This is a genomic window from Sinorhizobium medicae (assembly GCF_007827695.1).
GTDB lineage: Bacteria > Pseudomonadota > Alphaproteobacteria > Rhizobiales > Rhizobiaceae > Sinorhizobium > Sinorhizobium medicae.
Genome location: NZ_VITA01000003.1, coordinates 1 through 114676 on the forward strand (window position 1 = coordinate 1; position 114676 = coordinate 114676).

A 114676-nucleotide genomic window follows, 5' to 3' on the forward strand; every position below is an offset into this window, starting at 1 on the left:
CCAACCGTATGTTCATGCACGCCGAGCTCGTCCGCAACGACCTTGCTCGGAACTCCCTCGCCACAGCGAAGAATGATCCGGCACCGCTCCGACAGGGAGCGTGCAACACGATGCTTGCGCACCTGTCGCTCCAGATATTCCCGCTCCGCCTCGCTCAAAACCAATGGGGGCGTTGGTCGGCCAGTCGCATTTGCCATGCCTCAACCTCCAATGAAGAGGCCAAGCATACAATGTAGTGAATTTTAGTTCCAGGTGACTAGAGGCCGTCTAGAATTCTGACTTGAAGGCTCAAAGGTTCAGCGCTTTCCGTGACGCGCATGATTTTTCCGGCGCACGATTGCGAGGGCCGCGCCGTACTATTCGACCGCGGTACGGACGGCATGTGCGCATGCGGTCGCGAAGGCGGCACGAGAGCAGAAGGACCTTCGCTGCCTTATACTCGGCGCGGGCGGCCTGCTTGCCAATGTCAACGACATGGACGAGAGCTCGCGTACGATCCAGCCAACCCATGCGGATTGGGCGCGTTCGGATATGGCTACGATCCAGGCCTTGGGGCAAGCGGAGCCAACTTTATCAGCCGGCCATCATATCCGGCGTCCAGGCCGGCTCGTAGGTCAGCCGGACTTCTGCATACTCAACACCCGGCACATACCAGACGCAGTTGCGCACTGCCTCCTTCAGATAAACGCTGGCCGGACAGCCCTTCGTGGTCGTGGTCATCGTCACATGGGCGATCCTGCCATCCTCGACGGATACATCGTAGATCAGACCGAGATCGACTATGTTGCGGCCAAGCTCAGGGTCAATGATCATGCGCAGTGCATCGCGGATTGTTTCGCAGGTAGTCGCGTTCTCCGGTTCGCTCATGGCTTCAGCCCTTATCACCGACACGGACGAAGATGCGGAAGGTGGTTCGTGTTTCGTCGAAATTGCCCGCCCACTGGTGCCCCCGCTTTGAAAGCTCCGGGAAGAGGAAGATGGGTTCGCGGGAGAGAAGCGCAAACAGCACCTCGCCCGGCTGCAGCCGCTCTGCAGCCGCGAGGATGCGGACCATGGGCTCCGGGGGGTCGAGCTCGGTCAGGTCGAGGTTTTCGATGGGATCGGGCCAGGAGTCCGGATTGTCGGCATCTGCAGAGACCTCGACGGGGGCGCCCGCCGCCTTCGGCGTGAAAAGGACTTCCCAGTCGCCGCCTTGCATCTCCTGTGTCTCGTGGCTGAAGCCGCGGCCCTCCATGACTTTGAACAGCGGCTGTGGACGAAAGGGAGCAAGCAACCGCAACGCTTGGCCCGGTCTCAACCCGTTCACCGCCTCCATGATCGCCTGGAACGGCTCGCCGCCGCTCCTCAATATAGGTCGGACGTCGAATTCTCTTGGTGCTGGGTGATGGGTTTCGACAGTCATGGATTACTCCTGTGGTCGAGAGATCGGGAGAAAGAGATGCGGCCTCGACGCGCCCGCGGGAAGGCGCAGGGGCGCTGCGACGGAGGAAAGCGTACGGGCGCGGACGAGTTCCACCATCAGGCCGACGGTCGCGCAGAGTTGCGCCAGGGTGGCGACGCGGAACGCCCCCGGACATTCGGCAAAGAGCGAAAACGTAGCCGCAATCACGGCCAGGTAGTAGACAAAAAACCAAAGGCTTGCGCGCTTATCCTCGACCAAATCCTGAATACTTGGCACTGCGGTCCGCCCGAGAACGGGGCCATAGCATTCGAGCCAGGTCAAAAACGGAACAATCTTGTAGAGCTGCGCGAGGCCGAGGCCGGTCAACCAGCCAAAGACGAAGAGGTAGACGAGAGCCGCGGCGCCTTCGCCTGCCGCGGCCCGTGTGGCTGGCAGGGCAAACATGACTACGGAGGCGAAAAGAGCAGCAAAGGCCGCATAGCTCGCACGTATGTTGAGCTCCACGATTTTGCGACGGCGCTCGCGAAACAGGCGCAAGACGTCGGCGGAATAGAGAAGGGCGGCGAAGACGGCCAGCAACGCCGCGACGCTCCCCGCCTCTTCCATGCCGTCGCTATCCACTGCAATCGAGACGATGCCGGCAACGACGATCGCCAGGGCCGCGGCGCCCGTCCACAAGACGGCTCTGTTGGTTGGCCGCGTGTCATCCGGCGCAAGCATGAACATCGGCAGCAGCCGGTAGCTGACGCCGATCGCGCTAAAGGTCAGCCAGCCTGCGAGGCCAAGCGCCGCGTGCAGCGGCACTCCCTTGAGGAGAAGCGCGATCGCCGCGTAATTCGTGACCGTGCCGGAAAGGACGAGCGTGAAGGCGCCGCCGACAAGGACCGCGGCGATCAGCGCGCCGAGCCCCACGGCGACGAAACGCGCGGGAAGCGGCAGCGGACGCACCGTAAGGAGCGTCGCCGCGAGCATGATGATAGCGAGCCCAAAGCCCATCGCCAGTAGCAGCGCGCCGGACGGCAACATGGCTGTCGATACTCCTTGAGCACCGCCAAGTGCGGTAAAGCCGCCGACGAGCAGAAGAAGTCCGGGAATGAGCAGCGCCAGAGCCGGGAGCGCGAGCCGGCCCGCGCGGAGCGGCGCGGCAACCAGCACCGGCACGAACTGCAGCAGCGCCCCCGTCATCAGCAGGCCCAGCCAGCCGATGGCGACGACATGCACCAGCGCCAAGGTGGCCGGGGCTTCGACGGCGGCGAACGGATAACCGTAGCCGCCTACCATCGCGCTCTCCCCGGCGATCAGAAAGAGGCAGGCAGCGGCGAAATAGGACATCGTCCATGGGGAAAGCGTGGCTCCTGGCATCTAAATCACCATGCTTGCTATCGGATCACCGCCGGGTCGGGATCAATGATCCGAACCGCAGCAGCATTCGCAGGCGGAACCGTTTCCGAGGCGGGCGATCTCAACGCGCCAGATTTCCGGCCCCTCTTCCAGATAATCCCAGCCGAACTCGCCTGGGAAATTCGTTTGCAACTGGTAGTGGAGAGGCCGCGGATCGTGGTCGCTGGTGATCAGCATTGAGCCGCCGGCAGGGAGCGTTCCGAGCAATCCGAAAATTCGCGGGTGACGCTCACGCGGCGGGACGGTGCGGACGTCGATGGATGGTTTCTGCTGTGTTTCCGTCATTGTCGTGGAGTTCTCCGTCGACCGCCCCTCGTGCATTCCGATGCGGCGGCGGCTGGAACCGGATCGGAACTTGTCGACCCTATCCCTGCGAGGGCAGACACACTTTGACGGGGAGCAAACAATTTCAGAAACGTTCTCGGACCGTGTTCCGGTCCTGGGATTAGGCTCGACCCGCAAATGCGGCACCATTCAGGGATTCGCCGGCGCGGGGATTCATCTCGTGGGCCGTCTCCAAACAGACGCTAGTCGAACGTGCGGCAAAGCAGAGAGCAGCGCCGCTTAGTGATTGCACCGCGGCAGAGAGGCGCGCCTCCGAAAAGCAGAGAGCAGCTTGCAGAAATCGATTTCGAAGCCGAGCGCCTTCGAGGCCGCATGAAGGTTGGCTCCGTCGATGAGGAGCGCGATCTTCTCCCGCTGATCGAACATGGCCGCTTCTCCCCCTCACGGACCAGGCTCCAAGGCCGAAGCCACTCGGCTTGCGCGGTGAAAATCTTCCGATTTACGCTGGAAGTGGATCCGTTGCGCAACCCTTTCGACTTATCGCTTCATCTCACCCGTCGAGCGGACCAGTTCCCCGACCACGCGAAAAGCGGTCGGGTGCTGGATGGATCATCGCCTTGCTTCGGCAGTGCGCGGGGGGACTGCCGGAGACACAGCTGTCGCCTGGGTGATCACGACAGGCTGCCGCGCTGATCGTTCCTACTATGCAGTCGACTTCCTTTGACATCGCTCAAAGAAGGAAGCCCTGGTTCGCCCCTAGAATGGCAGTAAATCAAGGTTCCACCCTCACGAGAAGGACTCTCCATGCAACCGGCTCTTGTCGCAAAATATGGCGAGGCACGTCTGCCCCGCTACACAAGCTATCCGACGGCGCCACGTTTCTCGACCGCCGTCAGCGCCGGGACCTATGGCGACTGGCTCGCCGCCATCGCACCGGAGCAGAAGGCGTCGCTCTACCTGCACATCCCCTTTTGTCGTTCGATGTGTTGGTACTGCGGCTGTCACACGACGATCACCCAGCGCGACCAGCCGATCCTCGATTATCTCGACATGCTTCGCGAGGAGGTCCGTCTAGTCTCGGCAAAGACGCGAGCGCCGATTAGCATCGACCACGTGCATTTCGGCGGGGGGACTCCGACTGTCATGCAGCCGGCGGAGTTCCGGGCGCTGGTAGCACTGCTGCGCGAGCGGTTCGAGTTCGCGAGCACCACCGAAATCGCCGTGGAGATCGACCCGCGAACCCTCGAGCCGGAAATGGCGACGGCCCTCGGCGAAGCCGGTGTCCGCAGGGCGAGCCTCGGGGTGCAGAGCTTCGACCCGGTCGTGCAGAAGGCCATCAACCGGATCCAGAGCGAGAAGCAGACGATGGAGGCTGTTTCGCGCCTGCGTCAGTCCGGCGTCGGCAGCATCAATTTCGATCTCATCTACGGCCTGCCGCACCAGACAGTCGAATCCTGCATCGCGACCGCCGAGGCAGCGATTCGGATGGGACCCGAGCGCTTCGCCGTCTTCGGGTACGCCCACATCCCGTCGTTCAAGAAGCACCAGAAGCTGATCGACGAGCATGCGCTTGCTGGTGCGGAAGGCCGCGTCGCCCAGGCCGAAGCCATAGCGGCGACACTCGTCGCCGCCGGCTACCGCCGCATCGGCCTCGACCATTTCGCCCTCCCGGACGACGGCCTGGCGGTCGCGCAGGCAAGAGGTCAACTGCACCGCAATTTCCAGGGCTACACGACGGATGCCTGCGAAACGCTCATCGGCTTCGGCGCCTCGGCGATCGGACGAATGAAGGACGGCTATGTGCAGAACGAGGTACCGCCGGGCCTGTACGCTCAGCGCATAGCCTCGCGTCGGCTTGCAACGGTGAAAGGCTACCGCATGACACCGGAGGATAGGCTTCGGGCAAGCATCATCGAGCGGCTGATGTGCGACTTCGGCGTCGATGTTCCCGCCCTTGCCTCTGCGCACGGCTTTGACCCGGAGATGCTGCTCCGCGGCAACGCCAGGCTCGCAATGCTGGAAAGCGACGGCATCCTTGATATCGCCGACGGCGTCATACGGCTGCGCGAGGGGGGACGCTTCCTCATCCGCGCCGCCGCTGCAGCCTTCGACGCCTATATCGAGCAATCGGGACGGACGCATAGCAAGGCGGCGTGAAGGCCGCCTTAAGCTGAGAACAGAAGGGCCCGGCATGTACGCGCATGCCGGGCCTTCCGGTATCGCGGCCTGCCCCCGCCTAGCTTACAAGGCCGCGATAGATCGCCGGCAGGGCGGCAGGCAGCCTGCCGATATTGCTGACGACGGCGTAGCCGTTCTGGCCGAATATGACCGGCACATAGGATTTCGCCTCGCGATCCACCGTCACCCCGAAGACGCTGATGCCCGAGCGGCGCGTTTCACCGACGGCGCGGCGGCTGTCCTCGAGCGCGAAACGACCCTCGTAGTGGTCGACGTCGTTGGGCTTGCCGTCGGTTAGGACAATGAGGAGCTTGCGGCGGTTCGGCCGTTCGACAAGCCTTGCTGCGGCGTGGCGGATGGCCGCGCCCATGCGGGTGTAGTAGCCGGGTTTCAGCGCCGCGATGCGCGCCTCGATCGTCGCGCTCATCGCCTCGTCGAAAGCCTTCACGGTCTCGATCCGCACCCAATCTCGCCGCCGGGACGTGAAGGTGAGGATTTCGTGGGCATCGCCACAGGCGGAAAGCCCATGCGCCAGGACCTGAAGCGCTTGCTTCTCGACATCGAGGACGCGAAGATCGTCGAACCAGGCGTCGGTGGAGAGCGACACGTCCATGAGGATCGTCACCGCAAGGTCGTGCGCCTGCGGCCGGCTCATCATGTGGATGCGGTCGCTGCCCTGCCCGCCGGCCCTGAGGTCTGTGCGCGCCCGCACAACCGCGTCGAGATCGAGGTCGGCGCCATCGATCTGTGCCCTCAGCATCTCGTGACGCGGCCGCAGTACCTCGAACTGACGGCGCACACGCCGGATCAGGCTCTTCGTCGTCGGATCCGCTTCTACCGGCAGGCCTTCTGCCGAGGCGGGCGCGGCAAGCACCCGGCAATGGTCCTTGAGGTAGCCGCCGCCGCGATAGTCCCATTCGGGATAGGTGAGTTCCGCCATGAGCGGCGTGCGGTCCAGCGCTTCCGGGGGCAGGTCGAGGTCGAAGCGAAAGCGCGCGGCCGGGCGTCCCTTGCGTTCGCCGAGCGTCATGTCGTCGAGTTCGTCGGCGGCGCTGGCGTCGTGGTCATCGCTGTCGTCCGCCGGACGGTCGACATTGACCATTTCGGCCATGGCGAGGATCTTCTCGAAGCGGTTGAGGATGAACGGGCTCCGCTCGGACTGCCGCTGTGCCTCGCGTGTCGCCACATGGCGTGTCGTCTCCGACCCTTCCGCTCTATCGCCACCGCGAGCGGGCTCGTCCTCGCCGTTTCGCCGCTCCGTCTCTTCACGCAGGAGCACGTCTGGCCATAGCGGTACCGGAAGCATCGGCAGATAGCCGGTTGGCGCACACCTTGGAAAGATGACCGGCGGCATTTCGTCGTTGAGACCGGCACCGGCTCTTAGCATGGAGAGTGTCCGGTTTTCGACGTGCTGCTCGACGGAAGGAAGCGAGCGCCGCTGCCGGACGTTGAGCACCGCCCTGCAGAGGCGACGATAGCGTTGGCGCATTGCTGGATAGCTGGCGAGCACCGACCTTACCGTATCACCGGCACGTGAAAGGAGTGCCAAGTCGCGCGATAGCGGGTCGGCGGCGCCGACGTGCTTGAGTGGCATGACGGCCATCATCGCCGCCAGCCAGAAATACAGGTCGCGGTTGAGACGCCGAGAGGGAAAGAGATCGACCTCTGCCGGCAGCATCAGCGTCGCATGGTCGCGCGCCGGCTGGACGAGCTTCTCCTCGCCAAGGCCCATGCGCTGGCGCAAGCGCAGCCGGTGCGCGGAGGTTCGACCGCGGGCGGGCGCGATCTGCACCGCCCGCTCGCCGCCAAGACCGCGGAAGTACACGGCAAACACGGCCTGGACCTCCCCGAGCCGGACCGCCTCGTCCGGAAAGCGCGGCCAAGTGCGCGTGTTGCCGATCAAGCGATGCCAGGCGCGGCCGACCGTTTCTTCGAGCTCGAGGAAGTCCAGCATTTTCTTATCCTTGGCGGACGACCGCGTCTGCGATCTCGATCAGCGCGGCCTTGACGTCCGGCTCGTCCGTGAGCGGTTCGATCATCGTCGCCAGGACGGCGTCGCGCACCGACACTCCGTTGTCGAGAAGGCTGGCGCAATAGACGAGCAGGCGCGTCGAGACACCCTCTTCGAGATCATGCCCCTTGAGACTCCGCAGCCGATGCGCGAGATCGACAAGCGGTGCGACCCGGCTCTCGTCAAGCCCGCTCTCCTCGGAAACGACGGCAATCTCGCTCGCCCTCGGCAGGAAGTCGAACTCGATGGCGACGAAGCGCTGCCGCGTGCTCGGCTTGAGGGTCTTGAGCAGGTTCTGGTAGCCGGGGTTGTAGGAGACCACCAGCATGAAGCCGGGCGGCGCCTCCAGGAGCTCGCCGGTGCGCTCGAGCGGCAGAATGCGCCGGTCGTCGGTGAGCGGATGCAGCACCACCGCGACATCCTTGCGGGCCTCGACGATCTCGTCGAGGTAGCAGATGCCGCCCTCGCGCACGGCCCTGGTCAGGGGACCGTCGACCCAGACGGTGTCGCCTCCTTTGAGGAGATAGCGGCCGGTCAGGTCCGCGGCGGCGAGATCGTCATGGCACGACACGGTCGAAAGCGGCAGGCCGAGCTTCGCCGCCATGTGGGCTACGAAGCGTGTCTTTCCGCAGCCGGTCGGGCCCTTAAGCAGAAGCGGAAGCTGGCGCGTCCAGGCGCTTTCGAAGAGCTCGCATTCCCGGCCTGAAGGGGAATAGGCCGGGATGGCCGAGTCCGGAATGGCTGGAGCCTTGAGGGCGATGTTCATGAATAATCTCCGAGTTCGAACTTCAAGCGGTGCGGCCGGTCACGTGGGGCCGGCCGCTTCCCTTCATTCGGCCGGTTGAACGGCTTGGTTGCGGGCCGGGCTAGCGCTCCTGCCCGGAACAAGGACTGCCCAGAAGAACATCAGCGCCGAGATGAGTACGACGACGCCCGATCCGAGGCGGACCCAGTAGAAGAGAGCCAGTTGCTCCTGCACGGCCATGAAGCTCTCGCCGAGGACTCGCTGCAGGTGGACCTGAACGACACCGGCGAAGGTGAGCGCGAAGGTCATGACGGACATGGCGCTGCACATGGCCCAGAAGCTGGCGATCGACAGCCACTGGTTATAGGGCGCCCGTCCTTTGATCTCCGGAATGGCATAGGCCATCACGGCGAGGTTGAGCATCACATAGGCGCCGAAGAAGGCGAGATGTCCGTGCGCAGCGGTGACCTGGGTGCCATGGGTGTAGTAGTTGACCGACGAAAGCGTGTGCAGGAAGCCCCAGACGCCGGCGCCGAAGAAGGCCATCACCGAGCAGCCGATCGACCAGAGGAGCGCCGCCTTGTTCGGATGCTTGCGCCCGGCTTTCCAGGTCATGACGAAGGTGAAGACCACCATGGTGAAGAACGGGGCGACCTCGAGCGTGGAGAAGAGCGAGCCGATCCACTGCCAGTAGCCCGGTGCTCCGATCCAGTAATAATGGTGGCCGGTCCCGAGGATGCCGGAGAAGAGCGCCAGGCCGACGATAACGTAGAGCCACTTTTCGACGACCTCGCGGTCGATGCCGTTGAGCTTGATCATCAGAAAGGCCAGAACCGAGGCCATGATCAGCTCCCAGACGCCTTCGACCCAGAGATGCACGACATACCACCAGTACATCTTGTCGAGCGCGAGATTGACCGGGTTGTAGAAGGCGAAGAGGAAGAAGATCGCCACGCCCCAGAGGCCGAAAATCAGGATGTTCGTAACCGTGGTCTTGCGACCCTTCAGTACGGTCAGTGTTATGTTGAAGAGAAACATTAGCGCGACGACGACGATGCCGACCTTGATCGCGAAGGGCTGCTCGAGAAATTCGCGGCCTTCGTGGATGTGGAGGAGATACCCGATGACCGCCACGGCCGCGGCCACAAGGAAGATCCAGAACTGTGCGACCGCGATCTTCGGACTGTAGAGTTCCGTCTCGGCCTCTTCCGGCAAGAGGTAATAGGTGGCGCCCATGAAGCCCATCAGCAGCCAGACGATCAGGGCATTGGTGTGCACCATGCGGACGATGTTGAACGGCAGCAGTTCCGAGAGGGTGTTGGGCAATACGTAGATCGTGCCGGCGAGCACGCCGAACAGGACTTGGGCAAGAAACAGGCCGAGCGCACCGTAGAAGTACAGCATCGCGACCTTCTGGGTTTGATATTTCATGTCTTTTCTCCTTGGCCCGCCGTCTCAACCCGCCTCGTTCGGAGGCCATTTCTGCGTCTTGATGCGGCTCGTCCATTCGAGGAAATCGGCAAGGTCGTTCAGTTCCTGCTCGGTCAGATTGAATTGCGGCATCTGCCGCCGCCCGTCGGCGCCGGACGGCTGCGCGGCCATCCAGGATTTGAGCGTCTCGCGCGCGCTTTCCGGGTCGGACTCGCCGCCCCACCGCTTCCAGACATTGCCGAGCTCCGGAGCAAAATAGGCGCCCTCGCCGAGCAGGGTGTGGCAGTTGATGCAGGAGTTCTTCTCCCAGACGTGCTTGCCGCGCGCCACGGAGTCCGTCAGCGTCGACTCGTCTGTGGATACGGTTCTCATGTAATAGTGGCTGTGGGCCGTGAGGCCGACAAAGATCGCGAAGAAGAAGATGGAGCCGCCGTAGAAGACGTTGCGTGCCCCTGTCTTGGTAAGGCGTTCTGCCATCCCGTGGTCCTTTCGATTCCCGCAGCCCGCATTGCGCGGACCGGCCTGAGCAATTCCCGCCGGTCGGCCGCGGAATACCCCCGCCCACCGGTAAACGCGATCTCTTCTAAGGTCTGCGCGCCAACGTTCTTTGCGTTTCGGCAAACAAGTGACGAGGGGCCTTTCAACCGACGGGCGAAACGGCCGCGATGAGCGCTTTTGCCGCAGCCGCAAACGCAAGGAAGAGCGTCCAGGCGATAAGGCCGACCCGCAAGACCCGCGGTCCCGAACGCAAGCCCAGAAAGTCCAGCACGACGAGACGGGCCTTCAACACTGCGAGCGTCAGCAGAGCGAGCGCGAACATCAGGGGAGTCCCGGGGTCCTGGACCTTAAGGGAGAGCAGCATGCCGGCGAGAACCATCAGGACAAGGACCATCCAGGTCTTCTGCAACTGTCGGGGGGCGCGCTCGGTCATTGCGCTCAAACCAGATAGAGGATCGGGAACATGACGATCCAGACGAGATCGATCACATGCCACAGGGTGGTGACGAGGCCGACATTGGCCGGACGCGGCCTCCAGGCGACGACGAGCAGTACGATGGCGACGAAGCCGACGTGGACGAGATGAAAGCCGGTGAGGAGGAAATAGAGTTCGAAGAAGGAGTGAAACGCCGCCTCGCCGGCAAAGCGGATCTCCGTGCCGTACTCGTAGATCTTTATGGCAACGAAAGCGAAGCCGAGAAGCGCGGCCAGCACAAGTGCCCGGCGCCGCCTGGCGACGGACGCACCCTTACCTGCCGCAACCGCCGCCTGCCAGCCGCTCGTCAGCAGGACGAGCGTGTTGGAAGCGGCTATTGCCGGTTTGAGGTGCAGCCGCGCGACGGCGAAATCGTCGGCCGCAATCACGGAGGCGACCAGGAAGGCGGCGATAAGGATCCCGAAAGCGGCGAGCTCGCCCCAGATCAGGACCCAAAGGATGAAGGTATCGGCTTCCTCTTCGTCGTCCGCGCCGGCCGTCATCGCGATTTCCATGCCGCATCTCCGCATCGGTTGCCGAAGCGGAATAGGAGAAAGGCGCGGCCGGCTCTTTGCTCTCGATCAAAGACCGGTCCAGCCGACCCGCTATGCTCCGACGAAAACGGAGATCACCATGTCTGACGCACAGATCGGCCTCTCGGTCGCCACCCCGATCATCATCATCTTCGCGCTCGTGCTCTATCGCATGGGTGTGCTGCAACGGACTGGAACGGCCGCCGCCGTGCTGGCGTCTCTCGCCTGCGCCGCGGTGCTGTTCATTGAACGCTGAGTGCAGGAGAAACAAAGTGGCTGTTTCATCTCCGCTCCATCGTCTTGAGGCAAGGTACGGCGAGTTGCTCGCGCTTTGCGATGCGGTCGAGTCCATCATGGATTCCCTTGGGGGCTCCATGGATCGGAACCTCTGCCTAGCGACCGCGGCAAAGATCCGGACATTGAGTCTTGGACGACCGTTGGATGAGCCGCTGCCTTCGCTGAGTGTACGTACGACCCGTGCAGATCGAGCATTCGCCTTCGACGTCAGCCACCTCGCAGACACGCTCCGGTCGGCGGCATCCGAGCGATGCGCAGTTTCTTGGGAGACAGTGGCCTTGATGCTGGGCGCTTTCCTCGAGGGGCTCCGCCACCATGTTGCAGCGGAACAGGCAATAATCGCCGCCATAAAGCGGTCGAGTACAAGGCACTGAGGAAGACGATTATGGCTGAGTTCCTACTGTCGCTGTTTGTCTTTCTCATCCTTCACTCGATTCCGGCGATCCCCGTCATCCGCGAGCGTCTGTTGTTCCTGCTTGGGAGGGGGGGCTATTTCTCGCTCTATTCGCTCGCTTCCATCCTCGCGCTCGCTTGGGTGCTCTACGCCGCCGTTGATGTCGACTACGTCCCGCTTTGGCAGCCTGCGGCCTGGCAGGCCTGGGTGACCGTGATTGCCGCTCCAGTCGGCGTGTTTCTCGTGCTCGCCGGTCTCTTCAGTGTCAATCCGCTATCGGTCTCGATTCGCCAAGGGCAGAGACCGGGCTCAATCGTCTCGGTTACTCGCCACCCGGTTCTCTGGGGTTTCGCCATCTGGGCGCTCGGCCATCTCGTCGCCAACGGAGACGTGCGCTCGCTGATCCTCTTCGGCGGCTTTGCCCTTTTTGCTCTTGGGACCATACCTATGATCGAGAAGCGCGGCCGGCGCCGACTTGGAGATCAATGGCACCGCCAGTCTGCGAAGACCTCCATTCTGCCGTTCGCCGCCCTCTTCACCGGCCGCACCCCCGTGTCGGGCGATGCGCCGATCGCCATCGCCACCGTGGCAACCGCAGTCTTGACCTTATGGCTGCTTGCCGGAGGCCATGCCGCACTGTTTCATGCCGACCCCCTTCTCTTGGCGACGGCACAATAGTTGGGCATGAATCACGCGCATCGAAGTAGTCTACGGCTCAATGATAGGATTGCACCAACGCCGAACTGCTAACGAGAGTGCTCGTCGATTTGGAATGCGACCAGCAGAGTTGCTGGAAATCTCCCCATGCTCTGGGCCGCCGGAAGCAGCGGGATTCAAGGTCTCCCGTGGCGACGTGCCGCTCGCATCAATGCCGGGCTCGTCTGTCCGGCCCACTCTACCTCGCCACCGCACAGTGCGGTCGGTGCGACTGCGGGTCCCATTCGGTTGCAAATGGCTCGCCCGGTAGGCCAAACAGGCCGATCGCGCGCGCCGCAAGGTGGTCGATAATCTCCTCGATGCTTTTGGGCCGGTGATAGAAGGCCGGCACCGGCGGCAGGACGACCGCGCCCATTTCGGTGACTGCCGTCATGTTGCGCAAATGACCGAGATGCAGCGGCGTCTCGCGCGTCATCAGCACGAGCCTTCGCCGCTCCTTGAGGTGCACATCCGCCGCTCGCACGATGAGATTGTCGGCAACACCGGCAGCGATCGCCGCCAGAGTCCGCATCGAACAGGGAACGACGATCATGCCAGCAGTCCTGAAGGAGCCGCTCGCCGTTGCCGCGCCGATGTCGCCAACCTGGTAGGTGCGATCCGCGATCGCCAGCAACTGATGTAGCGCATGCGGGCCTACCTCGTGGAGCAGCGTGCGCTTTGCGGCAGCCGAGACAATGAGATGCGTCTCTACGGAAGGGATTTCCGCAAGGCGCTCGACGACCCTGAGCGCCAGCGCCGCACCCGAAGCCCCTGAGACGCCGACCACAATCCGTTCCTTGATCATAGCGCTTCTCCCAGGCCCAGTTCTGTCCAAAATTGATCGACCTTCCCGACAACTTCCGCCGGCATAGCAAGCACGCGTCCCCATTCGCGCTCCGTCTCCGGCCCGAGTTTGCGCGTCGCGTCGAGTCCGAGCTTGCCGCCGAGCCCCGGCTTCGGAGACGCGAAATCGAGATAGTCTATCGGCGTGTCGTTCAGGATGGTTACGTCCCGGCTGGCGTCGAACCGGGTCGACAGCGCCCAGATGACGTCGCTCCAGTTCCTGACGTTGATGTCGGGGTCGACCGCGACGATGAGCTTCGTATAGTTGAACTGCGGCAGCATCGACCAGAGCCCCATCATGATACGCTTCGTCTGACCGGGGTAGCGCTTGTCGATGGACACGACCATTGCACGATATGAGCAGGCCTCGGGGGGCAGGTATAGATCAATTATTTCCGGGAACTGCCGCCTCACCAGCGGCAGGAAAAGCTCCATCAGGGCCTCCCCTAGCTTCGACGGCTCGTCGGGCGGGCGGCCGGTAAAGGTCGAGAGATAGAATGGCCTGCGGCGCATGGTGATCGCCGATAGCGACATCACCGGAAAACGTTCGACGGAGTTGTAGTACCCAGTGTGGTCGCCATAGGGCCCTTCTTCGGCGGTCTCGTCTGCCGAGACGAACCCCTCGAGGACAAGCTCAGCATTCGCGGGAACAGACAGAGGCACCGTCACCGCCTGCGCGACCGGCTGCCGCTCCGCCTTCAGGAGCCCGGCGAAGGCAAGCTCGCTGATGCCTTCCGGCAGCGGCATCACCGCGGCGAGGATCGTTGCCGGATCGGCGCCAATCGCGACTGCCACCGGCATGTCTTCACCGCGCTGCTGCCACATGCGATGGTGCCGCGCGCCGCCGCGATGCGCCAGCCAGCGCAGGACGAGCCGGTTCGGTCCGAGTACCTGCATCCGATAAATGCCGACATTGATGTCGCTCGGATCGTCCGGCGCACGGGTGATCACCAGCGGCCACGTGACGAGCGGCGCCGGCTCGCCCGGCCAGCACCACTGGATCGGCAGCCGCGAAAGGTCGGCCTCGGCGCCGCGCCACACGGTCTCCTGCGCCGGCGGGCGCGCGACGCTTCGTGGCCGCATCGCCAGCGCCGCCTTCAGCAGTGGCAGCTTACCCCAGGCGTCCGACAGCGATTGCGGCGATCTCGGTTCCCGCAGTTCCGCCAGCATTTTCGCAAGGCCCGGAAGCCCGCCTGCGGGTAGCCCGAAACCCCACTCTATCCGCTCGAGCGTGCCGAACAGATTGGCGAGAAGCGGAATGTCGCATACGCGGCCGGAGGCGTCGACCGGCTTCTCGAACAGCAGGGCTGGCCCGCCCGCGATGAGCACGCGCCGGTGGATCTCGGTGACCTCATGCACGAGCGAAACGGGCCGCGAGATGCGGCGCAAGCGGCCCCGCCGCTCGAGCATGGCGGCGAAGTCCTGGAGGTCGGAAAAGCGGCGGGTGACTTGATCGCTGCGATACATGCGAGGTGTCTCGCCCGCGAAAACCCTTCTGTCTTTGCTCCAGCGCAAATTGCCCACGGAGCTTGCGGCTAGGTTCTCCGCAGAAGTAGCCGAGTCGTCATTTGCAAAGGCGAGAGAGATGGAATTCCCGCGCCCGCTGGCCGCACCGCTTGCCGTCGTGCCGATCGCTTTGATCGAGGGGGCGGTGAAGCTCATGTTCAAAAGCCTGCTCAACAGGCATCCGGCGCTCTTCGACCGCCTCGGGGAGCACAGGGGGAAGCGCTACGCCTTTTGTCCGCTCGACCTGCCGCTCGTCTTCGTGGTGGAGCCCTCGCGCGCGGCGGTGTTGGTAACGCGCAAGCGGGCCGCTGCTGCCGCAGATGCTGTCGTGGAGGGTCCGCTGTTCCTGCTCCTCGCGCTTCTCGAGGGCCGCTGCGACGCGGACGCCCTCTTCTTCTCGCGGTCGCTGACGGTGATTGGCGACATGGAGGCAATGCTGGCGCTGCGCAATGCGCTCGACGGCTGCGAGGTCGACCTGCCGCGCGACCTCGGCGCTTCCGCCGGGCCGCTCTCGCCGCTCGTCAGCCGAACCGCAGACGCGATCCGCCGCCGCGCACTCGCCGGGGAGAATGCCGCATGGAACTGATCTGCCCGGCGGGGACTCCTGCCGCTTTCCGCGAGGCCGTCGATGCCGGGGCCGACGCGGTCTATTGCGGCTTCCGCGACGAGACCAATGCGCGAAATTTCCCCGGTCTCAACTTCTCGCGCGAGGAACTCGGCGATGCCATCGCCTATGCCCGTCGGAGAGGCGCTCAGACCTTCGTCGCGCTCAACACCTTCATGCGCGCCGGACATGAAGGCCTGTGGTACCAGGCCGCCACGGACGCGGTCCGGCTCGGCGCGGACGCACTCATCCTTGCCGACTTCGGCCTCATGGCCCATGTCGCAGAGACCTACCCCGAGCAGCGGCTCCACGTCTCGGTGCAGGCATCCGCATCCAATCCGGACGCGGTGAATTTCCTGGTGGAGGCTTTCGGCGCAAGGCGCGTCGTGCTGCCGCGGACGCTGACGATTTCCGACATTGCCCGGCTCGCCCGTCAGATACGCTGCGAGATCGAGGTCTTCGTCTTCGGCGGGCTCTGCGTCATGGCGGAGGGTCGCTGTTCGCTGTCATCCTACGCCACCGGCAAGTCGCCGAACATGAACGGCGTCTGCTCCCCGGCAAGCCATGTGCGCTATCGGCAGGACCGGGGTGATCTCGTCTCCGAGCTCGGCGCCTACACGATCAACCGCTTCCCCCGTGACGAGGCGGCTGGTTATCCAACGCTCTGCAAGGGGAGGTTCGACATTGCGGATGCCCGCGGCTACGCCTTCGAGGATCCGGTCTCGCTCGACGTGATGGACCAGATCGACGCCCTCCGGGAGGCGGGCGTCAGCGCGCTCAAGATCGAAGGCCGGCAGCGCGGCAAGGCCTATGTCGCCGAAGTCGTCTCGACCCTGCGCAAGGCACTCGCTGCAACCCCGGAAGAGCGCCGCACCCTTCTTGCCCGCCTCAGGCTGCTGAGCGAGGGGCAGCGGACGACGTCCGGCGCCTACGAAAAACGCTGGAGGTAACAGGTATGAATGCCGGCAAGCGCACGCTGACGCTCGGGCCCGTCCTCTATCTCTGGGAGGGGGAGAAATGGCGGGACTTCTACTTTCGCATTGCCGACGAGGCGCCGGTGAGCCACGTTGTCATCGGCGAAACCGTCTGTTCGAAGCGGCTGCACTTCACCGACCCTTATATCGCGCCGGTGATCGAGCGGATGGTGGCGGCTGGAAAGCGCATCGTCTTTTCCACCCTCGCCCTCGTGACGCTCGAGCGCGAGAGCCAGTATGTTCGATCCCTGATCGCCGACAGCCCCTACCCCGTCGAGGCGAACGACCTTTCCGCTCTCGCCCTGCTCGAGGGCGAGCCGCACTGGATCGGACCGCTCGTCAACGTCTACAACGCTGCGACGGCCCGAGTGCTTGCGAGGCGGGGTGCAGGGAACGTATGCCTGCCGCCGGAACTGCCGGCAAGTTCGATCAATGAGATCGTTTCGCACACGCCCGGCGTCGACTTCGAAGTGCTGGCCTTCGGCCGCATGCCGCTTGCAATTTCTGCCCGCTGCGCCCATGCCCGCGCCAAGGGGCACATCAAGGACAACTGCCAGTTTGTCTGCAAGGACGATCCTGACGGGCTCCCCGTGAAAACGCTCGACAGGCAGTCCTTTCTGGCACTCAACTGCGTGCAGACGGTTTCCTTCACCTGTCAGGCCCTCCTGTCCGAGCTGTCGGGTCTCGTCGGTTCCGGAGTAAGCCGCTTTCGCCTTTCGCCACAGGATTGCGACATGGTGGCCGTCGCCCGTCTTTACAACGAGGTCCTGCACGGCCGCGTGGATGCTGAAGACGGTCTCGCCCGGTCGCGGCAGATCTACCCCGCCGCCCCGTTATCCAACGGGTTTCACCACGGTCAGGAAGGCGCCGCCTGGATCGCGCGCGCACGCAACGTTGCACACGGAGCAAACGCATGAGAGCGAACGACTCCTCCTCCGCATTCGCATCGACCTTCGCACAAGCAAACGAGGAAATCAGCCGCGCAGTCGGACGTATGCGAGGTGCGGTCCTGAGCAGCGCCGTCGATTGTCAATGCCGCGACCGAGTTAACTGGGCGCTGCGCGACCTGGAAAGGCTTGAGCGGGACCGAATTGTACGGCGCCTTCTGGCCGCTGCCGGCGAGCAACGGCAAAGGATCGAGGCGCTGCTCGTGCTGCTTGCCGATTTCGCTTCGAACGAACCCGCGGCGCTGGACGACGGCATGATCGTCGAAGCCGGCCTGCTCTTCGGCGACATCGCCGCGGCCGCGGAGCTGGGTTCAAGTCTGTTGAGACAATCGCGTCAGTTTCGGTTTGCAAACGACATGGCGCAGAGGGATCTCGAAAGCGCCAGTTGCTCGGTTCCCGACATCGATGAGTGAAGCTACTCAGCAAAATTTGAAGGAATGCACTGTATGGACTCCTTGAAGCGAACTCCGTGGCGACATGCGGCACTGGACATCGTCATGTCTCAAACCGCCGCTCTTGGGGAGATGAGTTCTCTTCTCGAAGCGCTCCAGGAGGAGCAAAAGTACGCCAGCGGTACAGATCGGCGCATTCTTCGTGACACGAGCCGCCCTCTCCGCATACGGCCCTGACGACCGGTAGGAAATGAAGCCCTTATTCGGCCGAATGCCGGGAGGGCAAGCTTGATGATTTGGCCTGCTCTCGGGAACTCGTGAACCCAGTGAAGACGATTTCGTTATAAGTTTCCGCAGGTTTCTTATAACGCCACTTGCGACGATCGAGTTCATGCAGTCCTAACAAAAAAGGCGACCCGAAAGCCGCCCTCCGCACTTACCGCGACAGGAGGGCAGTCTTTAAACAATCCCATCATTTTCCCCGGGTTGAGCCCTTGAATGGATGTGGCTAGGTTCGGGCATGGTGATGCTCAGGGACATTGGCGGGCTGCTCGCATTGACGGCGCGCCTTCTCGCCCGGTTCTGGCCGCAGCTCCTGCTCATCGGAGCGCTCGGCTACATCGCGCGCGTCCTGATCCTCGAGGCGGCGGTCGGCGTCGGCCTGAAAGCGCCCCTTGGCGGAATGGTGACGCTGTCGCTTGCAGTCCTTGTCAAACTGCTCGTCGTTATCGCGATGTTTGCAACCTTGCGTCCGGGCCTGCCGGCGCTGGCCGCGCTAGGTAGCCAGACGCCTGCGCTGGCGGTGACGGAGCGGAAGGAACGCCTGTCCAACGGTCTGCTGGCGATCGCGGCCGCGGCCATCCTGCCGTTCTTTGCCTATTACGCCGCATGGGGTTTCCTTGGTGATACGGTCCGCGAATATTCACGTCTGGCTCTGGACCGCGCGCCGTTTGGAGAGCGTATTCAGATTTTCGAACTCCTGCGCTCGCGTAGCCTGATTGCCGCTATCTTCGCCTGCTGGCTCGTGCGATGGTTGGCCAAGCGCGCCAGCTTGCGCTGGCCGTCGCCGTGGCTGCGTCTCGTGATCGTGGCGGCGGATGCGAGCTGGATCTTCATCGGGCTTTACGCGCTGGACAAATGGAAGGACGATCTCATCAGCTGGATCGGCGCCGGCGCGTTTCTCGATACGGTGGAGGCCGGAATCGCCGCATTTTCCACGGAAGCGCATGCGGCGGCAGGCGGAATTGCGGTGGAGTTCCAGGAGCCCGACTTCGTCACGCAGGCCCAGAACCTGTTTTTTTACGCCCTCCTCCCGCTCGTCTGGCTGGTCATGGCCGCCATCGTCTACGGCTACGACCTTTCGGCAAGACCTGCCGCCGCTCCCCCAGCTTCCCGCGCCACGACGCTGCGCAAATGGCTGGCGGATTTCGCCGCCCACTTCCTGGGAGACTACCGGACGCGTTACCGCCCGGTCTGGACCTGCCTCAGAACGGTGCTTGCCGCAGGCCTCGGGACGTTGCTCGCCTTCGTCGTGCTTTATCGCATCACCACCTGGCTCACCGCCTGGGCTTGGTACGGCGCCACCCGGTATCTTGGCCCGCACGACCTCGAAACCTGGCAGCGGATAGGCGACATCCTGGTCGTTCTTTTCGGCAGTCCGACCGAACTCGATGGCGGAATCCTGCTCGATCCGGTACGGATCGCCCTGCTTGCCGCCATGCTGGAATACGCCGTTTCCCGATCCGGCGATCGGCTTGAAACGGCTCGCAACAGCGCAAAGACTACTTGAAGAGAAGCGGCGGCGCGCCCGTTAGGGCAAGCGAAAGGGCGAACCCTTCCGCCTGCTGCGGCACGAGAAAGATCTCCACGATGCTAAGCCGCCCGCCGCTTTCGCCGACCGTCAGCGTCGAGCATTGCGGCTTGCCGACAACTTCGGGCGCGGCCGCGCGCAGAAGAGAGCCAGGCAGTGGCATCGCCGCCCAGCGGCGGCCCGCGCCGTCGGTCAGAGTTAGTGCGCATGGCAAGGTCGCTTGCACAGCCTCGCCCGCCTTCTTCGCAAAATCGACTTCCGCAAGCATAAGATTTGTATCCGGCAAGGGTCCCGGCAGGCGGCGTAACGATGCAAGCCGCCAACTGCCGCCGGCGCTATGCCCGCTGCTGCCGCGCTCGATGATGATCGGCCGTTCCATGCACCTTTGCAGCCATGAGACGAATTCGCCACGGGAACCGGTGAGGACAGCGAGTGGCACGACGGCAATCAGCGAGACGAGGCTGACCCAATAGCTCTTCCTCTCCCGTGACGAAGCAAGCATGCGCATCGTCAGAACTCCAGCATCCAGGGCATGATACGGCCTCCCCGCGCAAGTGTGATGGATTCGTGCCTGTTTTCCGGCAGCACGGCGTGCATGGCGATCTCCACCTGCTCGGCCAGTGGGGCCACCGTCGTTTCGGCGACCAGCAGCGTACCGCTCTCGATCTGGTCTTCCGGCAGTTCGAAGACCAGCAGTACGGGACGCGGAATACCAGGCTCCAGGCGCTCGGACCCCAGCAATCCGATCGAACCGCCGATCCGTCCGCTCATGGCGAAGCGCAGGCCGGAAGGGCCGCGCCATTCAGCTGAGGTCAGCGACACCGATTGCTCCTGCGCCTTTGCCGCCGCCTCGATGACGAGCCATTTCCCTGATGTGGTATAGGCGCGCGGTTCACCGAAGGAGGGAACGACCAGTTCCCGGGCCGAATGCACCTTGGCGACCGCGAAGACGAAACGTCCGGTCCGCGCCGGTTTTCCCTGGGCAGCGGGCACCGCTACCGGCGACAGGATTTCGCTGTAGGAGGGCGTCGAGTGCTGCATGCCGTAAAGCGCCGTCAGTGCCAGCAGCACGGCGGCAATTTTCGCGATGGTCATGACGGAGCTGCCCCTTCCGTTTTCGCCGCGATCACCAGCGGCACGACCGCCGCGGGATCGCGGTCGAGCCAGCTGGAGGCGCCATAGAGATTGTCGCGTTTCTTATAGATCTGGCTCCCGATCAGAAGCTTCAATTCCCGCGGCGGCGTCTCGCCCGCGGGCCATTCCCAGACAGCGGTCAACCTCTCCGGCATCCCCGGATGCAGGGCGCCGCCGATCGCCTTGTCCCGCGCGAGATAGAAGGTAGGAGAGGCAAGCTTCCCCTCCTGAGAGGCGAAGGTGAACAGTTTCGACGGCAGGTAGGCTGTCGACGCGGAGCGGTTATCGGCCTCGAATTCGACGAGCAGGAAAGTTTTTGGCTCGAGCGGTTTCCTGCCGGTAGGCGGGAGATCGCTTACCCGTGATCCGGTGACCGTCACAAGCCATCGGCCGGTATCGACCGTTTCGCCCAGCGCGGCGGTGCGCAGAGGTTCGGGATTGGCAGCACGATAGATGGCCGCTCCATAGGAGAACGCACTTGCAGCCAGAGTGCCGATGCTGGCGGCGGCCAGCGCAAGGAGCCGTTGCCGGAAGTTTCGATGCTCGTTCGTCATTTGCGGGTCCCGGTTCGCAGCTCTGCACGAATCGACCCAAGCCCAAGGAGAGCTTAAAGCAAATCTCACCGAGGTGCCACGGGAGCTGAGCGTCAAAGAGATCAGGGACGGAAGGCCTTGCTCTGAATGCGCTCAGGCAGGTGTCGGCTTGATCCAGGAGGCCGGCCAATCATCGAACTCGACCGCGTCGCTGCCATCTGCAATCAGCGTGTATAATGGTTCTGCCGGGAGGTCGTTGATCCGGACGTTCAACTCCAATTCCCCGTAGCGCGCCGCAAAGGGAAATTCGCTGTCACCCGAATGCTTCCAGGCTATCACAGCCGCCAATATGTCCTGCATTGCTGCGCCATCCTGTTTTTCGTGTCACGCCTCAATCCGAAAGCACAAATGCCGTTAGCGGTCCCATCTAGCCGTTGTCCGGATCGATCGTGTCGATGAAACGTGAAATCCAATCCTCTCCTGCAACCGGTTCGCTGCCAGCCATCACCGCCACCGAGAAGCCTATCAGCGATGAAATGGCATTATGGGTCGTGATGCCGGCCCGCAGATTCATCACCAGCGTCGGGCAGAGAAAAAGGCCAAGCCGGATGACCCGGCGCCAGTCGGCCGGGAGCATGCCTCGCGCCTTCAGTTCGCTAAGCAGCGGACGCCAAAGTGCCTCTGCCTTTACATCGAGAAGCGCCCGCCTGACAGGACTCGGCGCGAAATCGGTGGTAACGCCAAGCAGAGTGCCATCAAGCACTGCGCTTGCCTTATAGCGCCCGGCCGCCATGGCGGGATCGTAGAGCCAAAGCGGATGGGCAAAGATGTTGTGAAAGGTCGTCTTCACCTCGGCCAGCAATGCAGGAATGTTTTCGCCGGCAAAGGCGGGATCGAAGAAGGACAAGTGTGCCCCGCCATCGCGCTCCTCGTACCAGACATTCGCATTGTGGGCGTCGCCATGCGCGACCACTCCCCCTGCATCCGCCAGCCGCGCGGGGTTCAGCCGCTCATGTGCGGCATCGAACAGGGCGCCGATACTGTCGCTGTATTCGATGCCGTTCACCACAAACCGGCAGCGCGAGAGCGTCTCCCAATCGAGTGTCAGGTTGGGAAAGGCAAAGTCCTTGCCGACATAGAAGCTTGCCATGCGCCCGCCCGGATAGCTTGCTGCCGAAGGGTCTACGAGCCTTTCGTAAAACAGACGGTGGATCGGCTCGGCCGCAACCTCTCTCGCACCCACCGTATGCAGTGTGGCAAGATAGACCTTCAGCACGGCCTCGCTCAGTCGGCGTTCGGCCTCAACCGCCCTTCCCCTCGCCGCGGCATCGTCCTTCAAGTCTAATGCCCTCAGCACATCTGAAAAACGCGGATCGGTGCGTCGGCGATAGACGAGTATCTGTTCGCCAGGAAGCACCGACATCAGCAATGGCTGGTCCACCGGCAGGCCGGCGCGCGCCAGGATGTCGGCGCGATAATATTCGCCGCTCATGGCCTCTTCTCCCTCTTCCTGGTGGAACTTGAAGAAGAAGGCGCCGTCCTCCGTCTCGAAGAAGCCATTGAGCGAATTGAGGCTGTACTGGTCGTGATTGATCGCGACGTTCCTTGCCTCGATCCTGAAAAGATCACGCAGCAGCTCGGCCAGCAACTGTTCCGCCTTGCCGTCTCCGGCTTTGGCGATTTTTCTGATTTCCGCGGTGCGGCTCGTGGGCTGGCTCATGGCGTTCTTTCCGGAGGGCTTGTCCTGGGCACGGGGCTAGACAGTCACTTGCCGCCGTGCAGATAGCGGCTGCCGAGCGAATAACGGCTGCCGACATAGGTGAAGGTATTGACGGTTGCGACGACCGGTCCTGTCCAGGTCTTGCGGTGCAGGACCAGGCAGCAGTCGCCGGGGCGAATGTGCAGCAGACGAGCCTGGTCCGCGCCGGCCGGCAGAGCGCTGATGAGATGCTCCACCTCGGTCAGCGGCGTGGCGTTCTGCAGGTAGTCATAGGTGGCGACGGTAGTAAAATCCTGGTCGGCATAGCCGGAAACGAGGTTGGGATTGACGAAACGTTCCTCAAGCTGAACCGGCAGGTCGTTCTCGAAATGAATGACGACGGAATGATCGACGGGCTTCACCGTCTCGAATTCGAAGGCGAGCAGAAGCTCCGGTTCCGGTCGCGCGATCCGCTCGAGCACGACCACCTCGGCCCGGTGCCGGCTACCGCGCGTCTTGATCTCGGTAATGATGTTGCTGATCTCGATCAGCGTCGACCGGGGCCTGGGTGGCGCAACGAAGGTGCCCACCCCCTGAATGCGGCGCAGATGCCCCTCGGAGGTGAGTTCCCGCAGCGCCCGGTGAACGGTCATGCGCGAGACACCGAGTGCCGAAACGAGTTCGTTCTCCGAGGGAAGCCGGCTGTTGCGCGCCCATTTGCCGCTGCCTATGTTACCGAGGACAAAGTCCTTTACCTTCTCGTAGAGCGGCGATGCGGAATCTGAAAGCGTATTCATGGTTCACTGCCTCCACCGCCGCCAAATCGGGCCGGCATTCGGAATGACATGACGGACCCGGTTCAGCCCGCCACCTCGATGATCGTCTTAAGCGCATTGCTTTCGCCTCGCAGCAGCCTTTCATAAGCTTCCGGCACATCGTCGAGCGTCGGCAGCACCTCAATGAAACGTTGCAGCGCCGGCGCCAGATTTGCGAGCAATTCGATGGCCTCGGGCAACTCGCCCGCAAACGCATGGCAGCCGACGAGCGATATCTCCCGCTCGACCAGAATGTTCGGGTCCAGATCGAGCTTACCGTGTCCGATGCCGACGAGCGCCAGCGCTCCGCCGCCAGACAGAATGTCGAGCGCCCTCGCGATCGCCTGGATACTGCCGGTCGCATCCAGCGCATGGCGCAGTCTTGCGCCGGGCAGCGCTTCCTCGATCGCCGCCCCGTCGAGTGCAACCACCACACCGCCGGTCACCTCGGCGACAAGGGCGGCCTTGTCGGCGTTCAAATCGGTCAGCAGCAACGGACCCTGATGTAACCGGGAGAGCAGAAGGGCGCTCAACCCGCCGATCGTGCCGCAGCCCATGACGAGAACCGGTTCGCCGTCAGGCACGGCGAGCCGACGCACGGCGTGCAACGCCACAGCCAGCGGTTCGGCCATGGCGGCCACATGCGGGGAAAGCTTGGGATCGTGGCGGAAGACCAGTCGCGCCGGCAGTTGCACCGCCTCGGCAAAGCCGCCGTCGCAGACCTCGCCCAAGAAGCCCAAAGTCTCGCAGACATTGCTGCGGCCGCTCGCGCAGGCCGGGCAGGTGCCACACCACATCCGTGAATCCGCAGAGACGACGTCTCCCCGCAAAAGGTGGCTGACGCCCTCTCCGATTGCAGTCACGCGACCGCAGAATTCATGGCCTGCCGTCGAGGGCCGTCGCGAGATCCATTGGCCGGTACGGTAGTTGTGAAGGTCGGAACCGCAGATCCCGGCGGCCCTTACTTCAAGGTTGACGAAACCCGGCGGCGGCGCAGACAATTCGGCCACCTCCTCCACGCGCAAGTCCCTGATGTCGTAGAGCTGCACCGCCTTCATGGTTCAGTCGCCGCGCTTCAGATAGGCGTCGCGCACCGGCGACACGGCAAGCGCATGCGAGGAGAAGCCCTCGTAGATCGCCAGATTGTGGGAATGTCTGGCGAATTCCGGATAGGCCGGTGCCGTGACATAGCCGATCGAACTGCGTTTGACGAAATCGGTGACTGACAGCGGGCCGAAGGTGCGGGCCCAGCGGCTGGTTGGCAATACGGCGTTGGGCCCGAGCGAGAAATTGGCGATGCTGACCGGAGTATGGGTGCCCATCAGGATTTCGGCCGCTTCCGTGATGTGGCCGAGATGTATGAAGGGCTGCTCCGACAGAAGCTCCAGATGCTCGGGCGCATAGGCGTTGACGAAGGCGTAGCTTTCCTCGATCGAAGAGGTCAGAACGATGCCGCCCGTCTTCCCCGTCAACACGGCCTTTGAAAAGGCGACGCGCTGCTCGGTCATTTTCGCCCAATGTTCCGGAAGGGCCGCGAGCGCCTCCTCGGCGACGCGGCGGCTGTGGGTAACGAGGTAAGCGGAAGAATCCGGGCCATGTTCGGCCTCGATCAGCAGGTCGAGCGCGGCAAGGCCACCATGGACCGTGTCGTCGGCGAGAATCATCACCTCGGACGGACCAGCGGGAAGCCCGGTATCAATGACGCCGGCGAGCGAGCGCTTGGCGGCGACCACCCAAGGGCTGCCGGGACCGACGATCTTCAGCGCCGGCTTGACCGTTTCGGTGCCATAGGCGACAGCAGCAACGGCCTGTGCGCCGCCCGCCTTGTAGACGGTTGCAACGCCGGCGAGACGTGCGGCAACAAGCGTCGCGGCATCGACCGAACCGTCCGGCGCCGGCGGCGTGACAATGGCCAGGTTCGGGACGCCTGCAACCACCGCCGGGACCGATGTCATCATGGTCACCGACGGGAAGGAGCCCTTGCCACGCGGTACGTAGAGCGCGACCGACTGAATGGGCGTGAAGCGGTCTCCGGCAAAGGCCCCGGGGCGAATTTCCTTCAGCCACATGGCTTCCGGCTTCTGCTCCTCATGGAACTTGCGAATATTGTCGATGCCGAATTGAATGGATTCGACGACGCTCGCATCGACCAGCTTGAAGGCCGCGTCGAACTCTGCCGCCGTAACCTTGAGATTGGCTTCCGTGACATCGGCCTTGTCGAGTTCGCGGCCGAAGCGTGCCAGTGCCTTGTCGCCCTCGGTGCGGACCGCTTCGAGGATCGGCGCGACCTTTTCGATGAAGCCCGATATGTCGGTTTCCGAACGGCGCAGCAAGGCGGCCTTCTCTTCGTCGTTCAGCTTCGAATATTCGTAGAAAGACACTGATGTCATCGTCTTGTCCTTGGTATCTGGCCCGTTGGGGCCGGAGGGTCATTTCGATTTCAGGAAAATATCCAGACCGACCAGGCGGTCGAGCAGCGCGATCGCAAGACCGGCGCAGGCGATGAACACCACCGAGATTGCGGCCAAGTCCGGCGTGATGATCGAGCGGATGGAATTGTAGATCTGGACCGGCAGCGTCACGCTTCGGGCGTCGACCAGCAGCAGGCTGACCAGAAACTCGTTGAGCGCCAGAATGAACATCAGCAGCGATCCCGTGATCACGCCCGGCAGGACGGCCGGCAGCGTGATGTAGAGGAAGCGTTGCAGCGGCGGGGCTCCGCAATTGGCCGCCGCCAGCTCCAGATCGGGCGACAGGTTGCTGGCACTCGCCGTCACAGCCCAGATCATGAAGGGCAGGTTGATGACGGCGCAGGCGATCCCGACCGGCCACAATTTTCCCAGAACGCCCATATTGCCGAGTACCAGCATCATGCCGATGCCGGAACCGATCAGCGGAATGGTGAACGGCAACAAGAGATAGATCTGGATCGAACGGGCAAACCGCACCCGATACTTGGCCAATGCGATGCCTGCGAGCGTGCCGACCGGGATCGAGACCAGGGTGCATATCGTGGCAACGATCAGCGAACGAACAAAAGCTTGCCTGAGGTCACTTGCCTGGGCGATCGCCCCATACCATTTCAGCGACAGGCCGTCCGGCGGGAAGGTGATGATGTTGCCGGCGGTGAAGGAGGCTCCGAGCACCACGACCGTGGGCGCGGACAGCATCAAAAGTGCAGTCGTGACGAAAGCCCACAGGACGAAGGATTTGCTTTTGCTGCCCGTCATTTGCGGTCTCCCGTCATGGCGAGCGTGCCTGCACCGAACAGCATGAAGACGACGCCGACGAGCATGGACCCGACCGCGACGAGCATCAGCGACAGCGTGGCACCCATGCCCTGGTCGGAGGTGCGGAAGAACTGGTCGTATATCGCGTTGGCGATAAAATCCTGCGTGCCGCCGCCGAGGATGGCGGGAATGGCGAAGTCGGTGAGCGACAGCGTCAATACCACCAAACCGGCACCCACCAGCCCCGGCCGGGAGAGCGGCAGAACGATGTGGCGGAATGTCCGGGTCCAGCCCGCGCCGAGCGAGGCGGCAGCGGACTCGAGTTCGCCCGGGATAGCGGTCAGAGCCGGTGCGAGCATCAGCACCGCGAAAGGCAGCATGTACTGGACAAGGCCGAAAAGGACCGCCGGGTAGTTGTAGAGCAGACGTATCGGCGGCACGCCGACGAGGCCGAGCGCCTCGTTGACCATGCCCTGGTTGCCGAGAATGATGAGCCAGCCATAGGCGCGCACCACCTGCCCGATGAAGAAGGGCAGGAAAAGAGCAACCAGCAGAAATTTGCGAAGCGCGGACGACGGCGTACGCACCATGAGGTAGGCATATGGAAAAGCGAGCAGCAAGGTGATCACCGTCACGATCACCGAACCGACAAGGCTGCGGCCGGCAACCGTCGCGAAGAAGCTTTCGGTCAGAACACGCTGATAATTGGCGAGCGTGTAGCTCTCCGACATCAGGAAGGTATTGGTGTCGAGCGTTCTCAGGCTCGTGTCGCCGATCTGGACGAGACCGAGCACCAAAAGGCCCACAAGCACGAGCGCGGGCATCAGCATGAGATAGGGCAGGCCCCGCTGGAAGCTCGATGGCCAGACGATGGCCGCAAGGCGTTCGAGCACATCCATGACGCGCCACGTCAGGGGATATGCAGCACGGGGAGCGCGCATGGCAACGATCCTGTTTCACGAGAGAAGGCTGCCCGCCGCAAGGGGTGCGGTCGGGCAGATAAGGCATCAGCCCTGCATGATTTCCTTGAACTTGGCGAACCACTGGCTCTCGTTCTCGACCTGTACCTTGGCCGAGATACGGATCAGCTGCTTGAAGTCCTCTTCCGTTGTCGGATAGGAGGGATCGCCCACGAGATCGGCCGGCGGCGTGATGCCGGGGATGACGCCGGGCAAGCCGAGACCGTCCAGCCAGATCTGCTGCGCTTCCTTGGTCAGGGCGTGGTTGATATATTGCTTGGCCCAGTAAAGCTCGTTCTCGGGCAAACCCTTCGGTATCCAAAGGCCGTCCGTGTCGAACTTGGCGCCTTCCTCTGGCACGACCCAGGCGATTTCGATGCCGTTCTTCTTGGCTTCCCTCGCATTGGTCGAGATGGTGCAGGCGGCGTCGATCTCGCCCTTCTGGAACCAGGTGGTAAAATCCGGGTCCTCGCCGAGCAACGGCTGCTGTTCCTTGATCTTCGAGATGAAATCCCAGGCCGGCTGCATGTTGCCCGGAATGTCCTCGAGCTTGCCGCCGCCGGCGACCTGCGCGGGGAAGTGGAAGCCGATCCCGTCGTTATACAGCGCGATCCGGCCCTTGAGCTTGGGGTCGAGCAGATCCTTCCAGGATTTTGGCGCGCCGTTCGGAAAGGCCGACGGGCGATAGGCGAGCACGTAGACATAACCGTAGGTGTTGACGATCGGATAGCCGTCGAGGCCGACCGGCTTTGCGAGATCGGTGGCGTTCTTGAGGTTCGGCAGGTCGGACAGGTCTTCGGTCACGCCGCGCAAAGCGGACTTGGTGGCGTTCGTCGTCGTATCCCAGTTGATGTGGATCGGCGGGACGCGCTTCTGGGCAACGGCGGCCCAGACCTTCGGCTGGATCTCATTGTCTTCGGTCAGGTCATGACGGACGGCAATGCCGGTGTTCTTGGTGAAGCTGTCGGATACGCCGGCCTTGAGCGCATCGACCCAGCTGCCGCCCCAGGCGCGAATGATGATCTCGGCCGGCTTTTCCGGCTCCTGGGCAAAGGCGCGGCTGACGCCGAGGGTCGAAAGACCCGCCGAAGCGCCGGCCGCGGCCATGGACGCAAGCAGCGTCCGGCGGCCGATCTGCGCGGACAGGAACTTTTCATGCGACATTATAGGTTCTCCTCTGGCTGGACCTTCTGGGGGTCACTTTTGAAAGACATGCATATCCCTTGCATTCCAGCCGAGACGAACCTCGTCGCCCGGACCGAACTGCAAGTGGGATTCCGGATCGTGATCGAAGACGCGCATCAGTACGCCTGCCAGATCCGGAACACGGATCTCGTAGACGACTCGATCGCCTTCGAAAATGCAATCGACCACCTGGCCGTCCACCACCGTTTCCAGATCATCGAGCCGCCCGCCCCTGGGCGCAATGCGTATCTGTTCCGCACGAAGCGCTCCGCTGCAGGATAGACCTGCCGCAAGGGCGGCATCGGCAGCGATGCCGACGAGACGTACACCGTTTGATTCAAACACGGCCTGCGTCGACGTAAGTTCGACGATCCTTCCTTCGAGAAAATTGGTCACGCCTATGAAGTTGGCTACGAAGGCGTTCGACGGCGCGCGATAGGCGTCGACCGGCCGGGCCTTCTGCTGGATGGCTCCGCCATTCATGACGATGATCTCGTCGGAAACCACCAGCGCTTCTCGCTGATCGTGGGTGACGTTGATCGTGGTGACGCCGAGCTCTTTCTGGATGCGGCGGAACTCGAGCTGCATCTCCTCGCGCAGCTTGCGATCCAGCGCGGCAAGCGGTTCGTCGAGCAGCAGCAGATCGGGCTCGAACACCAGCGCCCTGGCAATGGCGACACGCTGCTGCTGGCCGCCCGACAACTCATTGATCCGTCGGTCTCCGTAGCCGCCAAGGCGCACGAGATCGAGATAGCGCTCGACCTTTTCCGGGATCGTGCGCGCGTCATGGCGGCGCATCTTGAGCGGAAAGGCGACGTTTTCGGCCGCCGTCATATGCGGAAAAAGCGCGAGCTTCTGAAACACCATACCGATGGCGCGCTTGTGCGGCGGCACGGCGCTGACCGGCTGGCCATTGATGAAGATCTCTCCGCTGGTCGGCCGGTCGAAGCCGGCGATCATGCGCAGGAGAGTCGTCTTGCCGGAACCGGACGGGCCGAGAATGGTCAGGAACCGCCCCTGCGGCAGGTCGAAGGAGGCGTTCCTGACAGCATGAACATCGCCGAAAGCCATGCCGACATCCTTGACGGAAACAGCGACCTGATCGATGGATCCGGCCCGACGGACATCGGCAGCAACAACGCCCATGACATTCCCCTGTCTTGCTTCAACTATGGACAAAGCCGCAGCGAAGCTTCATTCTATCCATGCCCGCGTAAGGCGCTCGGCCGAGCATCTTCAACCAGTTGTCTATACATATTGATACAAGTATCGTCAACCGAGTTTGCGTATTTTTTGCCCTTCAAAGCCACATGTCCATTTATTGTGCAAATGCGAACGCTCGAGCCGATGGCAATCTCGGCGGCAACGGGCAGAAAGACAAGCACGCAGAGCGGGTGCCTCGCGCCGCCTACACCAAAGACTGAATCATCTGCAACCCTCGTGCGAGGATCAGATCGAGGCGAGATAGCCGCCGTCGACCGGAATGCAATGCCCCGTGACATAGGCCGCCGCATCGCTGCAGAGGAAAACCGCGACGCCGCCGATATCGCTTTCCTTGCCGAACCGCCGTTGCGGGATTTTCCCCAGCATCTGCTGTTGCCAGCCCTCGTCCTCGTAGAAGACCTCCGTCATGGCAGTGCGGAAATAGCCGGGAGCGATTGCGTTGACGCGGATATTGTGCGCTGCCCATTCCGTTGCAAGTGCCCGTGTCACTCCAAGCAGGCCGGACTTCGAGGCGCCGTAGGGAACTGCCGTCGGAATGCCGACATAGGATGTCAGCGAGCAGAGATTGACGATCGCGCCGCCGTTCGCTTCCGCCATGATCCGGCCTGCCGCCTGCGCACAGAAGAAGGCGCCTTTTAGATTGGTCGAGATGATCGTTTCCCAGAGCGCCTCGTCTACGTCGAAGGACGGTCTGACGTTCTCGAAGCCGGCATTGTTGACGAGAATGTCAAGCCCGCCCAAGCGCTCGGCCGCCGCTCCCGTCACACTTCCGCAAGCCCCGACATCGCGCACATCCTGGGCAAACGCCACCGCGCGCCTTCCGACCTTTTCGATCAAAACCCTGGTCTCTTCCAAGCCATCGATCGTTCGCGCCGTCACGGCCACGTCCGCCCCGGCCTCGGCCAGAGCCAAAGCGATAGACTGTCCAATGCCGCGGCTTGCTCCGGTGACGAGGGCGCGGCGGCCGGAAAGGTCGAAGATCGGGCGGGTCATGAAGGCTCCTTGTTCTGCTTCCCACCAATGACACCATCAATGAGACGACATGTCTATACATATGTACAGATCATGAATCCCGGCTTATGAATATCAAATGGCACTCCATGGAGACGGCAAAATGGCAGACCCTTCAAGCCCCATACGTGAGGAAATCCGTTCGATCGCTCCCTATAATGCCGGATTGACGCTCGAGGAGGTCCGGGCGAACCACCATGTCGAAAAAGTCGCTAAGCTCGGCTCCAACGAAAACCCGCTTGGCCCTTCGCCGGCCTTGCGCCGGCAATTTCCCGACATCGGCGAACTGGCCCGGCTTTATCCCGATCCGCAGGGCCGCGCCTTGTGCACCCGGCTGGCTGCCAGCTTCGATGTCGGGAGCGATCAGGTGATCCTCGGCAACGGCTCGGAAGATCTGATCGCCGTCATCTGCCGCTCGGTCGTTCGTCCCGGCGACACTGTGGCGACGCTCTATCCCTCCTTCCCCCTTCATGAAGACTACACGGCACTGATGGGCGGAAAGGTCGATCGCGTGACCGTTGCGCCGGACCTCACCGTGGACACGAAGACCCTTCTCGCCGCGATCTCCCGAAAGCCGCGTATGCTGATGTTCTCGAACCCGATGAACCCCGTCGGCTCATGGCTAACGCCGGACCAGCTGGCGCAGCTCATCGCTGGGCTCGATCCGGAAACACTCATCGTGGTCGACGAGGCCTATGCGGAATATGCAGCCGGTGACGATTATCCAAGCGCGGCCGAAATGCTGAAGGCAACCGGCTTGAACTGGGTCGTACTGCGTACCTTCTCCAAGGCTTACGGTCTGGCGGGCCTCCGCATCGGTTACGGCATCGTCAGCGACGGCAGCCTATGCGGCTTTTTCAATCGTGCGCGCACTCCATTCAACACCAATGCGATCGCCCAGGCAGCCGCCCTCACCGCCCTGGATGATGTCGGCCACCTGAACCGTTCCGTCGAGCTTGCTATTGTCGAGCGCGAACGGATGAAGAAAGAGCTAACGACGATGGGCTACCGGATTGCGCCTTCGAGATGCAATTTCCTGTTCATCGACGCGCGCACGGACGCAAGCGTCCTGGCCGGAGCGCTGCTCCGGCAGGGCGTAATTGTCAAACCCTGGAAACAACCTGGCTTCGAGACGTATATTCGCGTCAGTATCGGCTCGCCTGTGGAGAACGATCACTTCATCGAAGCGTTTCAAAAGGTCGAGGCGGCCGGGTGAGGCAGGCGTGAATCGGACGCCAATGCATGACGAAGCCTGTGCTCATGTGCGGCGCGCCTGCGGCCGTTCACCGGTATAGCGCAGGATCCAGATGCCTTGATTCTTATCGCTGATGTAGATGAAGCCACGACGATCGACGACGACATCTTCGGTCTGAAGAACTAACTTGTCCTCTGGCATTGGCCCGTAACGCCGTGTCGGCTCCGGCGGGATGAAATAGCCGACTTCGCGCGGGAGCCGCCTGTTGGATACGTCGTAGATGCGCAGTCCCGCATTGAAATGGGCGATGTAGAAGAGGTCGCCCTGTTTCTCGACATCTGGGTGATGCTGATGATGGTTGATGTTGTGTGGGCCCCGCCATCCGCCTCGTGTCGTGAAGTCGGAGTAAGGAGCCGCCGCCGGCGGAACAGGTTCCGGGAACAGCGAAAGCAGGAAGGGCGCGCTGGGATCCGATATGTCGACGATCGATGCATGATGCGCGGCGCCCTGCCCGTAAGTGACGTTTTCCGAGTTCGCGAATGCGATGCCCTGGTCGGGCACCGGCAGAACGCCGTGCACACCGAAGCGGGAATGAAACGGGGGACTAAAGCTCAGCCCGCCGATCTGCCGCGGCTGCGATACATCGCTTATGTCGAGCACGATCATGCCAGCTGCGCCGTAGGGCAGATATACGTGGTTTCCCGTGACATAGGCCGGCCCATGCAGTGAGACGTCCTCGCCGGCGCCGGAGCAGAACGCGCCGCACATGCATTGCGCTTGAAAACGCATCGGTTCCGCTCGTCTCCTCGAATGTGAGGCATTCGTTGGCAGAGCATCGAAGAAACTCTCGCCGCCGGCCTCGTGCTGCCCCGGCACCCACCAGCGTCCCGCTTCACGCGGATTGGCACGGTCTGAAATATCGAGGATGAGATAGATGTTGCCGCGATAACCCGGCATGGACGCCGCTACATGCACATAGCGACCTCCCGGATATAAGTTGCGATGGGTGCCGTTTGCACCGGTCTTGAAATGCGACAACAGTTGCGGGCTGAGCGGGTCTGCAATGTCCCAAATGAGAAGTCCTTCGTCGAAAGGAGCATTTGGATCCCCGCCGAAGTTGGCGAACGGCTTTTCCAGAGCGGTCACCATCGTGTCGCCCGACAGATCAACCTGCAGCGTCCACGTATTGGGCGTGGGATAAGCAACAAACTTGGCAACCCGCGGCTTGGCAGGATCGGTCACATCGACGATGCTCCAACCTGCATCCCAGAAGTGCCCCGTGTAGAGATACCACCAGCCCTTCACCTCGCGTATCGCCATCTTGAAGGCTGGACGATGTTCCATGTCGGTGTAGCCGACCGCTTCCACATTGTGCGCAAAGGCTCCCGCGGGAGCTGGTGAGTGCGACCGCTGTGGCTGCGCGATGGCTTCGCAGAGGAGACCGGATTGTGAAGCTGCGACAGCGGTCGCGCCTATAAGGGGTGCCTTCAGCATCTGCCGCCGCGAGATTTTCTGATCGCTCATGTGACCTCCTGCAAAACACGTTTGCGCAGGGTGATGGAGGAGATATATTCCGTCCAATATTGTTTTTTTCGTCTGTGATATCGAAATGGAAATTTGAATGGAGCACAGACTGCTTCAGTCCTATGTCGCCGTAGCGGAGGAACTGCATTTCGGCCGGGCGGCAAAACGGCTCAACATCTCGCAACCGCCGCTCACCAAGCAAATTCAGCAGTTGGAGCGTGAACTCGGCGTCGCCCTGTTCGAAAGAACCAAACGGAAGGTGGAGTTGACCGCTGCCGGCTCGGTCCTGCTGGAGGAAGCACGACGCCTGCTGCGGCAGACGGAAAACGCGGCCGAACTCGTTCGGAAGACGGAGCGTGGTGAGACGGGACATCTGGCGGTCGGCTTCATCGATGCGGCGATCTATAGCCTGGTGCCCAATGTCGTCGAACGCTTTACGCGGTCATACCCGCACGTCACGGTCGAGCTTGCGGACCTGCGCATCCCGGACCAAGTTCGCGGCGTGAGTGAAGGGCGGCTGGATGTCGGCTTCATCCACCCACCCATCCGCGGCGAACAGCTGGCAATCGAGACGGTCCTCGTCGAGCCGCTGGTGGTCGCTGTGCCACAGAGACACAGACTTGCGTCCCGCGCAGAAATCCCGCTGGCGGAGCTGGCAAATGAGGCGCTGATCCAGTTCCCCCGCAGCATCAATCCCACCCTCTATGACGAGATCATCGGACTTTGCCAAAGCTCAGGCTTCAATCCGAAAATCGTTCGGGAAGCAACGCCCAAGCAGACCATCATCGGCCTCGTTTCGGTCGGCCTTGGCGTATCGCTGCTTCCGAGATGCCTCGAAAACCTGAAGCGCGACGGTGTGGCCTATCGTCCCATTTCGGGGCCGAATCTCTCGATCGACACGTCGATTATCTATCGAAGCGACAGGCTAAGACCTGCGACGAAAGCCTTCATCAATGTCGTTCGCACCGTTGCGCGAGAGGCCGGCTGACCGGTCGACGGTAGACACCTGACAGAACGCGGACGCCGAAGCGCCCGCGTTCGCTTCGATTAACGGCGGCTGAGCCCCTGGTAGTATTCGCCTTCGCCGCCTTTCACGACCTCTGGCGCCGTCTTAATCCCGTTCGGGAAGCCGTAAGTGGCGGCATTCGTCCGGATGCCGCCAGTGGTGCGCCCATCAGTTCTCTTGACGGCCGTGGGAGCACCTCTCTTGGCATTGATGTCGGCGCCCTCGTAGTAATCGAACGCTGCGATCGCCGGTCCGACGCTTGCGAATGTCACAAACGACGCGAGGGCAGCTGATACTGAAATCTTGGTGATCATGGAATTCTCCGTTGTCCGTTGTTCCATCGCACGGGGTTGGGGAGGCGTCACGGCGCGATGGCGACGAGGTCCGAACTGGTGCTTAGGAACCGCACGGCGTTTGGACGAGGGAGATCCTAGATGCGAGTTGTCGCACGGTTATGCGGCGCTGTGGGCTGTTGATGGCAAAGTGTATCAAGACCGCCAGAGCAGGCTCGGACGGTGAGCGCCTTTATGTCTATGCTGCCGGGGAACATAAGCGTCCAGTAAACACCGTGGCGAGCGCGGAAGTTTGGGCGGTTGATACCGTTTGATACATTTTTTTGAATGCGGCGCCTCAGCACTGGCGCTATGAATTTCGAGGGCAAGTCCAGCGGGAAGACACCGGTATGCCACCGACCCCTCACATCGCCGTTGTAGATGATCATCGCGACATTCGGGACCTCGTCGGGAAGTATCTTACCCACCAGGGCTATCGCGTTTCCGTCGCCGAAAGCGGCGAAGCACTCCGGCGAATTCTGGAAAAAGGCGCGCCCGATCTCGTGGTGCTGGACATCATGATGCCGGGCGAGGACGGCCTTACCGTCTGCCGGCAGTTGCGCACGACAACGGAGCTGCCGGTCATTTTCCTGACGGCGATGGCGGACGGAACGGATCGGATCGTGGGCTTGGAGCTCGGCGCCGACGATTACATCACAAAGCCGTTCAACCCGCGCGAGCTCCTGGCAAGAATCCGGGCAGTGCTAAGGCGCGTCAACAGCCTGCCGCCCCAACGCGGCAGGATAAAGGCCAAGACCATCCGCTTCGACGTCTGGGAACTCGACACCGGACGCCGCGAACTTGTCGGGCGTGATGGGATCAGCGTGCCGTTGAGCACGGCTGAGTTCCGGCTTCTCAGCGCCTTCCTGGAGCATCCCGGCCTGGTGCTCAGCCGTGACCAGTTGCTTGATCTGACGGCCGGGCGGGCGGCCGAGAGTTTTGACCGCAGCATCGACAACCAGGTTAGCCGCTTGCGCAAGAAGATCGAGAGCGACCCGAAGAATCCCTCTTTGATCAAAACGCACTGGGGTGGAGGATACAGCTTCGTGGCGGAGGTAGAAGTCCACTGATGCGATGGTGGAGGAAGAGCCTTGCGGCTCAATTCATCTGTTTTCTGCTGATGGCGCTTGTGCTGTCGCAGGTGATCGGCTTTCTGATCTCCTGGGACGAACGCGACAAGGCGCTGCGCGCCGCGTCCAAAGGTGAGTTCTTGAGCCGCACGGCGTCACTTGCGGCGCTGCTCGAGTCGATTCCGCCGAGTTTCCATACGGATGTCCTGCGCGCGAGCGGTACGACCTACACGCGTTTCTGGATGTCAGAGCGCGATCCCGTCGATACCATCGCCTGGCGTAGACAGGCCGTTGCGCAACTGGAAGAACCGCTGCCCAATCTGCTCCCCGCCTATAGGCCGGCAGACCTCACTTCAGCGACGCCAAGCAGAACGCCCTCGGGCAAAGGTTTCCAGCTATTCGAGAAGGCAATCGCCTCCGAGGGCTGGACGCGCTTGTCTGCCGACATATGGACCCTGCCCCGCTTTGCCAAGTTTCTGCCGCTCGGCGATTCCCACGGTATGGGGCTTGCAGTGCAACTTAGCGACGGGCGCTGGCTGAACTCCGTCTATCGCAAGACCATGCCGAATCCGTTCTGGAATACGCAGTCGCTCGTCTCTCTTGCCGTGACGGCAACGACGCTTGCATTGATCGGCGTATTCGTCGCCAACCGCATCGCAAGGCCTATGCGCCGGCTGGCCGGCGCCGCAGAGGCTCTCGGCCGGGGCCAGTCCATCGAAGCCCTGCCGGAGACGGGCCCCGACGACATTCGCAGGACGACCGAAGCCTTCAACCGGATGCAGGCGCGACTTACGCGATTCGTCGAGGACAGGACGCGCATGCTCGCCGCCATCAGTCACGATCTTCGCACGCCGCTTACGTCGTTGCGCCTCCGGGCGGAATTCGTGACGGATGCCGACGCTCAACAGCGAATGATGGCGACGATCGACGAGATCCAGACGATGACAGAGGCTGCGCTCGCCTTTGCGCGAGAGGAATCGGTGACGGAAGCGACACGCGCAGTCAATCTGACGGCCTTGATAGAAAGCCTCTGCGATGACCTTGCTGACCTTGGGCAGAAGGTGAGATTTCTCGATAGTCCCAAGATCAACTACCGCTGTCGTCCGGATGGGCTCAGGCGTGCCGCCCGCAACTTGATCGAGAACGCCTTGCGCTACGGCGGCGAGGCTCGCGTGCAGGTCGACGAGAAACCGTCAATGGTTCAAATCGTCATCGAGGATAGTGGTCCTGGTATCGCCGAGGAAGATTTCGAGCGGGTTTTTGAGCCGTTCTTCCGGCTCGAGTCCTCGCGAAACCGCGAAACTGGTGGTGTTGGCCTGGGCTTGTCCATCGCCCGAGCGACGGTGCGCCACCACGGCGGCGATATCACGCTGTCGCGAATGCCGCGCGGCCTGAGGGCGACGATAGCCCTTCCCAGATCCCATCGGGGGCTTTGAGCCTTACAATCCTCGGCTGCTGTATCGGCCGCCCTCTCGTGCAGGGGATAGCCATCCTTCGCCGAAGCCCATCGGCCGTTGAGACATTTGGTTACAAGACAGCCGCTCGGCTGGCAAACCTCTGCGACAAACGACCACTATTCTTCAGGGAACGCAACGAAATCCCGGAGGACCGCACGCGTCCTTCACCCTCGGTCATGCTGCTAAGGGGACGTTCAATGAAATGCGCAACCATGTTCTCGACCGCCATCCTCGGTCTGCTTCTCTGTTCCAGTATAACCTCGGCTCAGGAGCATGCCGGCCCCGATGGCGAGAGGCTTTTCCGCAGCCGTTGTGGCTCCTGTCACGGCCTGAACACGGGTGAAAAACGCGTCGCGCCGCACCTTTTCGGGGTTTTCGGGCGCGCTGCAGGCAGTGTCGCGGGCGCTCGCTACTCGAACGCGCTCCGCACGTCCGGCTTCGTCTGGGACGAGGAACGCCTCCACGCCTATCTGAACAACCCTCGTCAGGTCGTGCCGGGTACTACCATGAGCGCCAGCGTTCGCGACCAGGCTCAACGCTCGGCCATCATCACATATCTGCAAAGCCTTTCGGCGGAGCCGCCCAACTAGGCATTCGCCGGTCCGGTGTATCGCGAATGGCTGCGATGCACCGTCGTCGTTCTCCTCGTTAACGATAGGATCATGTCATGGCTCGATTGACCATAAACGGCGAAATACGGGATATCGAAGTGGCCCCGGAGACACCCCTTCTCTGGGCGCTCCGGGAACAGGCGGGTCTCACCGGAACGAAGTTCGGCTGCGGGATAGCGCAATGCGGTGCCTGCACCGTCCTCATCGACGGCGTGGCGACCCGTTCCTGTGCGCTTCCGGCAAGCGCGGTAGGTCCAGATCAACAGATCCTCACGGTCGAGGGGCTGTCCAACGACGCCACCCATCCGATCCAGCAAGCCTGGCTCGCGCTCGACGTTCCGCAATGCGGTTACTGTCAGGCGGGCATGATCATGGCGGCTGCCGCCTTGCTCAACAGCACCCCGACACCCACGGACGACGACATCAGTGCTGAAATCACCAATATCTGCCGCTGCGGCACATACAACCGCGTCCGCGCGGCCATCAAGCTCGCAGCCGAAACCATGAGCGCATCTCGGAAAGGATGAGGGTTCAACCATGACAGTTGCAGCTTTGTCGCGCCGCCGTTTTCTGATTGGTACCGCTGCTGCGGCCGGCGGTTTCTCGCTCGGTTTTCATCTGCCTTTCGCGGCACAGGCTCAGGAGCGGGAGGCTATCCTTCCCGAAGTGAACGCCTGGGTGCTCATCCATCCTGACGACACCGTCGTAATCCGGATTGCTCGCTCAGAAATGGGTCAAGGAACCCTCACCGGACTGGCACAGCTCGTTGCGGAAGAGCTCGAATGCGACTGGTCGAAGGTGACGACCGAGTATCCGACACCCGGTGAAAGCCTGCGGCGGAATCGCATCTGGGGTAATTTCTCCACGGGCGGCAGCCGAGGAATTCGGGAATCGCACGAATATGTGCGCCAGGGCGGGGCTGCCGCGCGGGAAATGCTCATAGCGGCGGCGGCGACACTCTGGAAAGTGCCGGAAGCGGAATGCTCGGCGGCGAGCAGCATCATTACTCACAATCCCTCCGGGCGCAGCGTGACATATGGAGCAGTCGCTTCACTTGCCGCACACATGCAACCGCCGGCCGATGTGCGGCTGAAAGACCCGAAGGTTTGGAAAATCGCCGGCAAGCCGTTGCCGCGGCTCGATACGCGCGACAAACTTACGGGCAAGCAGGTCTATGGCGTCGATCTCCAACTGCCGGGCATGCTGAACGCCTCGATCAGAGCCTGTCCGGTCTTCGGCGGCAAGGTGGCGAGCTTCGATGCCGCAGCCGTATCGGGCATGCCAGGCGTTCGAAAGGTCGTTCAGGTCGATGAAACGGCAGTCGCCGTTGTCGCCGACACATGGTGGCAGGCACATTCGGCACTCCTGGCCCTGCCGATAGTCTGGGACGAAGGTCCAAACGAGAACGTCACCAGCCAATCGATTGCCGAAATGCTGAAAGAGGGTCTGGAGGCGGAAGACGCTGTAATCGGCACGCGCATTGGCGATGTCCGCACCGAACTTGCCGGGGACGTGAAGCTGGTCTCCGCAACCTATTCATACCCATACCAGCACCATGCAACCATGGAGCCAATGAATGCGACGGCGCTCTATACAACTGAAAGGTGCGAGGCGTGGGTGCCTACACAAAACGGCGAAGCAAGCCTGAGCCTGGTTGCGGAGGTCTCCGGGCTGCCGATCGAACAATGCGACGTTCACAAGCTTCATTTAGGCGGCGGGTTCGGCCGCCGTGGCTGGCACCAGGAATATCTTAGGCAGGCCGTCATTCTTGCCAAGGCGTTTCCGGGATCTCCGGTCAAACTCATCTGGTCCCGGGAGGAGGACATGCTTCACGGCGCCTACCATCCGGTTACACAGTGCAGACTGCGAGCTGCGCTCAACAAGAACGGCGAGGTCACGGCCTTCCACATGCGCATCAGCGGCCAGTCGATTCTTTGGCCGCTGCGCGCCGAGGTGCGCGAAACAGGACGCGATCCTGCGGTGTTCCAAGGCCTGAACGACGGCGGCAGCGAGGGCGCCTTCGGCTATACGATCTCTAACCTGCTCATCGACCATGCGATGCGAAATCCCCCTGTTCCTCCGGGGTTCTGGCGCGGGGTCAATCTCAATCAGAACGCTCTTTACGTCGAGTGCTTCGTGGATGAGCTGGCCCACGAGGCAGGCATCGACCCGCTCGAATTTCGGCGGAAGCTGCTTGTCGACAATCCGAAACACCTTGCAGTTCTCGAGGCGGTCGCCGAACGCGTTGGTTGGGGAAAGCCGGCGGAAAACGGCATCCATCGTGGCCTGGCCCAGATCATGGGCTTCGGCAGCTACGTGGCAGCCGCGGCAGAAGTCTCGGTCACGGGCGGCGAACTCAGAATCCACCGCATCGTTGCCGCAACGGACACGGGCCACATCGTCAATCCCGCACAGGCGGAGCGTCAGGTCGAGGGCTCCTTCGCCTACGGACTTTCTGCATGTCTGTTCGGGGAATGCACGATCGATGGGGGTCGGGTCGAGCAGGAGAATTTCGATACATATGAGGTCATGCGCATGGACCAGATGCCGGCCGTCGAAACGATTCTCGTCCCATCGGGGGACTTCTGGGGCGGGGTCGGCGAGCCGACGATCGCCGTCGCCGGACCAGCAGTCCTCAATGCGGTCTTTGCCGCCACAGGCAAGCGCGTTCGTCAACTACCGCTTAAAAACAACAGTCTTGCCGTTTGATCGGGGGCGCCAAACAAAACAATGCAGTCGAGGATTTTAACCGGCAGACACTTCGGGTAGCGTGCGCATCAGGATTAGGAGGACGCATGGGTCTGTCAGATATTTTCGGTCGATTGGTCGCACTGATCGGTTCCGCAACAATCCTTCTGCGGCACCGGGCAGGAGATTCCCTGGAACCGGCTTATGGCAGTGCCCCTGATATCCCGATCGCCAAGCCGCAGGGCATTCCCACCCTGAAGATGCCGACAGCCAGGGGATGGGCCGCGGAGCAAAGGCCGACTGCGGCGGCCGGGCTTAAGGTGAACGCATTCGCGGCCGGCCTCGAACATCCCCGTTGGATTCATGTGTTGCCGAATGGCGATGTGCTGGTTGCCGAGGCACTGAGCGAGCCGGGGGGCATCAAATCTGCCTTCGACTACGCCATGTTCAGCACGATGAAGCGCGCAGCCGCAGTGGGCGCCAGTCCGAATCGCATCACGCTGCTGCGTGATGCCGATGGCGACGGCGTGGCTGAAGTGCGCGCGGTATTTCTCGACGGACTCAACCAGCCGTTCGGCATGGAGTTGCTTGGCGACACGCTGTATGTCGGCAACACGGACGGCGTGGTTGCGTTCCCGTACAAGGCGGGCGACACGCGTATCGGCGCGACAGGCCGCAAGCTGGCTGATCTCAAGGCCGGCGGCCATTGGACGCGAAGTCTGCTGGCAAGTCGTGACGGGCGAAAGCTCTTTATCGGGGTCGGGTCGCTCAGCAACATAGGCGAGAGCGGCATGGCGTCAGAGGAAGGACGGGCCGCTATCCACGAGCTTGACCTCGATAGTGGTGAGCACCGCATATTTGCCTCCGGCCTGCGCAACCCGGTGGGCCTTGCGTGGGAGCCGACGACAGGCGCACTCTGGACGGTGGTCAACGAGCGCGATGGCCTGGGCGACGAGACGCCTCCCGACTATCTGACATCGGTGCGCGACGGCGGCTTTTATGGATGGCCTTATTGCTATTGGGGGCAGATCGTGGACGACCGGGTGCCGCAGGACCCGGCAATGGTCGCAACCGCCATAACACCGGATTATGCCTTGGGCGGACACACTGCATCGCTCGGCCTTTGCTGGCTTCCCGCAGGCACTCTGCCGGGCTTCTCGGACGGCATGGTCATCGGCCAGCATGGTTCCTGGAACCGCAGCACGTTGAGCGGCTACAAGGTTGTCTTCGTGCCCTTCGTGAATGGCCGGCCGGCAGGTCCGCCGCGTGACATTCTGACCGGCTTCCTTTCGCCGGACGAGCGGTCGTCCTATGGACGGCCGGTGGGCGTTTCCATCGGCTCGGACGGCGCCCTGTTAGTAGCAGACGATGTCGGCGATGTGGTCTGGCGGGTGACGGGCGAGGCGGAGCGCGGCTGAATGTGAAAGGAGTGCCGCGCACAGTAGGGGACAGGCGCTGCCATGAGAACCTCCATTATGTTCAAACTTCCATCAGCCTGGAGGACAGGAATTCGATGAAGCGCTGGGTCTTGGCTGGAATAAGGCGAGTTTCGGTGACGGCGTAAATGTTGACCGGCGACTTCTGCCATTCAGGCAGAATGCGTCGGAGCCGGCCGGAGGCCAAGTCATCCGCGATGATCTTCTCGGGAAGCAGGGCGATGCCCTGGTGGTTGACCGCCAGGGCGCGGATCATCCCGACGCTGTTGAGCGTGAAGCGGCCGCGAACGGCGACATCGACCTTGTTCGCCCCCCGGTGCAAAGTCCAGATCGGGCTCCGCAGCATGCCGATGCACTCGTGCTTCGCCAAGTCCGTCGGTGGCGCGGGCTCGCCTGACGCTTCGATATAGCCAGGAGACGCATAGAGGTGGTGCGAATGCCGCCCGATCAGGCGAGTGATCAAACTGGAGTCTTCGAGTTTGCCTATGCGGATCCCCACGTCGAAAGGCTCGGCGACCAGATCGACACGGCGCGGGGTCAGGTCGCATTCGAAAGTGATCCCGGGATAGTGTCGCGCGAATACGCCGATGATCGGCGTGAGGTAAAAAGTAGCGAGGTCGACCGGGAGCGAAACCCGGAGGACTCCGCTGGGCTGTTCGAGCATTGCGCCGAGCTGCTCGTGCGCCAGCCGTGCCTCGTCCACGATCCGCTTACTTCGTTCAAAATAGAGCTGACCGGCCTCGGTGAGCTCTATCTTGCGCGTCGTGCGGTGCAGGAGCCTCAGGCCGATCGCCTTCTCCGCGTCCGCGATATTGCCCTCTCGACCCTCTACGCGGCACCCTTTTGCGGGGCGATCGCGATGCCGGAGAGGTCGGCGACAGGATTGACTGGCGTGTTCGCTCCCTTGCGTTCTGAATAGCGGTCGACCAATTGGACCGAATGCGGCCGCAGGAGGATCGTAAAACGGATGAGTTCCTCCATGACATCGACGATGCGGTTGTAGTAGCTGGAAGGCTTCATCCGCCCGCTCGCATCGAATTCCTGGAACGCCTTGGCGACGCTCGACTGGTTGGGGATCGTGTACATGCGCATCCAACGCCCAAGAATACGCAGCGTGTTGACTGCGTTGAAGCTTTGCGAGCCGCCGGACACCTGCATGACAGCGAGGGTGCGGCCTTGTGTTGGACGGATGCCGCCCATGTTCAGTGGCAGGTGGTCGATCTGCGCCTTCATGATTCCGGTGATCTGGCCATGGCGCTCCGGCGAGCACCAGACCATTCCTTCGGACCAGATTGCATGGTCGCGGAGCTCCTTCACGGCCGGGTGATCGTCGCCCTTGACCTGGTCGGGCAGCGGCAGGTCCGAAGGATCGAAGATCCGGGTCTCGGCGCCGAAGTACTCAAGAATTCGTGCCGCCTCCTCTACGGAGAATCGGGAGTAGGAGTGCTCGCGCAGCGATCCGTAGAGGAGCAGGATGCGGGGCTTGTGGTCGATCGGCCCGAGGCCCTCCGCCGGATTGCGGTGTGCGTAGGCAGGGTCGAGAGCCGGCAGGTAATCGATGTCAGGAACGGTGCGCAATCTCATTTTCGGGTCTCCTTATGCTTCAGAGGCGACAGCCGCGGGAGCCGTTTCGGCGAAGTAGCGGCGGCCGAGCCAGAGTGCGAGCTGCACCAGCAGGATCAGCACAGGTACTTCCACAAGCGGTCCGATGACCGCGGCAAAGGCCACCGGGGACGCAAGACCGAAGGCGGCAATGGCGACGGCGATCGCCAGTTCGAAGTTGTTGCCCGCAGCCGTGAATGCAACCGCGGTGGTACGCGGATAGTCGGTGTCGATCAGTTTCGCCATGAAGAAACTGACGGTGAACATGATGACGAAGTAGATCGTCAGGGGGATCGCGATCAGGACGACATCGAACGGCAGCCTCACGACATCGCCGCCCTTCAGGCTGAACATCGCGACGATGGTGAACAGCAGCGCCGCAAGCGTGATCGGGCTGACCTTCGGCAGGAAGGCGTTCTCGTACCAGTCCTCGCCTTTTGCCTTCGTAAGGATGCGGCGCGACAGGTAACCTGCGAGGAACGGTATTCCGAGATAGATCAGCACTGCCTCGGCGATCGTCCAGAAGGACACGTCGATGACGCTTCCTTCGAGCCCGAAGAGTGGCGGCAGAAAGGTGAGGAAGAACCAGGCATATATGGTGAAGAAGAGGATCTGGAAGATCGAATTGAAGGCGACGAGACCTGCAACATACTGATTGTCGCCGCGGGCGAGCTGATTCCAGACAAGGACCATGGCGATGCAGCGAGCGAGACCGATCAGGATAAGCCCCGTCATATATTCCGGATAGTCGCGCAGGAACAGCACGGCGAGCCCGAACATGAGCACCGGGCCGATCAGCCAGTTCTGCACCAGCGAGAGCGTTAGTATACGCTTGTCGGCAAAGACCTGATGGAGCTCCTCGTAACGCACCTTGGCGAGCGGCGGATACATCATAAGGATGAGTCCGATCGCGATCGGAACGTTGGTGGTCCCGACGGAAAGACCATCGAGGGCTGCCGGCAGGCCCGTGAAAACCGTGCCGAGCACAAGGCCGAGCGCCATGGCGGAAAATATCCAGACTGTCAGATAGCGGTCGAGGAACGAGAGGCGGGTTGTGGGCTGAGCGGGACGCAATTGCGTTCTCCTTGCAAATAAGTTCGGTGCGCAGCCTCGCACGAGGCGTCGCTTAAGGTCGGTCCGACCTATAAACATCGTGGTCCAGAGCAATTCCAGGAAAAGTGCGTAGCGATTTTCGGTCCGGAATTTGCGCCAAAACAAAGAGTTAGAGAGTTTCCGCGGTTCGGAGAAAAGCGGAAATGCTAGACCTGCCGGCCGCTCGCGTCGACGACGACCTGGCCGTCCTCCTTTATGAAAGCGCCCTTCTGCTCTTGGGGCAGGATCTCCAGAACGGCCTCTGAAGGTCGGCACAGCTTCACGCCAAGTGGTGAGACGACGATGGGGCGGTTGATCAGGATGGGATGCTGCATCATCGCGTCAAGGAGTTGGCCATCGGTAAGAGCCGGATCGCCAAGGCCGAGTTCCTGGTATGGTGTCCCCTTTTCCCGAACCAAGTCGCGGACGGATATGCCCATACGGACGAGCAACTGCTCCAGCAGCGGCCGGCTTGGGGGAGTCTTCAAATATTCGACCACATGCGGTTCAATCCCGGCATTGCGTATCATAGCCAAGGTGTTCCGCGACGTCCCGCAATCCGGGTTGTGATAGATGACGATGTCGATCGGGTCTGTCATGCGACGTCGGGCCTTTGCGAAGTGGAGCCTTCCATCTGGCCTATTTCGTGCAGTCTCGCCGTCAGGCTCAGCCGCTCCAGGCTTTCCACAGGAAGCGCTGCGAAGGCAGCGATGCGAAGTTTCATATGGCGAAGCGTCGTGGCGAAGGCGACGCGCTTCTCGGCGTCTGTCCCCTCGACGGCTGCCGGGTCATCGACGCCCCAATGCGCTGTCATGGGCTGTCCCGGCCAGACCGGGCAGGCCTCGCCCGCCGCGTTGTCGCAGACGGTGAAGACGAAATCGAGTTCGGGCGCGCCGGGCACGGCAAACTCGTCCCAACTCTTTGACCGAAGCCCTTCGACGGGATAGTGGTGGCCCGCGAGCGTCTCGATGGCGAACGGATTGACCTTGTTCTTAGGTTGGCTCCCCGCGGAATAGGCATTGAACTTACCGGCTCCATCCCTTCGCAGAACGCTTTCCGCGATGATCGAACGTGCGGAATTGCCCGTGCAGAGAAACATCACATTGAACGTCGTCTTGGCCATCAGGTTACCTTTTCCTTTGAACGACAGGGATCAAGTTCCTCGACCAGCGGGGCGCAGAGATCGGCATTCCCCCCGCAGCAATCCTTGACCAGAAAGAGAGTGAGATCGCGCAGGCGCGAAACATCCGCGCGGTAGACGATAAGGCGGCTGCGGCGCTCGGAAGACACCAGACCCGCCCGAGCAAGAATATTCAGATGCGTCGACATGGTGTTGTGGGGCACCGCCAAGGCGCGAGCGATATCGCCTGCGGGCAACCCATGGGGCTCATGCCGGACAAGCAGGCGGAAGGTCTCCAGCCGGGTCGACTGGGCGAGTGCCGCAAGGGCGAGAATTGCGTTTTCCTGTTCCATATGTCGAGAATACCCGAAATATGGACAACGTCAAGCGTCAGGTGCTACACGAGACGCGGAGCTCTTCCTGTGCCCGGGCGATCAACACTGCTTCGCCGATCGTTCAATCCCGTCCTGCGGCACGCATGCAACCGCTATAAGGGGAAGCCGGTCGGCATCGTCAGGACCGGCGGAGGGTCAGGTCCGCCTCGACAGGACGATGTGGCTCGCCTTTTCCGACGGGACGTACTCGGTCACCTCGTAGCCGAGGCGAGGCAGGTCCATATCGGCAAAGAGCGCCTCACCGCTGCCGAGGAGGATCGGCGCGATCGCGATATGCATCTCGTCAACCAGACGGGCGTTCAGATACTGCCGGATGGTGGCGCTGCCGCCGCCAAGGCGGACATCACGCCCGTCCGCCGCTTCCCTGGCACTGCTGAGCGCGGCTTCGATGCCGTTGGTGACGAAGTGGAAGACGGTGCCGCCCTCCATTTCCAGCGACGGACGCGCATGGTTTGTCAGGACGAAGACAGGGCCATGATAGGGCGGGTTTTCGCCCCACCAGCCCCTCCAGGATTGGTCGGGCCAGGGTCCCCGCACCGGCCCGAACATGTTCCGGCCGAGGATCCAGGCGCCGATATTGTCGAACCCCCGTGCAGCGAAATCCTCGTCGATGCCGGTCGTTCCCTCCTTCTTGCCTGACATCCGCTGGAAGGTGTGAGTAGGGACAAACCACTCGTGCAAAGCTTCTCCGCCCCTGCCCAACGGATTGTCGAGGTTCTGGTCGGGTCCGGCGGCGTATCCGTCGAGCGAAATCGAGAAAGCATGAATTCGAAGCCGGGACATGGTTTTTCTCCTGAAATGCTTGGTGAATCGGACGATCTGGCGGGCGGCTTAATCGTTCGGGTGCGTGTTGGTGTGCTTCGTGATCGCGGAGATGATCTCATCCCAGTCCGCCGGGTGCAGCTCGTGTCCGCCCCCAGAGATCTCGACCAGCTTGGCTCCATTGACCGCCGCCACGAGGGCCGCTCCATGCTCTGCCGGAAATACAGGATCAGCGGTGCCGTGGATGACCAGAAGCGGCACTTTCATCTCGTGCAGCCGACCTTGCCACGCATCGCTGATCTCAAAGAGGATGCTGTGATTAGTGGCGCTGAGATAACCGTCTGAGCGGTCGAAATCCCTTTCGATGAAGGCTCCGGTCTCGGCCCGCTCGAACGGATGTGCCGTGCTTGCGACCAAGCGCGCATCCTCGACCATGTAAGCGACCGCCTCTGCCCGGTTTGTCCAGTCCACCTTCACGTTCATGTGGTCCATCCAGGCCCTCCCGCTCTCCGGGAGATGGGATGTGTTCATCCCGATCGGCGAACTGCTGATCGCCGTCAGGGAACGCACGCGCTCGGGATGCTTGAGCGCGGCAGCCTGGCCGACCATCCCACCGAGAGACATCCCGACGACGTGGGCGGCGGAAATCCCGTAACAGTCGAGCACCCGGATGACGTCGTCAACAGCATCATCGAAAGCATATCCCGGCCGACCTGGCGGGTACTTCGTCGAGAGACCGGTGTCGCGCTGATCGTAGCGAATAACAAAGCGGCCGCGTTCCGCTAACTGGCGGCAGAATCTCTCACGCCACCACAGCATGGATGCCATTCCCCCCATGATGAGAAGGACCGGGGGATGCGCCGATTCGCCGAAGGCTTCGGTGGCGATCTCGACATCATGACTCCTGACGAAACGCATGCTCATGGAAGCCTCCCGGTCATGCTCCAGTTGATTGCGATATGCAACTGGTTGCAGATTTACTACAAGCGATTTCCTTCTGCAACCAGTTTCGCATAATTCCAAACACGCCGCTGGACGCCCCAACTCCGGCTGCGCGCATCCCCCCGCTCCTTGCCGATACGCGTCCGGATCGCTAAACCCCTGATGAGGGTCCACTCGGATAAGTACAACTCTCTCCGCCGCAAATCTTCTCCAGCGCCATGATCTCATCGTGAAGTATACCTACGACAACCTCAGGTACTTAAGAAAAATCGCAAGTTGCGGGAAAAATGTTATCCACACAACCACCCAGGTATTTCTTAGGCAGAAACAACTACTTGCTTCCACACGAACAATCCGGCCGTAAGTGCTGTCACCGTTATGCCTCATTCGACCCTCACCACCCCGGCCGTCAAAACAGCAGGGAGTAAACGAATGAACATCAATGGAACTAGCGTCGCCAACAAGCTCATCGGCACGAACCTTGCGGACACGCTCCGGGGTTACGATGGCAATGACGTCATTTGGGGCGATGCTGGTGACGACTATCTCGATGGAGGGCTCGGCAACGACACGCTCTATGGCGGCCTCGGCAACGACTTTTTCAAGGTCGGTGCGGGAGATGACTACGCCGAAGGCGGCGACGGCAACGACAGCTTCGATGGCGGCGCTGGCGCCGATACGCTGATCGGCGGGCTCGGCAACGATACCTTCTCCGGCGAGGACGGCAATGACATCATCGACGGCGGCGATGGTCATGACCATATTCTGGGGGGCCCCGGCAACGACGAGATTCACGGTGGCGCAGGTGAGGAATACATCGACGCCGGATTGGGAGACGACATCATCTATGCCGGCTCGGGAAATGACGGCTTCAACAACCGCATCGACCCCGCGACAGGCAAGCTGACGCAGCAGGCGGTCGGTGGTGGCGCCGGCAACGATACGATCTATGGCGAAGAGGGCAGTGACGCCCTGAAGGGCCAATCCGGGCACGACCGGGTCTATGGCGGCATAGGCGACGACATTGTCGACGGCGGCGACGGGAACAACTACCTCGACGGCGGTGATGGGAATGACGTGCTCGATTCCGAGGGCGGCATCGACGAAGCCCGTGGCGGTATCGGCAACGATCGGATTGCCGTGGGCGGCGGCAATGATCTGGCATACGGAGATGCCGGCGACGATATCCTGTCGGGAGCAGCGGGCGATGACATCCTTGATGGCGGCCTCGGCAACGACCTTGTCACTGCCGGGGACGGAAACGACACGCTACGCGGTGACGCTGGGAAAGATACCCTTCTCGCCGAGGCGGGAAGCGACATCCTCTGGGGTGGGGCCGACGCCGATCGCTTCGTGTTCAAGGGCGCCGGTTCGCTCGTCGGACGGGATTCCGTTATGGACTTTCAGAACGGCGTCGATCTGTTTGTTCTGGAGAACCTTGGAATCAAGCAATATTCGAGTTCCGGCGCGGCGGGCACGATTTACGCGTACAATGACGCGAGCGGAGACGTGATGTTGAAAGGCTATGATTCTGCGGGCAACGCGGTGACGATACATGTCGACGATCCGGCGAATAGCCTCGCTGCCTCTCACTTCAGCAGCGCGGATTTTCTCTTCGCTTGATCGAACTTCGAACGCCGCACGCATCCGGTGTGCGGCGTTCGATGTGGCGTCAAAGCGATGAAGGGACTTCTGCGCGGATCATGCAAATCGGGATCCGCTGGAGCCTTCTGAAGCCTCGGGTGGAACACACTGTCGGGCAAGCCACGCCTTGTCGCCCCCTTTTGCCCATCCGCCCGAATTGATCGTCGCGTGGCACCGCGAGACCCGCGCTGTCAGGGCTATGGCAGCAGCAATCCGCCGTCCACATGCATGACCTGCCCCGTAATATGGCGTGCTCCGGGCGAGAGGAGGAAGGCGACGAGCTCCGCCACGTCGACCGGTTCACCGAGCCTGCCATTCGGCGTCACCGCGCGCGCGCTCTCCATGGCTGCGGACGACGTCGCGGCATGGCCTCCGTTGTCCTTGCGCGTGAACCCGGGCGCCACACAGTTTACCGTCACGCCTTCGGGCGCCAGTTGGGCCGCCAGCGATTTGGCCAGAGCCTCGAGTGCAGCCTTGGCGGCACCTGATGCGGGAAAATGCATGCCGTTCGTCCCGAAGCCGTGCGCGACGAACGAACTGACGGCAACCACGCGCGCCTGCGCAGATGATCTAAGATCCGGCAAGGCGGCGTCGACCAGCCGGAAAAACGCCATCGGCATCATGTCGAACGCCGCCTGCAGGTCCGCGTCCGTCAGCTGGCCGAATGTGGATCGCTGCGCGCGGCCGGCATTGGAGACGATCTGATCGAGGCCACCGAATGCTGCGCGCGCCGCTTCGACGAGACGTCCGGGGACCGCCGGATCGGACAGGTCCCCGAGTTCGGTGGCGACTTCGGCGCCTTTTGCGCCTGCCTCCTCCGTGACTTTCCTCAGCCCTTCCACATTGGCGCCAGTGTGCAACAGGAGCCGCATGCCAGGCGCGGCGATACGCCGCGCGATCGCGGCGCCGATCCCGCTGCCGGCGCCGGTAACGAGAATTCTTGGTGCGTCTGTCATGGCGACCTCATGAAAATGCGCGCAGAAGCAGGACAAGGCCTGAAGCCGCCGAGACGACGAGAACCACGAGTTTCACATGCCCTCGGTCCACAAGCCGCCGTCCCCAGCCGGACAAGAGGAAGCCCAGAAAAGCGAAGGGGAGCATGGTCCCCGCGAGAAGGAGGTCGGAGGAGCCGAAACTGCCGGCGACAAAAAGCGCCGCGATCGAGATGACGCCGCCGACGACAAAGAAGGCGTTCAAGGTCGCACGCATGCGCGCCCCGCCGGTATTTTGATAAACCATCGCCATGGGGGGAGCCCCGATCGAGGTCAAAGTACCCATGAAGCCGGACAGGACCCCGGCAAAGAACAGCGAACGGCGCGTCGTTTCGATTTTCAACCCGAGAAGGCTAAGCGCCACGGCGAAGAGCACGCCCAAGCCGAAAACGGCCGCGAAGGCATCCGGGCTCAGCAATTGCAGGCAGAAAGCGGCCGCCCCTGCCGCCAGCAGGCGGCCAGTCAGGGAGAAGGCCAGATCCTGCCTGCTGACGTCGCGCCATTCCCGAACCATGCCGCCGGCGCTCACGGCAATTGCCATGGCCAGCATCGGCCCCGGCACGAAAGCAGCATCGATGATGGCGAGCATCGGCGCGGCGAGCATGTTGAATCCGAAACCCGTGGAACCCTGAACGGCGCCGGCAAGAACGAGCGCGAGGGCCGCGGCTATCCCCTGGGGACTGAGCAACAGATCCATCATGCGTCACGATTCCAGCAGGCGGCAAAATGGTCGCCTGACTTGCGCAGGAGTTGCGGCTCCTCTTTGCGGCACCGATTGCTCGCAAGCGGGCAGCGCGGATGAAAGCGGCAGCCCTTTGGCGGGTTGGCGATGTCGACCGATTCTCCCGGAGGCACGATGCGCCGCCGCGCGCGCTGGAGCTTCGGATTGGCGACCGGAACCGCGGAAAGCAACGCTTCCGTATAGGGATGGATCGGCCGTTCATAGATCGCTTGGCGCGGTGCGATCTCGACGATCCTTCCCGCATACATGATCGCCACCCGATGCGAGATGTGCCGCACGATGGCGAGGTCATGGGCGATGAAGAGATAGGAAATCCCGAGATCGCGCTGCAGGTCCTGCATGAGGTTGACGACCTGGGCCCGCACCGAGACGTCGAGGGCGGAGACGGGCTCATCGGCGACAATGAGCGCGGGCTTCAAAGCCAAGGCTCTTGCTATACCGATCCGCTGGCGCTGCCCGCCGGAAAAGCTGTGCGGATAGCGATCGGCGGCATCACCGGGCAACCCCACCCGCTCCAGCAATTCGGCAACGGCGGTCCGCGCCTCCTCCGCGGATGCGGCGAGGCCGTGAACGATAAGCGGTTCCGCAACAATGCTGGACACCTTCATGCGCGGATTGAGCGAGGTATAGGGATCCTGCAGCACGATTTGCATTCGCGCCCGCAGGCGCCGCAACGCTTCGCCCTGCAAATTGGTGATGTCCTCGCCGTCGAAGACTATTCGGCCTTTCGCCGCGGGAATGCGGCGAAGAACGGCGCGGCCGACGGTCGTCTTGCCGGAGCCGGACTCGCCGACGAGGCCAAGGGTTTCGCCGGGCGCCAGTTCGAAACTGACGGCACTGACGGCACTGACGCTCCGCCGTTTGCGGAAAAGCCCGCCGGACGAGAGCTCGTAATCGATGGCAAGGCCCGAAACCGAAAGCACTGGGGCGGCGGTCATACTGCTTCCCTCCATGCCTGCTCGCCGGCTTTCCGGCAGGCGACGGTGCCTGATCCGACCGCACGGAGACGCTGGGGTGCCCGGCACCCCTCATCGCCTATCGGACAGCGCGGCAGGAAAGCGCAGCCGGATGGAGGCCGCAAAAGCCCCGGCGGGGCGCCATCTATTGCCGTCAGCCGCTCCTCGTCAGCATCGAGCCCTGGTGTCGAGCGTATGAGGCCTTGCGTGTAGGGATGCGATGGATTCTCGAATATCGCATCCACCGGACCGGTTTCGACGATCTGGCCCGCATACATGACGGCGACGCGGTGACAAAGTCCCGCGACGATGCCGAGGTCGTGGGTAATCAGAACGATGGCGAGTCCCATCTTCTCCTGCAATTCCGCCAGTAGCTCGAGGATCTGGGCCTGGATCGTCACGTCAAGAGCCGTCGTCGGCTCGTCGGCAATCAGAAGCTTGGGCTCGCAGGCTATTCCCATGGCGATCATGACGCGCTGTCGCATGCCGCCGGAAAACTCGTGCGGATATTGACCAAGCCTCCGCTCTGCTCCCGCGATGCCGACGGCCGAAAGCAGTTCCGCCGCCCGCTGTCGCGCCGCTCGCCTGTCAAACCCCATATGGAGTTCGACCACTTCGGCGATTTGGGCGCCGATTGTCATCAGCGGATTGAGGGATGTCATCGGGTTCTGGAAGATCATGGTGATCTCCCTGCCCCAGATCCCGCGTGCTGCACGGGTGACATCGACCCCGGCGAGCGGTTGTCCCTGCCAGAGAATTTCGCCGCCAGAGATACGGCCCGGCACGTCGATAAGCCCCATCACTGCCTGCGCCGTCACGCTCTTGCCCGAGCCGGACTCGCCGACAATGCCGAGCGTTTCGCCCGGCGCGACCGAGAGGGATACCCCGCGCAAGGCCTGAACGGTGCCGGCGCGCGTATCGAAACAGACATGCAGATTGTCGATCTCGAGCAGAGGCATGGTCATGCACCCACCCTCCGCCGGGCGCGGCGCCGCTTCGCCGTCTCGGCGCGCGCAAAACGCTTCTCGCGTTCCTCGGGATCGGTCGTCACCCTCAGCCAGTTGGCAAAAAGATTGATGGACAGCACTGTCACGACGATCGCAAGGCCGGGAAAAGTCACGAGCCACCACGCGATGAACAGGTAATCGCGTCCCGAGGCGACGTCGAGGCCCCACGAGGTCGCCGGTGGCTGAACGCCGAAGCCGAGGAACGACACAGCCGCTTCCGCCAGCACGATATTGGTGAACTCCAGGATCGCAAGCGTCAAAAGCGGAGAGACGATGTTCGGCAGGATATGCCTGAAGATCACCCGTGCGGGGCGACAGCCGATCACTTCAGCGGCCTCGACATAAGGGGTCTGACGGGTCGACGAGACAATGCCGCGCACCAGCCGGGCATAGACCATCCAGTTCGTCACCGACAGGACCGCAACAAGCGTCCAGACGCCGGGCCCGAGAACCGCGACGACGAGCAGGATGAGAAGGATTCCGGGGAAGCTGACCTGGATGTCGACCAGACGCATCAGGACCGAATCCGTGCGCCCCCCGATGAATCCGGCCCATAGGCCGACGACTGTCCCGAGCGTCGCCGCCAGAAGACAGGTGACGGCGCCGATCGTCAGCGTCGCCCTTGCGCCCCAGATGATGCGGGACAGGACGTCGCGGCCGAGATTATCAGTTCCGAGCAGGTGTTCCCACGTGCCGCGCGCCATCCAGACGGGCGGCTTCAGCCGGGCCATGATCGACTGCGCGGCCGGATCGTACGGTGCGACAAGGGGAGCGAACAGGGCCAGGAACACAATGAGCAGGATGAAGGCAAGGCCGATGGCGGCGGCCTTGTCGTGCAGGAGTTCCGAGATCGCGCTGCGTGGCGCGCTCGTGGTGGCAGGGATGGGTGGCGTGAGTGACGCCGTGAAATCGGAGGCGGCCATCAGTTCAGTTCCATCCTCGGATCCACCGCCTTCGACAGGATGTCGAGCACGATGCCGATCAATACGATCAGGAACGCTATGACGAAGACGATGGCCTGCATCAGAAACAGGTCGCCGCGCTGGATAGCCTGCACAGCCGTGAGGCCCAGTCCGGGCCATGCGAACACCGTCTCGACCACGACGGTATAGCCGGAGAGCGTGGAAATCAGCTCCCATCCGGAAATGGAGAGAAAGGGAACAAGGATGTTGCGCAAGGTATGGACGCGCAGGATCCGCGTTAGCCCGAGACCCTTCGCCCGCGCCGTCTTGACGTAGGGCTTGTTGAGCTCATCGATCATCGACGCGCGCACCATCATCGTGAAGCGCGCAAGCGGCGTCAGCGACAGGGTCAGGGCAGGCAGAACAAGATGCGCGGCCGTGCCCATGCCGGAGGTCGGCAGCCATTTGAGCGTGACCGCGAAGATCACGATGGCGACGAGGCCAAGCCAAAATTGCGGCATCGCAAGCCCGAGAAGTCCGACCGACATCGTCAGCCGATCGACCAATCCGCCTGGCCGCAGCGCCGATACGGCGCCAAGAGGGATCGATAGCATGACCGCCGCGCCGAGCCCTGCCGCGATCAGCAGCAGCGTGTTCGGCAAGCGCTCGAATACGACCTCTATAGCAGGGCGCCGCTGCCAAAGACTGTTTCCGAAGTCCAGTGTGGCGATATCCCCGACGAACCGCAAGAATTGCGTGACGATCGGCTGATCCAGGCCGATCTGCTGGGCAAAGGCAGCCCGTTGCGCCTCCGTCGCGCTGAGCGGCAGCATCAGTGCGACTGGATCGCCCACCAGCCGTGTCACGACGAAAACAGTCGCTGTCACGCCGAAAACGACGAGTATCCCCTGGAACAGGCGGCGGACGATGAATTCCAACATATGAGGCATTCCTGTAATCGAGGCGACCCCTGCCGCGAAACGAACCCGCGGCAGGGGCGAACTCCTGCGGACGGCGCTATTCGGTGACCTTCATTTCGCTCACCATCATCTTCGCGTCGACACGTGGCTGCCATTCCATTCGTTCCGACATTCCGTAGATGTCCTGAAGATTAAACAGCGGCACCGTGTAGTTCAGGTCATGCCCCTTCTTCTGGATCTCGTCGTAAAGCGCCTTGCGTTTGGCCGTATCCGTTTCGAGGCGCGCCGCCTCGATCAAGGTGGCCATCTCGGCGTCCGAATTCGAGGCCGCAGCACCGTCCTTGTGGTAGATGAAGGACATTTCCCGCTCGGCATCGAGCAGCTCGTTGGAATTGGCGATGAAGATCGCGTCGGGACGGGGCCCGTCGCCCATCAGGCTGTCGAGATATTGCGAGAACTCCTGTATGTCGGTCGTGACGTTCAGTCCGGTCTCGGCCCAGTAACCCGCAACTGCCTCGATCTGCTCACGGTCCTTCAGCCAGCGGCCGGATTCGCCGACGACGACGAGAGGCTTGCCCTCGGCGCCTGCCTCCTTGATCAGCGCCCGCGCCTTCTCGATGTCGTAGGGATAATGCTCCAGCTTTTCGTTGAAGCCAAAGGCGGCCGGATTGATATGCGACCCTTTGGCGATCGTCGCGTAACCCATGAAAAGGCCCTCGACCATGGCCTTGCGGTCGATGGCGAGGTTGAGCGCCTCGCGTACCTTGGGGTCTTTCGTTACCTCATTGTCCGTGCCCAGAACAAAGACGGATGTCTCGAGGCCAGGAACGGCGGCGAACTTCGGCACATTCGTCGTGAACTCCGGCAGAAGGTTCGTAATCACGTCGAATTCGCCGGAAAGCAGTCCGGAAAGGCGCGTGCCCGGCTCCGTCACGAAGCGGTAAGTGACGTCGTCGATCTGCGGTTCCCCTCCCCAGTATTCGCTGTTCGCGACGAGCTTCAGGTCCGTGCCCCGGTTCCAGCTTTCGAACTTGTAAGGGCCTGTCCCGACCGGCGCACCGGCAAGATCGCCGTCCTTGGAATAGCCCGGCGCGATCATCTTCATCCAGTACATGCGCGAAGGCAGGATCGGATCCGGGCCTGTCGTGACAAGGTTGACGGTCAGGTCATCGACCTTTTCGGCCGCCTTGATCGTGCCGAAATACGCCATCTGCTCGGAATTGTTCGCGGGATCAATTACACGCGCGACGGAAGCGACCACTGCATCGGCATTGAAGGGTTCGCCGTTGTGGAACTTGACGCCCTCCCGCAATTCGAACTGCCAGGTCGTGGCATCGACCTGTTTTGGAGCCTCCGCGGCAAGGCCCGGCACGAGTTCGCCGGTCGGCGTCCGTGCCATCAGCGTCTCATAGATGTTGTCGTTGACCTGCCGCTCGCCGCCGTCATCCCTGAGCTGCGGGTCGAGCGTCGAAGGCTCCGACCCGATGGCGATGGTGATGGATTGGGCCCATGCGGGCGAAGAGGCAAGTGTGGATGCCAGCAGCATCGCAACGCCGGCAGTCATTCTCCGGATCTTCTTCTTCATTTTAGTTCCCCTATTCTTATTCAGGTTTCACATGGTTCCATCGTTCCATCGGGGCGCTCCCCGTTGGAAAGGCAAGGCTTGCGGCGTTTCCGAAGTCCGGAGGAGTTCCAGCCGCAAATCGCGATGGATCCGCCCTCTCGTAATTCTCGGCAATGTCGAGCAGCCGATGCTCCGAGCCCGGCACGCCCATGATCTGCACACCAATCGGCATCCCTTCGCTCGAAACACCGGCCGGAAAGGCGAGAGCGGGAAAACCTGTATAATTGGCAACGATATTCGGAATTGGCTCCTTCATGAAATAGAAGGAATCGACCGACGCAAGCGGTCCCGGTGGCGCGAGCGCGCCGGCGACCAGCAGGCAATCGACGCTTGAGATAGCATCGAAGAGCCGCCGCGTCAGAACAGGGCGCAGACGTTCGGCAAGCCGGTAGTCTTCGGCCGTTATCCCTTCGCCGACAAGGGCGCGAGCACGGAATATCGCGCCGAACTTGTCCCAGGCCGCACGGACGGAAGCGGCATGTTCTGCAGCAATCTCGGCCATCATGAGGATGGTGGCCGGGGCATGAAAGTCGTCCAGCGAAGGAAGCTCGAGTGGAACGATCTCCGCGCCTTCCGACCGGGCGACGTCGATGGCGCCCTCAAGGCCCGTCTGCACATCCGGATGCATCAGTGGTCCAACACCCCAATCATCCGACGGGACACCGATCCGCAAACCGTGCAGGGACCCCGAGCACGGTGGGCCGGGGCTGCGCCCGGCCATGACGTCGAAGAGGATGCGGGTATCGTCGGCGGTCCGGGCGACCGGCCCGACGTGGTCCATCGTGGCCGCAAGTATGGCGATGCCGTCGAGCGGCAGCGTGTCGCGACCGGGCTTCAGGCCGAAGACGCCGCACATAGTTGCCGGAAGCCGGATCGAACCGGCCGTGTCGGTCGCCAGCGATCCAAGACAGAGACCGGCCGCCACCGTGACGCCGGACCCGCTCGACGATCCACCGGGAAAGCGGTCGCGATTCCAAGGGTTGCGGGCCGGCGGATAAGGCAGATCGAAGGACGGGCCGCCGAAAGCAAGCTCATGGCAGTTGGCCTTGCCGAGCGCAATTCCGCCTGCAATCTTCATGCGGGCGACGACGGTCGCATCGGTTGAGGCCATGCGCCCTGCCCGCGACGCCGAGGCCCCCGCGGAGGGAAGGCCGGCGACATCGGCTATATCTTTGATCGAGAGCGGAATGCCGGCAAGGGCGCCCGCCTCTCCTCCGGCAGCAAGTTGCTTGTCCAGGTCGCGCGCGGCCTCCATCGCTGTCTCGGGTGCCGGTACGTTGAACCCGCAGATTGCATCATCGAAGGCCATGATCCGGTTAAGGAAATAGCTTGTCACTTCGACAGCGGAGATCTTCCGCGACCGAACCATCGCAGCAAGTTTCCTTATCGGCAAGGTTTCAAGCACAGTCATGGCCGATTTCGTCCTGTATCTGCCTTTCGGCGACACGGCGTGCCCGCAACGCCACGTCGTCGAGTATCGCGAGGCCGCGGGCAAACTCCGCGATCTCGATCTCAGAGGCCCCATCGGGCAACCTGACCTTCGAGACCGCCCTCAATTGCGGCTCGATCTTGTCGCCATCATTCATTGACCTTCATTTCCTTGACGATGATCTTTGCATCGACCCGCGGCTGCCATTCCATCCTTTCGGACATGCCATAGATGTCCTGGTGGTTCAAAAGCGGCACGTCGTAGGCTTCCTCATGCAGCTTCTTCGTGATGGCGGCATAGGCGGCCTTTCGCTTTTCCACATCGACCTCCGAACGCGCTGCACGGATTGCCTCGCCTAGCGCCTTGTCGCTGTTCGAGGCTCCACCCTGACCCGGTTCGTAAGCGAATGCCATTTCACGATCGGCGTCGAAAAGCTCGTTCGAGTTGAGGACGAAATAGCTGTCAGGCCGATTGCCCATGTCGAAGATCCTGTCGAGATAGACCGAGAATTCGAGGATCTCGACATTCACCTTCAGTCCGACCTCGGTCCAATAGGCGGCAACCGCCTCGATCAATTCCCGATCCTTCAGCCAGCGCCCCGCCTCGCCCACGAGATTGATCGTCGTCCCCGTCGCTCCCGCTTCCTCGATCAGCTTTTTCGCACCGGCTGGATCGTAAGGCCAGCTTTCCAGACCATCGTTGTAGCCGAACGCGCCCGGCAGGACGAGTTGCCCCTTCGTCACCTTTGCATTCCCGGCAAACAGGCTTTCCGCAAGGCTCCCGCGATCGATCGCCATGTTGAGCGCCCGACGCACCCGCACATCCTTCACAGCCGGATTGTCTACGCCGAGGATGATCACCGAGGTATCGAGCCCGCTTACAGACTTGGCCTGCGGCACGGAACCGGCAAATTCGGGAAGGAGATTGACGATGACGTCGAATTCACCGGCCATGAGACCGGAAAGCCGCGTGCCCGCCTCGGTAACGAAGCGGTAGGCCACTTCGTCGATCTGCGGCTCACCACCCCAGTAATCGGGGTTGACGGTCAGCGTGATACTGTTTCCGCGGTCCCAGTTGCCGAATCTGTACGGCCCGGTCCCGACCGGCTTCTCAGCGATGGCGGCGTCCTTCGAATAGCCGGCAGGGATCATCTTCAGCCAGTACATCCGGGCTGGTAGGATCGGGTCGGGGGCGGACGTGATGATGCGGACAGTGCGCTCATCGATTTTTTCGGCACCCGAAAGCGGACCGAGATACGCCATCTGCTCCGAACTGTTCGCCGGATCGATCACCCGCTGCACCGAGGCCACGACGGCATCGGCGTTGAACGGCTCGCCATTATGGAACTTGATGCCTTCACGGAGTTTGAACTGCCAGGTCCTCGCATCCACCTGCGTCGGCGCTTCTGCGGCAAGGCCCGGCACGAGTTCGCCGGTGGCAGTGCGCGCCATCAGCGCTTCGTAGATATTGTCGTTGACCTGTCGCTCACCTCCGTCATCGCGGAGCTGAGGGTCGAGGGTCGAGGGCTCCGAGCCGATCGCGACGGTGATCGACTGCGCCCAGGATGCCGAAGTTGAAAGAGTGGACGCGAACAGGACGGCAAGGCCGGCGGCCAGCCCCAAAATTCTTGAGTTCATCTGTGTTCCCCCTTGTTTTGCGCCCTCGATAGGCCAAGGGCAAAAGCGTAAGCGATCATGCCGAGATTCCTTCGATGTGCCGTTCTGTGCGGGTGTCATCGTAGATGCCAGCGTTTGCGAGCGAGGATAGAGCCACGGGCCGCAACGGCCAACGGCAAACGCCCGTTTCGGCGAAGTCTGGCGGAGAGGCTGGCACTCCCGCTGACCGACGCAGTTCGGACATCAGGGAAAGCGCCCATTCGGAACAGAAGCGTCCCTGGCACGCGCCCATACCGAATCGCCCGTTGAGCCGCAATTCTCGTGCTGAAACAGCGTCAGGCCCGGCCAGCTGCTCCTTTAAGTGGCCGATCGTCCGGCCCTCGCAACGACAGATCACGGTTTCGTCGGGACAGTCCCTCAGCACCGTCGCGCCTTGGGCCGGCGCGAAAATGCGGGAAAGCCTGTGCTGCAGGGCGCGGTGGCGTCGCATGGCGCTCCGGCTGCCGCATGACGGTCGCCCTTCCAGCCGGGCTGCGGCTTCGCGGCCCGCTTCGGCTCCATCCGCTTCGGCGGCATGCGCTCCGAGGACTTCGCGCAGATCGCCTGCCCGCAAGATGACGAGCCCTGACGGGGGATCGGCCGTCAGACCGAAATCGTTCGCACGCAGCCCGTCATGAAGCCCGATACGGTCGACCTCGAACCGCTCCTCCCGTCCGTCTGGTGCACGCAGCCTTGCGCTAAGCATGTCGGCGGATTGGGTAATCTCCGTCAGGCGCGTGCCGCGCCGCCACAGAAAGCGGCGGAGAAGGACCGGCATCATCAGGACAGCCATATCCGGAAGGATGAATGGATGGGTCAGCAGACGGGTCGCTGCCAGGGGCCGCGAAACGGGATCTCCCTCCTCGACGACCGCCACGGGCGGATTGCCGGCTGCCGTCATTTGTGCGGCCAGTGCGAGCAGCAAAGGGCCGCTTCCCGCAAGCAGGACGCGTCCCTCCGGCACCCGGCCCTCTTTCAGCATCACTTGGAGACCGCCTGCTGCAGCGACGCCCGGCAAGTGCCAGCCCGGCCGGGGCCTCACCCGCTCCACAGCCCCACAGGCCAGGATCAGGGCGCGTGGCCGGCGGACCTCGACTTTTCCCGCTGCCCGGTCATCGATCAGAACGGCGCCGGTGCTGTCAATTCCCACAAATGCCCTGCGTGTCCGGACTTCCACGCGCGAGGCGGAAAGTTTCGCTGACAGAGACTGCCAGCGGCGCGCAAGCGACGGCAAAGCCGCTACCGGTGCCGCGCCCTCGGCGGGCTGACGATGGATGGCGCCGCCAAGCGCCGGCCTCTGCTCGCAAAGCACCACCGAGAGTCCTGATTTCGCGGCTTCGACGGCTGCCGACACGCCGGCCGGTCCACCGCCGACGACGATGATGTCAGCCTCACGCATCCCCGTCCTCCAGCGCCGTCACGATCATTCCGGCATGGACCGGTTCGAGGCAGGCCTCCGTTGTGCGCCCATCCACGCGCACGAGACAGCACTGGCAGGCACCGATGCCGCAGAAATAACGGGTTTGCGAACCGGCATTATCCTTTCCGAACCCATGGATGTTGGCGCCGGAAAGAGCGGCCGCAACGCTTTCGCCTGCACGAAACGGCACCTCGATACCCTGCCAGAAAAAGGTTCGGACGGCTGTCATGCCGCGATGCTCCCAGTTGCGAACCGCCCCGGATCGAACGGCGAAACATCCATCTCGGGCTCCTCTCCCCGGACGAGATCGGCCATGATCCGGCCCGTCAGCGGGCCAAGGCATATTCCGTCTCCTTCGAACCCGGCCGCAACGAAGAGATTTTCCGTACCAGGCATTCTGCCGATCATCGGCAGGCCATCGCATGTCGCGGTGCGGATGCCGGCGAAGCAGCGAAGGATGCGCAATTGGCCGAGCGCAGGCACCATCTCCTGCGCAGAAGCCGCAAGATGCGCTACCGCTTCGATGTCATTCTCGGGGATCGTCCGGCCCTCCTCTCGTGTGGAGCCGATCAGGAACTGACCCGTTTCGAGCGGATCTATGACGACACCATATCCGCGCGCATCCGCCTTCTCGCCCTCATGCTTCTTGCTAAGGAGATAGCTGCAGGACAGAAGCGAGCCCGGCAGGGCGGCATTGAGGCCCGGTGCCCGTTCGGTGACCAACTGCTGCCCCCGCCGCGGTCGCGACACATCGGGAAGTCCTATCAGCCTGCCCGCTCCGCCTCCGGCGGCGACAACGACCGCCGAGGCTTCGATGACCGCTCCCCCGACGCGAACGCCGCTGACGCGGCCGGACCGTCCCTCATATTCGAGCGAGGCAACGGGGCAGTAGCGCTCCACCTTTAGCCGGGCGGCGGAGATCAGACGCGAGACTATGCTGTAGCCAATCGCGTGCCCCTCGTCTTCAACTTCGAGCACCGCCACCACCTTTCGGGTGAGCGAGGGCAATCTGTCGGCCGCCCCGTCGCGGGTGAGCCAGCGGACCGGCGCACCGACCTCGCCAAGTGCTTTCGAATGGTCGGATAGCACATCGGCTTCCGCGTCGCTTGCCGCAACGAGGAAGGTCGGCCGCTTGTGGAAGAGGCCCTGAAACAATCCCTGTCCGGCGAGTTCGCGGTACAGTGCCGCCCCTGCCCGCGCCATCGTCATCATCGGGCCGGGCCGCTTGCTCGCCACCGACACTGCACCATCTGCAGCGCCGGTTGCCCCACTTGCGGGCGCCGAAGCGTCAAGCAGCCGTACAGGGGTCCCCGCCATCGCAAGAAACGCCGCAGTCGCGGTCCCGACAATGCCCGCACCGATGACAATGACCGGAGGTGATGAATGCTGCTCGCGCACCTGATCCGAACGCCTTGAAAAGAATATGTCGAATAGATCGTAGCGCGCCCGGCAAAAGCGCGTCGATAAAAGAACAAAGGCACGAGTTCGTAAAAAACTTACAACTTGCAACGCTATGGCTTGCGACCTTTCCGCTGTTCACCGTAACGTCGTGGGTGCGAAACGCCCCACGAGCCGCAGGAAGCGCACTTGCCCAGCATCAGTCTCTCCCTCGTCCAGACATTCTACCAGCTCGGTCGGACCGGCTCTTATACGGCGGCGGCGCGGGAGCTCAATCTCAGTCATCCATCCGTAGCGAACCATATCCGGCGGCTGGAGCACCTCCTCGGCGAGCGGTTGGTCATCGCCGAGCGCGGCGCAAGGCGGGTAGAATTGACGCCCAGGGGATTGGCGCTCTACGAGTTGATCCGGCCGGAATTCGACATCATGCTGACGCGTCTGACGCGACTGATGGAGAGCCAGCGTCCGGTGCTGCGGATCGGCATGCCACAGGGGATATCCCATGATCTCTTCCCGGGGGTCGTCCGGAAGTTCCATGAAAGCCGCCCTGACGTGGAGCTCGTGGTCTACGAGCGTGACACCGCGCTGGCCGCCCTGGTCCGCCAGGGCAGCCTCGACATCTTCATTGCGGAGCGGCATTTCGGCGATCCCGTCGTGACCCAGCAGCTGATCGGCCGTTACGGCCTTTCGCTCGTCTACCCGAGGTCATGGGGGCCCCCTCCTGCCGAGGCCGACATCCCCGAATGGGTCCGCGGGCGCCCTCTCATCCTACATGAGCCGGGACAGATAATACGCGACATGGCCACCGACTTCCTCGGCCGCAAGGGTGCGGTTATCGAGCCGCTGATCTCCGTATCATCCAGCGTCAGCATCAAACGTTATGTCGGCGAAGGCCTCGGCTTTTCCATATTGCCGTCCTGGTCCGCCGGGCCGGAAGACGAGACGATCATCCGGGTGGACCTGCCGAGCCTTACGCCTGTCCCGATCTATTTCGGGACTGCGCACTTCCTGAGGGAGAGCGAGACGGTCCGTGCGCTTTTCAACCATTGCCAGTTCGAGCTGTCCGGCCGCTAGCTTAGAGCCTTTCAGGCTTCAACCGGAATATTCAATCCGACCTTGACGCGGTCCATGGCCACAAACGTCCGGAAGCGCTTGACGTTGTTGTTGCCAAAGAAGAGGCGCCGGGTCAGTGCCTCGTAGTCGCCCATCGTCGGAACGATGATCACGAGAATGAAATCAGCCTCGCCGGTGACATAGTAGCACTGTTGGATCTCGGGCTCTGAGGCGAATGCCCTCTTCGCTTCCTCGATCTGCGCAGCCGTCTCGCTGATGACCTCCACCTCCACGAAGATGGTAACGGACTGGCCGATGGCCATGGGATCGACAATGGCCGCGTTGGCCTGGATCACGCCTTCTTTCGTCATCCGCTTGATCCGCCTCTGAACGGCCGGCGCGGACAAATTGACGGCCTCACCGATCGTTCGCTGCGGCGTGGTGTTATCGCGTTGAAGGATCGCAAGAATTTTCCGGTCGAAAGCATCGAGCTGCGGTGGCTGAACGGATCTGCTCAATTGTGCCCTCCGATGAAACAAACTTGCAAAACGGCATGGGAGTATCAGCGCAAATTTCACCTCAACTGCAATATTTTTTACCCCATCGAAGAACGAGGCGACCATGTTTCTGCTCAATAACCATCCCGAATACAGGCAACCACTCGATCCGGCCGATGCTGAAACGCTCGGTGTTGCCGCAGCCAATAAGGTCGAGAGGTTTCTCTCATTCCGTGAAAATCATGCCGAGACGCCACTGGTGGCCCTGCCGCGGCTGGCGGCCGAGATCGGGGTTAGCGCGATTCACGTCAAGGACGAAGCTTATCGTCTCGGGTTGGGGAGCTTCAAAGCATTGGGCGGCGCCTACGCCGTGATCCGGCTGCTTCTCGAGGAGGCAGGAGAAAGCCTCGGGCGCGCGGTTGACGTTTCCGAACTGTATTCAGCCGAAGTCCGCCCGGTCGCGTGTTCCATGACCTTTGCCTGCGCAACGGACGGTAATCACGGTCGCTCGGTCGCCCAAGGCGCTCAGCTCGTCGGGGCCAAGGCGGCGATCTTCGTACACGCCGGTGTGAGCAAGGAACGTGTCGCCGCGATCGCCCGGTTCGGGGCGGAGATAATCGGGGTTGATGGCTCTTATGATGACTCCGTGCGCGAATCCTCGCGCGTCGCGGAGGCGAATGGCTGGACAGTCGTTTCGGACACCTCATGGCCGGGATATGAGCGTATCCCGGGCCTGGTCATGCAGGGTTACGTGGCGCTTGTTCGCGAATCCTTGCGCCAAATGCCGGAACCGCCGACGCATGTGTTCATTCAGTCGGGCGTTGGCGGAATTGCCGCGGCTGTGGCTGGGCATCTGGCGGTCGAGCTTGGCGCCAGGCGTCCGACCTTCACGGTGGTCGATCCTGCCCGCGCAGCCTGCATCGTCGAGACGGCGCGCGCGGGACGTCCGGTGACTATTGCCCATGGCGAACCGACCGTCATGGCGATGCTCGAATGCAACACCCCCTCGCTGCTGGCCTGGCGCATTCTCGCGCGCGCTGCCGATGCCTTCATGACGGTGGACGAAGACGACGCAATTTCGGCCATGCGGCAGCTCGCCGATCCGGTGGCGGATGATCCGGCGATCGTGGCCGGCGAGAGCGGAGGGGTTGGTCTCGCAGGGTTGCTGAAGGCGGCTTCCGACCCGGAGATGAGGGCTGCACTGCGAATCGATGGACACTCGCGCATCTTCCTCGTCAACACCGAAGGTGCGACCGACCCCGGCAAATATGAGGAGATCGTCGGGGCTTCGCCGGCAGCGATCGCGACGAAGACCAGGATGTGAGCGCCCTCGGCGGAGAGAGGCCGGAAATCGATCGACCTGACGAGAACGGCTACCTTTGTTGAGACCACAATAAGTTGGAGCGGATGCGGGGGAGAATCCGCATACACGCTTTCTCTCCCGCTCAAGCCTCCTACCCCGCGAGCGGGGTCGGATCGCGCTGCAGCCATTTCGGTTGGGGGACGGCGTTCAGCAGGGCTCGCGTGTATTCGTGCCGAGGCGAGACGAAAAGAGCTTCCGTCTCACCCTCCTCGACGATCTTGCCTCGTTGCATCACCAGGATCCGGTCTGCGAATTGACGCACGATGGGCAGATCATGGGTGATGAAGATGTAGGAGAGGCCGAGGCGCTGGCGGAGATCGGCCAGGAGTTCGATGACCTGCATCTGGATCGACACGTCGAGCGCCGAGACCGCTTCGTCGCAGACGATGAGCTCGGGTTCGCTGGCGAGCGCCCGGGCAATGGCGATGCGTTGCCGCTGCCCGCCCGAAAATTGATGCGGATAGCGCTCCGCATGCTCCGGCTTCAGGCCGACAAGCTCCAGCAGTTCAACGACCCGTTCGTTCCAGCGTTGGCGCGGCAGGATATCCCGGTGGATCGCCCAGGGTTCTGAAATGATCGAACGGACGTTCATGCGCGGGTTCATCGAGCCGAACGGATCCTGAAACACCATCTGCACTTTCCGGCGAAATCCGTTGAGCGCCCTGCCCTCGAGCTTGAAGATGTCCTCGCCGGCAAAGAGCGCCGAGCCCGATGTCGGCTCGTTGAGCCTCAGCAGCATGCGCGCAATGCTGGATTTACCCGAACCGGACTCTCCGACGATGCCGACCGTTTCGCCGCGACGAAGCGTAAAGCTCACATCGTCGACTGCCTTGAACTCGCGTTTGGGCGCAAACGGGCCGGAGCCGAGCTTATAGTGCTTGCTCAGATCGGCGACCTGCAGCAGGACCTCCTGTTCGACAGGCCGGCTTCGCTTCTTTGGGTCGCCATGAGGCACCGCCGACATCAGCCGGCGGGTATAGCTGTGGCGCGGATTGGTGAAGACATCCTCGGCCCTGCCGCTCTCCACCACCTTGCCGGCATTCATCACGATGATCCGGTCCGCCATGGCCGCGGCGACCTCCAGATCGTGGGTGATCATGATCAGCGCCATTCCGGTTTCGCGCTGCAGGTCCCGCAGAAGGTCGAGGATCTGCGCCTGGACACTGACGTCGAGCGCGGTGGTCGGCTCGTCGGCGATCAGAATGTCCGGTTCGAGCGCAATCGCCATCGCGATCATCACGCGTTGCCTCTGTCCGCCGGAGAACTGGTGCGGATAGTAATCGACCCGCGTTTCCGCTTCCGGGATCCCAACCCGTTCCAGCAGGCGCACGACTCTTCCGCGCATCGCCCCGCCCTCGCCTGCGCCATGGCTTTCGAAAACCTCGGCGATCTGCCGGCCGACAGTATAGACCGGATTGAGATAGGCGAGCGGGTCCTGGAAGATCATGGCGATACGGCGACCGTTCAGTTCACGCCTGCCTTCGTTGTCGAGGCGGGAAAGATCGGTCCCGTCGAATACCAGGGTGCCCGAAACGATGTCGCCCGGGGGGCAATCGATCAGCCCCATCACCGTACCGGTGCTGACGCTCTTGCCCGATCCGCTCTCGCCGAGGATGACGAGCGTCTCGCCCGGGCAGACATCGAACGAGACATTGTCCACGGCGCGCACCGGATCACCTTCGGACAGGAAGTCCACCGTCAGGCCGTCGATACGCAGTATTGGCTTGTCCGACGCAGTCATCGCGGAGCCTTTCGCAGCGATTGCAGACGCCAGCGCTGCAGCGGATCGGCAACGGTCCGGGCCCAGCTGGCGAGAATGTTCAGGGACAGGGTCGTCAGCAGGATGGCGAGCCCCGGCCAGAAAGCGATCCACCAGGCCGTTTTCAGATAGCCGCGGCCATTGGCGACCATGGCGCCCCAGGTGAAATCCGGCGGCTGAATACCGAGCCCGAGGAAACTCAAGGAGGATTCGGCCAGAATGACGGTGGCGAAATCGATCGCGGCGATCGTCACCAGCGTGGGCAGCACGAGCGGGGCGATGTGGCGGAAGAGGATGCGTCCCGACCCCGCACCCATGGAGCGCGCAGCGCTCACGAACATGCGCTCCCGCAATTCGAGCACTTCGGCGCGTGCCGTCCGGATAAAGATTGGCATGCGGGTAATGGCCAGTACGATCACCAGGTTCGTCATGCTGGGGCCGAGCGTGTAGAGCACGATCAGCGCAAGGAGCAGCGAGGGAAAGCTCATCACCACGTCGGCAAGGCGAAGGATGACATGGCTGTACCAGCGCTCCGAATAGCCGGCGGCGAGGCCGAGGGTGCCGCCCACAGCCATGGAGCAGAAGACGGCGGCGGCGGCAATGCCGAGCGTGTTCTGAGCCCCGACGATCAGACGCGCCAGGATCGGGCGGCCAAGCGTGTCAGCGCCCAGAATGTAGATGAAGCCGTGTTCCAGTGCGAAAGGCGGCAGGTTACGCTGCCTGAGCCCGAGCTTGCCGGCAAGTTCGCCGACGAAGAGCGGCCCGACGAGGACGCAGACGATGAGGACGAGCAGAAACACGGCTGCGCAGAGCGCCAGTTTGTCGCGGGTCAGATAGATTGCAAGCTGCCGCAGCGCACCGGGCGATTTTACGGATGGCAATGCCAGTTCGGTCATTGTCGCCCTCCCTCAGTAGCGGATGCGCGGATCGAGCACTGCGTAGAGAAGATCGATCGCGATGTTGACGATGAAAATGGCGATTGCCGTGACGAGGATCGTCGATTGCACCACGGCAAAGTCGCGCTGGATGATGGAATCGATCATCAGCTTGCCGATGCCAGGCCAGCCGAAAATCGTTTCGACGACGACAGCGCCGTTGATCAGGCCGGTGGCCAGATCGCCGGCAACCGTGATGACGGGCAGCAGCGAGTTTCTGAGCGCGTGACCGAATATGATTTTACGACGCTTCATGCCCTTAGCATGGGCCGTCTTGATGAAGGGGGAGGCGAGCGCCGAAATCATCGTGCCCCGCACCACCTGTACCAGCAGCCCGAAAGGGCGCAGCATCAGCACGAAGATCGGCATGATCCAGTGCAATCCGGAGCCGGTGCCCGAGGTCGGCAGTACGCCGAGGCCGACGGCGAAAACAAGAATGCCTACAATCGCGATCCAGAAATCGGGCGTGCTCGCACCCGCCAGGGAAACGAGTCCGGCTATGCGGTCGAACAGGCTTCCGGGACGGGCAGCGGCCAGCGCGCCGACGACGATCGCAAGAGCGATCGAGAGCGTCATCGCGACCACAGCGAGCTTCAGCGTGGCCGGAAAGGCCTCGAGAGCCACCTCGATCGCCGACCGGTTCTGCCGCAAGGACTGGCCGAAATCCAATGACAAAAGGTTATGCAGGTACTGGAAGAATTGCACGTAGATCGGCTGGTCCAGGCCGTTGAGGCGTGCAAAGGCCTGGCGCGCCTCGAGGCTGGAGTCGAGCGGCAGGTAGAGCGCCGACGGGTCGCCGGTCAGGCGCGTGAGGAAAAAGACGAGCGTCAGCAGGCCGATCACCGAAATTACGCTGTGATATGCCCGCCGGCCGATATAGCCGAGCATCATGCGGAGCCTCTGGAATCCCTTGCAGTTCATGCGAGCGCGCGAAACAATCGCGCACTCGCCCGATGGCGGCACTTAATCCTTGAGGCCGATATTGGCCAGCGGGATCTCGCTGTTGGTCGTGATGTCCGGCTTCCACTCCAGACGGCTGCCCACCCGGGTGTAGCCGATCATGTGGAACATCGGGATATCGACCGCAAGCTCGTCATGCACCTTCGCGAAGATCGCCTTGAACTTGGCCGTACGGTCCTCGCCAGTGGCAGCCATGGCATCGGCGATCTCCTTGTCGAACGCCGCATCGTTGAAGGTCGAGTAGCTTCCGCCCGACGTATAGAAGATCGGAACGGTGAAGGCGGCGTCGCCCTTGTTGTTGTCATGCATCATCTGCAAAAGGTTCGGCCCGCGGCTTTCCGGGAAAGGCTTCTGCAGGTAGCGGAGCCAATCGTTCACGTCGAGCATCGTCAGCTTCACATTCAGACCGACATCCTGCCACATGGCCATCATGGCTTCCATGGCTTCCGTACCGTTGGGATAGATTCCGTTGCGGCCGATCAGTTCGATTTCGGTATCGACCGGTACGCCCGCAGCCTTGGCCTCGGCGATCAGCGCACGGGCCTTTTCGGCATCGAAGGCCCAGGGCGCCAGCTTGTCGTCATGACCGTTGATGCCGGTGACAACCATCTGCGAAGCACGCTGCACGTCCTCGCCGAAAAGCTGCGCAAGACCATCCCAGTCGATCGCAAGGTTCAGCGCCTTGCGAATCCGCACGTCGTCGAGCGGAGCGAACCCGGCATCGATGCGGATCGCTGTCGTCTCCGAGTTCAGATAGGCGAAGTCCGTTTCCGGATTGGTGGCATCCTGGATGGCGATGGACGGCGTCAGATCGGCCTCGCCGGTCTCCACCATGGCGGCACGGATCGAGGATTCCGGGCGCCAGACATAGCTCGCCCTGGCAATGGCCGGCTTCTCGCCCCAGTAGCCGTCAAAGGCTTCCAGCACGACAGTCTGTGGCGTAAAGCTCGAGAGCTTGAAAGGACCGGTCCCGACCGGATCGTTCACGGCCTTGTCCGCCGGGGTGTTCGGCGAGACGATCATGACCACGCTGAGCAGCGTCGGCAAAATAGGCTGCGGCGTATCCGATTTGATCTCGACCGTGAGGTCGTCGATCGGCGTGACGGTGAGCTTGGCATTGCCGAATTTGGCAATGTTGCTGCAGGTCAGCTTGCCGCCGGTCATGCGCTCGATCGAGAATTTGACCGCCTCTGCATTGAAGGCGGCACCATCCTGGAATTTGACGCCTTCGCGCAGCTTGAGCTGCCACGTGTTCGGATCCGTTTGCTTCCACTCGGTCGCAAGACCGGATGTTGGCTGGCCGCTTTTCGGATCGATGATCGTCAGCGGCTCGACCACGTTGCGGCTCAGTATCTGGCCGACATTGGTGATGATGGTACCGCAGGGCTCGAGATTGGCCGGCTGTTCCGGCAGGACGATCTTGATTTCCGAGGCATTCTGCGCCGCGGCATAGCCGGCCCATCCGGCGACCACCATGGCGCCCGCAATCACGCGAACAGATTTGTTTCCCATTGCATTCCTCCCCAGTTAAAACAACGACGATCGAAGGCGGGCGCCATCCTCCTGGCGCCTGCCTTATGCTTGTTCTCAGTTGCGCGACGCTTCTATCAGCCCCTGCAATATCTCCCGCTCTTCGCCGGTCAGATCGACCAGGGGCGGGCGCACCGGGCCGGGCGCAAAGCCGGCAAGCTCCACGCCCGCCTTGATGATGGAGACCGGATAACCGGCCTTGCGGTCGCGCAGGGCTGCAAACGGGAAAAAGAACGTCTGAAGGATCCCTTCCATCACCGCCTTGTCGCCGGCCCGCATTGCCCGATAGAAGCGCTGTGCCAGCTCCGGCACGAAATTGAACACCGCCGACGAATAGGTGGTAACGCCGACGCCGTTGAACCCTTCTGCGAAGAGCTCGTGGGTCGGCATTCCGCCTATGTAGCAGAGCCGGTCGCCGAGCTTGGCCGTCACGTGGCGCACGAGGTCGACTTTGCCGGTACCGTCCTTGAAGCCGATCAGGTTGGGGCAGGCCTCAGCCAGGCGCGCAACCGTGTCGGCATTCGCGATGGAATTGGCGCGGTTGTAGAGAATGACCCCGAGACCTGTTGAATCGCAGACGGCCTTCACATGAGCGTAGATGCCTTCCTGCGGCGCTTCGGTGAGATAGTGCGGCAGCAGGAGAATGCCATCGGCGCCCGCCGCCTCGACTATTTTCGCCGTCTCGACCGCAAGGGACGTGCCATAGCCGCAACCCGCAATGATCGGCACCTCGCCCGATACGTCCTTCGCCGCACGGGTGACCTCACCCACTTCATTCGGCGAGAGCGAAAAGAACTCGCCGGTGCCGCCGGCGGCAAACAGGGCCGCGGCCCCGAAGCCCGAAAGCCACTCCACATGACGCCGGTAGCTTTCGAGATTGAGCTTGTAATCCGACGTGAAGTGCGTGACCGGAAAGGACAAGAGCCCCGAACCGACACGCGACTTGATTTCTTCAGGCGACAATGAATTCCCTCCCGCGCTACGAGCTTTAAGATGGAGAATTCATATGATGACTTTTGAGATGAGTCAACCGACCTCGTCGGCTTTTTCGGTTTGACGCCAGGTTGTCAGCGATCGGTAGCGTTTGATCCCGGTGACCAGATGCCGGCGCATTGCCTCCCGCGCCCGGTCCGGATCCCGCGACAGGATCGCCTCGGCGATTTCGCGATGCTCCCGAAGAATGGGCTCGTCCCGATTCGGCAACGGATCGACGCCACCCATGACCGTCCGAAACTTCACGCGAGGAATCATGCGCCGCCCGACATGCTCCAGAAAAGTGCGGAACCGGGCATTGTTCGTGGCCGTCGCTATCGCCATGTGGAACTGGAAATCCGCTTCGTCCGTCGGCCTCCCTTCGGCGACGAGATGGGCGAACCGCTCTACCTGGGCCTGAATCTCGGCTTCCTGCGCTGGTGAACTTCGCGCCGCGGCAAGCCCTGCCGCTTCGACTTCGATGCCTATGCGCAGTTCCAGCTCCTCGATGATATCCGAAATCTTGTCCGTCTCGCCGGTAAAGAGCTTCATGCCCGGATCGCTCTGTCGCGGCCCTATTACAAAGACCCCGGAGCCTTGCCGCGACTCCACCAGGCCATCGGCCCGAAGTGCAGCGATCGCCTCACGCACGACGGTTCGGCTGAATCCGAACTTGTCGATCAAGGCCGGCTCGGTCGGCAACTTGTCGCCCGGCGCATAATATCCCGCCTCGATCTGCGTCCTTATGGCGTCTGCCACCTGCGAGGACAGCGACCGGCGACCGCCCCCTTTTCTCGTGCCCGGCATGAAAGCTCCCATACCACTCTAATTCATATTACGACTTACTGCGATCTCATCAAAGTCATCTTATGGGATTATTTCCAGATGCGGTACACAAAAACAGGGCGGCGCGCAATCCGGTGCCAAATAATCCTGATCTCGCGAGGCTTCGATCCAGATCGAGGCGGGAGCCACCGCCGGCTTTTCAAGCGAGAGACGCGCGACGCGTCTCGGTGTCGATGAGAAAGGCGGCCAGGGCTGCCGCGAGCAGGAAGGCCGAGAAAATACCGACTGCAAGAGTGAAGCTCTGCGCCACGACGAGCCCCATCAGCGAGGGCGCGAGAAGACCCCCGAGCCGCGCCATGCCGCCCGCCGCGCCCATGCCCGTTGCCCGCGATGCGGTAGGATAGAGTTCCGGCGTATAGGCATAAAGCGCACCCCAGGTGCCAAGCAGGGCGAAGCTCATGGTCAGGAGAGAGGCACCGATCAGCGTGCCCGATTCGGCCGCCACAAAGAGCAGGCAGCCAAGCGCCGACAGCAGGCAGAAGCCGATCAGCGTCGGCCGGCGGCCCCACTTCTCCACGCCATAGGCCGCGAGGGCATAGCCGGGTATCTGCGCCAAGGCCAGGAAGACGAGGAAGCCATAGCCGCGAACGAACCCGAAGCCCTCGCCCGCCAGTCGCGGAGGCATCCAGGTAAAAACGCCGTAATAGGATACCGAGACGAGGAACCAGATCGCCAGGATCAACAGGCTGCGCCTGCGCATATCCGCGGAGAAGATGCCTTCGCTCGCAACCGGCGGCGGCGAAACCAGCGACACGTCAGCGCCCAGTTTACTCTTGCCGTTTACGAGGAGGATACGCTCGACAATGGTCTTGGCTTCATGGGCTTTTCCGCGGCGCAGGAGATAGAGCGGCGATTCCGGCACGAGAAAACGCAGGCCGACTCCGATCAGCGCCGGGATCGCCGTCACGGCAAAGATGTAGCGCCAGGCATCGGCGACACCGGCAAGACTGGCAGCCCATGCGGCGAGCGCGACGACGAGCGTGCCGACGGCCCAGAATCCCTCCAGCATGACGAGCCAACGGCCGCGATTGCGGGCCGGCAAGAACTCCGCCATCATCGCGTAGTCGACCGGCAATGTACCGCCGACTGCAGCGCCTGTCAGAAAGCGCAGCAGAAGCAAGAAGGCAAAATTCGGCGCAAAAACCGAAAGCAGGCCGAAGAGGGCATCCAGGGAGACGGTGACGATCAGGACATGACGACGGCCGATCCGGTCGGCGAGCTTGCCGAAGGAGACGGCGCCAAGCAGCATGCCAAGGAAGAACAGGGTACCGGTCTGCAGCGCCTGCGGGATCGTAAGACCGAAAGTTGCGGCGATCGATGCAGCGGTGAAGCCGACCGCCAGCACCTGCATCGCATCGGCCGCCCACACCAGCCCGAATATGGCCATGAGCCGGCGCTGATACGCGCCTGTCCCGGCGCGGTCGAGCGCATCGTCCACTGTGATCGTCGTCATCCGCACCTTCTCCCGATGGCGATTCGCCCGCTCGATGCCACTGCGTCATGCTACATCAAGGCAGACATGGCGGAAGCGGGAAACGAGCTCGACCGGCCAGACGCCGGTGCATCCGCATTTGACTAACGCGAGCCCCGGTCGAAAGTGTCCGGGGTGATGCCGCGGTGCTGCAGAATGCTTCTGGCGATCTTCTCGGTCGGAGTGCGCGGAAGAGGCGCATCGGTGATTTCGAGATAGCGAGGAACCATGTGCCGCGGAGCGCGTGCCCGGAAATGGTCGAGCAGGTCAGCCGGCGTGAGCGTCGACCCGGACCGGCGCAATACCACGACCATGATGTCCTCTTCCGTGAACTCGGATGGCATGCCGAATGCGGCACTCTCGACGACGTCGGGATGCACTTCGGCCAAGGTCTCGACTTCATAAGCGGAAATATTCTCGCCGCGGCGCCGGATGGCCTCGTTCAGCCGGTGCTTGAAATAGAGCCAGCCATCCTCGTCCATGAAGCCTGCATCCCCGGAGTGATACCAGAGGTTTCTGAGCGCCTGTACGGTCTTTGCGTCGGCACGGTAGTAGCCGGAAAACATGCTCCAGCTCTTCCTCGGGCGCGAGACGATCTCGCCGACAGTGCCGGGCGGCACGGGCCTGTCCCTGTCGTCGACCACGGCCACCTCCCAGTCCGGATGGGGCTTTCCGCATGAGCCGGGCCGCGTGGCATCGACCGTGTCGAGAGCCACGAAACTGGTCTCCGTCTGGCCGTATCCGGTGACGAGCCGCATGCCGAAGCGGCGCTCGAAGGCTTCCTTGTCGGGCACCATGGGAATGCATTGGCAAACCCGCACGGGATTGCCGCGGTCGTCTTTGCCGGGCGGCGCCCGCATCAGTATGACGGCCATGGCTCCCAGGAGATTGGTCGCCGTCGCACCGCTGCCGCGCACCTGCTCCCAGAAGCGGGAAGCGCTGAAACCCTCGACCAGTGTCGCCCGGGTGCCGTAGATCAACGGCAGATACACGCCGAACATCTGGGCATCGGTATGAAACAGCGGCAGCGCCGAGAAATAGCTGTCCTGCGTCGTGTAGCCGAGATTGGCCGCCATGGCCGCGGCCCAGGAATAGCAATGGTGATGCGACATCAGCGCGCCCTTGGCGGGACCGGTCGTGCCGGATGTGTACAGTATCGCCATCGGGTCGGAGTAATGGATCGTTGCGAGGTCGGGGGCCGACGGGGTCGCGAGACACTCCTCGAAACGCACGATACGGCCGATCTTCACACCCGCCGCGCGCGCGTCGCCGGGATCGGCGCCGACCAGTACGAGCGTTCGCACATCCGGCAGATGCTCCTGAACTCTGGCAAGCTCCGTCAGCGCACCGGCGTCGGCAACGAGAACCTCGGCGCCGCAATTGTTCAGATTATGACACAGGAGGTCGCCCTTGAGGCCGGGATTGGTGGGAACTTCGATCGCGCCGAGATTCGAGAGGGCGAACCAGATCGCAACGAGCTCGAAGCAATTGGGCAACAGCATCGCCACCCGGTCGGACCGGCTGACGCCCAGCGCGCGCAGCCCGTTGGCCAAGCGCCACGACACGTCCAGCATGTCTTCGAAGCTGGTCGCCCGCCCGCAGACGTCGATAAAGGACCTGGACCCGTGACGCTCTGCCTGCCTCAGCAGGATTCTCGACAATACGCGACTTTCGATCTCGCCGTCGTGCAGGCCCGGAATGGCCGATTGAGAAGCGTAGTCGGCTTTTGTGTCAAACACTGTCAGAACTCTTTCGCCCTTGCCTGCGCCTCGGGAGTGAGGAAGCCGCGAACCGTGGCTGCCGTCTCCTGCGCCATTGCGTCTTCGAGGGATGAGTGAAGGCCTTCATTGATGGCACGCTTGACGTCTGCAACCGCGACGGAGGGACGTTTCGCAATCGTTAGTGCCAATTGCCGGGCTTCGTCGAGAAGGCTGTCGTCCGGCACGACTTTCCAAGCAATGCCGGTTTCCAGCGCTTTTTTCGCATCGTGGCGCTCGCCGAGGATGAGAAGCTCCTTCGTGACCTGCGGGCCGACCTGTTTCGTCAAAAGAGCGGTGACGCCACCCGTCACGAACAGGCCGTAGGTCACTTCTGGGAAAAACCAGCGCGTATTCTCGGAGAACAGCCGGAAATCGCAATTGATCGCCCATTCCAGCGCGCCGCCGACGCACCAGCCATGCACCGCGGCAATGACGATCTTGCGCGACTGCATGATCTGGATCGTGATGTTCTGGATGGCCTCCACCCAGGCTTGCGTATCGGCCTCGCAAGCCGTCTGCGCATCGAGATCCTTGAGGTCGTCTCCAGAACAGAATGCCCTGCCCTCGCCGTGAAGAATGACGACGCGTATGTTCTCGTCGGCCTCAGCGCCCTCGAGCGCCTCGGAGAGCCCGGCTACCAGGGGTCCGTTCATGGCGTTCAGCCGTTCCGGCCTGTTCAGCTTCACCCAGGCGATCGGCCCTTCGACGGTAGAAACGACGACGTTGCTCACCGGTCCGCCTCCTCACACGATCATTGGCTCGGAATAGGAACCCCAGACTTCGCGCAGGGCGCTGCAAATCTCGCCGAGCGTTGCCTTGGCCCTCACGAGCTCGATGGTCTTCGGCAAAAGATTGATGTCGTCCGACCGGGCCTGCTCGACGAGTTCCTTCAGAAGGGACTGAATGCGCGCATCGTCCCGATTCTCCCTGACGGCGCGCAGTCGGTCGATCTGCAGCTGCGTGCAATGATCGTCATAGGGATGAATGTGCACATCCGCCGACCGGCTGGCGGCATCGGCATATTTGTTGACCCCGACCGAGATCTTTTCGCCGGAATCGATCTTCTTGAAGGTGGCGTAAGCGGAATCCGCGAGTTTCTGCTGGAACCAGCCCTCCTCGACCAGCTTGATCGCGCCGCCGCGCTCCTGGATTTCGTCGAGCATCTTCCAGACCTCGTCTTCCATGTCCTTCGTCAGCCGCTCGATGAAATAGGAGCCGCCGAGTGGATCGATCACCGACGTGACGTTGATTTCTTCGCGGATGATCTGCTGGGTTCGGATGGCGAGTTTCATCGCCTCTTCGGTGGGAATGGCGAAAGCTTCGTCAAGGCCGTTGGTGTGCATGCTCTGGCATCCCCCGAGCACGGCGCCCAGCGCCTGGATGGCGGTGCGCATGAGATTGTTGTGATGCTCGACCTTGGTCAGGCTCATGGCGGCCGTCTGCACATGCACGCGCAGACGCATGGATTCCGGCTTTCGGGCGTTGAAGCGCTCCGACATGATCTTGGCATAGACGCGCCGCGCCGCCCGGAACTTGCAGATCTGTTCGAAGAAGTCCTGATGGCTGATGAAGAAGAACGACAGGCGCGGCGCGAAATCGTCGATGTCCATGCCGGCTCTGGTCACCTCTTCACAGTAGGAAATCGTGAAGGCCATGGTGAAGGCGATTTCCTGAAGCGCATTCCCGCCGACATCGGAGAGGTGATATCCGCTCAGACTGACCGGATTGATCTTCGGCGTCGTCCTGGCGCTGTACATGATCAGATCGCGCAGCAGCCGGACGGCCGGCCGGACCGGATAGATCCACTCCTTCTGGGCGACATATTCCTTCAGCGGATCGGCCTGCAACGTGCCGGTCAGCTTGTGCAGATCGCAGCCACGTTCTTCCGCCACCGTGACGAACATGGCGTAGATGACCCAGGCGGAGGGGTTGATCGTGAGGGAAACCGAAATCTTCTCGAGATCTATTCCGTCGAAAAGCCGTTCGACGTCGTCTACCGTATCGATGGCGACGCCGACGCGCCCGACCTCACCGAAGGCCATCGGATCGTCGGAATCGAGCCCCAGCAAGGTCGGAAGATCGAAGTCCGTTGAAAGGCCGGTCTGGCCCGTCTGGATCATATATTTGTATCGTTGGTTCGTCGCTTCGGGATTGCCGAAGCCGGCGACCTGCCGGATGGTCCAGGGCCGGCCGCGATACATGGTCGGGTACACGCCCCGCGTGAAGGGATAGGCACCGGGAAATCCAAGCTCGCTTGCGGGGATATCGGCGATGTCGGCAGCAGTATAGATACGCTTCAGCGGAATGCCGGATTCCGTTTCGTAGGTCTGCTTCTCCTCCGGCCTGCTTTTCAGAGTGGCGGCAAGCGCGCCCCCCTCCCATTCCGCCTGGTTCTGCCGAATGTCGTCGATCGCCTGTTGCGAGAACAGAGTCACGTCGTCCATGGGTCTTCCTCCCAACCCAGCAGAGCGCGCGCGGCGACGGACGGGTCCATACGCCTTTCCGTCACGGCCCGAACGTAAGGTTCGAGCGCCTCGGGCTTCTGCTGGAATTTGTTTTGAAACAGCTGCTTGGCGGTTCCCAGAATGCGCGTCCTGCATATGTTGCGCTGGCGTACGGCAAGTTCGCCGCTCCTGCGCAGATGCGCCCAGTGCTCTCCGATGGCGCGCCTCAGATCGCCGATGCGTTCGCCCGAAACGGAGCTGACAGGCAGGACAGGCGGCTTCCAGTCGGACCCGGCGCTGCTGCCGCCAAGTGCCAGCATGCCCTGAAGCGCCGAAACGGTCGCGGATGCTTCGGGCTTGTCGCATTTGCTGACGGCATGGATGTCCGCGGTCTCGAGAATTCCGGCCTTGATCGCCTGAATGTCGTCGCCGAGCCCGGGGGCGGAAAGGACGACGATGGTATGGGCGGCCGCGACCACCTCCACCTCGTCCTGCCCTACTCCGACGGTCTCGATGATGATCGGCGAATATCCGGCGGCGTCCAGGACATCGACGGCCTGGAGGGTCGAACGCGCCAGTCCGCCGAGATGGCCGCGTGTTGCCATGCTGCGCACGAAGGCGCTGCCCGCCGCCGCCGCATCACTCATCCGCACACGATCGCCCAGAATTGCTCCGCCCGAAAACGGGCTGCTCGGATCGACCGCGATGACCCCGACCTTGTGCCCTTCGTCGGCATAGGTGCTGATCAGCGCGGAAACGAGCGTCGATTTTCCCGCACCCGGAACGCCGGTAATCCCGACGATATGAGCCCTCCCACCCTGCAGATAGAGTTCGGCCAGGGCTGAGGCAGCTTCCGCGCGCCCGTCTTCGGCACGGGAGATCATGCGGGCGATGGCGATCGGCCGACCCGAAAGCACGTCCTTCGCCAGTTCGGTTGAGGGCGTGTAGGCGCCGCGCTTGGCCGTTCGAGATCGCGCAACGGCCCTCATATGCGGCCACGCGCAGCAACGAGATCGGTGATCGCCGTGACGATCAGTCCGGCGCGCGCCTCCTGCGGCACGATTGCGTCGACGCCGCATTCGAGCAAGGCCGGATAGTCCTGCTCGGGGATGACGCCGCCGGCAACGACGAGAACATGCTCGGCACCCTCCTCGCGAAGGCAGCGGCACAATTCGCGGAACAGCGGCACATGGGAGCCTGAGAGAAGGCTGACGCCGATGACGTCGACATCCTCCTGGATCGCCGCCTGGACGACGTCCTTCGGCGACTTGTAGAGACCCGTGTAGACGACCTCCATGCCGGCGTCGCGCAGAATGCGCGCAACCACTTTCGCACCCCGGTCATGGCCATCGAGCCCCAGCTTGGCGACCAGGACGCGGATGGTAGCGTTGGTGTGCGAAGCTTCATTCGCTTCGATAACGGCGCCCGCGCCCTTCGTGTCGGCCATCGATCCCTCTTTCTATTCTGCCGCAACGTACTGACGGCTTGCGCCGAGCGGCAATGCCGCTTCGATGGCCAATGATGCTTCGATGGATTGCGTGATGATGCGCAGGCCAAGCTCGATCTCCTCCTCGGAAATCGTCAATGGCGGCGCGATGCGGAAGACGCCGCCCATACCGGGAAGCTTGACGATATTCATACTGAGCCCACGGCGGAAAGCTTCGGCGGCAATCCGGCTGCCAAGCTCATGATCGGCACTTCTGCTCTCACCCGGTTTCACGATTTCGACGCCGAGCATAAGGCCGCGACCGCGTACGTCGCCGACGCAGTCGAATCTCTGCTTCAACTGCGACAGGCCATCGAAGAGCTCGCCGCCGATATGACGGGCGCGCTCGACAAGCCCTTCCTCGGCGACGACGTCGAGCACGGCAAGGCCCACCGCGGCCGGCAGGGGATCGGAGACATGCGTGGTGTAGAAAAGGAAGCCCTTCTCATGCGCCGCCTCCTCGATCTCCGTCGTTGTCATGACGGCGGAGAGTGGCAGGCCGGCGCCGATCGTTTTCGAGAGCGTCAGAATATCGGGCGTAACGCCGTCGCGCTGGAACGCGAACATGGTTCCAGTCCGGCCGATTCCGGTTTGCGCCTCGTCCAGAATGAGCAGCATTCCGCGCTCGCGGCATTTTTCCATGAGCGCTGCGAGATAGCCCTGCGGCAGTTCGAGCAATCCGCCGCTCGACAGGATGGGCTCGGCGATGAAGGCGGCGAGGCTGCCGGTCGACTGACTGTCGATCAGCGCGAAAGCATCGTCCAGCTCCGTCCTCCAGTCCAGGCTCCCGTCACCATGCCGAAAACGCGGGCGGAATGTGTTGGGTGCCGGAATGGTCAGAGAACCGACCATGGCCGGGCCATAACCCTTGCGGCCGGCGCTGTATGTTGCCGAACTCGCCGCGCCGGTCATGCCGTGCCAGCTCTTTGAGAATGCGACGATTTCATGCCTGCCGGTGACGAGCTTGGCCATTCGGATGGCCGCCTCGTTGGATTCCGCCCCGGTCGACAACAGCATGACCCTGTCGAGACCGGGTGCCAGCGCCGCCAGCCGCTCGGCGAGATCGACGACCGGTCGCGACAGCATTCCGCTGAAAAGATGGGCGACCTTTTCCATCTGCCGCTGAACGGTCGCGACGATCCGGGGATGGGAATGGCCGACCAGTGCACTCATCTGGCCCGAGGTGAAGTCGAGTATCGGCCGGTCGTCGGCATCAAAAACGAAAGAGCCCCTGGCCCGCTCGATGATCGCGGGGTCGAAGCTTCCGCCATAGCGGATCAGATGCCTGCCCGCGGCCGCCCAGAAGGCGGGATCCTGATTGTTCGACATGTAAGCCTCCATCAGATGCCTCCGGACAATCGATAGCGGCTGACAGGACCACTGTAAAATTGATAGTATTCGGATCCAGATATAAGGAAAACTGATATGCTCGGCCCGCTCGACCTTCGCCTGCTGATCACCTTCGTACATGCCGCCCACTCCGGATCGCTGAGCGCGACGGCAGTGCAGGTCGGGCGTACGCAATCGGCCGTCACGATGCAGATGCAGCGGCTCGAGGAAATGCTTGGCCACAGCCTGCTGCACCGCAGCGGGAGTGGGGTTCGGCTCACCGGCAGCGGCGAGCGCTTTCTCGCTTATGCCGAGCGAATTCTGAAAATGCATGACGAGGCGGTGTCGGCCTTTTCCGATAAGGGCCTGCACGGCTCCATGGTCTTCGGCAGCCCGGAAGACTATCTGATATCCTTCTTCCCGATGCTTCTGAGAAGCTTCGGTTCGAAATATCCCGACGTCGAAATCAAGGTCGTTTCCGCGCCGACGGTGGAATTGCGAACGCTCCTTCAATCGCGCAAGGTCGATCTGGCGCTTGTTTCGACCCCCAATCTGAACGACGTCGAAAACATCGTCAGAACCGAACCGCTCGTCTGGGTCGGAAGCAAGCCGACGCTGGAACTGCACGATTTCGGCGACGCGGTTCCCCTGGCATTGCCGGCCTCGAACGCCATGGACCATCGCGCGGCATTGCAGGCGATGGGCGGCGCCGGCCTTCGCTACAAGATAGCCTATGCAAGCAACAGTCTCGCAGGTCTGATCGGCCTCGCCCGTTCCGGGCTCGCCATCAGTGTCATGACGCAGGAAGCCGTTCCGCCGGACCTACACGTTCTGAACGCGCCGCTTCCCCAACTGCCGCACCTGGGCATAATGATCGCCTGCGCGGACGCCGACCAATCTCCCGCCGTCGCAGCCTTTGCCGATCACATCCGGTCGGTCCTGCCGTCGCTTTAGTCTGGTGTCGGGGCTCTTTCCGAATTGGTTATCGCTTACGACGGGCATATCAGGCGAGGCGAAGCCGAGATCCATTCGCGCGCTGCTTGGCCGGTCAAAAGCGCAGGCGCAGGAGGTATAGCATGGATGGGCTAATCGGCTCCGTGCCCCATCTAAACCAGTGTCTGACGAAGATCGGCCTGCAACTCCAATAGCGGGGGCAGATAGTGGTCGATGACCTCCTTCATGGACCGTCCGCTCGCAGCCATGCCGATGTTGGCTGCAGCCACGACCCGGCCACCTGCGGCTTTCAGCGGAACGGCAACTGAAACAAGGCCCAGTTCGACTTCCTGGTCGATCGCGGCGTAACCTCGCTCTCTCGTCTCCTTGATGTCTGCAAGCAGGCGTTCGATATCCGTTTCCGTGTGCTCGGTGCGGGCCACCAGCGCCGACTTCTCCAGGGTGCTTCGCGCTTCGTCCTCAGTCAGCGCCGCCAAGAGCACGCGGCCCATAGACGTGCAGTAGGCCGGCAATCGGGAGCCTGGCATGAGAGAGATGGACATAACCCGCCGCTGTGCGGCTCTGGCGATATAGACTATCTCGGTCTCGTCGAGGATCGATACGGAACTGCTTTGTCCGATCTTCTCGGAGAGCGCGTCCAAATAGGGTTGCACGATGCGGGGAACGGGCAGCGAGGCGAGGCAGCCAATGCCCAGTCGCAGTACACGTGGCGTGACCGTAAAGAACTTTCCATCATAGGCCGCGTAGCCGAGTTCCCAAAGGGTGAGAAGGCAGCGTCGGGTGGTCGCCCGATCCAGCCCCACGATGTCAGCAGTTTCCGCAATGCTCAGCCGAGGTCTCTCCGCAGAGAACGCTTCGATGACTTTCAGGCCCTTGGCCAGGCCGCCCATGAGGTCTCGCTCTTTGACAGCCACCGAGGACCTTCCTTTTGTGCGATAATCGAACATCGTTTTTATAACGCACAAACTCGTTGAGGTAAAGCGCGGCTCGCGTTAGGTTTCGCCATCGGCGTCACAGGCTCGAAGGGAAAAGATGGACAAGACCGTAGACAGTCTCGCGGAGGCGGTCGCCGAGATCGGCGACGGCGCAACCGTTATGATCGGGGGCTTCGGTGGTTCCGGAGCGCCTATAGAACTCATCCACGCCTTGATTGATCTGGGCCCGAACGACCTGACCATCATCAATAACAACGCAGGCAACGGCCGAATCGGTATTGCCGCGATGATCGATGCCGGGATGGTGCGGAAGATGATTTGCTCATTCCCGCGTTCCTCCGATCCGCGAGCGTTCACTGAGCGTTATCTGAAAGGATGTATCGAGCTTGAATTGGTACCCCAAGGGACTCTTGCAGAGCGGATACGCGCCGGCGGCGCTGGTATCCCCGCTTTCTACACTCCGACTGCGTTCGGAACCGAGCTCGCTGCGGGCAAGCCAACGGCGGAATTCGACGGTCGTACCTATGTGCAGGAAAGGTGGCTCAAGGCTGACTTTGCTATTGTCAAAGCGCATGTCGGCGACACGCATGGCAACCTGACCTTCAACAAGGCTGCACGCAACTTCAACCCGCTGATGTGCATGGCGGCCAGGACGACCATCGTCCAGGTCTCCAGAATCGTGCCTGCCGGAGTTATCAATCCCGAGCACGTCATCACTCCGGGCATCTTCGTGAACAAGGTCGTCGAAGTCCCCTTCCCGCAGCAGGAAGAAGAACTGGTACGAGCAGGAGTGAGCTACCCATGAGCGCCGAAACCCAATTGAAGCTTTCCAACGCGCAGATCGCATGGCGCGCGGCGCAGGACATCGAAGACGGTGCCTACGTGAATCTGGGTATCGGTTTCCCGGAAATGGTGGCGCGCTACCAGCCGCCTGGCCGCCAAGCGGTATTCCATACCGAAAACGGCATCTTGGACTTCGGTGAGGCACCACCCGAGGGGCATGAAGACTGGGATCTGATCAACGCCGGAAAGCGGCCCGTCACGCTCAAGCACGGCTCGTCCTTTTTCCATCACGCTGACAGCTTTGCCATGGTCCGCGGGGGGCATTTGGATGTGGCCATCCTTGGAGCATACCAGGTCGCCGAGAATGGTGATCTTGCCAACTGGCGCGTCGGGTCGCGTGGCGTTCCGGCTGTTGGAGGCGCGATGGACCTCGTCCATGGAGCCAAGCAGGTGTTCGTGATAACCGAACACGTCACAAAGGATGGTGAACCCAAGCTTGTTGAGTTCTGCACATTCCCGCTTACCGGTGTCGGCTGCATCACCCGCGTCTACACCAGCCACGCGGTCGTGGATATCAAGAATGGCCGATTCGTGTTGAAGGAGAAGCTTCCCGGCCTTCCCCTCGAAGCCCTGCAGAAGATGACGGGCGCGAAACTTCACGTCGACGGCTCCGTGGCCGATCTGATCGTGCTAGCCGTTTAAGGAGCACTGAAATGCGCGATGCTTTTATCTGCGACTACGTTCGCACTCCCATCGGCCGTTACGGCGGTGCCTTGTCGTCTGTGCGGGCCGATGACCTCGGCAGCGTTCCGCTCAAGGCGCTTGTCGAGCGCCATCCCTCGGTCGATTGGGAGGCGGTCGACGACGTGATCTTCGGATGCGCCAACCAGGCCGGCGAAGACAACCGCAACGTAGCGCGTATGTCGCTGCTGCTGGCCGGGCTTCCGCCCCAGGTTTCGGGCACGACGATCAACCGCCTTTGCGGTTCCGGCATGGACGCGGTCATCGCCGCTGCCCGGGCCATCAAGTCCGGTGAAGCGGAATTGATGATCGCGGGCGGCGTCGAGAGCATGAGCCGTGCTCCCATGGTCATCCCCAAGGCTGACGCCGCGTTCTCGCGCAATGCGGAAATCTACGACACAACCATCGGATGGCGCTTCGTCAACCCGTTGATGAAGAGCCAGTACGGCGTCGATTCCATGCCGGAGACGGGCGAAAACGTCGCGGAGGACTACAATGTCAGCCGCGAGGACCAGGATGCATTTGCTGTCCGTAGCCAGGCGAAGGCCGCGCGGGCCCAGGAAGACGGCCGTCTGGCCAAGGAGGTCGTGCCCGTAACGGTCCCGCAGCGAAAGGGCGAACCGATCGTCGTGCAAAAGGACGAACATCCCCGCGCGACGACCATCGAGGCGCTTGCGAAGTTGCCGACCCCTTTCCGCAAGGGTGGCTCGGTCACGGCCGGGAACGCGTCGGGAGTGAGCGATGGCGCGGCCGCCCTGATCATTGCGTCAGCCGAAGCAGCTCGAAAGTACGGTCTCAAACCGGTCGCGAGAATTATTGCCGGGGCGACGGCGGGCGTGTCACCCCGTGTCATGGGTATCGGGCCGGCCCCGGCATCGCAGAAGTTGATGCGCCTGACGGGCCTAAAGCAGGAACAGTTCGATGTCATCGAGCTAAACGAGGCATTCGCGTCGCAAGGGCTGGCCGTACTTCGTGCGCTTGGCATTGCTGACGACGACGCACGTGTGAACCGTAATGGTGGAGCGATCGCGCTTGGACACCCGCTTGGCATGTCGGGGGCTCGTATCACGGGCACGGCAGCCTTGGAGCTTGTCGAGACGGGTGGGCGCTATTCACTTTCAACGATGTGCATCGGCGTAGGTCAGGGCATCGCTGTAGCGCTTGAGCGGGTGTGAACGGCGCTTGATGTTATGGCCCTGCGGCATGGATAAGGCTGATGCAGGGTCTGCTATCGAAGAGAGTCAATCTCGCTCGATATCGATGGCGCCGAAGGCAACGTTCGGGCCGGTAACGGGACCGGCGACGCCGATCAGAACATCGGCCCGGGCCGTGCCCCCCGATGTGGCCAGAGAGGCCACGATCGCGGCGGAAAAAAGCAGTTTCTTCATTTTTTTGCTCCCAGTACTGCTGCGGGCCCAATGAAGCTTCCTGCGCTGCCCACGATTGACGCAGAAGGCCGTCCGACGCGTGGAGGCACGCGTCAGGCATCCGTACCGGCGGCTTTTGATTATGTTGGTTCCTATCCCCCTATCGGCAGAAGCACCTGCCGATCCCCATGATCGCCACCTCGCATTTCGGCGCCGCAAGAGCAGCGGCGCGCCGTCGTCCGATCAGTCCGAAACTTCCACGGCAACGGCCGTCGCCTCGCCGCCGCCGATACAAACAGAAGCGATGCCGCGTCTCAGGCCACGGCGCCGCAACGCATTGACGAGCGTGACGATCACTCGGGCGCCCGAGGCTCCGATCGGATGGCCCAATGCGCAGGCACCGCCATTGACGTTCACTTTTTCCGCGGCAAGGCCGAGATCGCGGATCGCCGCCATCGGCACGACGGCAAAGGCCTCGTTGATTTCGAAGAGGTCGACACCGCCGATGTCCCAGCCGATGCGCTGGCAGAGTGCATTGATCGCTCCGATCGGCGCCGTCGGAAAGAGCTTTGGGGCATCAGCATGGGTGGCATGACCGCGGACAATCGCCAGAGGTGTGACGCCCTGTGTTTCCGCTGCCGCTCGCCTCATCAGCACGAGCGCCGCCGCGCCATCCGAAATTGAAGACGCGTTTGCAGCCGTGACCGTGCCGCCCTCGCGAAAAGCGGGCTTCAACAGGGGGATTTTCTCGGCCCGCGCCTTCTGCGGTTGCTCGTCCAGGCTGACAGTGCGTTCCCCCTTGCCCGAGCCGGTGCTGAGCGGAACGATCTCGTTGGCAAAGCTGCCATCGGCACCTGCCTTCTTGGCTTTCTCGAGGGACCCGATTGCATAATCGTCCTGAGCGCCACGGGTGAACTGATAGGCTTCGGCGCAATCCTCGGCAAAAGTACCCATCAGGCGCCCCTTGTCGTAAGCATCCTCCAGGCCATCGAGGAACATGTGGTCGAGAGCCCTCTGATGCCCGATGCGATAGCCCTGCCGCGCACGGTCGAGCAGATAGGGCGCATTGGTCATGCTTTCCATGCCGCCGGCAACCACGATCGAGGCGGATTCCGCTTTGATCAGGTCGTGCGCCAGCATCGCTGCCTTCATGCCCGAACCGCACATCTTGTTCACGGTTGTCGCGCCGACGCCCAGCGGAAGACCCGCGCTGAGTGCGGCCTGACGCGCCGGCGCCTGCCCCTGTCCCGCGGTCAGGACGCATCCGAACACCACCTCATCGACCGCATCCGGCGCAATCCCGGCGCGCTTCAGAGCATCGGCGATTGCGGCAGCGCCGAGATCGGGGGCGGAAAAGTCTTTAAGCTCGCCCTGAAAGCTGCCAAGCGGCGTCCTAGCCTGCCCGACAATGACGACCGGATCCTGGTTGTTCATCTCGAACCTCCTTGCATGGCCGAGCTTCACCGGGGCGCCATGCGCAAAGCCCCGTCGAGGCGAATGACCTCGCCATTGAGCATCGTATTCTCGCAAACATGCTTTACGAGGGCGGCATACTCCTCCGCCCGGCCGAGGCGCGGGGGAAAGGGCACACTTGCCGCGAGGGCGTCCTGAACATCCTGGGGCATGCCGGCCATCATAGGCGTATCGAAGATGCCCGGCGCAATGGCGACGACGCGAATTCCGAAGCGAGCGAGCTCGCGCGCGGCCGGGAGCGTCAGCGCGGCAACGCCTCCCTTCGATGCGGCGTAGGCAGCCTGTCCGATCTGCCCGTCGAAGGCGGCGATCGAGGCCGTATTGATGATCACCCCCCGCTCGCCCTCGGCGTCCGGCTCTCCCTGCGACATGACCTCGGCGGCAAGCCTCATCATGTTGAATGTCCCGACAAGGTTGACGGTGACGGCGCGGGCGAAACTATCGAGCCCGTGCGGGCCGTTGCGACCGAGAATCTTTTCGCCGGGCGCGGTACCGGCACAATTCACCAATCCATGGAGACGACCGAATTCCCGCCGCCCAAACGCCAGTGCCTCAGTGGCGTCAGCCTCGTTCGTCACATCGACATTTCGGAAATGCACGGTCGCACCAAGCTCGGCGGCAAGCTTTTCCCCGGCTTGCGGCTTCACGTCCAAGGCCAGCACGATCGCGCCTTCGCCAGCCAGCATGCGGGTCACGGCTGCGCCGAGCCCGGAACTGGCCCCCGTGACGATGAAGACGCGGCTCCTGAGTTGCATCTGTTCCACTCCAGCATGTTTTCATCAGGATGATGTGGCCTCGAAACATGGTATGCAATGACCGAAGGGCTCAGATCTCTTGATCTCCTTTGCGATGTTTACGAGGAAGGATCGCCTCTCATGGAACGCCGGATGATCGCTCCATGTTTCATGGACGACACGCTCGAATGCCTTAGGCGCCATGGAGTCGACGCCGGGCCCCTTCTTGCGCAAGTCGGCCTCCCGCCAGTCATCACCGGCCCTGTGCCGGCCGAGCAATACGGCGCATTGTGGCATGTGGTGGCTCAGGTCATGGATGACGAGTTTTTCGGCGAAGGCGCACGGCCGATGCGCGCCGGCAGCTTCGCATTGCTGTGCCATGCCATTCTTTCGACGGTGACCCTCGAACACGCGCTGCGGCGAGCCCTGCGCTTTCTAAGGATCGTCCTCGACGATCCCCATGGCGAACTGGTCGTCGAGGACGGACTGGCGCAGATCGTCCTCGAGGATGCCGGCGCGACACGCTCCGCCTTTGCCTACCGCACCTTCTGGATCATCCTGCATGGCGTCAATTGCTGGCTGATCGGACGCCGGTTACCGATCCGCTGGGTCGACTTCCGCTGCAGCGCGCCGCCGGCCGGAACCGATTACCGGCTCTTCTTCGGTGCGCCCGTCCGCTTCGACCAGCCCCGGACGCGGCTCGTCTTCGATGCCGAGTACCTGAAACTGCCGCCCATTCGAGACGAGCGGGCGCTGAAACACTTCCTCCGGCATGCGCCGGCGAACATTCTCGTGCGCTATCGCCACGATGCGGGCTTGTCCACGGCAATACGCAGGCGGCTCCAGGCCTTGGATCCGTCCGCCTGGCCCGGTTTCGAGACGCTCGCGGCGCGGATGCGGATTGCAGCGCCGACCCTTCGCCGGCGATTGAAGCAGGAAGGTCAGACCTACCGATCAATCAAGGAAGACCTGCGCCGGACACTTGCCATGGAAGCGCTTGCCGAGCGCGGACAGAACGTGGCGCAGCTCGCCGTCGAACTCGGCTTTTCCGAACCAAGCGCCTTTCATCGCGCATTCCGCAAATGGACGGGGAAATCCCCGGCGCAATTCCGGCGCAGTGCCAGCGAAACAGGTCTGGCGGAAAGCGGCTCGTTGAAGAAACGCACTCAACTCCAGGAGAGCTGATCCTTGGGAAGCCGGCCGCTCGGATCATGCACGTCGACGCGGTGCGGCAGATCGGGTCCCCATTTCCACAGAACGAGATTCCGGTCTCCGGCTTCGGTCCCGGGTGCGAAACTCGGAACGAGAATGCCGGCGATCCCATGTCCGACCCGGACACCGCTCGCATGGAGGCGATCGTAAATCGCCCAGGAAGCCGGCCGCCTCCCCTCGGCGAGCGCGCCTGCCCAGCTGCAGGCCATCTCCTCCTGCGATACCCGGTATTCGGCCCTCCCCTTTTCCGTCGTCAGATCAGCAATGCCTTCGCAATCGACATCGTAGGAGCAAAGTACGCAAGGATCGATGCGATGGGCGAAGCCCTGATTGGCCTCTTTGATCGCTGTCATGATGCTGAGTGCGAGATACAGCGTCTTCACACCCCTCGGATTGAAGCGCGCGCCCTTCATTGCCGCGCCATCGCCGGATGTGGGTTTGAAAGCCCAGCGTGGGTCATGCGCGCGATAGCAGGTTCCGGTGAACCTCACGCAAAGCCCCCGAGGGCCATGTGATCGAGATAGTCACGCACGGCCGCCGCCTTGCCGTCCTTTACCAGAGCTTCGGCCGTTCGACCGCCAAAAGCGGGGAGAGGCTGGGCGCGATACCAAGCCATTGCCTGCTCCTTGCCGCCCGCCCAATCGGCGACCCGGCTGATGATCTCAAGCATTTCGCGAAGGCGGTTCTGCGTCTTCGTCCCCCGGCTGCGCTCCAGTCTATAAAGCGTTTCGCGGGCAAGCCCGGCCGTTTCGGCCAGTTGCGTTTTCGACATGCCGAAGCCGTCCGCGACCTGCTGAACCGCGATCTTTCCGCCCTTGTCCATATAGGACAGTATCAGCGGTCCGCCGCCGCTTTGAAGCTTTTGAGCCTGAGCCATGTTGCGTCACATCCAACCACACATTTTCTGTGCAAAATATATGGCGCACGGTGCGATTTCGCAAGGCGTCCATCGATGACGAGCCGAGCCTTCGACCCGATCCAGGTTACCGGGTGTCCTCCGGTTCCGATAGCAACCGGACCTTCTTCCAAAGATCCGCATCGACGAAAACGGCCTGCTTTCGTCCGGAGTGGCCGGGAAGTCTTACGCCGGCAGCCTCATGGGAGGCGACCAAATTGTCGATCGCTTCCGAGAAGCGACCCGCCGAGAAGTGACCAGGGTCGATGGCGATCAGGAATTGGCCGACATGCGGCGGCCCACCCTCGTCGTTTCCGAAAGCGCTCGCCTCCGTGCTGAGTACCGAGCCGGTCAGGGCGGCAGCAAGGACCTCCACAAGAAGGGCGACATTGGCGCCCTTGCGACCGCCGGCAGGCAGAAGCGAACCTTTAAGCCCGATGGCCGCGTCGGTCGTCGGCTGTCCATTCCGGTCCTGCGCCCAGCCGGCGGGGATCGCCTCGCCGCGGTCGCGGCGCAGGATCATCTCGGTTTTGGTGACGGCACTCAGGCTCTGATCGACGAGGATGGCGGGCGTTCCTTCTTTCGAAGGCACGGCGAAGGCAAGCGGATTGGTTCCGAAGAGCGCCGCCGCCGCACCGGGAGGCGCGACGGCGGCAGGTGCGTTCGAGACGCAGATGCCTATCAGACCCGCATCGGCGAGCGGGTGAACGTGATGACCGAGGGCGAGGCAATTATAGGAGTTGCGCACCGCCATTGCCCCGAGGCCGTTGCTTCGTGCCAAATCGATCAGAGCCGGCGTGCCTGCGGCTATGGCGGGATGTGCAAAGCCGGACCTTGCGTCTACCGTCACCGTCACGCCGCGTGCCGACACCTCTGGAATGGCGCCTCCATCGACCTTGCCGATCGCCAGGTGCCTGCAGAAGATCGGGAGATAGTAAAGGCCGCAGACGCGATTGCCCGCCGCCTCTGCCATGGCGATCGCGCGCGCCACCGGGCGCGCATTGCCGGCCGCGGCACCATGGACCGTCAGCGCCGCAAGGCAAACCGCTTCGATCTCTTCCCGGGATAGCTCGACCGTGGTCATCGGCTCGCCGCAAAGCGTCTTTCGCCGTCGGCGATCAGGTCTTCGGCGAGTTGGAAGCCCAGTCCCGGCTTCTTGAAGGCATCGAGCCAGCCGTTCCTGGGCGCCAGATCCGGCGAGGAAACGATATCCTTCTGAACGAGCTGCCACATGATCTGGTTACCGTCATCGAGATTGGGAATGGCAAGCCCGATATGGTGCTCCGCGCAGGTGGTGATGCCGGTCGTGAAGGAGGAATGGATGCAGATCTTCAGCCCGGCGGCCTCCGCCACGGCTGCCGCCTTCATCATCGGCTGTATCCCGCCGATTTCGCGCGGGCCGATGCAGATCATGTCCGCAGCACGCTGCCGGCATATCTCATAGACGTCGTAGAGCGTGAAGGCGGCCTGATCCGCGACGATCGGAATACCGACCTTCTCGCGGACATGCGCCATGGCCGGAATACTCCAGCTCACCGTCGGCTGCTCGATGAACTCGATGTCGTATTTTTCGAGCTTGCGGCACATGTTGATCGCGTCATGCACGCTCCAGCCTTCGTTCGCGTCCAGGCGAAGGCGCGCGTCGCCGATCTCGCGGCGAACCGCAGCGGTGATCTCCAGGTCGGTCTTCTCGCCTCGGCCGACCTTGAGATAGAAGACCCGCTCGCCCCGGACCCGACCGGCGGCGGCATCCCGCGCAAGCTCTTCGGCGGTTTCTCCCTGGAGGAAGTAGAAATAGCCGACCGCCTTCCGGTGTGCGCCGCCCAGCAGCTGGTGCACGGGCAAGCCGGCGAGCTTGCCCTGCAGATCCCACATGGCCATGTCGATACCGGAGAACACCTGATTGGCCGCACGCATGATATTGGCGCCGTGCCCGAGATATTCCTGGTGGAAGATGCGCGCGATGAGCGGCGCCACATCATGGGGCGAATGGCCGATGAGATGTCCGGCAAGGCGATGAAGAATGGCCGCCGTACCGGCCTGATCGGGCGCCACCGTGCATTCGCCGATCCCGACCGAGCCGTCATCCGCCTCGATCTCGATAAGGTTGACCGCAAAGGATTCGCGAATGCCGTAGGACCAGTGATAAGGCTGTTTCAGCGGCAGAACCAGCGGACGGACGCGGATGCCTGATATTTTGACCATTTCGGAGTTCCTCGAAAACAGCGGCCGGACGGCCGATCCGATGCAACAGTGTGCGCCGCGTTGCCGGCAGGCGCCCTCCCCGCCCGCCTGCAGCATGGCCGCAGGCGGGACGAGAGATATTCGATTGAGATCGCCGCTCTTGCGATGTCGTCTTACATGCCCAGCGATTTCAGGTAGTCGGCGGCCACGGCCTCGATGGTCTTCTTCTCCACATCGACCTCGCTGTTCAAACGCTGCATGGTCGCGTCATCGAGCTTCATCGAGACTGCTTCCAGCGTCTCCTTGAGATCGGGATTCGCGTCGAGCACTTCCTTGCGGACGACCGGGGTGAGCGCATAGTTGGGGAAGAAGCCCTTGTCGTCCTTCAGCACCTTCAGGCCGAGTGCAGCGATCTGGCCGTCGGTCGCCTGCGCGGCGATCGTGTCGAGGTCGCCATTGGCAAGCGCGTTATAGGCGAGCCCAAGATCCATCGGGCGCACATTGGCGCGCCCGGTCTCGAAACCGTAGACCTTTTCCAGGCCGATCAGGCCGTCCGGGCGCTTCGGAAATTCGGCCGTAGTGCCCATGAGGATTTTCTTGCCGTCATTATATGCCTTGGCGAGATCCGAAATCGTCTCCATGCCCTCCGTCTTGGCATTATCAGGCTTGATGACATAGGCGTAGGTGTTGTTGGCCGCGGACGGTGCCAGCCAGACAAGTCCTTTTTCGCCGTCAAGTTCCTTGACGCGGCTATAGGTCTCCTCCGGCGAAAGCCGTTCCATCACCTTGTTGAAGGTGATGAGCGACGTCCCCGTATACTCCCAGTAGAGATCGACCTCGCCGTTCTCCAGTGCGGCGCGAACGATCTTGGTGCCCATGCCGTCCTTCTTGTCGACGGTGTGGCCCTTGCTCTCGAGGAGCTGCTTCGTGATCTCTGCGATGATCAGCTGCTCGGTGAAGTTCTTCCCGCCTACGGTAAGCGTGGCGGCCCAGGCGGTCGTCGTGATGAACGCGATCGCCGCCGCCGATAGAAGGGTCTTGGCAAGTTTCGGTGCGAAGTTCATTTCAGTTCCTCTCTCATTTTTGTTATCGCAATGGATTGATGCCCCGCGGAACGAGGTAGTACTGGATCTGGCCGAGGATGAAATCGACCAGGACCGCGAGCATTGCCGTGGGAATGGCCCCGGCCATCATCATCGGGAGTTCGTCAAGCGAGATCCCGGTGAAGATCAGTTCGCCAAGGCCGCCCGCGCCGATCAAAAAGACCAGCGGCGCGGAGCCGACGCAGATCGCGAGCGCCGTGCGGATGCCGCCGAAGATCACGAAAAGGGCGTTTGGAAGTTCGACCCGCCACAGGACCTGCCGCGGCGTCATGCCCATGCCGATCGCAGCCTCAACCAGATGCGGCGGCACGGCGCGCAGTCCGGCATAGGTGTTGCGCACGATCGGAAGGAGGGTGGCCGCCCACAGGCCGAACACCGCGGGCACCGTTCCGATGCCGAGCAGCGTCATGGAAAGCGCCAGAATCGCAAGCGTCGGCACGGTGCTGCCGATGTTGAAGACCTGCATCACCGCCTCGGAAAAGAGGCGGAAGGCAGGCCGCGAAAGCACGACACCGACCGGCACCGCGACAAGGATGGCAAGCCCTCCTGCCCAGGCGACCAGCTCCAGATGCTGCACGACGAGATAGGAAATGTCATCGGAATAGACGAGGATCTCCTCTGCCATACCGCTCCACCAGAGCCAGGCGACGGTTCCCGCCAGCACGATGAGCACGATCAGCGGCGCGGTCTCGATCCGGCGGCTTTGCTGCGGTGCGGCCTGGCCGGCGAGCGCGCTCATGCCTTCCCTCCATGGCCGAGATGGTGCACGATCGAGCGGTAGCTCATCACACCCGCCAATCGCCCGGCCTCGTCGATGCAGGGCAGCAACGGCATGTCGTGAGCGAACATCACCGACACCGCTTGCCGGAGATCGCCGGTGATCGGCACGGTGGACTTTACCGGTTCCGCATGGTCGCCCACGGTGCCGGAGCACGCCTCCGCCACCTGCTCGCTCAGGACAGAGCGGGGTGCGCCTTCGGCGTCCAGCACAAAGGCGGCGGCGCTGCGCGACGACCGTATGCGCGCACGCGCATGCTCGACCGAATCCGTCTCCAGGACCGTTATGAAATCCGTCTCCATGGCATCGCCCACCGAGACGAGCCTCAGCCGCTTGAGTGCCCGGTCCGAGCCAAGGAAATCTTCGATGAAGCTGTTGGCGGGGCGCGCGAGCAGGTCGTCGGGGGCAGCATATTGTTCGAGTTTTCCGCTGCGGAAGATTGCGATCTTGTCCGCCATCTTCACCGCTTCGTCGAGGTCGTGCGAGACGAAGATGATGGTCTTCCGGATCTCCCGCTGCATCTTCAGGAATTCCTCCTGGATGACCTCGCGGTTGATGGGATCGATTGCCCCGAACGGCTCGTCCATCAGCATGACCGGCGGATCGGCCGCCAGCGCGCGCAGAACGCCGACGCGCTGCTGCTGGCCGCCTGAAAGTTCCTTCGGATAGCGCTTGAGGAAAAGGTCGGGTTGAAGCCCCACAAGCTCCAGGAGCTCTTTCGCACGGTCGCGAGATTTGCGGCGGTCCCAGCCGAGCAGGTCCGGCACGACGCAGATGTTTTCCTCGATCGTCTTGTTCGGAAAGAGGCCGATCTGCTGGATCACGTAGCCGATGGACCGCCTGAGCTCGATCGGATCGACTGTGCTCGTGTCCTTGCCGTTGATGAAGACCTTGCCGCCGGTGGGCTGGATCAGCCGGTTGATCATCTTCATCGTCGTCGTCTTGCCGCAGCCCGACGGCCCGAGCAAGACGCAGATTTCGCCAGTCGGTAAGTCAAGGCTTACATTGTCGACGGCAATGAGAGGATCATGCGCCGGACCGTAATGCTTCGTCAGATTCTCGAGCCGGATCATGGCGTGACCTCCCCCTGAATACCGCGTGACGTGAGAAGGCGCTGCACGAGCGCGAGGAAGAGGTCGGCTGCGATCGCCAGCAGCGAGACCGCAAGTGCGCCGGTCACCAGCTGACGCGGATCGGATTGGCTGATGCCGCGCGAGATGAAGGTGCCGAGGCCGCCCGCGCCGATATAGGCAGCAATGGCTGTTACGCCGATATTCATGACGACGGCAGTCCTGACCCCGGCCATGATGACCGGAATGGCGAGCGGGATCTCCACCTGCCGCAGACGCTGCCAGGTGCTCATTCCCATGCCCTTGGCCGCCTCGCGAAGAGCCGGATCGACATTGGTGATGGCGGTATAGGTGTTTCGGATGATGGGGAGCTGGGAATAGAGAATGACGGCGACGACAGCCGGGACATAACCGATACCGTGTCCGATCGGCGAAAGCAGCGGGATCATCAGGCCGAACAACGCAATCGAGGGAACGGTTATCATCATCGACGCAAGATAGAGTATGGTATCGGCCGTGCTCTTCGATTGCGTGATGGCGATGCCGATCGGCACGGCGGTGGCGATCGCAATGCCGACCGCCAGGAAGACGATTGAAATATGCTCGATCGTCCGCGCCCCGATGATGTGCAGATTGTCGATGATGAACCCGATTATCTCCATTCGTTACGGCCTGCCTTTCTTTGCTAGAGTTCCCCATATAATTTGGCGGCGTTCTCGAAAGTATATCGCAGCGGCACGGATCCCTCGATCTGCCATGCTTCGACCATGTCTCCTTCCAGAAGGGCGCATGCGGCCGCCGTGTCGACGACCGCACCGCCATAGAGGCGGTTCGCCAGGTTCAGAATGCCTGTCTGATGCATCGCCGTGCCGCCGCTACCGCAGGCGTCCTTGACGAGGAGGACGTGCAGGCCCAGGTTGATCGCGTCCTTGACGGTGGCATCGACGCAGGCCTCGGTCCAGACGCCGGCGATCGCCAGCCATTCCACGCGCGCCTCGCGCAATTCGCCGATCAGCGGACTTTTGCCGAAGGCGCTTGCTTCGTTCTTGACAAGCAACCGCTCCGAAGGTCGCGGAGCGACCTCCGGGCAGATCGCCGTAAGCGGGTCATCCTTGTCGCTGAAGGCGGAACGACCGTCGGGCCCGATCGGATGGAACGGGCGAAGACCGTCGGCGGGATCGACGACATAGGCGCAGTGAAAAACGGGAATATCGCTACGCCGGGCCGCCGCCTGGAGGCGTGCGGCATTGCCGAGCACCGCATCGTAGCCTTCCACGAGATAGCGCTCGTCTTGGCGATGCTCCTCCTGCAGATCGATGAAAAGGCAGGCAAATTTTGCGCGGCCGATCCGTAACGGTTTCCTCATCAAGTCTCCCCGCTCAGGAATTCTTCCTCATAGGGGAAACGCGACAGGAGCTCCGTCCCGCTCTCCGTGATGAGGATCTCGTCTTCGAGTTTCACGCCCTCGCGCCCGTCCTTTTCGCCGATGTAGCTTTCGACGGAAACGACCATGCCGGGCACGAGATATCCATCGCGCCCATAGGTCTCGTAGTCGATCGCATGGGCGATGAACGGCGTCTCTCCGTGCATGCCGACGCCGTGCATCACGGACGTGTACCGCTGATCGACGAAGCGGTCGGGAATCTTCCACGCCTTTTCAGCGATCTCCCGGAAGGCCATGCCCGGCTTGACGATGTCGATATTATGCTGAACCTGCTCGTATGCCATCCGATAGAGCGATTTCTGGTAAAGCGTCGGTTTGCCGGGGCCGCAGCGAAAGGTTCGCGAGAAGTCGGAATAGTAGCCGTAGCAGCCGATCGTATCCGTATCGAGGGCCACGAGTTCCCCCGGCCTGATCTTACGGCCGCTCGCCTCGTTGAACCAGGGATTGGTTCGCTGGCCGGAACTCAGCAGACGGGTCTCGATGAACTCGCCCCCCTGCCGGATCACTTCATGGTACATGATCGCGAAGAGATCGTTTTCGGATACCCCCGGCTTGATCGCTTCGCGCACGGCGGCGACTGCCGCTTCGGCACCGGCCATTGAAACCTGAAGGCATTTGATCTCTTCGGGAGTCTTCACCGCGCGCACCGCGAGAATTTCGCCCTGACAGTCCCTCACCTCGCATCCGCGCTTCTCGAGCGCCAGTGCCTGCAAATGGCTGCAGCGGTCCATCCCGATCTTCATCGACCCGCCGCCGTGCTGCCTGAGCAGATCGGTGATCTCGTCGGCGAAGGGCCCTGCGGTCTCGTCGTCCTTGCCGGAAACGGAGGACCAGACGAGCTTGGAAGGACGAGCCTCATCGATCGTGTCGAGAACCATAGAGACGTGATAGCTCTGCGGATACTCGAAAAGGACGATCGGACCTTCCGTGGGGATGAAAAAGTAGCGGGTGGAATTGCGCAGGAAGTACCCGAACATGTTCCGGGAACCTGTTGCATAGCGCTGGTTATAGGGGTCGAAAAGGACGACCGCACCGTAACCGGCCGTGCGCATCCAGTCCCGAAGCTTCTTCAGCCGCCCCTTGCGCAGAGCGTCGGCGTCGATGAAGGACGGCTCGGTGTCCGACAGCCACATGCCTCCGGCCGGATCAGCCGCCGCCGGATGACGCATGCGGTCCTTGAAATCGACGTCATCCACGCTATCAGGGTCGAAAACAACAATGCTCATGACGTTCTCCTTTTCAAGCAGAATGGAGAATAGCCGGAGCGCACAGTTGCGCGAATTCCGCAGAGTCTATGCCGGAATCCGTACACGGTCATTATTTCAGCCCCGCAACCGCGCGCGGCGCCTCGCCGGCCCGCGAGATACGGCGGCGGACGCTATGCGGCACGTATCCGAACTGCTCCTTGAAGGCACGGGAGAAGTTCGCGGCGTTCGCGAACCCACAGGCGACGGCGACTTCGTTCACCTTGAGATTGGAATGCGTCAACATGTCTGCGGCATGACCAAGCCTCAGACTGCGATAATAGCTGTTGGGCGACACACCCAGCGCGGCTTTGAAGGCGCGCTCGAGTTTGTCGGAAGAGACGTTCAGCCGGGCGGCCAGATCCTCGATCCGCAGCACGTCCTCGATGGCATCCTCCATCATCGCCACTGCGGAAAGGACGAGGTCGTCGACGATACCGCTTCGGATACGTAAGGTCAGCTTTTGCCTGTCGGCATTCGGCCGCAAAGGACTGTGCATGTACCAACCCGCGACAGCGTCGGCGAGCTCGGCGCCATAATCCCGTCCGATCATATCCAGCATCATGTCGAGGCTGCCGACGCCGCCGACCGAGGTGAAGCGGCGGCGATCGACCACATAGAGGTCCGAGCGCATGTCGAGATGCGGAAACGCTTCCTTGAACGCCGGCTGACTGGTCCAGTGAAGCGTGCATACATGTCCGTCGAGAAGGCCCTTGCGGGCAAGGAAGAAGGCCGCATCGGCCACGGCGCCGAGTTGCGCACCGGAGCGAAGGTTCTTGCGGATCCAAGCCATTTCGTCGTCCGCCACGAGATGCTCGGCGTCGCCGCCCGAACACACGACGATGCGGTCGACCTCGGGTGCGTTGCGCACAGCAAAATCGGGCTCGATGCGGATGCCGTTCGAGGCCGTGACCTTCTCGCCGGCGGCGACCGTGACCCAGGAATAGCAGCGCCTGCCGGAGAGCGTGTTGGCCGCGCGCAGCGGTTCGATGACCGAACTGAAAGCCATCAGCGGAAAGTTCGGAAACATCAGAACCGCAAAGCGGATCTCCTGCGTATCCCTCATCTGCCCCTCAAGGTTCGCCCGCCCCGATCTCCGCGCGCCGCTTGATCATGTAGGCATCGAGCTCTTCCCGGATAGCCGGGTCGAGCACCGGCTCCTCATACTCCCGCAAGGCCTGCTGCCAGATGCCGGTCGCGCGCTCCAGGGCATCGTGGCCGCCGGCCTCCTGCCAGCTGCCGTAGTTCTGCCAGTTGGACAGCATCGGCTGATAGAAGGCCGTCTCATATCGAGCCATCGTGTGTTCGGAGCCGAAAAAGTGCCCGCCGGCCGGTACCGATTTGATGGCGTCGAAACCGAGATCGTCCTCGGAGAAGGGCATGGGCTCCAGGAAGCCCATCATGTTCTGCAGGATCTCCACGTCGAGGACGAGCTTCTCATAAGACGCCGTCAGCCCGCCTTCGAGCCACCCGGCGGCGTGATAGATGAGGTTGGCGCCACCAAGCACAGCGCCCCAGGTCGCCATCTCCGTCTCGTAGGCCGCCTGAAGATCGACGGCATTGGAGGCATTGGCGTTCGATGTGCGGTAGGGAAGCTTGTAGCGCCGGGCAAGTTGGCCCGCAACGATGTTGGCCTTGGCGTTTTCCGGTGTGCCGAAGGCCGGAGCGCCGGAGCGCATGTCCACATTGGAGGTGAACGCACCGTACATGACCGGTGTACCCGGATTGACCAGTTGGGCAAGCGTCACACCGAACAATGCCTCGGCATTCTGCTGGCAGAGTGCGGCCGCAAGGGTTACCGGCGTCATGGCACCCATCAGCGTGAAGGGCGTGATGGTCACCGGCTGCCCGTGCTCGGCCATGGCGATGAGCCCGTCTGCCATCGCATCGTCGAAGAGGCGCGGCGAATTCACCGAGATAATCGTGATGACACCGGGGGAATGGCGCATCTCCTCGACGCTGATGCCACGCGAGATCGCCATCATGTTGATGCCGTCCACCGCGCGCCCGCGCCCGATGGCGGTGCAGTGGTAGCAGAGGTCGCTGAGCGTGATATTGGCGTTGTAGGTGTCGAGGTGCCGCGCGTTGGCGGGCAGCTCCATCGGCGCGCAGACCTGATTGCCAAGAATGTGGATCGCGTTGAAGTGGTGGGCGAGACGGGTGAAATTCCGGTAATCGGCGAGATTGCCCTGCCGCCGGCCGTTGACCCGGTCGTGCACGTTCGGAGGGCCCGCCACCAGGCCGAAGGCAATCGTATTGCCGCCGATCGTCAGTCGTTTTTCCGGGTTGCGGCTGGTCAGCGTGAAGGATGACGGCGTCGTGGCCAGTGCCGCTTCGACGATCGACTCATCGATGCGGATCATCAGGTTCTCGCGGTCGACGATCGCGCCCGCCCTTTCGAACAGCGTCATTGCCTTTTCGCTCATGACGCGGATGCCGATCTCGGAGAGAATGCGCATCGAGTTTTGATGGAGCGCCTCGATACGCTCCTCGTCGAGAAGCTGCATCGGGGCATAGCTGTTGACGACCTCCTGCCACGGCAGTTGCGATATACCGTCGCCGCCCCGTATCGCCCGCGATCGCCGCCCGCCGCCGCGTCTGCCACTCATTGAGAACTGCCTTTCATGCCGAGATCCTGACCGCCTGGACAATGACAAGCCCGGCTTCTGGAATCCTGCGCTTTTTTAAAGTTCCGCCTCACTCGAACTATGGACAATCGCGCCCCGGTCTTCACACGATAACTTCGGCGGCAATGGCCAAAAAAAACCATGTCATGGCATGCTTGCATCTTGCAAGTTCCGGACGGGCCCGAATAGCATGGGGCAAAGGGGAACTTTCGAATGAAGCCGCCGCCGCCATTGAACTACATTCGCTCGTTCGAGTGCTCCGCCCGGCATCTCAGTTTCACCGAGGCCGCCGAGGAACTGGGCTATACCCAGGCCGCCATCAGCAATCACGTGCGCGCGCTCGAGCAATATCTCGGCCGTCAGCTCTTTATCCGTTATCCGCGCAGCCTCAAGCTGACCGAGATGGGGGAAGCGTTTCTTCCCACACTGCGCCAGGCATTGAACCAGATCGATTTCGCCACGGAAGCGGTGCTTGCGTCGGCGCGCAACAAGACCGTCGTCATTTCCTGCCCGACCAGCCTTGCTGAAAACTGGCTGGCAAAGTGCGTCGCCGGGTTCAGCAGGAAACATCCCGACGTCGAAATTCTACTGCACGGCACGATATGGGAGGATTCGACCGAGCAAATCGCCGATATTCTCATTTCGATCCGCCGCTTCGACAACATGCCGGCAAACGGTATGCAATTGTGGAACGACAGGCTTGTACTTCTGTGTGCGCCGCAACTCGTTCATGGGCAGAACCCGCTGAAGACGCCGGCTGACGTTCTGAATTCCAACTGGATAGCGGTGCACGGCCGGCAGGAGTTCTGGCAGGAGATGGCCGATGCGCTTGGCATCGACGCATCCGCTAACGAAAAGCGGCTTTCGACCAACTCCACCAACATAGCACTGGAAATGGCGGCGAGCGGCGCCGGCTGCATCGTCACCACCCATTCGCTCGCGCGAACCTATGTGGATCGCGGCCTGCTCGTGGAGCCGTTCAATATCCGGCCCAGGAGCGCCTGGAACTATTATCTCGCCGACGGGCAGGCTTCGAAAGGAACGACGGTCTCGAAGGTGCGCGACTGGATCATCGCCGAGGCTCAGAAGGTGACCGGCTGATCGGTTCGCCCGCCGGCTCGACATTCGGCAAATGGCCGATTTCAGCCTAGCCGGAACCCATCCGGCAACAAACGAAAATTGCGAGATCAATGACCTCGTTTTATTTGTTCATCCGATGACGAAAGGGGCTGGTTTCCTGCTCTGCGCCGCTTTGCAAAAAACGGCCCGTCCCTAAACTGGAGCCGCGGCGGCAGATATCCGCCGATGGCAGAGGTCATTTTTTCGAGGCTGGATTTTCATGCGCTCCCACGCTCAAGCGGTCGTTATCGGCGGCGGTCTCATCGGCTGTTCCATTCTTTACCATCTCACCAAGCTCGGCTGGTCCGATGTCGTGCTTCTCGAGCGGAGCGAACTGACGTCCGGGTCGACCTGGCATGCGGCGGCCAATATCCATGGACTGCACGATTCCACCAATATCAGCCTGCTTCAGCATTATACGATGGCGCTATACAAGGAACTGGAGGTAGAGACCGGGCAAGGCTGCGGCATCTTCCAGCCGGGTTCGCTTTACCTTGCGCAGAGCGAGGCGCGCGAGCACCAGCTTCGCCTCCAGGAAGCCAAGGCCCGCCGCTACAGCATGAATTTCTTCGAGATCGGGCGCGACGAGGCGGAGCGCCTGCATCCGCTTGTCGATTTCGAAGGCATCCGCTGTATCATGTACGAGCCGGAGGGCGGCAATGTCGACCCGTCCGGCGTGACGATGGCCTATGCCGCTGGCGCACGCCGGCGCGGCGCCGAAATCCACCGCTTCACGCCGGTCACCGGCACGGAGGCGCAAGCGGACGGCAGCTGGATTGTACGCACGCCGAAGGGCGACATCCGCACGCAATGGGTCGTCAATGCCGCCGGGTTGTGGGGCCGGGAGGTTGCCGCCATGGCAGGGATCGAACTTCCGCTGATGCCGACGGAGCACCAGTATTTCGTGACCGAGACCATAGCCGAGGTCGCCGCGCTCGACCGCCGGCTTCCCTCGGTCGCCGACCGCGACGGCGAGTATTACCTCCGGCAGGAAGGGCTGGGTCTGCTGATCGGCGCCTATGAGCGCGACATGCGCTTCTGGGCCGAGGACGGCACGCCATCAAGCTTCGGCCACGAACTCTTCCCGGACGACCTCGAACGCATCGAGGAAAACATGATGCGCGCGATCGACCGCGTGCCGGTCGTCGGAACCGCAGGCATCAAGCGGGTGATAAACGGACCGATGATCTGGTCGCCCGACAGCGCCGTCCTCTTCGGCCCGGTGCCGGAACTGACGAATTACTTCTGCTGCAACGGTATCATTCCCGGCTTCTCGCAGTCGGGCGGCATGGGCAAGCTTGCGGCCGAGTGGATGATCGAGGGCGAACCATCCCTCGACATGTTCGGCTGGGACATGGCGCGTTTCGGCCATTGGGCCGACAAGGCCTTCACCAAGGCGCGCGTGCAGGACCAGTACAGCCATCGCTTCAAAATCCACTTTCCCAATGAGGAGCGCGCCGCCGGCCGCCCCGTCCGCACCCGTCCGGCCTACGAGAAACAGAAGGCGATGGGCGCCGTGTTCGGCCTGAATTTCGGCTGGGAGCATCCGCTCTGGTTTTCCGCCGATGGCGATCCGAAGGAAGAGACGATCGGCTTCACTCGCCAGAACTGGTGGGGGCCCGTCGGCCGCGAGGCGCGCATGTTGCGCGAAAACGCCGGCATTATCGACATTTCGAACTTCGCCAAATATTCGGTGAAGGGACCGGGCGCTTCGGATTGGTTGAATGCGGTTTTCGCCAACCATATGCCCGGCCAGGTCGGCCGCTCTTGCCTGACGCCCCTCATCGGCAAGCGGGGCGGCATCGCGGGTGACTTCACCGTGACGAAGCTCGGCGAGGATGATTTCATGATCTTCGGCTCCGGCATGGCGGAGCGCTATCATCAGCGCTTCTTCAATGCGGTGCCGCTTCCCGAGGGTTCAAGCTTCACGCCGATGACCGAGCGTCTTTGCGCCTTCAACATTGCCGGGCCGAAATCACGTAAACTGCTGATGCGCCTTACGAATGAGGACCTTTCCAACGAAAGCTTCCCCTTCATGCGGTCGCGCAGGATGCGAGTCGCTGATATCGATGTCATCGCATTACGCGTCTCCTTCACGGGCGATCTCGGTTGGGAGCTCTATTGCGACGCGGACCGGCAGGTCGCGCTCTATGAGGCGCTGCTGGAGGTCGGCAGGGACCTCAGCGCCGGGCCGGTCGGCTCACGCGCGCTCGCCTCGCTTCGAATCGAAAAAGGCTATGGCAGCTGGAGCCGCGAATACTCGCCGGAATATTGGCCGCAGGAATGCGCGCTCGACCGGCTGATCAAACTCGAAAAGAGAGCGTTCCTGAACAAAGCATCTTATGAGAAAATTGCCGCGGAGCGCCCGAGGCAGAAGCTCGCCATCGTATCGATCGATGTCCACGATGCAGACGCCACCGGCGGCGAGCCGATCTTTCTCCACGACGGCACCCCGATCGGACAGGTTTCATCCGGCGCCTACGGCTATACAGTCGGCATGTCGCTCGCCCTCTGCTACATAAAGGCCGATATGGCACAGGCCGGCGACCGGGTGAGCGTCGCCATTCTCGGTCGGCCCCATAATGCTACCATTCTGGAACATCCGCCCTTCGACCCGAAAGGCGAAAGACTTCGTATGTAGCGGCCGACGCGCTGCCGTTCTGCTTCTGGACGCGAGCTCCGTTTAAAACCGGATGAGGAAACTGTGGGGTTTGCCGGCCGCAGCCCGCGTCTCGACTTATCGGAATCGCTCACGTTCATGTCTTTAAGTCGATCCAGCCTGATGACGTCGCGATCCAGCGGCTGCGTCATTCTCCAGGGAACAATTTGCAGACGCGATCAGTTGATCCAGGTTGCACAACCCAGGGGGGCTTTACTTCCAATGCGATACAGCACCTCACCGGTTCGGGCGCAGTGACATGAACGCACCGACGCCTGAAGGGCCCTCCCGTAGATCCTATAATCTGTTCCAGTACCTTATGGATGGCGTTGCCGAACCGGTCATCGTCAAGGATGCCGGATCGCGCTTCGTCTTTATCAATGAAGCCGCATGCTTCCTTCTCGACAAAGATCGCAATGAGCTCCTCGGGCGAACCGACCACGACCTGTTACCGACGGAGCAGGCGGACAAGATCGTCGCGCTGGACAGGGTGGTGCTTTCCACAGGCGAAGGTCACGAGATCGAAGAGCAGATCACGACACCGGATGGCACCTCACGGACGCTCCTGACGAAAAAGCGACCCGTGAGCATCCCCACGGGTTCGACCGAGGAGAAGTTCGTGGTCGTGACGATCGTGGATATCACCGAACTGCGGGGGATCGAAGAGACCCTCCGGGCAAGCGAAGAGCACTACCGCTCCCTGGTCGACCTTCATCCGCAGGTTCCCTGGATTGCAGACAGGGCGGGAGAGGTGCTGGAGGTCGGGCCGCGATGGAGCGAACTGACAGGGCTGGGCGAAAAAGAGACGCTCGGCAAAGGGTGGGCGAAAGCCGTTCATCCGCAGGACGCAGGTGCTTTGCAAGATGCGTGGCGCCGGTCCCTAACGAACGGCACGCCTTTAGACTGGGAATATCGACTTCTGACCATGACCGGCGAATATCGCTGGTTCCGCGCTCGCGCCGCCGCAAAGCGCGACGCCGACGAAAAAATAGTGCGTTGGTACGGCCTTCTGGAAGATGTCGACGAAAGGAGGCGCGCCGCCGATGCCTTGCGCGAAAGCGAGGCTCGCTTTCGCGCAATCGCCGACGATGCCCCCGTGATGATCTGGGTCGCCGACCCAACGGGCGACACGAGTTTTTTCAATCGCCTCTGGCTGGAGACGACCGGACAGACGGAGGCCGAGGCACTCGGATTCGGCTGGGTCGATGTCATCCATCCCGATGATCGGCAGGCAGTCCAGGAAATATTCTTCAAGGCGACTGCCGGCAAGGGACCGACGCGGAGTGAGTACCGGCTGCGAAGGGCTGACGGAAGTTGGGCCTGGGTCATCGATGTCGGACAACCCCGCTTTTCGGCCGACGGAACGTTCCTCGGCTATGTGGGATCCGTTCTCGACATCACGGATCGCCGAGCCGGGGAGATAGCGCAGCAGGAAGCTCAGGCGTTTATCAGAAGCATTTTCGACAGCAGTCCGGACTGCGTGCGCGTGCTCGACCTGGAGGGACGGCCCCTGCTCATGAACGAGGCGGGCCGCCGCATTTTCGGGCTGAACGAAGACGCGCCGATAACGGGGCAGACATGGGACTCCATCGGGCGGGCCTCGGACGCCCATAAGGTCGAGGCCGGTTGGGAAAGCGTCCGACACGGCAAGACCGCTCGTTTCGAGATCACAGTTCGGGATGCCGGAGGTGAAGAAAGATGCATGGACGTGATCGCAGCCCCGATCACGGACAACCTGGGAAAGCCATCCAGAATCCTCTCGATCTGGCGCGACATTACCGACGCGAAGCTTGCAAGCGACGAGATCAGCCGTGCCCAGAAGCACGCCGAAGCGGCTGCCAGCCAGCTTTCCTCGGTCCTCGAGAGCACGATGGACAGCGTCATGCTGCTCGACGCGGACTGGCGCGTCCGCTATCTCAACGAGAACGCCAAGAAGCTCCTGCAGATCGGGGACGAGGCCCTCGGCAAGAAATTCTGGAAGCTGTTTCCCGAAGAGGAAATGGGGAACTTCGCCAAACATTGCAGGGAAGTGATGGAGCGACGTGTCCGCTCCTTTTTCGAAGATCATTTGCCATCCCTCGGCCGGTGGATTGAAGCAAACGCCTCTCCAACGCAAGACGGTATTTCCATCTTCTGCCGGGACATAACCGAGAGGCGGCGGGCGGAGGAGGACACGCTTCTGGCCCAGAAGCAGTTGGCGCACATGGCACGGCACGACATGCTCACGGGCCTTCCAAATCGAATGTTCTTCCGCGAATGCTTCGAGCAGGCGCTGAATGAGAGCCGTCATGCGCGCATGGCAGTGCTTTGCCTGGACCTCGACGGCTTCAAGGCCATCAACGACACGCTGGGCCATCCCGCTGGCGACGTTTTGTTGCGGCAGGTTTCTCAAAGACTGATTCAATCCGTCAGGACGACGGAAACCGTCGCGCGTCTTGGGGGTGACGAATTCGCGATCATACAACCCCTGGCGAAATCACGTGACGAGGCCTTCCACCTCGCACAGCGGCTGATCGATACCCTTTCCGAACCCTTCAGCATCGAGGGCGCCGCAGCCACCGTCGGAACCAGCATCGGTATAGCCTTCGCGCCGGAAGACGGGACATCCGCAGATGAGTTGATCAAGGCGGCGGACATCGCACTCTACAGCGCCAAGTCGAGCGGCCGTGGCACCTATAGACTGTTCGACGTGGCCATGCACGCGCAGCTCCAAGCACACCAGCAGATGAAGGTCGCGATGCGCGACGCCCTGGCGAATCGAGAGTTCGAGCTGCACTATCAGCCTCTGGTGAACCTCGAGTCGCGATGCGTGAGCTGCTGCGAGGCACTGTTGAGATGGCGGCACCCACAGCGAGGGATGATCGCACCGTCGGAATTCATTCCAATTGCAGAAGAAACCGGCGCGATCGTGCTAATCGGAGAATGGCTTCTGGATGAGGCATGCCGTCAGGCCGCGCGGTGGCCGGAACGTGTGAGCGTCGCGGTGAACCTCTCCCCTGTCCAGTTCAAGCACCGCAATCTCGTGGGAGCCGTCGCCAATGCGCTGTCGTCCTCTCACCTTGATCCCGCTCGCTTGCAACTGGAGATCACCGAAACGGTTCTCCTGGATGAGAGCGAGCATAATCTTGAGTTGCTCCAGGACTTGCGCAGGCTCGGCGTGAAGATCGCGATGGACGATTTTGGCACGGGCTATTCTTCACTGGGCTACCTGCGCAGCTTTCCGTTCGACAAGATCAAGGTGGATCAGGCTTTCGTGCGGGATCTGCCGCACGGCAGGGAATCGCTTGCGATCGTCAAGGCAGTCGCCGGCCTTGGTCAGAGCCTCGGCATGACGACAACGGTCGAGGGCGTCGAAACCGAGGATCAGTTGGCGATCGTGAATTCGGAAGGGTTTGACGAGGTTCAGGGCTATCTCTTCTCCCGTCCCCTGCCCGCCGCGGAAATTTCCAGGCTGATCGCCGACGGCGTGCTTTAGATCACGGTGCATTGGAGCGGGCAGGAATTAGCCCTACACGTCGCGGCGCGTGTGTGGCACAATCGAGATACTACCGTTCATTGATGGAAAGGACGGGAACTCATTCGCTTGAACGATCGTTAGTTGCACGTCGATTAGCCGAACTCGGAAGCCCTTTAAGCGTGGCCAGCGAGCGGGGAACGCGTAATGAATGCCTCAGGCGTCGCACTTATTGCTGATGACGATGAATTCTTCAGGATCGCGCTTGGCTTCATTTTGAAGAGCAAGTTGCATTTCAACGAGATCATCGAGACCGGCACACTCGACGAAGCGATCGAAAGACTTTCCGAACGCGAAGACGTTTCGCTGGCATTGTTCGATTTGGCGATGCCGGGTATGCAAAGTGTTGCGAGCCTTGCTGCCGTGCGCGACGTCCGTCCGGATTTGAAGGTTGCCGTCGTTTCGGCATCATCTCGCAGATCGGACATCCTGTCGGCGCTTACGGAGGGCATAAACGGTTATGTCCCCAAAGGGCTCGGAGCCACCGATCTCGCCGAGGCGGTTCGCGCTATTCTCCACGGCTCCGTCTATGTCCCTCCCTCCATGGCAGGCCGCGTGTCGCCGGCCGAAGAAGCCAAGCCTCCCGCGCGCGTTGGGGAAGCCCCGCAAGGAAGCCACCGTACAATCGAGTTCCTCACGCCGAGGCAGCGCGAGGTCTTGCAACTCCTTGTGCAGGGGCTCTCCAACAAGGAAATCGCCCGCAAGCTGAAACTTGGCGAGGGCACAGTGAAAATCCATATGGCGGCCCTTTTTCGCAGCCTGCGGGTCAGGAACCGCCAGGAAGCGGCGGCCGCCGGGGCGCGCCTCCTGCCTATGACGGAAAGTAGACCGCATGGATAGGCCGCCCTCTAGGTCTTCCGGACGAATAGCGCGAATGCACGCCAGGACGTACTGACGAAGCAGCCAAATCCATGGAGCGAACATGCGCCAGCCGGTTTCGACAAAAAGATCCGACCCGCCCCTGCCTTGCATCTGTCTCGCACACGAGCAGCGAGGTTACCAGTGAGTGGGCGCGCGCCGTCGTTGAAACTTGCTGAACAGGTTGCAGGGAGGATCGGCCTGAGCCTTCCGGCATCCCGGAAGCGAGCGGTCGCTTCGGCGATCGACCGCATGATGGTGCAGCGCGGCATTGGCGAGGGTCGATCGCTTCTCGCCCGGCTGGGGTTCGACGAAGATTTGACCGATGAGGCCATTTCGGCGGTTACGGTCGCAGAAACGCATTTCTTCCGGGGACCTGACCAATTCCAAGTGATACGGCAAGCTATCCTTCCCGAACTGCTGCGACGGCGCCCGGACGGCTCTCCTCTGAGTATCTGGAGCCTCGGCTGTGCAACGGGGGAGGAACCGTACTCCCTTGCTATTCTCTGCGATGAGGACGATCTTCTGGACGATGTGCGGATAAGCGCGGCCGACGTTTCGCGAAGGGCGCTCGTCACGGCCCGGGAAGCCGAATACGGCGAATGGGCCTTGAGGAATACGGGTCCGAGGCTGAGACAACGGTACTTCGATGCGAGCGGAGGGCGGTATCGCCTGAATGAGCGTTTGCGCCGGCAGGTGGATTTCGCTCATCTGAACCTCGGTGCAGACGCGCTTCCGTCTCCGCAATCGGGATTGGCCGACTTCGATCTGATCCTTTGCCGTAACGTGCTCGTTTATTTCGAGGCAAGCGCGGTATCTCGCATCGCCGGCCAACTTCTGGCCTGCCTGTCCGATGGCGGGTGGCTGCTGACGGCTCCGACTGACCCGCCCTTATGGAAATACGCCGCGTTCGAAACGTCGATCACGCCCGCGGGCGTCGTTTACCGGCGAATGGCTCGTTCGAAGATCCAAAAGAACTCGACCGCGTGCACGGCCCCCCTTCGACACCAGAAAAGGAGACCTGCCGCGGGTAGGATGCTGGGTCGGACAAGCTTCGACACGCCGAAAGCGGTCGGCGATGATCCCGCCGAGGCTGTCACCCGGCAGATTCGCTTGCTTTTCGACAGAGGCAATCCACGCGAGGCCGGGCGCCTTGCCGCGCACGCGATCGAAACGCACCCGCTCTCGGCGGAATTGCACTTCCTTCGGGGGGTCTCCGAGATGGCCAGCGGGGAGACCGACGCGGCGGCAGCGGCGCTCCGCCGGGTCGTTTATCTGGACAGCAATCTGGCCGCCGCTCAGTTCTTTCTCGGTGTCTGCCTTAAGCACAGCGATCCGAAGGCCGCCCTGCGCGCCCTCGAGAATGCGCTCTCCTCTTGCCTCTCTCGTCCCCCCCGCGAACGCGTTGCGTTGATGTGCGAGGCGACGGCGGAACATCTCGCGCAGCGTGCTTGGCGAGAGATCGGCCAGCTTCAACGACATCTCGGGAGCGAAGCCGGATGACGACACCTTCCCGTCCCGCTCTGCGTTCTCTCGACTGGACTGCCGTCAGAAGCCGTATGGCAGAAGCGATAGAGCAGACGGAAGCGCATTTGAAAGCCGCGCAACAAGACGCGGATGAGCAATCCGAGCGACGAGCGCCGCGCCCGGCCGTTGATGTGTCCACGGGACGAAGCGAGGAAGCGACGGTCGGCGCAGTGATCTTCATGCTGGCGGATCGCCGGTTCGCGTTGGAGATCCGATACGTTTGCGAAATCGTTTCCAAGGCACGCATCAGCCCGCTCCCCGGAATGCCCGCCCACGCCTGCGGCGTCTACGACTTGCGCGGTCAACTGCTTCCCGTCTTCGACCTGCTCGGACCGCTCGATCTGCCGCGAAGGGCCGGCGTCGGCGACGATTGGGCAATCGTCTGCGGACAAGAGCAGCCGGAGTTTCTCATCCTATCCGAAGCCGCCCCCGAAATCCTCATGCTCCCCCTGGAGGAGATCGGCGCAGCGGAGCCCGCCCCAGGCAATGCATGGCAATGGGCAACCATGAAAAACGGCTTGGTCATTGTCGACGGCCGGCTCCTTCTGGATGACCGCCGCTTCTACCTTGACGACGAGCAGACCGCCGTCAGTGACGAGACGGAAAGTACGGAGTTCCAAGATGCCCCGATTGGCGAATAGCGTATATGGTACTTTGGGGCTGGCAATGGTCCTGTTCGTGGCCGCATCGGCGCTGCTCGTCGGGTCCAGCTTCATTGCTCTGGAACGCCTGCGGTCCGATCTTGCGGCGACATCGTCGCTGGGCAAGGAGCGACTCGCCTATCGGATGATCTACGCTGCCAGTCACCTGGAGCGAGCGCAAGGACCTGCAAGGGGGGCCGCTGCCGATGAGCTGCGCCAATTGATGGACCAGAACGAGCGGTTTCTCGAGCGGTTGGGAAGTGACCGCGAGAGGATCGGGCTGGCGACAACGAGCGATCCCGCTGCTTTCGCGCAGCTTGAACGAGTCCGGGAACAATGGCGGGATGATGTCAGGCCAGCTCTTGAGAGCGCCATCGCCGAAGTTCCGCTCACTCACGCAGCACTGGATGCGCTCGATCCCAAGGTCAGAGCCTTCGCGGAGCAGCTGGAAGATTTGATCAATCCGATCGAACAGGCAGGAATCGCCCGACTCAAGCGGTCCCAGTTGCTGCAACTCGGTTTCTCGATCCTTTCCCTCCTGCTGCTCATCCACATATTGCGGGTTGTGCGCCGTCTTGCACGCCGCACGCGTGCACTCGCCGGCCTCGCGGAAAGGGTCAGCACCGGTGACTTAGGACAGAAAGCTGCCGTCGAGGGTACCGACGAGCTCGCGGTGCTCGGCGCTTCCTTCAATGCGATGACCACAAGGCTTGCCGCGATGATCGACAGCGAGCGGGGCAGCAGGGAAAGATTGGAAGCGTTGCTCGCCACGATCTCGGAAACGGCACAACACCTCTCATCATCCGCTGCCGAGATTCTCGCCGGCGCCACGCAACAGGTCGAAGGGATGCGCGAACAGTCCTCGGCAGTTGCTCAAACGGTCACGAGCGTTGATGAGGTACTGCAAACCTCAGAACAGGCGGCGCAGCGCGCGCAGCAGGTTGCCGCCTCCTATGACAACGCCGTCAAGATCAGCAATGAGGGCCGCAGAGCACTCGACGACACGGTGCGGGTGATGAATGCGGTGAACGCGCGGACGGAAGCGATCGCTGCAGATATTCTGTCACTTGCGGAGAACAGCCTCGAGATCGGCGAGATCGTCTCGGTCGTCGCCGAGATCGCGGACCAGACCAACCTGCTGGCACTGAATGCAGCAATCGAAGCATCGCGTGCCGGCGAGCACGGCAGGGGTTTCAATGTCGTCGCTACGGAAATCCGTACACTTGCCGATCAGTCGAAATCCGCGACCGCCAGGGTCCGACGCATCCTGATGGAAATTCAGAAATCCACGAACTCCGCGGTCATTGGCGCGGAGGACGGGTCCAAGAGCGTCAGCCGTGCGCTCGAAACGGTCAGTGAAGCGGGCGAAACGATCCGGCAACTCGAGGCGATCGTCGCCGACTCTGCGCGATCGGTGGCTCAAATCGCCGCCTCGGCCGGTCAGCAACGCGCCGGCATGAAGCAGATTCACGAGGCAATGCATTATATCGAACAGACCAGCAGCCAGAATCTATCGGCGATACGGCAGGCCGAGGAAGCCGCGAAGGATCTGAATGAGCTCGGCTCGAGGCTGAAGGAAATGCTCACCGACCACGGTAACGACCATGATAACACCTGAAGAACTCGATCCCGGATTGTTGAGCATGTTCACTCAGGAGGTGCGGGAACGTGCGTCCGAGATGGAGACCGCCGTTCTGGCGATCGAGGAGACGGGCGACGCAGATCGGAAGCGGCATCTGCAGGAGCAGCTCTTAAGAGTGGCACATAGCCTCAAGGGTGCCGCCGGCCTGCTTCAGGTGCGCGGCGTGGAAGCGATTTGTCACTGGATGGAGGAGATCCTCTCGATCGCTGCGAAAGGGAGGTTCGTGCTCGCGAAGCCGCGACTGGACCTGCTACTGTCTGCCGCGGACGCAATCAGGCACGCGGCCGATCTGCTCGAGAGCGGCGCTGTACCTTCATCCAACCATGGCGAGGAAGTCGTCGAGAAGCTGAAGTCCGTCGTGGCCGCAGGCGTTGACGACAATATGCAGAAGCCGCAGCAACATTCATCCCCGGCAGATCCGGAGATCGCTATTCGCGTGACCGACACGGACGGGTCCATGCGCGTATCCGCCGCTCGCCTGGACGCGCTCCTTTACAGAAGCGGGGAATTGCTGAGCTTCAATGCAATCATGCGGCGCCACGCCGAACAGGCCTCCTCGCTGCGCGACGCAGCAAGAAAATTGCGCGGATCGGGGCCCGATGCTGCCGCGCAGGCGGCGATCGTCGAAAGCGGGCTGCGTCAGCTGGCGGCACTGCTCCGGCAAGATGTTCGGCGGATGCAAAGTGCCGCGGCCGCGCTTGATGAAGAGGTCAGATATGCCCGTACGCAACCTTTTGATGAGGCGTGCAAGGGTCTTGGCCGAATCGTTCGCGACGTGGCGGCGGCATCAGGGAAGCGCGCGGAGCTGGAAATCCGGGGCGGAGAGATCGAGGTCGATCGATCCATCCTTTCAGCACTGCAGGATTCGCTTCGACATCTCGTCCGCAACGCCGTCGCCCATGGCATCCAGACTCCGGAGGAGCGCCGGGCTGCAGGACGACCCGAAGAGGGCCGAATTCGCGTTTCGGCAGCGATGCGCGGAAACCGGATTGAGATTCGCGTGGAAGACGACGGCCGGGGCCTCAATTTGGCTTTATTGGGTGCGGCTGCGGGCGGAAAAACCGAAAGCACGCAAGGAGAAACCGAACTCCTGCGGCGCGTTTTCGAGCCGGGTGTCTCGACATCGGCGACCGTCACCAGTCTGTCCGGGCGCGGAATAGGTCTCGACATCGTCAAAAGCAATGTGGAAAAGCTCCGCGGCGCTGTCGATGTGTCGCAGGTCCCGACCGGCGGTGCTGCGTTCACCCTCACCCTGCCTTTGACACTTGCGACACTGCGTGTGCTGGAAGTCATCGCGGGGGGGCATGTGTTCACCATCGACGCAGCGTCCGTCGAACGGGTCATCCGGGTCAACCGACAGGACATCGCGCTACTGGAGGGTAGGCACTCCGTCAGCACCTCCACCGGTCCGATACCCGTCCTCGATCTTTCATTTTGGCTCCGCCTCCAGCCGAACCGCGGCGATCCCAGGCGAACCGTGCCGGCAGTGGTCGTGGCCTCGTCAAGCGGTCCCACTGCGGTGCTCGTCGACGAAATCGCCGGCGAACAGGAGTTGCTCTTACGATCGCTCGGTCCACGCCTGGCAAATGTCAGGCGTTACAGCGGTGGCATGGTGCTTCCGGACGGGCGCATCG

110 protein-coding genes and 2 pseudogenes (1 of these 112 cut by a window edge) are annotated in these 114676 nt (G+C 62.2%); 32 read left to right on the forward strand and 80 right to left on the reverse strand.

Annotated features, from left to right (window positions below; all coding sequences use genetic code 11):
* The 6 genes and pseudogenes from FB009_RS05515 to FB009_RS05540 all read right to left on the reverse strand — a co-directional run.
* Positions 1-197: pseudogene (locus tag FB009_RS05515) on the reverse strand (IS630 family transposase); the annotation flags it as partial.
* 376 nt (positions 198-573) lie between these two features.
* The gene (locus tag FB009_RS05520) at positions 574-867 is read right to left on the reverse strand and encodes a metal-sulfur cluster assembly factor (protein WP_011970959.1); all 294 of its coding nucleotides are present in this window, start codon (positions 865-867) and stop codon (positions 574-576) included.
* 4 nt (positions 868-871) lie between these two features.
* Positions 872-1402, reverse strand: a complete 531-nt coding sequence (locus tag FB009_RS05525; protein WP_011970960.1) for a DUF2249 domain-containing protein — start codon at positions 1400-1402, stop codon at positions 872-874.
* Positions 1403-1405: 3 nt separating this feature from the next.
* Entirely contained in the window at positions 1406-2764 is a 1359-nt protein-coding gene (locus tag FB009_RS05530; protein ID WP_011970961.1) for a hypothetical protein, read from the reverse strand.
* A 42-nt stretch (positions 2765-2806) separates the two neighbouring features.
* On the reverse strand, positions 2807-3088 hold the full coding sequence (locus tag FB009_RS05535) for a DUF2249 domain-containing protein (protein WP_024312329.1): 282 nt from the start codon (positions 3086-3088) through the stop codon (positions 2807-2809).
* A gap of 279 nt (positions 3089-3367) precedes the next feature.
* Entirely contained in the window at positions 3368-3514 is a 147-nt protein-coding gene (locus tag FB009_RS05540) for a PIN domain-containing protein (RefSeq protein ID WP_011970963.1), read from the reverse strand.
* Between the two features lie 378 nt (positions 3515-3892).
* Here FB009_RS05540 and hemN point away from each other — a divergent pair, with 378 nt between their 5' ends.
* A complete protein-coding gene (hemN, locus tag FB009_RS05545; RefSeq protein ID WP_011970964.1) occupies positions 3893-5245 on the forward strand; it encodes an oxygen-independent coproporphyrinogen III oxidase in 1353 nt (450 codons plus the stop codon).
* Between the two features lie 79 nt (positions 5246-5324).
* Here hemN and FB009_RS05550 read toward each other — a convergent pair whose 3' ends face one another.
* The 6 genes from FB009_RS05550 to FB009_RS05575 form a co-directional block, all read right to left on the reverse strand.
* A complete protein-coding gene (locus FB009_RS05550; RefSeq protein WP_011970965.1) occupies positions 5325-7220 on the reverse strand; it encodes a nitric oxide reductase activation protein NorD in 1896 nt (631 codons plus the stop codon).
* A gap of 4 nt (positions 7221-7224) precedes the next feature.
* Entirely contained in the window at positions 7225-8043 is an 819-nt protein-coding gene (locus FB009_RS05555) for a CbbQ/NirQ/NorQ/GpvN family protein (RefSeq protein ID WP_011970966.1), read from the reverse strand.
* A gap of 63 nt (positions 8044-8106) precedes the next feature.
* On the reverse strand, positions 8107-9453 hold the full coding sequence (locus tag FB009_RS05560) for a nitric-oxide reductase large subunit (protein ID WP_011970967.1): 1347 nt from the start codon (positions 9451-9453) through the stop codon (positions 8107-8109).
* 24 nt (positions 9454-9477) lie between these two features.
* Positions 9478-9930, reverse strand: coding sequence for a c-type cytochrome (locus FB009_RS05565; RefSeq protein ID WP_011970968.1), 453 nt, complete (start codon positions 9928-9930; stop codon positions 9478-9480).
* Positions 9931-10093: 163 nt separating this feature from the next.
* Entirely contained in the window at positions 10094-10384 is a 291-nt protein-coding gene (locus FB009_RS05570; protein ID WP_011970969.1) for a cytochrome C oxidase subunit IV family protein, read from the reverse strand.
* 5 nt (positions 10385-10389) lie between these two features.
* A complete protein-coding gene (locus FB009_RS05575; RefSeq protein WP_011970970.1) occupies positions 10390-10941 on the reverse strand; it encodes a cytochrome c oxidase subunit 3 in 552 nt (183 codons plus the stop codon).
* A gap of 118 nt (positions 10942-11059) precedes the next feature.
* On the opposite strand from FB009_RS05575, the gene FB009_RS05580 reads away from it, so the two are divergent.
* Together FB009_RS05580 and FB009_RS05590 are read left to right on the forward strand one after the other, a co-directional pair.
* Positions 11060-11215: a hypothetical protein gene (locus FB009_RS05580; RefSeq protein WP_011970971.1), complete on the forward strand. Its 156-nt coding sequence runs from the start codon at positions 11060-11062 to the stop codon at positions 11213-11215.
* A 426-nt stretch (positions 11216-11641) separates the two neighbouring features.
* Positions 11642-12328 carry an NnrU family protein gene (locus FB009_RS05590; RefSeq protein ID WP_127580545.1) on the forward strand — a complete coding sequence of 229 codons (687 nt, stop codon included), beginning with the start codon at positions 11642-11644 and terminating at the stop codon, positions 12326-12328.
* Positions 12329-12545: 217 nt separating this feature from the next.
* Here FB009_RS05590 and FB009_RS05595 read toward each other — a convergent pair whose 3' ends face one another.
* Together FB009_RS05595 and FB009_RS05600 are read right to left on the reverse strand one after the other, a co-directional pair.
* Positions 12546-13151, reverse strand: a complete 606-nt coding sequence (locus FB009_RS05595) for a UbiX family flavin prenyltransferase (RefSeq protein WP_011970974.1) — start codon at positions 13149-13151, stop codon at positions 12546-12548.
* Entirely contained in the window at positions 13148-14656 is a 1509-nt protein-coding gene (locus tag FB009_RS05600; protein ID WP_024312327.1) for a UbiD family decarboxylase, read from the reverse strand. The genes FB009_RS05595 and FB009_RS05600 overlap by 4 nt, the downstream gene beginning before the upstream one ends.
* 118 nt (positions 14657-14774) lie before the next feature.
* Here FB009_RS05600 and ubiT point away from each other — a divergent pair, with 118 nt between their 5' ends.
* The 5 genes from ubiT (at position 14775) to FB009_RS05630 (ending at position 19401) form a co-directional block, all read left to right on the forward strand.
* Positions 14775-15281 (forward strand): ubiquinone anaerobic biosynthesis accessory factor UbiT, encoded by a 507-nt coding sequence (ubiT, locus tag FB009_RS05605; RefSeq protein WP_018210204.1) that lies wholly within the window; start codon positions 14775-14777, stop codon positions 15279-15281.
* Positions 15272-16249 (forward strand): ubiquinone anaerobic biosynthesis protein UbiU, encoded by a 978-nt coding sequence (gene ubiU / locus FB009_RS05610; RefSeq protein ID WP_011970977.1) that lies wholly within the window; start codon positions 15272-15274, stop codon positions 16247-16249. The genes ubiT and ubiU overlap by 10 nt, the downstream gene beginning before the upstream one ends.
* 5 nt (positions 16250-16254) lie before the next feature.
* Entirely contained in the window at positions 16255-17190 is a 936-nt protein-coding gene (gene ubiV, locus FB009_RS05615; protein ID WP_024312326.1) for a ubiquinone anaerobic biosynthesis protein UbiV, read from the forward strand.
* Positions 17187-17633 carry a hypothetical protein gene (locus tag FB009_RS05620; protein WP_011970978.1) on the forward strand — a complete coding sequence of 149 codons (447 nt, stop codon included), beginning with the start codon at positions 17187-17189 and terminating at the stop codon, positions 17631-17633. The genes ubiV and FB009_RS05620 overlap by 4 nt, the downstream gene beginning before the upstream one ends.
* Before the next feature lie 499 nt (positions 17634-18132).
* Positions 18133-19401: a hypothetical protein gene (locus FB009_RS05630; protein WP_024324379.1), complete on the forward strand. Its 1269-nt coding sequence runs from the start codon at positions 18133-18135 to the stop codon at positions 19399-19401.
* Here FB009_RS05630 and FB009_RS05635 read toward each other — a convergent pair.
* From FB009_RS05635 to FB009_RS05695, 13 genes and pseudogenes are all read right to left on the reverse strand, one after another.
* Positions 19394-19930, reverse strand: coding sequence for a hypothetical protein (locus FB009_RS05635; protein ID WP_024324380.1), 537 nt, complete (start codon positions 19928-19930; stop codon positions 19394-19396). The genes FB009_RS05630 and FB009_RS05635 overlap by 8 nt on opposite strands.
* A 2-nt stretch (positions 19931-19932) precedes the next feature.
* A complete protein-coding gene (locus FB009_RS05640; RefSeq protein ID WP_127580547.1) occupies positions 19933-20517 on the reverse strand; it encodes a hypothetical protein in 585 nt (194 codons plus the stop codon).
* Positions 20514-21150: pseudogene (locus tag FB009_RS05645) on the reverse strand (hypothetical protein). Before FB009_RS05645 ends, FB009_RS05640 begins: the two are co-directional and overlap by 4 nt.
* Positions 21151-21242: 92 nt before the next feature.
* Entirely contained in the window at positions 21243-21449 is a 207-nt protein-coding gene (locus FB009_RS05650; RefSeq protein ID WP_024324383.1) for a hypothetical protein, read from the reverse strand.
* 67 nt (positions 21450-21516) lie between these two features.
* Positions 21517-22737, reverse strand: coding sequence for a hypothetical protein (locus FB009_RS05655; RefSeq protein WP_024324384.1), 1221 nt, complete (start codon positions 22735-22737; stop codon positions 21517-21519).
* 116 nt (positions 22738-22853) lie between these two features.
* Positions 22854-23585, reverse strand: coding sequence for a histidine utilization repressor (gene hutC, locus FB009_RS05660; RefSeq protein ID WP_018210210.1), 732 nt, complete (start codon positions 23583-23585; stop codon positions 22854-22856).
* A gap of 62 nt (positions 23586-23647) precedes the next feature.
* Positions 23648-24661, reverse strand: a complete 1014-nt coding sequence (locus tag FB009_RS05665) for a zinc-dependent alcohol dehydrogenase (protein WP_024324386.1) — start codon at positions 24659-24661, stop codon at positions 23648-23650.
* Positions 24662-24664: 3 nt separating this feature from the next.
* Positions 24665-25993: a histidinol dehydrogenase gene (hisD, locus tag FB009_RS05670; protein WP_024324387.1), complete on the reverse strand. Its 1329-nt coding sequence runs from the start codon at positions 25991-25993 to the stop codon at positions 24665-24667.
* A 39-nt stretch (positions 25994-26032) separates the two neighbouring features.
* The gene (locus FB009_RS05675) at positions 26033-26833 is read right to left on the reverse strand and encodes an ABC transporter permease (protein ID WP_010967209.1); all 801 of its coding nucleotides are present in this window, start codon (positions 26831-26833) and stop codon (positions 26033-26035) included.
* Positions 26830-27774, reverse strand: coding sequence for an ABC transporter permease (locus FB009_RS05680; RefSeq protein WP_024324388.1), 945 nt, complete (start codon positions 27772-27774; stop codon positions 26830-26832). The genes FB009_RS05675 and FB009_RS05680 overlap by 4 nt, the downstream gene beginning before the upstream one ends.
* A gap of 66 nt (positions 27775-27840) precedes the next feature.
* Complete coding sequence (locus tag FB009_RS05685; RefSeq protein ID WP_028054822.1) at positions 27841-28956, reverse strand: ABC transporter substrate-binding protein; 1116 nt, start codon at positions 28954-28956, stop codon at positions 27841-27843.
* Between the two features lie 33 nt (positions 28957-28989).
* Complete coding sequence (locus tag FB009_RS05690) at positions 28990-30123, reverse strand: ABC transporter ATP-binding protein (RefSeq protein WP_024324389.1); 1134 nt, start codon at positions 30121-30123, stop codon at positions 28990-28992.
* Between the two features lie 303 nt (positions 30124-30426).
* Positions 30427-31194 (reverse strand): SDR family NAD(P)-dependent oxidoreductase, encoded by a 768-nt coding sequence (locus FB009_RS05695; RefSeq protein ID WP_101799615.1) that lies wholly within the window; start codon positions 31192-31194, stop codon positions 30427-30429.
* A gap of 121 nt (positions 31195-31315) precedes the next feature.
* Between FB009_RS05695 and FB009_RS05700 the strand changes: the two genes are divergently transcribed.
* Positions 31316-32428 (forward strand): histidinol-phosphate transaminase, encoded by a 1113-nt coding sequence (locus FB009_RS05700; protein WP_102045749.1) that lies wholly within the window; start codon positions 31316-31318, stop codon positions 32426-32428.
* A 42-nt stretch (positions 32429-32470) separates the two neighbouring features.
* Here the strand turns inward: FB009_RS05700 and FB009_RS05705 are convergent, their stop codons facing one another.
* Positions 32471-33775, reverse strand: a complete 1305-nt coding sequence (locus tag FB009_RS05705; protein WP_234837579.1) for an LVIVD repeat-containing protein — start codon at positions 33773-33775, stop codon at positions 32471-32473.
* 253 nt (positions 33776-34028) lie between these two features.
* Between FB009_RS05705 and FB009_RS05710 the strand changes: the two genes are divergently transcribed.
* Positions 34029-34919 carry a LysR family transcriptional regulator gene (locus tag FB009_RS05710; protein ID WP_127580551.1) on the forward strand — a complete coding sequence of 297 codons (891 nt, stop codon included), beginning with the start codon at positions 34029-34031 and terminating at the stop codon, positions 34917-34919.
* 59 nt (positions 34920-34978) lie between these two features.
* Here the strand turns inward: FB009_RS05710 and FB009_RS05715 are convergent, their stop codons facing one another.
* Complete coding sequence (locus tag FB009_RS05715; protein ID WP_018012277.1) at positions 34979-35251, reverse strand: hypothetical protein; 273 nt, start codon at positions 35249-35251, stop codon at positions 34979-34981.
* A 368-nt stretch (positions 35252-35619) separates the two neighbouring features.
* On the opposite strand from FB009_RS05715, the gene FB009_RS05720 reads away from it, so the two are divergent.
* The 6 genes from FB009_RS05720 (at position 35620) to FB009_RS05745 (ending at position 42513) form a co-directional block, all read left to right on the forward strand.
* Entirely contained in the window at positions 35620-36339 is a 720-nt protein-coding gene (locus FB009_RS05720) for a response regulator (protein WP_024324392.1), read from the forward strand.
* Complete coding sequence (locus FB009_RS32635; RefSeq protein ID WP_029723090.1) at positions 36339-37775, forward strand: sensor histidine kinase; 1437 nt, start codon at positions 36339-36341, stop codon at positions 37773-37775. Before FB009_RS05720 ends, FB009_RS32635 begins: the two co-directional genes overlap by 1 nt.
* Before the next feature lie 218 nt (positions 37776-37993).
* The gene (locus tag FB009_RS05730; RefSeq protein ID WP_024324394.1) at positions 37994-38386 is read left to right on the forward strand and encodes a c-type cytochrome; all 393 of its coding nucleotides are present in this window, start codon (positions 37994-37996) and stop codon (positions 38384-38386) included.
* A 77-nt stretch (positions 38387-38463) separates the two neighbouring features.
* Positions 38464-38934, forward strand: coding sequence for a (2Fe-2S)-binding protein (locus FB009_RS05735; RefSeq protein WP_024324395.1), 471 nt, complete (start codon positions 38464-38466; stop codon positions 38932-38934).
* A gap of 10 nt (positions 38935-38944) precedes the next feature.
* Positions 38945-41116, forward strand: coding sequence for a xanthine dehydrogenase family protein molybdopterin-binding subunit (locus FB009_RS05740; RefSeq protein ID WP_024324396.1), 2172 nt, complete (start codon positions 38945-38947; stop codon positions 41114-41116).
* 86 nt (positions 41117-41202) lie between these two features.
* A complete protein-coding gene (locus tag FB009_RS05745; RefSeq protein ID WP_024324397.1) occupies positions 41203-42513 on the forward strand; it encodes a PQQ-dependent sugar dehydrogenase in 1311 nt (436 codons plus the stop codon).
* A gap of 61 nt (positions 42514-42574) precedes the next feature.
* On the opposite strand, the gene FB009_RS05750 is transcribed toward FB009_RS05745, so the two are convergent.
* From FB009_RS05750 to FB009_RS05785, 8 genes are all read right to left on the reverse strand, one after another.
* Positions 42575-43462, reverse strand: coding sequence for a LysR family transcriptional regulator (locus FB009_RS05750; RefSeq protein WP_234837580.1), 888 nt, complete (start codon positions 43460-43462; stop codon positions 42575-42577).
* Positions 43360-44115: an arsenical resistance protein ArsH gene (gene arsH, locus FB009_RS05755; protein WP_018012270.1), complete on the reverse strand. Its 756-nt coding sequence runs from the start codon at positions 44113-44115 to the stop codon at positions 43360-43362. Before arsH ends, FB009_RS05750 begins: the two co-directional genes overlap by 103 nt.
* Before the next feature lie 12 nt (positions 44116-44127).
* A complete protein-coding gene (gene arsB, locus FB009_RS05760; RefSeq protein WP_018210222.1) occupies positions 44128-45207 on the reverse strand; it encodes an ACR3 family arsenite efflux transporter in 1080 nt (359 codons plus the stop codon).
* A 185-nt stretch (positions 45208-45392) separates the two neighbouring features.
* The gene (arsC, locus tag FB009_RS05765; RefSeq protein ID WP_018012268.1) at positions 45393-45824 is read right to left on the reverse strand and encodes an arsenate reductase (glutaredoxin); all 432 of its coding nucleotides are present in this window, start codon (positions 45822-45824) and stop codon (positions 45393-45395) included.
* The gene (locus FB009_RS05770) at positions 45821-46348 is read right to left on the reverse strand and encodes an arsenate reductase ArsC (RefSeq protein ID WP_018210223.1); all 528 of its coding nucleotides are present in this window, start codon (positions 46346-46348) and stop codon (positions 45821-45823) included. Before FB009_RS05770 ends, arsC begins: the two co-directional genes overlap by 4 nt.
* The gene (locus tag FB009_RS05775) at positions 46348-46698 is read right to left on the reverse strand and encodes an ArsR/SmtB family transcription factor (RefSeq protein WP_011969946.1); all 351 of its coding nucleotides are present in this window, start codon (positions 46696-46698) and stop codon (positions 46348-46350) included. Before FB009_RS05775 ends, FB009_RS05770 begins: the two co-directional genes overlap by 1 nt.
* 177 nt (positions 46699-46875) lie before the next feature.
* Entirely contained in the window at positions 46876-47523 is a 648-nt protein-coding gene (locus FB009_RS05780; protein WP_018210224.1) for a dihydrofolate reductase family protein, read from the reverse strand.
* 48 nt (positions 47524-47571) lie between these two features.
* Positions 47572-48426 (reverse strand): alpha/beta fold hydrolase, encoded by an 855-nt coding sequence (locus FB009_RS05785; RefSeq protein ID WP_033044831.1) that lies wholly within the window; start codon positions 48424-48426, stop codon positions 47572-47574.
* Positions 48427-48876: 450 nt separating this feature from the next.
* Between FB009_RS05785 and FB009_RS05790 the strand changes: the two genes are divergently transcribed.
* Positions 48877-50067 carry a calcium-binding protein gene (locus tag FB009_RS05790; protein WP_018012264.1) on the forward strand — a complete coding sequence of 397 codons (1191 nt, stop codon included), beginning with the start codon at positions 48877-48879 and terminating at the stop codon, positions 50065-50067.
* A gap of 218 nt (positions 50068-50285) precedes the next feature.
* Here FB009_RS05790 and FB009_RS05795 read toward each other — a convergent pair whose 3' ends face one another.
* From FB009_RS05795 to FB009_RS05855, 13 genes are all read right to left on the reverse strand, one after another.
* Entirely contained in the window at positions 50286-51044 is a 759-nt protein-coding gene (locus tag FB009_RS05795) for an SDR family NAD(P)-dependent oxidoreductase (protein WP_018210227.1), read from the reverse strand.
* A gap of 7 nt (positions 51045-51051) precedes the next feature.
* Positions 51052-51780, reverse strand: coding sequence for a sulfite exporter TauE/SafE family protein (locus tag FB009_RS05800; RefSeq protein WP_018012263.1), 729 nt, complete (start codon positions 51778-51780; stop codon positions 51052-51054).
* Positions 51777-52760, reverse strand: a complete 984-nt coding sequence (locus tag FB009_RS05805) for an ABC transporter ATP-binding protein (RefSeq protein WP_024324399.1) — start codon at positions 52758-52760, stop codon at positions 51777-51779. The genes FB009_RS05800 and FB009_RS05805 overlap by 4 nt, the downstream gene beginning before the upstream one ends.
* The gene (locus tag FB009_RS05810) at positions 52757-53743 is read right to left on the reverse strand and encodes an ABC transporter ATP-binding protein (protein ID WP_018210230.1); all 987 of its coding nucleotides are present in this window, start codon (positions 53741-53743) and stop codon (positions 52757-52759) included. Before FB009_RS05810 ends, FB009_RS05805 begins: the two co-directional genes overlap by 4 nt.
* Positions 53740-54708, reverse strand: coding sequence for an ABC transporter permease (locus FB009_RS05815; RefSeq protein WP_011969954.1), 969 nt, complete (start codon positions 54706-54708; stop codon positions 53740-53742). The genes FB009_RS05810 and FB009_RS05815 overlap by 4 nt, the downstream gene beginning before the upstream one ends.
* Complete coding sequence (locus FB009_RS05820; protein WP_024324400.1) at positions 54708-55628, reverse strand: ABC transporter permease; 921 nt, start codon at positions 55626-55628, stop codon at positions 54708-54710. The genes FB009_RS05815 and FB009_RS05820 overlap by 1 nt, the downstream gene beginning before the upstream one ends.
* A gap of 76 nt (positions 55629-55704) precedes the next feature.
* Positions 55705-57192, reverse strand: coding sequence for an ABC transporter substrate-binding protein (locus tag FB009_RS05825; RefSeq protein ID WP_024324401.1), 1488 nt, complete (start codon positions 57190-57192; stop codon positions 55705-55707).
* A gap of 16 nt (positions 57193-57208) precedes the next feature.
* Positions 57209-58642, reverse strand: a complete 1434-nt coding sequence (locus tag FB009_RS05830; RefSeq protein ID WP_024324402.1) for an amidase — start codon at positions 58640-58642, stop codon at positions 57209-57211.
* On the reverse strand, positions 58629-58817 hold the full coding sequence (locus FB009_RS05835; protein WP_011969958.1) for a hypothetical protein: 189 nt from the start codon (positions 58815-58817) through the stop codon (positions 58629-58631). The genes FB009_RS05830 and FB009_RS05835 overlap by 14 nt, the downstream gene beginning before the upstream one ends.
* Entirely contained in the window at positions 58810-60297 is a 1488-nt protein-coding gene (locus tag FB009_RS05840) for an ABC transporter substrate-binding protein (RefSeq protein WP_024324403.1), read from the reverse strand. Before FB009_RS05840 ends, FB009_RS05835 begins: the two co-directional genes overlap by 8 nt.
* 55 nt (positions 60298-60352) lie before the next feature.
* Positions 60353-61714, reverse strand: coding sequence for an FAD-dependent oxidoreductase (locus FB009_RS05845; protein WP_018210234.1), 1362 nt, complete (start codon positions 61712-61714; stop codon positions 60353-60355).
* On the reverse strand, positions 61707-61964 hold the full coding sequence (locus FB009_RS05850) for a 2Fe-2S iron-sulfur cluster-binding protein (RefSeq protein WP_011969961.1): 258 nt from the start codon (positions 61962-61964) through the stop codon (positions 61707-61709). The genes FB009_RS05845 and FB009_RS05850 overlap by 8 nt, the downstream gene beginning before the upstream one ends.
* Positions 61961-63133 carry an NAD(P)/FAD-dependent oxidoreductase gene (locus FB009_RS05855; protein ID WP_024311400.1) on the reverse strand — a complete coding sequence of 391 codons (1173 nt, stop codon included), beginning with the start codon at positions 63131-63133 and terminating at the stop codon, positions 61961-61963. The genes FB009_RS05850 and FB009_RS05855 overlap by 4 nt, the downstream gene beginning before the upstream one ends.
* 189 nt (positions 63134-63322) lie before the next feature.
* Between FB009_RS05855 and FB009_RS05860 the strand changes: the two genes are divergently transcribed.
* Positions 63323-64207, forward strand: a complete 885-nt coding sequence (locus tag FB009_RS05860) for a LysR family transcriptional regulator (protein ID WP_011969963.1) — start codon at positions 63323-63325, stop codon at positions 64205-64207.
* A gap of 11 nt (positions 64208-64218) precedes the next feature.
* On the opposite strand, the gene FB009_RS05865 is transcribed toward FB009_RS05860, so the two are convergent.
* Positions 64219-64704, reverse strand: a complete 486-nt coding sequence (locus FB009_RS05865; RefSeq protein ID WP_011969964.1) for an Lrp/AsnC family transcriptional regulator — start codon at positions 64702-64704, stop codon at positions 64219-64221.
* A gap of 103 nt (positions 64705-64807) precedes the next feature.
* On the opposite strand from FB009_RS05865, the gene FB009_RS05870 reads away from it, so the two are divergent.
* Complete coding sequence (locus FB009_RS05870) at positions 64808-66007, forward strand: diaminopropionate ammonia-lyase (protein ID WP_011969965.1); 1200 nt, start codon at positions 64808-64810, stop codon at positions 66005-66007.
* A 130-nt stretch (positions 66008-66137) separates the two neighbouring features.
* Here FB009_RS05870 and FB009_RS05875 read toward each other — a convergent pair whose 3' ends face one another.
* The 13 genes from FB009_RS05875 to FB009_RS05935 all read right to left on the reverse strand — a co-directional run bounded on the left by FB009_RS05875 (position 66138) and on the right by FB009_RS05935 (position 81538).
* Positions 66138-67787 (reverse strand): ABC transporter ATP-binding protein, encoded by a 1650-nt coding sequence (locus FB009_RS05875; RefSeq protein WP_018210236.1) that lies wholly within the window; start codon positions 67785-67787, stop codon positions 66138-66140.
* A complete protein-coding gene (locus FB009_RS05880) occupies positions 67784-68701 on the reverse strand; it encodes an ABC transporter permease (RefSeq protein ID WP_018210237.1) in 918 nt (305 codons plus the stop codon). Before FB009_RS05880 ends, FB009_RS05875 begins: the two co-directional genes overlap by 4 nt.
* Positions 68702-68713: 12 nt before the next feature.
* Positions 68714-69628 carry an ABC transporter permease gene (locus FB009_RS05885; RefSeq protein ID WP_024311398.1) on the reverse strand — a complete coding sequence of 305 codons (915 nt, stop codon included), beginning with the start codon at positions 69626-69628 and terminating at the stop codon, positions 68714-68716.
* A 75-nt stretch (positions 69629-69703) separates the two neighbouring features.
* Complete coding sequence (locus FB009_RS05890; RefSeq protein WP_018012251.1) at positions 69704-71212, reverse strand: ABC transporter substrate-binding protein; 1509 nt, start codon at positions 71210-71212, stop codon at positions 69704-69706.
* Positions 71213-71287: 75 nt separating this feature from the next.
* Positions 71288-72193 (reverse strand): 5-dehydro-4-deoxyglucarate dehydratase, encoded by a 906-nt coding sequence (gene kdgD / locus FB009_RS05895; protein WP_018210240.1) that lies wholly within the window; start codon positions 72191-72193, stop codon positions 71288-71290.
* Between the two features lie 63 nt (positions 72194-72256).
* A complete protein-coding gene (locus tag FB009_RS05900; RefSeq protein WP_018210241.1) occupies positions 72257-73021 on the reverse strand; it encodes a FadR/GntR family transcriptional regulator in 765 nt (254 codons plus the stop codon).
* A 166-nt stretch (positions 73022-73187) separates the two neighbouring features.
* Positions 73188-74501: an MFS transporter gene (locus tag FB009_RS05905; protein ID WP_018210242.1), complete on the reverse strand. Its 1314-nt coding sequence runs from the start codon at positions 74499-74501 to the stop codon at positions 73188-73190.
* Positions 74502-74623: 122 nt separating this feature from the next.
* Complete coding sequence (locus FB009_RS05910; protein ID WP_018210244.1) at positions 74624-76258, reverse strand: AMP-binding protein; 1635 nt, start codon at positions 76256-76258, stop codon at positions 74624-74626.
* Positions 76259-76260: 2 nt separating this feature from the next.
* Positions 76261-77010, reverse strand: a complete 750-nt coding sequence (locus FB009_RS05915; RefSeq protein ID WP_018210245.1) for an enoyl-CoA hydratase/isomerase family protein — start codon at positions 77008-77010, stop codon at positions 76261-76263.
* 12 nt (positions 77011-77022) lie between these two features.
* Positions 77023-78723 carry a methylmalonyl-CoA mutase family protein gene (locus FB009_RS05920; RefSeq protein ID WP_018210246.1) on the reverse strand — a complete coding sequence of 567 codons (1701 nt, stop codon included), beginning with the start codon at positions 78721-78723 and terminating at the stop codon, positions 77023-77025.
* Positions 78711-79712, reverse strand: a complete 1002-nt coding sequence (gene meaB / locus FB009_RS05925; protein ID WP_024324405.1) for a methylmalonyl Co-A mutase-associated GTPase MeaB — start codon at positions 79710-79712, stop codon at positions 78711-78713. The genes FB009_RS05920 and meaB overlap by 13 nt, the downstream gene beginning before the upstream one ends.
* On the reverse strand, positions 79709-80170 hold the full coding sequence (locus FB009_RS05930) for a cobalamin B12-binding domain-containing protein (protein ID WP_011969976.1): 462 nt from the start codon (positions 80168-80170) through the stop codon (positions 79709-79711). The genes meaB and FB009_RS05930 overlap by 4 nt, the downstream gene beginning before the upstream one ends.
* 12 nt (positions 80171-80182) lie before the next feature.
* Positions 80183-81538 (reverse strand): aspartate aminotransferase family protein, encoded by a 1356-nt coding sequence (locus FB009_RS05935; RefSeq protein ID WP_024324406.1) that lies wholly within the window; start codon positions 81536-81538, stop codon positions 80183-80185.
* Between the two features lie 96 nt (positions 81539-81634).
* Here FB009_RS05935 and FB009_RS05940 point away from each other — a divergent pair, with 96 nt between their 5' ends.
* Positions 81635-82492, forward strand: coding sequence for a LysR family transcriptional regulator (locus FB009_RS05940; protein ID WP_018210249.1), 858 nt, complete (start codon positions 81635-81637; stop codon positions 82490-82492).
* A 152-nt stretch (positions 82493-82644) separates the two neighbouring features.
* Here the strand turns inward: FB009_RS05940 and FB009_RS05945 are convergent, their stop codons facing one another.
* Positions 82645-83406 carry an IclR family transcriptional regulator domain-containing protein gene (locus tag FB009_RS05945; RefSeq protein WP_024324407.1) on the reverse strand — a complete coding sequence of 254 codons (762 nt, stop codon included), beginning with the start codon at positions 83404-83406 and terminating at the stop codon, positions 82645-82647.
* A 118-nt stretch (positions 83407-83524) separates the two neighbouring features.
* Here FB009_RS05945 and FB009_RS05950 point away from each other — a divergent pair, with 118 nt between their 5' ends.
* The 3 genes from FB009_RS05950 to pcaF are packed head-to-tail and all read left to right on the forward strand — an operon-like array spanning position 83525 to position 86126.
* Positions 83525-84232, forward strand: coding sequence for a 3-oxoacid CoA-transferase subunit A (locus FB009_RS05950; RefSeq protein WP_011969980.1), 708 nt, complete (start codon positions 83525-83527; stop codon positions 84230-84232).
* Complete coding sequence (locus FB009_RS05955; protein ID WP_024324408.1) at positions 84229-84912, forward strand: 3-oxoacid CoA-transferase subunit B; 684 nt, start codon at positions 84229-84231, stop codon at positions 84910-84912. Before FB009_RS05950 ends, FB009_RS05955 begins: the two co-directional genes overlap by 4 nt.
* A gap of 11 nt (positions 84913-84923) precedes the next feature.
* Positions 84924-86126, forward strand: a complete 1203-nt coding sequence (gene pcaF / locus FB009_RS05960) for a 3-oxoadipyl-CoA thiolase (protein ID WP_018210251.1) — start codon at positions 84924-84926, stop codon at positions 86124-86126.
* A 66-nt stretch (positions 86127-86192) separates the two neighbouring features.
* On the opposite strand, the gene FB009_RS32640 is transcribed toward pcaF, so the two are convergent.
* The 3 genes from FB009_RS32640 to FB009_RS05970 all read right to left on the reverse strand — a co-directional run bounded on the left by FB009_RS32640 (position 86193) and on the right by FB009_RS05970 (position 88546).
* Positions 86193-86339 (reverse strand): hypothetical protein, encoded by a 147-nt coding sequence (locus FB009_RS32640; protein ID WP_018210252.1) that lies wholly within the window; start codon positions 86337-86339, stop codon positions 86193-86195.
* Between the two features lie 222 nt (positions 86340-86561).
* The gene (locus tag FB009_RS05965; protein ID WP_018210253.1) at positions 86562-87752 is read right to left on the reverse strand and encodes an acetyl-CoA C-acyltransferase; all 1191 of its coding nucleotides are present in this window, start codon (positions 87750-87752) and stop codon (positions 86562-86564) included.
* 26 nt (positions 87753-87778) lie between these two features.
* Positions 87779-88546, reverse strand: coding sequence for a 3-hydroxyacyl-CoA dehydrogenase (locus FB009_RS05970; protein WP_018210254.1), 768 nt, complete (start codon positions 88544-88546; stop codon positions 87779-87781).
* A 120-nt stretch (positions 88547-88666) separates the two neighbouring features.
* Between FB009_RS05970 and FB009_RS05975 the strand changes: the two genes are divergently transcribed.
* The gene (locus FB009_RS05975) at positions 88667-89710 is read left to right on the forward strand and encodes an AraC family transcriptional regulator (protein ID WP_024324409.1); all 1044 of its coding nucleotides are present in this window, start codon (positions 88667-88669) and stop codon (positions 89708-89710) included.
* On the opposite strand, the gene FB009_RS05980 is transcribed toward FB009_RS05975, so the two are convergent.
* The 12 genes from FB009_RS05980 to FB009_RS06035 all read right to left on the reverse strand — a co-directional run bounded on the left by FB009_RS05980 (position 89692) and on the right by FB009_RS06035 (position 101064).
* Entirely contained in the window at positions 89692-90228 is a 537-nt protein-coding gene (locus FB009_RS05980) for an RES family NAD+ phosphorylase (protein ID WP_018012236.1), read from the reverse strand. The two genes, FB009_RS05975 and FB009_RS05980, sit on opposite strands and share 19 nt — an antisense overlap.
* Entirely contained in the window at positions 90225-90614 is a 390-nt protein-coding gene (locus FB009_RS05985) for an antitoxin Xre/MbcA/ParS toxin-binding domain-containing protein (protein WP_011969987.1), read from the reverse strand. The genes FB009_RS05980 and FB009_RS05985 overlap by 4 nt, the downstream gene beginning before the upstream one ends.
* A 106-nt stretch (positions 90615-90720) precedes the next feature.
* Positions 90721-91716: an Ldh family oxidoreductase gene (locus FB009_RS05990; RefSeq protein ID WP_024324410.1), complete on the reverse strand. Its 996-nt coding sequence runs from the start codon at positions 91714-91716 to the stop codon at positions 90721-90723.
* A complete protein-coding gene (locus FB009_RS05995) occupies positions 91713-92837 on the reverse strand; it encodes a mandelate racemase/muconate lactonizing enzyme family protein (RefSeq protein WP_024324411.1) in 1125 nt (374 codons plus the stop codon). The genes FB009_RS05990 and FB009_RS05995 overlap by 4 nt, the downstream gene beginning before the upstream one ends.
* Before the next feature lie 152 nt (positions 92838-92989).
* Positions 92990-93880, reverse strand: a complete 891-nt coding sequence (locus FB009_RS06000) for a glycine betaine ABC transporter substrate-binding protein (protein WP_011969990.1) — start codon at positions 93878-93880, stop codon at positions 92990-92992.
* A 22-nt stretch (positions 93881-93902) separates the two neighbouring features.
* The gene (locus FB009_RS06005; protein WP_011969991.1) at positions 93903-94658 is read right to left on the reverse strand and encodes an ABC transporter permease; all 756 of its coding nucleotides are present in this window, start codon (positions 94656-94658) and stop codon (positions 93903-93905) included.
* Positions 94655-95770, reverse strand: a complete 1116-nt coding sequence (locus tag FB009_RS06010; RefSeq protein ID WP_018210258.1) for an ABC transporter ATP-binding protein — start codon at positions 95768-95770, stop codon at positions 94655-94657. Before FB009_RS06010 ends, FB009_RS06005 begins: the two co-directional genes overlap by 4 nt.
* On the reverse strand, positions 95767-96429 hold the full coding sequence (locus FB009_RS06015) for an ABC transporter permease (protein WP_011969993.1): 663 nt from the start codon (positions 96427-96429) through the stop codon (positions 95767-95769). Before FB009_RS06015 ends, FB009_RS06010 begins: the two co-directional genes overlap by 4 nt.
* 23 nt (positions 96430-96452) lie before the next feature.
* The gene (locus FB009_RS06020; protein WP_024324412.1) at positions 96453-97133 is read right to left on the reverse strand and encodes an isochorismatase family protein; all 681 of its coding nucleotides are present in this window, start codon (positions 97131-97133) and stop codon (positions 96453-96455) included.
* The gene (locus FB009_RS06025) at positions 97133-98437 is read right to left on the reverse strand and encodes a M24 family metallopeptidase (protein ID WP_024324413.1); all 1305 of its coding nucleotides are present in this window, start codon (positions 98435-98437) and stop codon (positions 97133-97135) included. The genes FB009_RS06020 and FB009_RS06025 overlap by 1 nt, the downstream gene beginning before the upstream one ends.
* A gap of 91 nt (positions 98438-98528) precedes the next feature.
* Positions 98529-99521: a GlxA family transcriptional regulator gene (locus FB009_RS06030; protein ID WP_018210262.1), complete on the reverse strand. Its 993-nt coding sequence runs from the start codon at positions 99519-99521 to the stop codon at positions 98529-98531.
* A 7-nt stretch (positions 99522-99528) separates the two neighbouring features.
* A complete protein-coding gene (locus FB009_RS06035; protein ID WP_018210263.1) occupies positions 99529-101064 on the reverse strand; it encodes a trimethylamine methyltransferase family protein in 1536 nt (511 codons plus the stop codon).
* A 231-nt stretch (positions 101065-101295) separates the two neighbouring features.
* On the opposite strand from FB009_RS06035, the gene FB009_RS06040 reads away from it, so the two are divergent.
* The 8 genes from FB009_RS06040 to FB009_RS06075 all read left to right on the forward strand — a co-directional run.
* Positions 101296-102183 (forward strand): LysR substrate-binding domain-containing protein, encoded by an 888-nt coding sequence (locus FB009_RS06040; protein WP_018210264.1) that lies wholly within the window; start codon positions 101296-101298, stop codon positions 102181-102183.
* 238 nt (positions 102184-102421) lie between these two features.
* Positions 102422-104842 carry a GcvT family protein gene (locus FB009_RS06045; RefSeq protein ID WP_018210265.1) on the forward strand — a complete coding sequence of 807 codons (2421 nt, stop codon included), beginning with the start codon at positions 102422-102424 and terminating at the stop codon, positions 104840-104842.
* A gap of 277 nt (positions 104843-105119) precedes the next feature.
* A complete protein-coding gene (locus tag FB009_RS06050) occupies positions 105120-108335 on the forward strand; it encodes a sensor domain-containing protein (protein WP_011970000.1) in 3216 nt (1071 codons plus the stop codon).
* Between the two features lie 186 nt (positions 108336-108521).
* Positions 108522-109214, forward strand: a complete 693-nt coding sequence (locus tag FB009_RS06055) for a LuxR C-terminal-related transcriptional regulator (RefSeq protein WP_011970001.1) — start codon at positions 108522-108524, stop codon at positions 109212-109214.
* Positions 109215-109376: 162 nt separating this feature from the next.
* A complete protein-coding gene (locus FB009_RS06060; protein WP_011970002.1) occupies positions 109377-110735 on the forward strand; it encodes a CheR family methyltransferase in 1359 nt (452 codons plus the stop codon).
* Complete coding sequence (locus tag FB009_RS06065) at positions 110732-111400, forward strand: chemotaxis protein CheW (protein WP_011970003.1); 669 nt, start codon at positions 110732-110734, stop codon at positions 111398-111400. The genes FB009_RS06060 and FB009_RS06065 overlap by 4 nt, the downstream gene beginning before the upstream one ends.
* Complete coding sequence (locus FB009_RS06070; RefSeq protein ID WP_018210267.1) at positions 111381-113018, forward strand: methyl-accepting chemotaxis protein; 1638 nt, start codon at positions 111381-111383, stop codon at positions 113016-113018. The genes FB009_RS06065 and FB009_RS06070 overlap by 20 nt, the downstream gene beginning before the upstream one ends.
* Positions 113005-114676 carry the 5' portion of a hybrid sensor histidine kinase/response regulator gene (locus tag FB009_RS06075; protein WP_024324414.1) on the forward strand. Its footprint extends 452 nt past the window's final position, so only the first 1672 of its 2124 coding nucleotides appear in the window; the start codon lies at positions 113005-113007; its stop codon lies beyond the right edge, outside the window. Before FB009_RS06070 ends, FB009_RS06075 begins: the two co-directional genes overlap by 14 nt.

Coding starts and splice junctions, on each gene's coding strand:
- hemN (WP_011970964.1), top strand. CDS start 3,893: ATGCAACCGGCTCTTGTCGCAAAATATGGCGAGGCACGTCTGCCCCGC.
- FB009_RS05965 (WP_018210253.1), bottom strand. CDS start 87,752: ATGAACAACCAGGATCCGGTCGTCATTGTCGGGCAGGCTAGGACGCCG.
- FB009_RS05845 (WP_018210234.1), bottom strand. CDS start 61,714: ATGCGTGAGGCTGACATCATCGTCGTCGGCGGTGGACCGGCCGGCGTG.
- FB009_RS05575 (WP_011970970.1), bottom strand. CDS start 10,941: ATGGAAATCGCGATGACGGCCGGCGCGGACGACGAAGAGGAAGCCGAT.
- FB009_RS06000 (WP_011969990.1), bottom strand. CDS start 93,880: ATGAACTTCGCACCGAAACTTGCCAAGACCCTTCTATCGGCGGCGGCG.
- FB009_RS05695 (WP_101799615.1), bottom strand. CDS start 31,194: ATGACCCGCCCGATCTTCGACCTTTCCGGCCGCCGCGCCCTCGTCACC.
- FB009_RS05700 (WP_102045749.1), top strand. CDS start 31,316: ATGGCAGACCCTTCAAGCCCCATACGTGAGGAAATCCGTTCGATCGCT.
- FB009_RS05770 (WP_018210223.1), bottom strand. CDS start 46,348: ATGGCCAAGACGACGTTCAATGTGATGTTTCTCTGCACGGGCAATTCC.
- hisD (WP_024324387.1), bottom strand. CDS start 25,993: ATGACATCAGTGTCTTTCTACGAATATTCGAAGCTGAACGACGAAGAG.
- FB009_RS05970 (WP_018210254.1), bottom strand. CDS start 88,546: ATGCAACTCAGGAGCCGCGTCTTCATCGTCACGGGGGCCAGTTCCGGG.
- FB009_RS06030 (WP_018210262.1), bottom strand. CDS start 99,521: ATGAGGGATACGCAGGAGATCCGCTTTGCGGTTCTGATGTTTCCGAAC.
- FB009_RS05810 (WP_018210230.1), bottom strand. CDS start 53,743: ATGACCATGCCTCTGCTCGAGATCGACAATCTGCATGTCTGTTTCGAT.
- FB009_RS05730 (WP_024324394.1), top strand. CDS start 37,994: ATGAAATGCGCAACCATGTTCTCGACCGCCATCCTCGGTCTGCTTCTC.
- FB009_RS05920 (WP_018210246.1), bottom strand. CDS start 78,723: ATGGACGACGTGACTCTGTTCTCGCAACAGGCGATCGACGACATTCGG.
- FB009_RS05640 (WP_127580547.1), bottom strand. CDS start 20,517: ATGACCATCGCGAAAATTGCCGCCGTGCTGCTGGCACTGACGGCGCTT.
- FB009_RS05665 (WP_024324386.1), bottom strand. CDS start 24,661: ATGAAGGCGGTGCAGCTCTACGACATCAGGGACTTGCGCGTGGAGGAG.
- FB009_RS05890 (WP_018012251.1), bottom strand. CDS start 71,212: ATGGGAAACAAATCTGTTCGCGTGATTGCGGGCGCCATGGTGGTCGCC.
- FB009_RS05955 (WP_024324408.1), top strand. CDS start 84,229: ATGAGCGCCGAAACCCAATTGAAGCTTTCCAACGCGCAGATCGCATGG.
- FB009_RS05745 (WP_024324397.1), top strand. CDS start 41,203: ATGGGTCTGTCAGATATTTTCGGTCGATTGGTCGCACTGATCGGTTCC.
- FB009_RS06025 (WP_024324413.1), bottom strand. CDS start 98,437: ATGAGCATTGTTGTTTTCGACCCTGATAGCGTGGATGACGTCGATTTC.
- FB009_RS05680 (WP_024324388.1), bottom strand. CDS start 27,774: ATGCGCGCTCCCCGTGCTGCATATCCCCTGACGTGGCGCGTCATGGAT.
- FB009_RS06050 (WP_011970000.1), top strand. CDS start 105,120: ATGAACGCACCGACGCCTGAAGGGCCCTCCCGTAGATCCTATAATCTG.
- FB009_RS05675 (WP_010967209.1), bottom strand. CDS start 26,833: ATGACGGGCAGCAAAAGCAAATCCTTCGTCCTGTGGGCTTTCGTCACG.
- FB009_RS05935 (WP_024324406.1), bottom strand. CDS start 81,538: ATGTCGAACAATCAGGATCCCGCCTTCTGGGCGGCCGCGGGCAGGCAT.
- meaB (WP_024324405.1), bottom strand. CDS start 79,712: ATGAGGGCCGTTGCGCGATCTCGAACGGCCAAGCGCGGCGCCTACACG.
- FB009_RS05525 (WP_011970960.1), bottom strand. CDS start 1,402: ATGACTGTCGAAACCCATCACCCAGCACCAAGAGAATTCGACGTCCGA.
- FB009_RS06015 (WP_011969993.1), bottom strand. CDS start 96,429: ATGGAGATAATCGGGTTCATCATCGACAATCTGCACATCATCGGGGCG.
- FB009_RS05650 (WP_024324383.1), bottom strand. CDS start 21,449: ATGCAGGACATATTGGCGGCTGTGATAGCCTGGAAGCATTCGGGTGAC.
- FB009_RS06035 (WP_018210263.1), bottom strand. CDS start 101,064: ATGAGTGGCAGACGCGGCGGCGGGCGGCGATCGCGGGCGATACGGGGC.
- FB009_RS05570 (WP_011970969.1), bottom strand. CDS start 10,384: ATGACCGAGCGCGCCCCCCGACAGTTGCAGAAGACCTGGATGGTCCTT.
- FB009_RS05785 (WP_033044831.1), bottom strand. CDS start 48,426: ATGAGCATGCGTTTCGTCAGGAGTCATGATGTCGAGATCGCCACCGAA.
- arsH (WP_018012270.1), bottom strand. CDS start 44,115: ATGAGATTGCGCACCGTTCCTGACATCGATTACCTGCCGGCTCTCGAC.
- FB009_RS05620 (WP_011970978.1), top strand. CDS start 17,187: ATGAGAGCGAACGACTCCTCCTCCGCATTCGCATCGACCTTCGCACAA.
- FB009_RS06070 (WP_018210267.1), top strand. CDS start 111,381: ATGCCCCGATTGGCGAATAGCGTATATGGTACTTTGGGGCTGGCAATG.
- ubiU (WP_011970977.1), top strand. CDS start 15,272: ATGGAACTGATCTGCCCGGCGGGGACTCCTGCCGCTTTCCGCGAGGCC.
- arsC (WP_018012268.1), bottom strand. CDS start 45,824: ATGACAGACCCGATCGACATCGTCATCTATCACAACCCGGATTGCGGG.
- FB009_RS05800 (WP_018012263.1), bottom strand. CDS start 51,780: ATGATGGATCTGTTGCTCAGTCCCCAGGGGATAGCCGCGGCCCTCGCG.
- FB009_RS05720 (WP_024324392.1), top strand. CDS start 35,620: ATGCCACCGACCCCTCACATCGCCGTTGTAGATGATCATCGCGACATT.
- FB009_RS05550 (WP_011970965.1), bottom strand. CDS start 7,220: ATGCTGGACTTCCTCGAGCTCGAAGAAACGGTCGGCCGCGCCTGGCAT.
- FB009_RS05595 (WP_011970974.1), bottom strand. CDS start 13,151: ATGATCAAGGAACGGATTGTGGTCGGCGTCTCAGGGGCTTCGGGTGCG.
- FB009_RS05875 (WP_018210236.1), bottom strand. CDS start 67,787: ATGACTGCGTCGGACAAGCCAATACTGCGTATCGACGGCCTGACGGTG.
- FB009_RS05820 (WP_024324400.1), bottom strand. CDS start 55,628: ATGTTGGAATTCATCGTCCGCCGCCTGTTCCAGGGGATACTCGTCGTT.
- FB009_RS06040 (WP_018210264.1), top strand. CDS start 101,296: ATGAAGCCGCCGCCGCCATTGAACTACATTCGCTCGTTCGAGTGCTCC.
- FB009_RS05715 (WP_018012277.1), bottom strand. CDS start 35,251: ATGATCACCAAGATTTCAGTATCAGCTGCCCTCGCGTCGTTTGTGACA.
- FB009_RS05795 (WP_018210227.1), bottom strand. CDS start 51,044: ATGACAGACGCACCAAGAATTCTCGTTACCGGCGCCGGCAGCGGGATC.
- FB009_RS05775 (WP_011969946.1), bottom strand. CDS start 46,698: ATGGAACAGGAAAACGCAATTCTCGCCCTTGCGGCACTCGCCCAGTCG.
- FB009_RS05565 (WP_011970968.1), bottom strand. CDS start 9,930: ATGGCAGAACGCCTTACCAAGACAGGGGCACGCAACGTCTTCTACGGC.
- FB009_RS05840 (WP_024324403.1), bottom strand. CDS start 60,297: ATGAACTCAAGAATTTTGGGGCTGGCCGCCGGCCTTGCCGTCCTGTTC.
- FB009_RS05580 (WP_011970971.1), top strand. CDS start 11,060: ATGTCTGACGCACAGATCGGCCTCTCGGTCGCCACCCCGATCATCATC.
- FB009_RS05530 (WP_011970961.1), bottom strand. CDS start 2,764: ATGCCAGGAGCCACGCTTTCCCCATGGACGATGTCCTATTTCGCCGCT.
- FB009_RS05950 (WP_011969980.1), top strand. CDS start 83,525: ATGGACAAGACCGTAGACAGTCTCGCGGAGGCGGTCGCCGAGATCGGC.
- FB009_RS05880 (WP_018210237.1), bottom strand. CDS start 68,701: ATGACCGAACTGGCATTGCCATCCGTAAAATCGCCCGGTGCGCTGCGG.
- FB009_RS06045 (WP_018210265.1), top strand. CDS start 102,422: ATGCGCTCCCACGCTCAAGCGGTCGTTATCGGCGGCGGTCTCATCGGC.
- FB009_RS06020 (WP_024324412.1), bottom strand. CDS start 97,133: ATGAGGAAACCGTTACGGATCGGCCGCGCAAAATTTGCCTGCCTTTTC.
- FB009_RS06010 (WP_018210258.1), bottom strand. CDS start 95,770: ATGATCCGGCTCGAGAATCTGACGAAGCATTACGGTCCGGCGCATGAT.
- FB009_RS05535 (WP_024312329.1), bottom strand. CDS start 3,088: ATGACGGAAACACAGCAGAAACCATCCATCGACGTCCGCACCGTCCCG.
- FB009_RS06005 (WP_011969991.1), bottom strand. CDS start 94,658: ATGAGCGCGCTCGCCGGCCAGGCCGCACCGCAGCAAAGCCGCCGGATC.
- FB009_RS05815 (WP_011969954.1), bottom strand. CDS start 54,708: ATGGCCGCCTCCGATTTCACGGCGTCACTCACGCCACCCATCCCTGCC.
- FB009_RS32640 (WP_018210252.1), bottom strand. CDS start 86,339: ATGAAGAAACTGCTTTTTTCCGCCGCGATCGTGGCCTCTCTGGCCACA.
- ubiT (WP_018210204.1), top strand. CDS start 14,775: ATGGAATTCCCGCGCCCGCTGGCCGCACCGCTTGCCGTCGTGCCGATC.
- FB009_RS05735 (WP_024324395.1), top strand. CDS start 38,464: ATGGCTCGATTGACCATAAACGGCGAAATACGGGATATCGAAGTGGCC.
- FB009_RS05940 (WP_018210249.1), top strand. CDS start 81,635: ATGCTCGGCCCGCTCGACCTTCGCCTGCTGATCACCTTCGTACATGCC.
- FB009_RS05830 (WP_024324402.1), bottom strand. CDS start 58,642: ATGACTGTGCTTGAAACCTTGCCGATAAGGAAACTTGCTGCGATGGTT.
- FB009_RS05790 (WP_018012264.1), top strand. CDS start 48,877: ATGAACATCAATGGAACTAGCGTCGCCAACAAGCTCATCGGCACGAAC.
- FB009_RS05905 (WP_018210242.1), bottom strand. CDS start 74,501: ATGACGACGATCACAGTGGACGATGCGCTCGACCGCGCCGGGACAGGC.
- FB009_RS06065 (WP_011970003.1), top strand. CDS start 110,732: ATGACGACACCTTCCCGTCCCGCTCTGCGTTCTCTCGACTGGACTGCC.
- ubiV (WP_024312326.1), top strand. CDS start 16,255: ATGAATGCCGGCAAGCGCACGCTGACGCTCGGGCCCGTCCTCTATCTC.
- FB009_RS05825 (WP_024324401.1), bottom strand. CDS start 57,192: ATGAAGAAGAAGATCCGGAGAATGACTGCCGGCGTTGCGATGCTGCTG.
- FB009_RS05900 (WP_018210241.1), bottom strand. CDS start 73,021: ATGGGAGCTTTCATGCCGGGCACGAGAAAAGGGGGCGGTCGCCGGTCG.
- pcaF (WP_018210251.1), top strand. CDS start 84,924: ATGCGCGATGCTTTTATCTGCGACTACGTTCGCACTCCCATCGGCCGT.
- FB009_RS05740 (WP_024324396.1), top strand. CDS start 38,945: ATGACAGTTGCAGCTTTGTCGCGCCGCCGTTTTCTGATTGGTACCGCT.
- FB009_RS05975 (WP_024324409.1), top strand. CDS start 88,667: ATGGAACGCCGGATGATCGCTCCATGTTTCATGGACGACACGCTCGAA.
- FB009_RS05635 (WP_024324380.1), bottom strand. CDS start 19,930: ATGCGCATGCTTGCTTCGTCACGGGAGAGGAAGAGCTATTGGGTCAGC.
- FB009_RS05985 (WP_011969987.1), bottom strand. CDS start 90,614: ATGGCTCAGGCTCAAAAGCTTCAAAGCGGCGGCGGACCGCTGATACTG.
- FB009_RS05590 (WP_127580545.1), top strand. CDS start 11,642: ATGGCTGAGTTCCTACTGTCGCTGTTTGTCTTTCTCATCCTTCACTCG.
- FB009_RS05835 (WP_011969958.1), bottom strand. CDS start 58,817: ATGAATGATGGCGACAAGATCGAGCCGCAATTGAGGGCGGTCTCGAAG.
- hutC (WP_018210210.1), bottom strand. CDS start 23,585: ATGAATACGCTTTCAGATTCCGCATCGCCGCTCTACGAGAAGGTAAAG.
- FB009_RS05690 (WP_024324389.1), bottom strand. CDS start 30,123: ATGGGCGTTGTTGCTGCCGATGTCCGTCGGGCCGGATCCATCGATCAG.
- FB009_RS05805 (WP_024324399.1), bottom strand. CDS start 52,760: ATGACCGCCGCCCCAGTGCTTTCGGTTTCGGGCCTTGCCATCGATTAC.
- FB009_RS05685 (WP_028054822.1), bottom strand. CDS start 28,956: ATGTCGCATGAAAAGTTCCTGTCCGCGCAGATCGGCCGCCGGACGCTG.
- FB009_RS32635 (WP_029723090.1), top strand. CDS start 36,339: ATGCGATGGTGGAGGAAGAGCCTTGCGGCTCAATTCATCTGTTTTCTG.
- FB009_RS05520 (WP_011970959.1), bottom strand. CDS start 867: ATGAGCGAACCGGAGAACGCGACTACCTGCGAAACAATCCGCGATGCA.
- FB009_RS05850 (WP_011969961.1), bottom strand. CDS start 61,964: ATGACAGCCGTCCGAACCTTTTTCTGGCAGGGTATCGAGGTGCCGTTT.
- FB009_RS06055 (WP_011970001.1), top strand. CDS start 108,522: ATGAATGCCTCAGGCGTCGCACTTATTGCTGATGACGATGAATTCTTC.
- FB009_RS05710 (WP_127580551.1), top strand. CDS start 34,029: ATGGAGCACAGACTGCTTCAGTCCTATGTCGCCGTAGCGGAGGAACTG.
- FB009_RS05930 (WP_011969976.1), bottom strand. CDS start 80,170: ATGGCCGACACGAAGGGCGCGGGCGCCGTTATCGAAGCGAATGAAGCT.
- FB009_RS05555 (WP_011970966.1), bottom strand. CDS start 8,043: ATGAACATCGCCCTCAAGGCTCCAGCCATTCCGGACTCGGCCATCCCG.
- FB009_RS05780 (WP_018210224.1), bottom strand. CDS start 47,523: ATGTCCCGGCTTCGAATTCATGCTTTCTCGATTTCGCTCGACGGATAC.
- FB009_RS05630 (WP_024324379.1), top strand. CDS start 18,133: ATGGTGATGCTCAGGGACATTGGCGGGCTGCTCGCATTGACGGCGCGC.
- FB009_RS05990 (WP_024324410.1), bottom strand. CDS start 91,716: ATGACCACGGTCGAGCTATCCCGGGAAGAGATCGAAGCGGTTTGCCTT.
- FB009_RS05560 (WP_011970967.1), bottom strand. CDS start 9,453: ATGAAATATCAAACCCAGAAGGTCGCGATGCTGTACTTCTACGGTGCG.
- FB009_RS05885 (WP_024311398.1), bottom strand. CDS start 69,628: ATGCTCGGCTATATCGGCCGGCGGGCATATCACAGCGTAATTTCGGTG.
- FB009_RS05995 (WP_024324411.1), bottom strand. CDS start 92,837: ATGGTCAAAATATCAGGCATCCGCGTCCGTCCGCTGGTTCTGCCGCTG.
- FB009_RS05600 (WP_024312327.1), bottom strand. CDS start 14,656: ATGTATCGCAGCGATCAAGTCACCCGCCGCTTTTCCGACCTCCAGGAC.
- FB009_RS05540 (WP_011970963.1), bottom strand. CDS start 3,514: ATGTTCGATCAGCGGGAGAAGATCGCGCTCCTCATCGACGGAGCCAAC.
- FB009_RS05870 (WP_011969965.1), top strand. CDS start 64,808: ATGTTTCTGCTCAATAACCATCCCGAATACAGGCAACCACTCGATCCG.